The sequence below is a fragment of the Streptomyces sp. CB01580 genome, from assembly GCF_001905795.1.
Classification (GTDB): Bacteria; Actinomycetota; Actinomycetes; order Streptomycetales; family Streptomycetaceae; genus Streptomyces.
The window spans coordinates 1-115343 of record NZ_LIXJ01000001.1 but is presented as its reverse complement, the minus strand read 5'-3'; the positions used below and the strand labels follow the sequence as shown (position 1 = coordinate 115343).

63 protein-coding genes and 3 pseudogenes (1 of these 66 running past the window's edge) are annotated in these 115343 nt (G+C 70.6%); 35 read left to right on the top strand and 31 right to left on the bottom strand.

Going from position 1 to position 115343, the window contains the following annotated elements:
• From AMK22_RS00335 to AMK22_RS00315, 5 genes are all read right to left on the bottom strand, one after another.
• Positions 1-429, bottom strand: the 5' portion of a protein-coding gene (locus AMK22_RS00335) for a lysophospholipid acyltransferase family protein (RefSeq protein ID WP_073781158.1). Its footprint begins 234 nt before the window's first position; the window shows 429 of its 663 coding nt (coding positions 1-429); it begins with the start codon at positions 427-429; the stop codon falls past the left edge of the window.
• 181 nt (positions 430-610) lie between these two features.
• On the bottom strand, positions 611-1876 hold the full coding sequence (locus tag AMK22_RS00330) for an FAD-dependent monooxygenase (protein WP_242433775.1): 1266 nt from the start codon (positions 1874-1876) through the stop codon (positions 611-613).
• 17 nt (positions 1877-1893) lie between these two features.
• Positions 1894-2541: a maleylpyruvate isomerase family mycothiol-dependent enzyme gene (locus AMK22_RS00325; RefSeq protein ID WP_073781157.1), complete on the bottom strand. Its 648-nt coding sequence runs from the start codon at positions 2539-2541 to the stop codon at positions 1894-1896.
• Complete coding sequence (locus AMK22_RS00320) at positions 2541-3374, bottom strand: fumarylacetoacetate hydrolase family protein (RefSeq protein ID WP_073781156.1); 834 nt, start codon at positions 3372-3374, stop codon at positions 2541-2543. The genes AMK22_RS00325 and AMK22_RS00320 overlap by 1 nt, the downstream gene beginning before the upstream one ends.
• Positions 3371-4525 (bottom strand): cupin domain-containing protein, encoded by a 1155-nt coding sequence (locus tag AMK22_RS00315; protein WP_073781155.1) that lies wholly within the window; start codon positions 4523-4525, stop codon positions 3371-3373. Before AMK22_RS00315 ends, AMK22_RS00320 begins: the two co-directional genes overlap by 4 nt.
• A 78-nt stretch (positions 4526-4603) precedes the next feature.
• Between AMK22_RS00315 and AMK22_RS00310 the strand changes: the two genes are divergently transcribed.
• Positions 4604-5368: an IclR family transcriptional regulator gene (locus tag AMK22_RS00310; protein WP_073781154.1), complete on the top strand. Its 765-nt coding sequence runs from the start codon at positions 4604-4606 to the stop codon at positions 5366-5368.
• A 112-nt stretch (positions 5369-5480) separates the two neighbouring features.
• Here AMK22_RS00310 and AMK22_RS00305 read toward each other — a convergent pair whose 3' ends face one another.
• Positions 5481-6248, bottom strand: a complete 768-nt coding sequence (locus tag AMK22_RS00305; RefSeq protein WP_073781153.1) for an IclR family transcriptional regulator — start codon at positions 6246-6248, stop codon at positions 5481-5483.
• Between the two features lie 69 nt (positions 6249-6317).
• On the opposite strand from AMK22_RS00305, the gene AMK22_RS00300 reads away from it, so the two are divergent.
• From AMK22_RS00300 to dmpG, 3 genes are read left to right on the top strand one after another with little or no spacing between them, the layout of a single operon-like run.
• Complete coding sequence (locus AMK22_RS00300) at positions 6318-7142, top strand: 2-keto-4-pentenoate hydratase (protein ID WP_073781152.1); 825 nt, start codon at positions 6318-6320, stop codon at positions 7140-7142.
• On the top strand, positions 7139-8083 hold the full coding sequence (locus AMK22_RS00295) for an acetaldehyde dehydrogenase (acetylating) (protein ID WP_073781151.1): 945 nt from the start codon (positions 7139-7141) through the stop codon (positions 8081-8083). The genes AMK22_RS00300 and AMK22_RS00295 overlap by 4 nt, the downstream gene beginning before the upstream one ends.
• Entirely contained in the window at positions 8083-9108 is a 1026-nt protein-coding gene (gene dmpG, locus AMK22_RS00290; RefSeq protein ID WP_073781150.1) for a 4-hydroxy-2-oxovalerate aldolase, read from the top strand. Before AMK22_RS00295 ends, dmpG begins: the two co-directional genes overlap by 1 nt.
• A 26-nt stretch (positions 9109-9134) precedes the next feature.
• Here dmpG and AMK22_RS00285 read toward each other — a convergent pair whose 3' ends face one another.
• Positions 9135-9785 (bottom strand): TetR/AcrR family transcriptional regulator, encoded by a 651-nt coding sequence (locus tag AMK22_RS00285; protein WP_073781149.1) that lies wholly within the window; start codon positions 9783-9785, stop codon positions 9135-9137.
• A 434-nt stretch (positions 9786-10219) separates the two neighbouring features.
• On the opposite strand from AMK22_RS00285, the gene AMK22_RS00280 reads away from it, so the two are divergent.
• The 3 genes from AMK22_RS00280 to AMK22_RS00270 all read left to right on the top strand — a co-directional run bounded on the left by AMK22_RS00280 (position 10220) and on the right by AMK22_RS00270 (position 13628).
• On the top strand, positions 10220-11779 hold the full coding sequence (locus tag AMK22_RS00280; protein ID WP_338014117.1) for a bifunctional 3-(3-hydroxy-phenyl)propionate/3-hydroxycinnamic acid hydroxylase: 1560 nt from the start codon (positions 10220-10222) through the stop codon (positions 11777-11779).
• A gap of 71 nt (positions 11780-11850) precedes the next feature.
• On the top strand, positions 11851-12783 hold the full coding sequence (locus AMK22_RS00275; RefSeq protein WP_073781147.1) for a VOC family protein: 933 nt from the start codon (positions 11851-11853) through the stop codon (positions 12781-12783).
• The gene (locus AMK22_RS00270) at positions 12783-13628 is read left to right on the top strand and encodes an alpha/beta fold hydrolase (RefSeq protein WP_073781146.1); all 846 of its coding nucleotides are present in this window, start codon (positions 12783-12785) and stop codon (positions 13626-13628) included. The genes AMK22_RS00275 and AMK22_RS00270 overlap by 1 nt, the downstream gene beginning before the upstream one ends.
• 104 nt (positions 13629-13732) lie before the next feature.
• Here AMK22_RS00270 and AMK22_RS00265 read toward each other — a convergent pair whose 3' ends face one another.
• Together AMK22_RS00265 and AMK22_RS00260 are read right to left on the bottom strand one after the other, a co-directional pair.
• Complete coding sequence (locus tag AMK22_RS00265; protein ID WP_073781145.1) at positions 13733-16165, bottom strand: SpoIIE family protein phosphatase; 2433 nt, start codon at positions 16163-16165, stop codon at positions 13733-13735.
• Positions 16166-16676: 511 nt separating this feature from the next.
• Positions 16677-17453 carry a class I SAM-dependent methyltransferase gene (locus AMK22_RS00260; RefSeq protein WP_073781144.1) on the bottom strand — a complete coding sequence of 259 codons (777 nt, stop codon included), beginning with the start codon at positions 17451-17453 and terminating at the stop codon, positions 16677-16679.
• Positions 17454-17531: 78 nt separating this feature from the next.
• Here AMK22_RS00260 and AMK22_RS00255 point away from each other — a divergent pair, with 78 nt between their 5' ends.
• Together AMK22_RS00255 and AMK22_RS00245 are read left to right on the top strand one after the other, a co-directional pair.
• Positions 17532-18098: a DUF6086 family protein gene (locus tag AMK22_RS00255; RefSeq protein ID WP_338014116.1), complete on the top strand. Its 567-nt coding sequence runs from the start codon at positions 17532-17534 to the stop codon at positions 18096-18098.
• Positions 18099-18746: 648 nt separating this feature from the next.
• Positions 18747-19676, top strand: a complete 930-nt coding sequence (locus tag AMK22_RS00245; protein WP_073781141.1) for a LysR family transcriptional regulator — start codon at positions 18747-18749, stop codon at positions 19674-19676.
• A 115-nt stretch (positions 19677-19791) separates the two neighbouring features.
• On the opposite strand, the gene AMK22_RS00240 is transcribed toward AMK22_RS00245, so the two are convergent.
• Positions 19792-20880, bottom strand: coding sequence for an NADH:flavin oxidoreductase (locus AMK22_RS00240; RefSeq protein ID WP_073781140.1), 1089 nt, complete (start codon positions 20878-20880; stop codon positions 19792-19794).
• A 632-nt stretch (positions 20881-21512) separates the two neighbouring features.
• Here AMK22_RS00240 and AMK22_RS00235 point away from each other — a divergent pair.
• The 3 genes from AMK22_RS00235 to car all read left to right on the top strand — a co-directional run bounded on the left by AMK22_RS00235 (position 21513) and on the right by car (position 27332).
• Positions 21513-22286 (top strand): SDR family oxidoreductase, encoded by a 774-nt coding sequence (locus AMK22_RS00235; protein ID WP_073781139.1) that lies wholly within the window; start codon positions 21513-21515, stop codon positions 22284-22286.
• A gap of 221 nt (positions 22287-22507) precedes the next feature.
• Positions 22508-23707: a cytochrome P450 gene (locus AMK22_RS00230; protein WP_073781138.1), complete on the top strand. Its 1200-nt coding sequence runs from the start codon at positions 22508-22510 to the stop codon at positions 23705-23707.
• 226 nt (positions 23708-23933) lie between these two features.
• Positions 23934-27332, top strand: a complete 3399-nt coding sequence (car, locus tag AMK22_RS41705; protein ID WP_073781137.1) for a carboxylic acid reductase — start codon at positions 23934-23936, stop codon at positions 27330-27332.
• A 65-nt stretch (positions 27333-27397) separates the two neighbouring features.
• Here the strand turns inward: car and AMK22_RS00220 are convergent, their stop codons facing one another.
• The gene (locus AMK22_RS00220) at positions 27398-31555 is read right to left on the bottom strand and encodes a LamG-like jellyroll fold domain-containing protein (protein ID WP_079185869.1); all 4158 of its coding nucleotides are present in this window, start codon (positions 31553-31555) and stop codon (positions 27398-27400) included.
• A 1215-nt stretch (positions 31556-32770) separates the two neighbouring features.
• Here AMK22_RS00220 and AMK22_RS00215 point away from each other — a divergent pair.
• Both AMK22_RS00215 and AMK22_RS00205 read left to right on the top strand, forming a co-directional pair.
• Positions 32771-39619 carry a polymorphic toxin-type HINT domain-containing protein gene (locus tag AMK22_RS00215; protein WP_079185835.1) on the top strand — a complete coding sequence of 2283 codons (6849 nt, stop codon included), beginning with the start codon at positions 32771-32773 and terminating at the stop codon, positions 39617-39619.
• The gene (locus AMK22_RS00205) at positions 39616-40029 is read left to right on the top strand and encodes a hypothetical protein (protein WP_073781136.1); all 414 of its coding nucleotides are present in this window, start codon (positions 39616-39618) and stop codon (positions 40027-40029) included. The genes AMK22_RS00215 and AMK22_RS00205 overlap by 4 nt, the downstream gene beginning before the upstream one ends.
• A 105-nt stretch (positions 40030-40134) precedes the next feature.
• Here AMK22_RS00205 and AMK22_RS00200 read toward each other — a convergent pair.
• The 5 genes and pseudogenes from AMK22_RS00200 to AMK22_RS00180 all read right to left on the bottom strand — a co-directional run.
• Positions 40135-41429: pseudogene (locus AMK22_RS00200) on the bottom strand (tyrosine-type recombinase/integrase); the annotation flags it as partial.
• Positions 41429-41656 (bottom strand): helix-turn-helix domain-containing protein, encoded by a 228-nt coding sequence (locus tag AMK22_RS00195; RefSeq protein WP_073781135.1) that lies wholly within the window; start codon positions 41654-41656, stop codon positions 41429-41431. The pseudogene AMK22_RS00200 and the gene AMK22_RS00195, both read right to left, overlap by 1 nt.
• Positions 41656-43101, bottom strand: a complete 1446-nt coding sequence (locus AMK22_RS00190) for a replication initiator (RefSeq protein WP_073781134.1) — start codon at positions 43099-43101, stop codon at positions 41656-41658. The genes AMK22_RS00195 and AMK22_RS00190 overlap by 1 nt, the downstream gene beginning before the upstream one ends.
• 98 nt (positions 43102-43199) lie before the next feature.
• Complete coding sequence (locus tag AMK22_RS00185; RefSeq protein ID WP_079185834.1) at positions 43200-44018, bottom strand: DUF2637 domain-containing protein; 819 nt, start codon at positions 44016-44018, stop codon at positions 43200-43202.
• A 38-nt stretch (positions 44019-44056) separates the two neighbouring features.
• Positions 44057-45439, bottom strand: a complete 1383-nt coding sequence (locus tag AMK22_RS00180; protein ID WP_199883078.1) for an FtsK/SpoIIIE domain-containing protein — start codon at positions 45437-45439, stop codon at positions 44057-44059.
• A 382-nt stretch (positions 45440-45821) separates the two neighbouring features.
• Between AMK22_RS00180 and AMK22_RS00175 the strand changes: the two genes are divergently transcribed.
• The 8 genes and pseudogenes from AMK22_RS00175 (at position 45822) to AMK22_RS42190 (ending at position 50717) form a co-directional block, all read left to right on the top strand.
• On the top strand, positions 45822-47069 hold the full coding sequence (locus AMK22_RS00175; protein WP_073781506.1) for a helix-turn-helix domain-containing protein: 1248 nt from the start codon (positions 45822-45824) through the stop codon (positions 47067-47069).
• A gap of 156 nt (positions 47070-47225) precedes the next feature.
• Positions 47226-47567: a hypothetical protein gene (locus AMK22_RS00170; RefSeq protein ID WP_073781132.1), complete on the top strand. Its 342-nt coding sequence runs from the start codon at positions 47226-47228 to the stop codon at positions 47565-47567.
• A complete protein-coding gene (locus AMK22_RS00165; protein ID WP_073781131.1) occupies positions 47560-47826 on the top strand; it encodes a DUF7848 domain-containing protein in 267 nt (88 codons plus the stop codon). Before AMK22_RS00170 ends, AMK22_RS00165 begins: the two co-directional genes overlap by 8 nt.
• Positions 47827-48416: 590 nt before the next feature.
• A complete protein-coding gene (locus AMK22_RS00155) occupies positions 48417-48677 on the top strand; it encodes an Imm32 family immunity protein (RefSeq protein ID WP_073781130.1) in 261 nt (86 codons plus the stop codon).
• 252 nt (positions 48678-48929) lie between these two features.
• Complete coding sequence (locus tag AMK22_RS00150; protein ID WP_073781129.1) at positions 48930-49127, top strand: hypothetical protein; 198 nt, start codon at positions 48930-48932, stop codon at positions 49125-49127.
• Between the two features lie 162 nt (positions 49128-49289).
• Positions 49290-49355: pseudogene (locus AMK22_RS42195) on the top strand (hypothetical protein); the annotation flags it as partial.
• Between the two features lie 938 nt (positions 49356-50293).
• A complete protein-coding gene (locus tag AMK22_RS40440) occupies positions 50294-50404 on the top strand; it encodes a hypothetical protein (RefSeq protein WP_338014123.1) in 111 nt (36 codons plus the stop codon).
• Positions 50405-50516: 112 nt separating this feature from the next.
• Positions 50517-50717: a hypothetical protein gene (locus tag AMK22_RS42190; RefSeq protein ID WP_199883098.1), complete on the top strand. Its 201-nt coding sequence runs from the start codon at positions 50517-50519 to the stop codon at positions 50715-50717.
• A gap of 230 nt (positions 50718-50947) precedes the next feature.
• Here the strand turns inward: AMK22_RS42190 and AMK22_RS00135 are convergent.
• The 4 genes and pseudogenes from AMK22_RS00135 to AMK22_RS00120 all read right to left on the bottom strand — a co-directional run.
• Positions 50948-51938, bottom strand: a pseudogene (locus AMK22_RS00135) (tyrosine-type recombinase/integrase); the annotation flags it as partial.
• 97 nt (positions 51939-52035) lie between these two features.
• On the bottom strand, positions 52036-53067 hold the full coding sequence (gene add, locus AMK22_RS00130) for an adenosine deaminase (protein WP_073781128.1): 1032 nt from the start codon (positions 53065-53067) through the stop codon (positions 52036-52038).
• Positions 53068-53090: 23 nt separating this feature from the next.
• Complete coding sequence (locus AMK22_RS00125) at positions 53091-54863, bottom strand: adenine deaminase C-terminal domain-containing protein (protein ID WP_073781127.1); 1773 nt, start codon at positions 54861-54863, stop codon at positions 53091-53093.
• Between the two features lie 49 nt (positions 54864-54912).
• Positions 54913-56382, bottom strand: coding sequence for a purine-cytosine permease family protein (locus tag AMK22_RS00120; protein WP_073781126.1), 1470 nt, complete (start codon positions 56380-56382; stop codon positions 54913-54915).
• 230 nt (positions 56383-56612) lie between these two features.
• On the opposite strand from AMK22_RS00120, the gene AMK22_RS00115 reads away from it, so the two are divergent.
• On the top strand, positions 56613-57701 hold the full coding sequence (locus AMK22_RS00115; RefSeq protein WP_073781125.1) for a LacI family DNA-binding transcriptional regulator: 1089 nt from the start codon (positions 56613-56615) through the stop codon (positions 57699-57701).
• A 222-nt stretch (positions 57702-57923) separates the two neighbouring features.
• Here the strand turns inward: AMK22_RS00115 and AMK22_RS00110 are convergent, their stop codons facing one another.
• Positions 57924-61244 (bottom strand): BTAD domain-containing putative transcriptional regulator, encoded by a 3321-nt coding sequence (locus AMK22_RS00110; protein ID WP_242433774.1) that lies wholly within the window; start codon positions 61242-61244, stop codon positions 57924-57926.
• Between the two features lie 295 nt (positions 61245-61539).
• On the opposite strand from AMK22_RS00110, the gene AMK22_RS00105 reads away from it, so the two are divergent.
• From AMK22_RS00105 to AMK22_RS00085, 5 genes are all read left to right on the top strand, one after another.
• Complete coding sequence (locus AMK22_RS00105) at positions 61540-62415, top strand: ACP S-malonyltransferase (protein WP_073781123.1); 876 nt, start codon at positions 61540-61542, stop codon at positions 62413-62415.
• Between the two features lie 3 nt (positions 62416-62418).
• Positions 62419-62676 (top strand): phosphopantetheine-binding protein, encoded by a 258-nt coding sequence (locus tag AMK22_RS00100; RefSeq protein WP_073781122.1) that lies wholly within the window; start codon positions 62419-62421, stop codon positions 62674-62676.
• Positions 62677-62692: 16 nt separating this feature from the next.
• Positions 62693-64732 carry an asparagine synthase (glutamine-hydrolyzing) gene (gene asnB / locus AMK22_RS00095; RefSeq protein WP_079185831.1) on the top strand — a complete coding sequence of 680 codons (2040 nt, stop codon included), beginning with the start codon at positions 62693-62695 and terminating at the stop codon, positions 64730-64732.
• Complete coding sequence (locus AMK22_RS41700; protein ID WP_079185830.1) at positions 64729-85533, top strand: SDR family NAD(P)-dependent oxidoreductase; 20805 nt, start codon at positions 64729-64731, stop codon at positions 85531-85533. The genes asnB and AMK22_RS41700 overlap by 4 nt, the downstream gene beginning before the upstream one ends.
• A gap of 304 nt (positions 85534-85837) precedes the next feature.
• On the top strand, positions 85838-86542 hold the full coding sequence (locus AMK22_RS00085) for a hypothetical protein (RefSeq protein WP_073781121.1): 705 nt from the start codon (positions 85838-85840) through the stop codon (positions 86540-86542).
• Positions 86543-86603: 61 nt separating this feature from the next.
• Here the strand turns inward: AMK22_RS00085 and AMK22_RS00080 are convergent, their stop codons facing one another.
• The 6 genes from AMK22_RS00080 to AMK22_RS00060 form a co-directional block, all read right to left on the bottom strand.
• Complete coding sequence (locus AMK22_RS00080) at positions 86604-87215, bottom strand: response regulator transcription factor (protein ID WP_073781120.1); 612 nt, start codon at positions 87213-87215, stop codon at positions 86604-86606.
• A gap of 303 nt (positions 87216-87518) precedes the next feature.
• Entirely contained in the window at positions 87519-89864 is a 2346-nt protein-coding gene (locus AMK22_RS00075) for a TOMM precursor leader peptide-binding protein (protein WP_073781119.1), read from the bottom strand.
• A complete protein-coding gene (locus AMK22_RS00070) occupies positions 89861-90043 on the bottom strand; it encodes a hypothetical protein (protein WP_073781118.1) in 183 nt (60 codons plus the stop codon). Before AMK22_RS00070 ends, AMK22_RS00075 begins: the two co-directional genes overlap by 4 nt.
• Positions 90044-90218: 175 nt before the next feature.
• On the bottom strand, positions 90219-91505 hold the full coding sequence (locus tag AMK22_RS00065) for a sensor histidine kinase (protein ID WP_073781117.1): 1287 nt from the start codon (positions 91503-91505) through the stop codon (positions 90219-90221).
• A gap of 385 nt (positions 91506-91890) precedes the next feature.
• Entirely contained in the window at positions 91891-92064 is a 174-nt protein-coding gene (locus AMK22_RS39355; RefSeq protein ID WP_158072017.1) for a hypothetical protein, read from the bottom strand.
• A 248-nt stretch (positions 92065-92312) separates the two neighbouring features.
• On the bottom strand, positions 92313-93299 hold the full coding sequence (locus tag AMK22_RS00060) for a winged helix-turn-helix domain-containing protein (RefSeq protein ID WP_079185829.1): 987 nt from the start codon (positions 93297-93299) through the stop codon (positions 92313-92315).
• Positions 93300-93898: 599 nt separating this feature from the next.
• On the opposite strand from AMK22_RS00060, the gene AMK22_RS00055 reads away from it, so the two are divergent.
• The 3 genes from AMK22_RS00055 (at position 93899) to AMK22_RS00045 (ending at position 96572) form a co-directional block, all read left to right on the top strand.
• A complete protein-coding gene (locus AMK22_RS00055; protein ID WP_073781116.1) occupies positions 93899-95311 on the top strand; it encodes an aldehyde dehydrogenase family protein in 1413 nt (470 codons plus the stop codon).
• Between the two features lie 72 nt (positions 95312-95383).
• Positions 95384-96193: an alpha/beta fold hydrolase gene (locus tag AMK22_RS00050; RefSeq protein WP_073781115.1), complete on the top strand. Its 810-nt coding sequence runs from the start codon at positions 95384-95386 to the stop codon at positions 96191-96193.
• 130 nt (positions 96194-96323) lie between these two features.
• Entirely contained in the window at positions 96324-96572 is a 249-nt protein-coding gene (locus AMK22_RS00045; RefSeq protein WP_073781114.1) for an MbtH family protein, read from the top strand.
• A 91-nt stretch (positions 96573-96663) separates the two neighbouring features.
• On the opposite strand, the gene AMK22_RS00040 is transcribed toward AMK22_RS00045, so the two are convergent.
• The 3 genes from AMK22_RS00040 to AMK22_RS00030 are packed head-to-tail and all read right to left on the bottom strand — an operon-like array spanning position 96664 to position 98818.
• The gene (locus AMK22_RS00040) at positions 96664-97461 is read right to left on the bottom strand and encodes an ABC transporter permease (protein WP_073781113.1); all 798 of its coding nucleotides are present in this window, start codon (positions 97459-97461) and stop codon (positions 96664-96666) included.
• On the bottom strand, positions 97458-98450 hold the full coding sequence (locus tag AMK22_RS00035) for an ABC transporter ATP-binding protein (RefSeq protein ID WP_073781112.1): 993 nt from the start codon (positions 98448-98450) through the stop codon (positions 97458-97460). Before AMK22_RS00035 ends, AMK22_RS00040 begins: the two co-directional genes overlap by 4 nt.
• Positions 98450-98818, bottom strand: a complete 369-nt coding sequence (locus AMK22_RS00030; protein WP_073781504.1) for a hypothetical protein — start codon at positions 98816-98818, stop codon at positions 98450-98452. Before AMK22_RS00030 ends, AMK22_RS00035 begins: the two co-directional genes overlap by 1 nt.
• A 106-nt stretch (positions 98819-98924) precedes the next feature.
• Here AMK22_RS00030 and AMK22_RS00025 point away from each other — a divergent pair, with 106 nt between their 5' ends.
• A complete protein-coding gene (locus AMK22_RS00025) occupies positions 98925-99329 on the top strand; it encodes a GntR family transcriptional regulator (RefSeq protein WP_073781111.1) in 405 nt (134 codons plus the stop codon).
• 133 nt (positions 99330-99462) lie between these two features.
• Here the strand turns inward: AMK22_RS00025 and AMK22_RS00020 are convergent, their stop codons facing one another.
• A complete protein-coding gene (locus AMK22_RS00020) occupies positions 99463-100590 on the bottom strand; it encodes a winged helix-turn-helix domain-containing protein (protein WP_073781110.1) in 1128 nt (375 codons plus the stop codon).
• 212 nt (positions 100591-100802) lie between these two features.
• Here AMK22_RS00020 and AMK22_RS00015 point away from each other — a divergent pair, with 212 nt between their 5' ends.
• The 3 genes from AMK22_RS00015 to AMK22_RS00005 all read left to right on the top strand — a co-directional run.
• Positions 100803-101921 (top strand): DUF1648 domain-containing protein, encoded by a 1119-nt coding sequence (locus tag AMK22_RS00015; RefSeq protein ID WP_242433773.1) that lies wholly within the window; start codon positions 100803-100805, stop codon positions 101919-101921.
• A 280-nt stretch (positions 101922-102201) separates the two neighbouring features.
• A complete protein-coding gene (locus AMK22_RS00010; RefSeq protein ID WP_242433772.1) occupies positions 102202-103632 on the top strand; it encodes a serine hydrolase domain-containing protein in 1431 nt (476 codons plus the stop codon).
• Positions 103633-103723: 91 nt separating this feature from the next.
• Positions 103724-115343: non-ribosomal peptide synthetase (locus AMK22_RS00005; protein ID WP_073781108.1), on the top strand; the 11620-nt coding region annotated here is incomplete at its 3' end.

Sequence of the window (115343 nt, the reverse complement as noted above, 5' to 3'; positions counted from 1 at the left end):
GACGGGTGCGCCGGTGCTGTGGGTGAGCCGTGCGAGGCCGCTGCGGAAGGGCCGGGGTCCGGCCTCGCCGGAGTCCTTGCGCCGGGGCAGACCTCCTTCGCCGTAGATCAGGACCAGGCGGCCCCGCGCCAGGGCATCGGCCGCGCTGTGCAGGGCCTCGACGGCCCGCCGGTCTCCGCGGTGCACCGGGATGTGCCCTTCCCGGGTGAGCGCACGGCCGAGCACCGGGACGCGCCACAGCCCCGCGGCGGCCATGACGACCGGCTCGACACCGAGCCGGCGGAGCGCCGCGAGGACGACGGCCGGATCCGCCAGTGAGGTGTGGTTGGCGGCGATGATGCTGCCCGGTGCGAGACGAGCGCCGACGTCGGTGGTGACGTTCAGGCCGACGGCGGCGGGCACCAGGGCGGCGGCGAGGCGGCTGAGCATGCGGACGGGGCCTTTCGGGGGTCGATCCGTTCACCCCATCGTGGCTCGGGGGCCCGGCGGACGCGTGAGTACCGGTACTCACCCCGCCGCGCCGACGCTCTCCCGTCCGTCGCGCACGGGCAGGACGGCGGAGCCGCCGACCCCGGCCCCGCCCCCTGCCCGTTCTCCTGGTCCGTAGCCCTCAGACGGCCACGGAGTCCAGGGGGATCGGCCGGAACATCTCCGGTTCCTCGTCGGGAGTCAGAGCCGTCGGGCCGTAGATCCAGTCGATGAACGAGTAGTCGTAGACGTCGCGTTCACGCAGCACGGCGTTGCGCTGCATCCTGAGGACGCCCTCCAGGTGCCACAACTCGCCCCAGACCCGGGCGGTCTCGACGACCCGGCGGCAGTGCTCGGGACGTACCGCCTCGTAGGCGGCGAGTGCCGCGTCCCAGTCGACGCCCGAACCGTCGCCGGTGCGCCGCGCACGCTGGGCGGCGACGTGCTCGCCGAGCACCCAGCCGTCCTCTATCGCCATGATCGCGCCCTGGGCCATGTACTGCAGGGGCGGGTGCGCGGCGTCCCCGAGCAGCGCGATCCGACCGGTCACCCATGTCGTTACGGGGTCGCGGTCGTACATCCGCCACCACCGGTCGCGCCACATCAGGGCCAGGCCCTCGCGGACCGGGTCGCAGGTCCGCGCGAACGCGGAGTCCAGCTCGTCCGGGGTTCCCCAGTCGTCCTCCCCGGCCAGCGCCTTCGGCGACTCGAAGACGGCGACCTGGTTGAACATCTCGCCGCCCCGCAGCGGGTACTGCACGAAGTGGCAGCGCGGGCCGACGTACACGACGACGTCCTTGCCGTGGACGTCGTTGCCGGCGACCGTCTCGAACGGCACGGCCGCGCGGTAGGCGACGTACGCAGAGCTGACCGGCTCGTCGTCGACCAGCAGCTCGCGGGCGACCGAGCGCAGTCCGTCCGCGGCGATCACCACTTCCGCCTCGTCGGCGCGGCCGTCGGAGAATTGGACACGGGCCCCCGCGCCGGTGTTCTCGTACGCCGTGCAGTGGGCGTCGGTCACGAGGTCGACGCCCGCCCGCTCACAGCCGCGCAGCAGGATCCCGTGCAGGTCGCTGCGGTGGATCACCAGGTACGGGTAGCCGTAGCGGGCCTCCAGGTCGCGGAGGTCGAGGCGGGTCAGCTCGTCGGCGTCCACCGCGTCCTTCATGACGATGTTCTGCGGCAGCACCCCCAGGGATGCCGCCTCCTCCAGCAGACCGTAGTGGTCGAGTATGCGGGTGCAGTTGGGTGCGAGCTGGAGGCCCGCGCCGACCTCGCCGAAGGCGGGCGCCTGCTCGTACACCCGGACCTTCAGGCCCTGGCGGGTGAGGGCGAGTGCGCCCGAGAGGCCGCCGATGCCGCCCCCGACGATGATCACGTCGACGGGTGCGGAGGGGGAGTCGTCCATGGATCAGGTCCTTCTCTTCACAGCCACGGGGGCAGAACGGGCAGGGGGCTTCCGTCGGCGGTCGTCACCCCGGTCGAGGGGCGTCCCGCCAGAAAGGCGACGACATCGGCCCGGGACCCCACGAGCCCGGGGACCGCGCCGGGCCCCCGCCGGGCGCGGATGTCCGCTTCCAGCTCCCGCAGGAAGTCGTCGGGCAGAGCGGCGAAGGAGAGCCCGGTGGCGAGGTCCACGGCGTGGACCAGGACCTCGCGGGCGCGCATGTACGGGGTCTCGCTCGCCGGTACGGTGCGGCCCTGCGCGGTGACCACCTCTGCCCGCCACGCCTCGTCGGACAGGGCGGCCATCCCGGCGGCCAGTTCCGCGGCGGACTCGGTGAACCACCGCGTCAACTCCGGCCCGCCGGACCGGGATCCCTTCTCGATGCCCTCCGCGCGCTCCTGCGGCGAGGCGTACATCGGGGTCCTCTCGCCGGTGCGCGCCCAGTGGACCAGGTTGCCGACCGCCTCGGCATTGGCCGCCAGATGTGCCACGACGTGCTTGCGCGTCCAGCCCGGCAGGGCCGAGGGAGCGGCGTACTCCTCCTCGGAGAGTCCGGCGATCGCCGAGGCGCAGAGCCGGGTCCCGGCGTCGACCCACCCGAGCGCGGTGGCGAGTTCGCGTCCCATCACGCGCCTTCGGGGACGACGCGGTTCTCGAGGCGGCCGAGCCCCTCGATCTCGGTGACGACCGTCTCGCCGCCCTTCAGGAAGACGGCGGGCCGACGGGCGTGGCCGACACCGCCGGGGGTGCCGGTCGCGATGATGTCGCCGGGGTTGAGCCGCACCATCGTCGAGACGTAGCGAACCAGGTGGACCGGGTCGAACAGCAGGTCGCCGGTGTTGTCCGACTGCATGACCCGGCCGTCGACCTCGCAGCGGATGTCGAGGGCCGGGCGCGGCCCGGTCTCGTCCGCGGTGACCAGGAACGGGCCGACGGGGGTGCTGGAGTCCCAGTTCTTGCCCTGGAGCCATTCCCGGGTGCGGAACTGCCAGTCGCGGCAGGTGATGTCGTTGAGCACGGTGAAGCCCGCGATCGCGGCGATCGCCTGCTCCTCGTCCGCCCGGCGCACCTGCCGCCCGATGACGACGGCGAGTTCGGCCTCCCAGTCGAACTGCTCGGTCTCGACGGGGCGGCGGATGTCGTCGCCCGCTCCGATCAAGGTGTCCGCGAACTTGCAGAAGAGCGTGGGGTGTTCCGGGAGGTCGCGGCCCATCTCCTTGATGTGGTTCTGGTAGTTCAGCCCCACGCAAACGACCTTGGAGGGCCGCGGCACGACCGGGGCGAGGTCGGCCCCGGCGAGCGGGTGGCGCGGGCCGCCCGCGGTGGCGGCGGACGCGAGGCCACCGGGAGCGGCCAGCACCGCGCCGACGTCGGGCGGTCCCACCTCGACGAGCTGGTCGCCGTCGACACGGACGGCGGCGGTGTGCTGGTCATCCAGACGGATGGTGGCGAGCTTCATCGGTTGTCCTTCTCGGTCCGGCTGCGGAACAGGTTGAGCTTGGTGAGGATCGGTGCGTCGCTGAACTGGAACAGGTCGAGCGCTCCGGAGTCGGAGTCGGACGCGGACGCCTCGGAGCGGATCGACAGCGGCTGCCAGGACGGAACGACGAACAGGTCGCCGCGCGTCACCGACCAGGAGCGCTCGCCGACCGTGATCCGGCCGGAACCGTCGAAGACCTGGTAGACGGACGAACCGGTCTCGCGGTACGGCGTGGTCTCGGTGCCCGCCGTGATCCGGTGGAACTGGGCCCGGATGGTCGCCAGCACATCGCCCGCGTGCGTCGGGTTGGTGTAGCGGACCAGGGCGTGGCCGGGTTCGACCGTGCCGGCGTGGCCCGCGCGCTCCAGTTCCAGCTGGGCGGTGAGCGCGGCGTCGGTGTCCACCCAGCGGTAGCACAGCAGCGGGGTGCCCTCGCGGTGCCCGATCTGCGAGACGGGCGCCAGACCGGGGTGGCCCCACAGCCGCTGCGAACGGGACAGGGCGGGACCGGCGTGCTCCTCCTCGCCGAGGGCGTCCCGGCCGAAGTCGAAGAACTGCGCCTCGATGCCGTACTGGAACGGGATGTCGAGCCCGTCGAGCCAGGCCATCGGCTGCTTCGCCGCGTTGTGGTGGGCGTGCCAGTGCATACCGGGCTGGGGGAGGAAGTCGCCCCGGCCCATCGGTACCGGGTCGCGCTCGACCACGGTCCACACGCCCTCGCCCTCGACGACGAAGCGGAACGCGTTCTGGGTGTGCCGGTGCTCGGGGGCGTCCTCGCCCGGCATCAGGTACTGGATCGCGGCCCACAGCGTCGGGGTCGCGTAGGGCCGCCCGCCCAGGCTCGGGTTGGCCAGTGCGATCGCCCGGCGCTCCCCGCCCCGGCCGACGGGCACCAGGTCGCCCGCCCGCGCGGCGAGGTCGAGCAGCCTGCGCCACTCCCACATGTGCGGCTGGGCGGCGGAGCGCGGATGCTCCGGCATGAGGTCACCGATCTCGGTCCAGAGCGGAACGAGCAGCTCCTGCTCGAAGCCTCGGTAGAGGTGCTCCAGTTCCGGGGTGACGGGGGGCCGACCGGGTCGGTCCTCGGCCGTGAGGCTGACCGGCGACGTGACGACGTTGGCTTCAGACATGGCCCGACTATCGGCCGAGTCCACCGTTCCAGAACACAGAATTCTGCTCAGTGGAACAAGATGTGTGAGGATCGGACCATGGCGAAGTCGATGAAAACACCCCCCGCCTATGCGCCGAGCAGCGTCGACCACGCGCTCCGGCTGGCACAGATCCTCCAGCTCGACGGCTCGGTCACCGTCTCCGCGGCGGCCGAGCGCCTGGGTGTCGCCCGCTCCACGGCCCACCGGCTGCTGACCGCGCTGGTCTACCGCGACTTCGCGGTGCAGGACGAGGACCGGACCTACCGGGTGGGCCCCGTGCTCGCCCTGGCCGAGAGCGCCCGGTCCGGCCTCGGCGCACTCCGCGCGGCGGCCGTCGGACCGATGCGTGCCCTGGTGGACCGGATCGACGAGACGGCGAACCTCAGCATCCGGACCGGGCGGAACGTCCGGATCATCGCCTCGGTCGAGTGCGCACAGGCGTTGCGGGTGGGCAGCCGTGAGGGCACCGTCTTCCCGGCCCATCAGGCCACGGGCGGCCTGATCGAACTGGCGGCGCTCTCGGACGAGGAGGTCGGGGCGCTGTACGCCGACGACGACCGGCGGGCGCCGGGGGAGCAGCTGCCGGACCCGGTGCAGCTGCGCCGGGAGCTGTGGGCGGTACGGCGCAGCGGCGTCGCGCTCAACCTGGAGCGCACCGAGCGGGGGGTGGTGGCGGTGGGGTGCGCGGTGAAGGACCGCGCCGGTGCGACGACCGCCGCGTTGTCGGTGTCGATGCCCGGCGTCCGCTACTCGCCCAGGATGCTCAAGCCGCTCACGGCCGCGCTGACGTCCGCGGCCGACGCGATCACCCAGGCTCTCTGAGCGCGGAGCCGTGGCAGGCCCCGACGGGAAACGGCCGCCGACAGAACCCGGCAGGAGAACCGGATCCCGGCACGGCGGCCGAGTCCGGCAGGAGCGGGAGAGCGGCGGCGGATCAGCTCAGCGGGTTGCGCCGGATCAGTGTGCTGCCGAGCCCGGCGGCCGCCGCCCGCACCTGCGTCACGAACCGCTCGGGCCGGAACCTGCCGGTGGGGCCGGCCACGCTGATCGCGGCGAGCGCCTCGTTGTCGCGCCCCAGCACCGGCGCCGCGACGCACATGAGCCCGGTGGTCGACTCCTCCCGCTCGAACGCGACGCCGGTCTCGGTGACGTCCCGCAGTTGGCGGCGCAGAGCACCCGGAGCCACGATCGTGCGCGGGGTGCGCCGCTCCAGCGGCCCGGACAGCACCTCCCGCCGCAGCTCGTCGTCGGCGTGCGCGAGCAGCACCTTGCCGATGGCGGTGCAGTGCAGCGGCATCCGCCCTCCGGTGCGCGAAGGCGCCCTGGCCTGGCGGTGGCCGCCGATCTTGGCGACGTACACGACGTCGTGTCCCTCGCGCACCCCGAGATGAACGGTTTCGTGCGTGCGTTCGTACAGGTCCTGGAGGAACGGCATCGCCACCTCCAGCAGGCTCCGCTCGGGCGCCGCGAGCATGCCGAGCTCGAAGAGGCCGCCGCTGGGGCGGTAGCCCCCGTCGACCCGGTCGAGCAGGCGGTTGTCGACCAGGGCACCGGACAACCGGTGCACGGTCGCCTTGTGGAGACCCGTGCGCCGCACGAGCTCGGCGAGGCTGACCGCCCGGTCGTCGGGCCGGAACGCCCGCAGGATCGTCACGGCCTTGCCCAGCACCGTGTCGAGACCGCCCGACGCTGATTCCGCCATGGATGCAGCGTATCGCTGAGCGAGACGAAGTGCTGGTTCGAGTGTGCGACCTGGGCACACAGTGAAGCCGTGACCGAGAACCAAGGGCTCGCCTCCGCGAGCAAGTCCGACATCGCCGCAGCGGCCGCGCGGCTCGCCGAGGCATCCGCCTCCGGTGTGCCCTGCGCGCCCGTGCGGGACCTGATCGGCCGGGACGACCTGGCCGCCGCGTACGCCGTACAGGCCGCGCTGACCGAACGCCGCCTCGCCGACGGCGCTCGGATCACCGGCCGCAAGATCGGCCTGACCTCCGAGGCGGTGCAGCAGCAGCTCGGCGTCGACCAGCCCGACTTCGGCGTCCTCTTCGACGACATGGCCTACGAGGACGGCGGCGCCGTACCGCCCGGGCGGATCCTCCAGCCCCGGGTGGAGGCGGAGATCGCCTTCGTCCTCCGTGCCGACCTGGCCGACGGGCCGCTCGACGCCGCGCAGGTCCGGGACGCGATCGACTACGGCGTCGCCGCGCTGGAGATCTGTGGCAGCCGGATCGACGGCTGGGACATCAGCCTCGGTGACACGGTGGCGGACAACGCGTCCGCGGGCGCCTACGTGCTCGGCACGGACCGGCGCACCCTCGACGAGACCGAACCGGTGGACGTCGTGATGTCGATGAGCGCCAACGGCACGGAGGTCTCCACGGGAACCGGCGCCGCCTGCCTCGGAGACCCGGTCGAGGCCGTCGTGTGGCTCGCCCGTACGGCCCGCGAGCTCGGCGACCCGCTGCGCGCGGGACAGGTCGTGCTGTCCGGCGCGCTCGGTCCGATGCGGCCGGTGTCCCCCGGCGACACCGTCACCGCCACGCTGTCCGGCTTCGGTGCCGTGACGGTCCGCTTCAGCGAGGGAGAGGCTTCATGAGCAGGACGAAGGTCGCGATCATCGGGTCGGGCAACATCGGCACCGACCTGATGATCAAGGTGCTGCGCGGGGCGAAGCACCTGGAGATGGGCGCCATGGTCGGCATCGACCCCGATTCCGACGGTCTGGCCCGCGCCGCGCGGCTCGGTGTCCCTGTCACGCACGAGGGCGTGGACGGGCTGATCGCGATGCCCGGCTTCGACGAGATCGACATCGTCTTCGACGCGACCTCGGCCAAGGCGCACGAGGCGAACGCCGCCAAGCTGGCCCCGTTCGGGAAGCGCCTGATCGACCTCACCCCGGCCGCCATCGGCCCCTACGTCGTGCCCGCCGTCAACCTCGACGAGCACCTGGGCGCGCCGAACGTCAACATGGTCACCTGCGGCGGCCAGGCCACCATCCCGGTCGTCGCCGCGGTCAGCCGCGTCGTGCCCGTGGAGTACGCGGAGATCGTCGCGTCGATCGCCTCGAAGTCGGCCGGCCCCGGCACCCGCGCCAACATCGACGAGTTCACCGAGACCACCTCGGCCGCCATCGAGCGGGTCGGCGGGGCGCGCCGCGGCAAGGCGATCATCATCCTCAACCCCGCGGAGCCGCCGCTGATGATGCGGGACACGGTCTTCTGCCTCGTCACGGCCCCGGACTCGGCGGCCCAGGAGGAGATCCGCCGGTCCGTCACGAAGATGGCCGCCGACGTCGCCGCGTACGTGCCCGGATACCGGCTCAAGCAGCAGGTGCAGATCACCGAGATCCCCGAGGACCAGCCGGTCGGCACGCTCCTCGCCGACGGCGGCACCCGGCCCACCCACCAGGTGTCGGTGTTCCTGGAGGTCGAGGGCGCCGCGCACTACCTCCCGGCCTACGCAGGGAACCTCGACATCATGACCTCCGCCGCCCTTCAGGTCGCGGAGCGCATCGCAGCAGGGAAGGCAGACAGCTGATGGGCACCCCGATCTTCGTCCAGGACGTCACGCTGCGCGATGGCATGCACGCCGTTCGCCACCGGATCACCCCGGAGGACGTCAAGCGCATCGTCACCGCGCTCGACGAGGCGGGCGTCGACGCGATCGAGGTCGCGCACGGCGACGGCCTCGCCGGCGGTTCCGTCAACTACGGTCCCGGCTCGCACACCGACTGGGAGTGGATCGAGGCCGCGGCCTCGGTGCTGAAGCGCGCCCGACTCACCACACTGCTGCTGCCCGGCGTCGGCACCGTGGACGAACTGAAGCACGCGTACGACCTCGGGGTCCGCTCCGTCCGCGTCGCCACGCACTGCACCGAGGCGGACATCTCCGCGCAGCACATCGCGGCGGCGCGCGAGCTCGGCATGGACGTGTCCGGCTTCCTGATGCTCTCCCACATGGCGCCGCCCGAGGAACTGGCCCGGCAGGCCGGGCTCATGGAGTCCTACGGCGCGCACTGCGTGTACGTCACCGACTCCGGCGGCCGACTCACCATGGGCGACGTGGCCGCACGCGTCCGCGCCTACCGGGACGTGCTGGACGCCGGGACCGAGATCGGCATCCACGCCCACGAGAACCTCTCGCTGTCGGTCGCGAACTCCGTCGTCGCGGTCGAGAACGGTGTCCGCCGCGTCGACGCCTCGCTCGCCGGCCACGGCGCGGGGGCGGGCAACTGCCCGCTGGAGGCGTTCATCGCGGTCGCGAACCTGTCGGACTTCGAGCACGGCTGCGACCTGTTCCGGCTCCAGGACGCCGCCGACGACATCGTGCGGCCGCTCCAGGACCGTCCGGTGCGCGTCGACCGGGAGACCCTGACCCTCGGCTACGCGGGCGTCTACTCGTCGTTCCTCCGCCACGCCGAGGCCGCCTCCGCGCGGTACGGGGTCGACGTCCGCGACATCCTCATGGAGTGCGGGCGCCGCCGCCTGGTGGGCGGACAGGAGGACATGATCGTCGACATCGCCCTCACCCTCGCGGACGAGCGCGCGGAGCAGCCCGCCTGACCCGTCGCTCGGGCCGTGACCGGCGCTCAGCGGGGAGCGATCAGCGCCTCGCCGAGCGCCGTCATGGCGTTCGTGAGCTCTCGCATGTACTCCGATATCGGCTTGCCGTCCTCCGACTGGAGGGATACGAAAGCGCCGTCGAAACCGGCCATGCCGAAGTGGGCGAGGGCGTCCGCGACCGTGTTCGCGGCGTCCTCGCCCGCGCCGATGAACGACGAGCGGATCATGTGGCGCATGTAGTCGCGCCCCTCGTCGCGGACCGTGATCACGGTCCGCAGCGCCTCCGGCGCCTCGGCCGCCTCATGGCTCATCACCAGCACCAGTAGCAGGCGCAGGAAATCCTCCCGGTGCTTCAGCACCTCGCCCGTCCGCTGGAGGTACCAGCCCAGTCGCTCGCGCGGACCGCCGCCCTCCGGAGGGTCGCGGTGGGCGTCGCGCATCGCGTTGAAGAAGTCGTGCGCCCCTTGCTCCATGACGGCCGACAGCAGCCCCGCCTTGGAGTCGAAGTGGTGGTAGAAGGCACTCTTCGGCAGGCCCGTCTCCTTGACGAGCGCCGACATCGACGTGCCCGCGTAACCGCGCGCGGACATCACCCGCGCGGTGGCGTCGAGGATCTCCTGCCGTGACCGTCGGCCGCGTCGGTTTCCGGAGTGCGCCTGCTGCGCGGAATTCTGCACTCATCGAAGTCTAACGACCTTGCCCACGATTGGCGGTGGGAGAAGGAGCGGTGTCCGGGACCTTCGAATCCAAGGCGGAGGAGGGAGTCGGGTCGGATGGGGTCTCCCCTGCTCGAAAGCAGCTGAGAGCTCGGGGAAGGAGCGTCGGCAACTGACGACAACGCCGGAGGCGGAGGTCCCGGACACCGCGACGCCGCTGACCATCGTGGGCGGGGTCGTAAGGGCTGTCCCGACCGCCCCTGGTGGGCGCCCGTCGGCGACTGCGTGCCTCGCCGTGTCGTCGGAGGAGGAACAGGCCTCGGGCGGGCCCCCGGCCACGGTCCGCCGCAACCGCGTCCGACCCGTCCCGCGCCGCTCCGATCGCGGGCGAGGTCGTTTCATCGCGCATCAACCCTTGACACGCGACCGACGTGCGTTGTTAACCTCCCCTGCAAATGGACCGATCGGTCCAAAACCTGCGCACCCATGGCAGTGCGGATGGACAACGGAGTCATCGCATGACCCAGAGCTACGACGCGGATGTCGCCATCGTCGGGTACGGCCCGACCGGAGTGATCGCCGCGCTCACCCTCGCCAGGAACGGCGTCTCCACCGTCGTCATCGAGCGGGACAAGGATCTCTATCCCCGGGCCCGGGCCGTGACCGTCGACGACTGGACGATGCGGATCTTCCAGGACCTCGGCATCGACGAGCGGGTCGAGAAGAAGATCGAGCCGCAGCGGGCCCTGCGCTGGGTCACCTACGACGGCACGCAGATCATGCGCATCGACCGGCCGCGGTCGGCGCTGGGATGCAGCGCCCGTGCCTTCAACATCTACCAGCCGACGATGGAGGCCGAACTGCGCGAAGCGGCACGGGAGTACGGCGATCGCGTCACCGTGCACTACGGCGCCGAGGCCACCGGCATCGACCAGGACGCCGACGGCGTCACGGTCACCTCCGAGGACGCGGCGACCGGCGAGACGCGCACCGTCCGCGCCCGGTACGCGATCGGCGCCGACGGCGGCAGCAGCGCGACCCGCGGCCAGGCGGGCTGCCGACTGCTGGGCGACACCGGCGACGTCACCTGGGTGGTCATCGACTGCCGCGTCAAGCGCTGGTGGCCCGACCGCGACGTCCTGACGTTCTGGTCCGACAAGGAACGCCCGGTCGTCGACATCGCGCTCTCCGCGGGCAACCACCGCTGGGAGATCCCGCTCAAGCCCGACGAGACCCCGGAGGACTACCCGACCGGCGCCGAGGTGTGGCCGCTGCTCGAAGCCCTCGGCGTCACACCGGACGACGTCGAGATCCACCAGCACGCCTTCTACAAGCACCACGTCCGCATGTCCGACGCCTGGCGCAACGGCCGGGTCTTCCTGGCCGGAGACGCGGCCCACCTGATGCCGCCGTGGGCCGGGGCCGGAATGCAGACCGGCATGCGCGACGCCCACGACCTGGGCTGGAAACTCGCCCGCGTCATCAAGGGCGAACTGCCCGAGAGCTGGCTCGACACCTATGAGGCGGAGCGGCGCCCCAACGCCGCCTTCTACACCGACCTCGCCGTCGCACTGGGCCAGGTCATCAAACAGGAGGTCACCGGGGTCGAGCCGCCGCTCAACGCCCCGCCGACGCTCCTGGCCGGATGGCTCAGGGGCCCGGTCGGCGAGACCAGCGCCGTCGGCCAGATGGTCCCGCAGCCGGTCGTCGGCGACACCGCGGGCCGGATGGCGCGCCTGGACGACCTGCTCGGCAGCGGCTTCGCCCTGCTCGGCGACGACGTCGACCCGGCGACTCTGCTGACCGCCGAGGAGAAGGCCGCCTGGGACACGCTCGGAGCCCGGTACATCGCGGTGCGCCCGAAGTCGGCGCGCACCCAGGGCCCCGACGAACTGGTCGACCTCGACGAGGTCCTGCTGCCGTGGCTGCGCGGGTACGGTGCCCGCGCCGTGGCGGTGCGTCCCGACAAGTTCGTCGCCGCGGCCGACGTCAGCGGCCTGGCCGTACCCGCCTGAGACCGGCGGACCGCGCCCCGCCGGGCCGGTCCGGTCCGGGAAGAAGCCTGAGAAGGACGAGGAGGAGTCAGATGTCCGGGGTCAAGGAACTCGGTTACGTCGTCTACGAAGTCAGCAGCACCACCGAGTGGGAGAACTTCGGTGTCGAACTGCTGGGCATGCAGGTCGGTGAGCGGACCCACGACGGGTTCACACTGCGCACCGATGAGAAGGCGCACCGCTGGATCATCACCGAAGGACCGGCCGACGACCTCGTGGCCTCCGGCTACGAGGTCTCGGACGCGGTCGCGCTCGAAGCCCTGGTGGCGAAGGTCCGCGAGGCGGGGATCGAGGTGGTCGAGGGCGACGCCGGTCTCGCCGCGGCCCGCAAGGTGGAGCGGATCTTCGTCACCACGGACCCGATGGGCAACCGGGTCGAGCTGGTCACCGGCCTGGCCGACGCGGCGACCCCGTTCGAGTCCGCGAAGCTGCTCGGCGCCTTCGTGACCGGCGCGGGCGGCGCCGGTCATCAGGTCCTGCTGGCGCACGGCGTCTCGCGGGAGGACTACCTGGGCTTCTACATCGACCTGCTCGGGTTCAAGGTCAGCGACACCATCGTCGAGGAACTGGCCCCGGGCATCGTCGCCGACCTGATCTTCCTGCACTGCAACGGCCGCCACCACACCGTCGCCTTCGGGGACATGCCCTCGCCGAAGAAGACCCACCACTTCATGGTCGAGGTGACCGACATCCGCGACGTCGGCGCGGCCTACGACCGGTGCATGGACGCCCAGCAGCCGTTCGAGATGACACTCGGCATGCACCCCAACGACCACATGTTCAGCTTCTACGTCTTCACGCCCTCGGGCTTCAGCATCGAGTACGGCTGGGGCGGGCTGATCATCGACGACGAGACGTGGGAGGTGAGGACGCTCGACCGGCTGCACAGCTGGGGCCACCGGCCCCCGGGCGCCGTCGCCGAACTGCTCGCCGCCGCCCCCGATCCCCATGGAGAGGACCACTGATGACCCTCGACCCCAACGACATCGCGCGCACCGTCCGGGCGGGCGACTGGAACCTGCGCTACTACGAGGCGGGCTCCGGCCACCCGGTCGTCCTGCTGCACGGCAGCGGTCCCGGCGCCACCGGCTGGAGCAACTTCGCCGGAAACATCGAGGCGCTGGCCGAGCACTTCCACGTGTATGCCGTCGACATGCCCGGCTGGGGAGAGTCGGACGCCGCCACCGTCGAACAGCTCGACCACGTGGACACGGCGATCCGGTTCCTGGACGCCCTCGGCATCGACAAGGCCGCGTTCGTCGGCAACTCGATGGGCGGCCAGACCTCGCTGCGACTGGCCACCGAGTACCCCGACCGCATCTCGCACCTGGTCACCATGGGCCCGCCGGTCGGCCGGATGCCGACGCTCTTCGGTGCCGGGGACGGTCCCTCGGAGGGCCTCAAGGTCCTCATCGAGGCCTACCGCGACGCCGGCCCGGAGAACATGCGCCGACTCGTCGAGATCATGGTCTACGACAAGGCCCGGTTCGCCACCCCCGAGCTGTGCAAGGCGCGTTCGGACGCCGCGCTCGCCCGCCCCGAGCACCTGCGCAACTACGTGGACGGCCTGCCGAAGGGCGCGCCGCTGCCGAAGTGGGTCGACCCGGCTCTCCTCCCGGCGATCCAGGTGCCGACGCTGCTCATCCACGGCCGCGACGACCGCGTCGTCTCGTACGAGACCTCGCTCCACCTGCTGGCGAACATCCCGGACAGCCGACTGGTGCTGCTCAACCACTGCGGGCACTGGGCGATGATCGAGCACGCCGACGAGTTCAACCGGCTGGTCATCGACTTCGTCGCCAACAACTGACCCTGTGCGCCGGGCCGGTCGGCCGAGCGGTGCGGCGGGGACGTCACCGTTCCCGCCGCACCGCATTCCATACGGGCGGGCGTGCCGCGGAGCGGCCCCCGGTGTCAGGAGAGCGCGGACGGCGACAGCTCGGGGAGGTCGTCGGCCGTCGTGTCGAGAGGCTGCTCGGTCCAGATGGTCTTCCCACGTCGGCCGTAGCGGCTTCCCCAACGGGAGGTGAGCTGGGCGACGAGGAACAGGCCGCGGCCGCCCTCGTCCGTGGTCCGGGCCCGGCGCAGGCGGGGCTGGGTGCTGCTCGGGTCGGAGACCTCGCAGACCAGCACGCTCTCCCGGATGAGCCGCAGCCCCACCGGGCCGCCCGCGTAGCGGATGGCGTTGGTGACCAGCTCGCTGACCACCAGCTCGGTGGTGAAGGCCAGCTCGTCGAGTCCCCAGGCGGTGAGCTGCCGTGAGGCCGTCTCCCGAGCGGTGGCGACCTCGGAGGGATCGGTGGGGAATTCCCAACTCGCCGTGTTCTCCGGCGCGATGGCCCGGGTGCGGGCGAGGAGGAGGGCGATGTCGTCGTCGGGCGGGGCCTCGCTGGTGTCCGCGAGGAGGTCCCGGCCGAGGTCGTCCAGGGGGCGGTCGGGGCGGCAGAACGTTTCGAGGGCGTTCACCAGCCGCCGCAGTCCGCGGGCGGGGTCGTGGTCGGCGCGTTCGATCACACCGTCGGTGTAAAGGGCCAGGACGCTTCCCGGCTCCAGTTCGACCGTGGTGGCCTCGAAGGGCATGCCGCCGACGCCGAGGGGCGGGCCGGGGGACAGCTCCAGCACCTCGGTGGTGCCGTCGGGGTGGACCAGGACGGGTGGCGGATGCCCTGCGCTGGCCAGGGTGCAGCAGCGGGTGACCGGGTCGTAGACGGCGTACAGGCAGGTGCCGCCGATGGTGTCCCGGTGCCCCGGGGGAGCCTCGTCCTCGAGCTGCCGCACGAGGTCGTCGAGGTGCGTGAGCAGTTCGTCCGGATCGAGCTCCAGGTCGGCCAGGGTGCGGACGGCGGTGCGCAGGCGGCCCATCATGGCCGTGGCGTGCAATCCGCGTCCGACGACGTCGCCGACGACCAGGGCGGTCCGCAACGACGGCAGCGGGACGACGTCGAACCAGTCGCCGCTGATCTCCGCCCCGCCCCCCGCCGGCCGGTACAGGCCCGCGGTCTCGGTCGCCGGGGTGTCGGTGGTGGCACGGGGGAGCAGGCGCTGCTGGAGCGCGACGGCCGCGTGGTGCTCGTGCGTGTACCGGCGGGCGTTGTCGACGGCGAGGGCCGCCCGCGTGGCGATCTCCTCCAGCAGGTCCGCCTCTTCCTGGTCGAAGGGATCCGGCTGTTCGGCACGCCAGATCGCGACGACACCGAGCACCAGCCCGCGCGCGAAGAGCGGCGACGCCACGAACGAGTGCCCGTGTTCCGGAACGAACAGCGGTGCCAGCTCCGGGACATGGCCCATGGGGTACTCGGCGAGCCCGCCGGTGACGGTCCTGCCGCGCTGGAGGTCTCGCATGATGAGGCCGTCCGGCAGTGGCGGGCACGACGCGAGGGGTTGCAGCAGTGCGGCGGGCCAGGGGCCCGGGTCGGCCGCCACCGCGGCCCGGCGCAGATGCCACCGCCCGGCGCCGAACAGCTTGGGCGGCTCCTCGCCGTCGAACACGGCGTCGGCGAGCTCCACCCATCCCACGTCCCCGAGGGCGGGAACCAGCGCGTCGAGCACGTCCTGGGCGGTCTGCAGGACGTCCAGGGAGGCACCGATGCGCTTCGCCGCCCGATGCAGCAACTCCACGTGGCGGCGGGACCGGTCCTGTTCCGTGGAGTCCGTGAACACCGCGGCGGCGCCGTTCGGGCTGCCCGTCGCGTCCTCCAGCCGGAAGGCGGACAGGGAAAGGGACCGGCGCTGCCAGGCACCCTGCGACGACCGCATCCGCTGGTGCTTCCCCACCAGGGGAACACCCGTCTCCAGCACCTCGCGGAGGGATGCCTCGACGCCCTCGGCGTCCTGCGCGGACATCACGTCCCGCAGCCGGTCGGGTGATGGTCCGGGCCGCACGCCGAACACCTCCGAGGCGAGATTGGCCCGCACGATCCTCAGGTCGGTGTCGTGGATGCTGACCGCGATCCGGTCCTGGGAGAACAAGCTCTCCAGGAAGGACATGCCCTGCTCCACGTCCGTGAGCCGGCGCGTGGGGACTGCCACGACCACGAACTCGGACGCCCCTTCCAGGGGTGTCACCCGGAAGGTCACGTCGATCGTGCGGCCGGACCGGTGGCGCAGCCGCGTCTCGCCCGTCTCCGGGATCCCGCCGGGAAGCCGCGTGTCTTCCCGGGCCTCGCAGGGGACGTCGTCGAGCAGGTCCCGGACCGGACGCCCGCAGACCTCCTCACTCGAACGGCCCAGCAACTCCGCCGCCGCCCGGGACCAACGCAGGACCGTGCCGTCCCTGTCGAGCACTGCGGTCGACAAGGCACGGAAGGCGGATGGTCGACCGCCCGGCCGATCCTCGGAGGCGCTCATTTCGCTCCTCGTCGCAGGTGGGAGCACCACACAAGCGAGACGCATCCATTATGGGCCCGTCGGCCTGTGGCCGCAGGGCCCACCAGTGCGGCGTTCGCGCGAGAGGACCACGCATGATCCGCCCGACCACGTGGAAGGCAGGCCCGGCGACGGGCGACGGGCGGCGGGTAGCGGGTGATGAGCGACGGGTGACGGGCGAGGGCCGGTGGTCGGCGGGCAGCGATTTAGAAGGTGGGAGCGACAGGACGCGTGCGGCCGGTCGGCGTGCGGTCGGAGCAAGGCGTGTATGCGAACGGGTGGGTTTTGTCCGCCGCCGGATTCATGGCTGCCACGCCGGCCCTCGCCGGTGGCACGGACCGCAGCGACGCGGTTGAGTCCGCCGTGAAAACTACCACCACGCCGAGGGGGCGCGCACGAACGGGGACTTGCTCGACCTCGGCGGTCCCCACGGCATCACCTGCGCGACCGTTTTCCGTGGGCGTCCACGGCGCCACGTGGCGTCCCGCGTGGCCTATCCCCGAGTGGCCTCGAAGGTCCATACGTCGTCGGAGGCGGTCGGTGCGACCCCCGCTCGATAGTCGCCGTGCGCCGTGACCGTGGTGAATCCGGCCTGTTCCAGAAGCAGGGTGAACTCGGCGAGGCCGAACCAGAGCAGGGAGAAGATCTGCAGTTCGGTCCGCTCCAGGGCCCCCTCCTTCCAGGACTCGTAGCGCAGCCAGCGGGTCGAACGCTGGGCGACCGGGTCCACTTCCTTGTGCCACGTGGTCAGGGTGATCAGTTGCTCGTCGTTCCACCAGTGCCGGACGGGGTCCGTGCCGGGGTCGGTCGTGAAGGACGGCGGTTCGAGATCCACTATCAGCCGACCACCCGGGGCCAGGCTCTCGTGCATGGCGCGCAGCGCGGCCAGCGCGCCGGACCGGTCGGACAGCAACGCGAACGACCCGGTCGGAATCACGATCGCCGCACAGGAACCGGGATCGCGATACGTGGTCATGTCGGCTTCGAATACATCGGCCGGCAGGCCGCGCTTCGCACAGTTGGCCCGGCACTGTTCCAGCATCGGGAGCGAGGTGTCGTAGCCCCGCACCGTCAGTCCCTGTTCGAGCAGGGGAATCAGGATCCGGCCCGTGCCCACGGCAGGTTCCAGGATCGGGCCGGACACGCCCCGGAGCCGGTCCGCGTAGAACTCGACGTCCCCGAACGAGGTCCCGATCGGCTTGTCGATTTCATAGACCAGTGAGGCCAGAGGCCCGTAGCGCCAGGCTGCCTTGTCGATCGTGTTGGCCATGACGCTCCTTCAGAGTGCGGTCGTTCTATGAGGACCATTGTCCTCGATACGCCGTGAACCTCCCCATCAGGGGCCCCCATGTCCGTGGGCGGCGGCATCATTCCGGTGGAGCCCGTACGGCGGCCCGGGGCCCGTTCGGCCGCAGTGGGCCCCGCTGCTCCGGCGGCTACGCTGACCTGCCGTGGTCAGCTGAAAGGTGACGCGATGAGTCAGTACTTCAACCTGGGCGACGAGACCCTCTGGAACCCGTCCAACGGGGCTTCCCGCATGTTCCAACGCCAAATCGCCTTGTTCGAGGCCGAGTTGGGGATCCCATCGGGCATCGGACCGATGGAGAACGACGAGTGCGAGATCGCCCCGGCCGCCTTCGAGGCCTTCGTCCACGCCCTGCTGGCACGGCGCCGGAGAACGAACCACACCGTTCTGCTCGCGCTCTGCGAAGGTTTCACCGTCACCGTCCTCGTGCTTGCGGAGCGCGCCGGAATCAAGGTGGACCCGTCACAACTCGAAGCCGACCCGGAAGGCCCGTTCGAAGACGTGCAGATTTTCGCCGTCACCGCGAGGTCCGCCCTGACCGAATCAGGAGCTCGGGTCAATGAACTGCGGGAGAAAGTGAGGGAGTTGGGCCGTCACATGCCCCGCTGACCAGTGCCGCCGCGTACATCGCACCGATCCGGCAGGGGGCTCGGGCGCCCCACCGACGAGCCTTCGGCCACCTGACGATTGTCCAAATGTCGGGGCGTGCCCCGCGCGGCGGTCGCCGTATCGTGGAGGGGTTCCTTCGGGGTGAGGGCGAGACCGGAAGCGCGGTGTGGAACGGTGGCCCTGAGCGTGAGCGAGGCTTCGATGGTCCGAGGATCGCAAGCCCGGAACGGTTCGTGCCGGTGAAGGGCTGCCGGTTGTCGTCGGCAGTGGAGCCCGTCTGCTCGTCGCCCACCGGAGCCGAGGAGAATCTCATGATGGCCGTCGCGCTCACATCCTCTGCTCGCGCGGGGAGAACGCTTCTGGGGCGGGGCAGTCCCCGGTGGGCGACGGTGGCTCCGACGCCCGCCCGGTTCGCCCGTTCCACCCTGCCGGGCGGGACCGCCCGACCGGCACGGCAGCGGTGACCGGAACGGGTCGGCTCCGGATGCGGGCCGAGGGGGTGCCCCACGCCCCGGCCCACCGGATCCCGGACCGGCGAGCGTGCTGCCTGTCGTTCGTCACCGACATCCGGGGCGTCCTGCCGAACAGCGTCCGGCGGCGCGAGAACCGGACGGCCGGAGACCGGGGACACACCTGCGGACGTGCGCGATGAACGACCGACTGGGCTTCAGCCTCACTCAATTACGGTATTTCGTCGTGTCCGCCGAGCTCGGCAACATATCGGAGGCGGCCGAGAAACTGTGTGCGTCGCAGTCGACGGTCTCGTCGGCCGTGATGAGGCTGGAACGTCAACTGGGTGTGCAACTGCTTCTCCGCCATCATGCCCGCGGGGTCACCCTCACGCCGAGCGGTCGGCACCTGCTGCGCGAGGCACGCGCGCTGCTCGGCCAGGCGAGGAATCTGAAGGCCCGGGGCGACGCCCTGGCGGGTGACACCACCGGCCGGCTCGATGTCGGGTTCTTCTTCTCGATCGCTCCGTTCCTCCTTCCCCTGGTCCATCGGATGCTCAGGGAGCGGCATGCGGAGTTGCAACTGAACCCCCACGAGGCATTCGCCGACCGGCTGTTGGGTCTTCTGCAGGACGGTCGCTGCGAACTGGCCGTGACCTATGACTTCCTCTCGGGCGACTCCAGGTTCCACCCCCTGGTGGACCTGCCCGTCTACGCCCTGCTGGCCGATGGCGACCCGATGGGGCGGGCCGGCGCGATGGGCCTGGACGAGTTGGCCGCTCGACCGCTCGTCACCCTGAACGCCCCGACCGTGCTCCGGCACTTCGAGAAGATGTTCGCCGGTGCCGGTGTTCCCATGCCGCGTGTGATGACGACAGCCAGTCCTGAGACGATGCGCGGGCTCGTGGCCGCCGGTTCCGGGTTCGCGTTGATGTACCAACGCACGCCGAACATGACGACTTTGGACGGCGGGAGGGTCCGAGCGGTCGAGATCGCCGGGGACCTGCCTTCTCTGTCCCTCGGTGTGGCCATGATGCCGGACCTGATCATGAGCGGACGCGGCAGAGCCTTCCTGGACGTCCTCAGATCGGCGGTCGCGATCAGCTACGCCGCGCGTACGCCGGCGTGACCCGGAAGGCCCTCGCCGCGCTCCGCCGCGTCACGCCCTGCCGCGTCGACGGGCGGGCACCGCGGCGGGCCGTCGTGGCCCGGGCGGCGCGGCCCACCCGTCGCGGGGACCGTCGTCAGACTAGCGTCCTGAGCACGGCGGGGTCGTAGGGGACGGTCAGGGACAGCTCTCCGCGGAGCGCCTTCGCCGCCCAGTCCGGGTTGGCCAACAACGTCCTGCCCACGGCGACGAGGTCGAACTCGTCGCGCTCCAGGCGGGCCAGCAGCTCCTCGATGCCGGTCAGTCCGGCCTGCCGGGTGTAACCCTGGGCGAATTCGCCTTCGCCGTACTGCCGGTCCAGGCCGACGGAGCCGACCGTGATGGTGGCCCTGCCGGTGAGCTTGCGCACCCAGCCGGCCAGGTTGAGCCCGCTGCCGTCGAACTCGGGCTGCCAGTAGCGGCGGGTGGAGGCGTGGAACGCGTCGACACCGGCGTCGGTCAGCGGAGCGAGCAGCTGCGCCAACTCGTCCGGATTCTCCGCGATCCGGGCGTCGTACCGGTTGACCTTCCACTGGGAGAGCCGGAAGAAGACCGGGAACCCCGGACCGACCGCCGCGCGGACCGCCTGGACGATCTCCGCGGCGAAACGGGCGCGGGAGGCCGGGTCGCCCCCGTAGCGGTCGGTGCGCCGGTTGGTGTCGCTCCACAGGAAGTCGTCGATCAAGTAGCCGTGCGCGCCGTGCAGTTCGACGCCGTCGAAGCCGAGCCGCTCGGCGGCGACGGCCGCCTGCGCGAACGCGGCCACGGTGTCGTCGATGTCCTGCTGGGTCATGGTCCTCCCGGCGGGGGCGCCGTCCAGACCGAGCCCGGACGGGCCCTCGGCGGGCGGCTCGGTCGCCGCGCGCACGACCCCGGTGTGCCACAGCTGCGGAACGATCCTGCCCCCGGCCCGGTGCACCTTTCGCACCACATGGGCCCAGCCGTCGAGGGCCCGCTCGCCGTAGAAGTGGGGCACGTTCTCGTACGCGCCGGCGGCGGCGCGGTCGACGTAGGTGCCCTCGGTGATGATCAGCCCGACCTGGTTGGCCGCGCGGCGGGCGTAGTACTCCGCCACGTCCTGGCCCGGCACGCCGCAGGGTGACAGCATTCTGGTCATCGGGGCCATGACGATCCGGTTGGCGACCGTCAAATCACCCACGACGAACGGCTCGCCCAGGCTGGCCATTATTCCTCCCGAGTTGTCGGCACCACATGTACGCACCATCCGTTGTGCGCCGTTTTCTTTCGGTACGGCAAAAGAATTCCAGCCGGTATGAAACGTGACGGCCGCACATCGGCGGCGCACGATTATCCGCAATGCGGGATCGCGGCGTCCAGACGGCCGCGACGGCGCGGACCTTCCGGCGGCTCATTTCTTTCCCGTACCGGACTGCGCGGATCCCCTTCGTGCCTTGCCCTTGCGGCCCGTACGCGCCGCCTCGTGCGCGCCTGGCGGCGGCCATGCCGATGTCTTGATTGCCGACCATGAAGAACGGTGAGGGGGAGCCGAGCCCGTCGGTGCGTCCTCGTCACCCGGGTGCGGCGGAGAGAAGCGGGCGGGCGGACACCCGATGTCATGCGTGGAAACAACCCGGCGCAGGCGTCCGAGATGGATCGCACGATGCGATCCAGCGCATCGAAATAATCATCTTGACCGTGTCAATGAGATCGCCGATAGTGGTCCCGATGATTCCGCGCCGCCATGATCAGCCGGATCAAAATCTCTCATTCCGAATCGCAGCCCGAGAAATTGCTTCTGTTGCCGATTCGTGCCGCGGACACAGGGTTTCCGAGGAAATCGAGGGGGTGGAACCAAGGGTGAGTCGAAGTCGCTCTACCGCGCAGGTCTCCAACGAGCTGGAAGGCAAGCGAGCCGTGGTCACCGGAGGCAGCCGCGGCATCGGCGCCGCGATCGTGCAGCACCTGCTCGACGCGGGCGCAACCGTCGTCACCTCGGCCCGCAGCTCGGCCGAACACACCCCGTCCGCAGCCAAGTTCGTCAGGGCGGACCTCAGCACCCCCGACGGCGTACGCGAGTTCGCGGACGCCGCGCTGGAAGACCTCGGCGGAGTCGACATCGTCGTCAACAACGCGGGAGGCTGCCGGGCCCTCCAGAGCGCGCTGGAGATCGAGAACGACTGGCAGTACACGATGGACATCAACTTCCTTGCCGCCGTCCGGCTCAACCGCGCGCTCGTGCCGTCCATGCGTGAGAGCGGAGGCGGGGTCGTCCTGCACGTCTCTTCCATCGCCACAATCGCGTCCTACCCGATGATCCTGCACTACGCCGCCGCCAAATCCGCGCTCGAGACCTACAACAAGGGGCTCGCGGCCGAGTTGGCGCCGGAGGGCATCCGCGTCGTCGCCGTCTCCCTCGGGAACGTGGCGACACCGGGGGCGGACGAGGCGCGCGAGCAGATCGTCGACTACCTCGGCAGCGACGAGGTGTCATGGGCGGACGAGATTCCGTTGGGGCGTCTCGGCCGGTCGCAGGACATCGCCGAAGCGGTCGGCTTCCTGGTCTCCGACCGGGCCTCGTGGATCACCGGCAGCACGCTCGTCATCGACGGCGGGCGGATCGCGGCCATGTGACCCGGGGCTCGGTGCGGACGCCGACACGGCGGTCCGCGCACCGGTCCCCGGCACGTCCGGCACGGGCGGTCCGCACACAGAATCCCAGCAGGCCCGACAGACCCGCCGACCGCGGTGACGGACCGGCGGTCCGGGCAGCACACGAACCGCAGCCGCATCAGTGAGCAGTTGTGCACGTTGTGAACGAGTGACCGTCTGCCAGGACTGGAAGGACTGACACGATGACCACCACAGGGGATGGGGCCCGGCCCTATCCGTTCGGTCCGGTCGACCGGCTCGAAGTGGATCCGCAGCTGGCCGAGCTGAGCGGCGAACAGCCGGTACTCCGTGTGAACCTGCCCTTCGGCGGCGACGCCTGGCTCGTCACACGGCACGCGGACGTCAAGACGGTGCTGGCCGACTCCCGGTTCAGCCGCGCCGCCGCCGTGGGCGACCACGTGCCCCGCACGGTCTCCGCCGGGCTGCCCAGCACCTCCATGCTGAGCATGGACCCGCCGGAGCACAGCCGGCTGCGGCGCCGGGTGGCCAACGCGTTCACCGTACGACGCGTCGAGGCGCTGCGCCCGTACGTCGGGCGGATCGTGAACGACCTGCTCGACAACATGATCGCCGCAGGATCGCCCGCCGACCTCACCAAGGCGCTGACCTGGCCGCTGCCGATCACGGTGATCTGCGAACTGCTCGGCGTGCCTGTCGCCGACCGCGACCGGTTCAACGTCTGGGTGGACGGTCTGCTGATGCTGTCCGACCCGGAACAGTCGGCACAGGCGCGCGAGCATCTCAACGGCTACCTCGCCGGTCTGGTCGCGCTCCGCCGCACAGCCCCCACCAGCGACCTGCTCGGCGAACTGGTCACCGCGCAGGCCGAGGAGGAGGACCCGCTGCGCGAGGAGGAACTGGTCAGCCTCGGGGTCAGCCTGTTGTCCGCCGGGCAGGAGGCCACCGCCAACCAGATCGGCAACTTCGTCTACACACTGCTGACCAACCCCGATCTCTGGCGGGAACTCGTCGCCGATCCCGGGCTGATCCCCGACGCCGTCGAGGAACTCTCCCGGATCGTCCCGATCAGCGCCACCGCAGGATTCACCCGCATCGCCACCGAGGAGGTGGAGCTGGGCGGGCAGACCGTGTGCGCCGGTGACGCGGTGGTCGCCGAACTGGGCATGGCCAACCGGGATCCCGAGGTGTTCGACCGCCCCGGTGAGATCGACTTCCACCGAGGGAGCGTCCCGCACGTCACCTTCGGGCACGGCGTGCACCACTGCCTCGGCGCGCAGCTGGCCAGGATGGAACTGCGCACCGTTCTCGAAGCCCTCGTCTCCCGCCTGCCCGGTCTGCGCCTCGCGGTACCGGCCGACAAGGTGCCGTGGCGGACCGAGCGTCTGATCCGTGGGGCGGAGACACTGCCGGTCAGCTGGTGAGGTCTCACCGGCGGCGCGGCCGCGGCCTCGGACGGTCCGCTGGAGCTGGAGCTGGAGCTGGAGCTGGAGCTGGAGCTGGAGCTGGAGCTGGAGCCGGGGCCGTGGCCGGGACCAGGGCCGGGTCAGGGGCCGTCGGATGCTCGGATCGGGCGTTCCGTTCCGGTGCCCCGGTCGTTCGGAACGAACCACTCACCGGCACAACAGGAATGCTACGGGAGGGCCGGTCATGGCCGAACCACTGGAGACGATCGCCGCGGCGGCGCACGATCCGGACAAGGGACTGGCCGAGGTCATGGCGATCATCATGGAAGGCTACGGGGACCGCCCGGCCCTCGGTGAACGCGCCAGGGAACCCGGGACGGCGCGCCTGCTCCCGCGGTTCGACACCATCAGCTACCGCGAGCTGTGGGCACGCGTCCGCGCGGTCGCCGGCACGTGGTACCACGACCCGCGCCACCCGCTGAGCGCGGGCGACCGCATCTGCACCCTGGGCTTCACCAGCACCGACTACGCCACGCTCGACCTCGCGTGCATCCATGCGGGTGTCGTCGCCGTGCCCCTGCAGTCCAGCGCGCCGCTGTCCCAGCTGATGCCGATCACCGCGGAGACCGAGCCGCGCGTCCTCGCGGCGAGCACCGAGCGCCTCGGCATCGCCGTCGAGGCCCTGCTCGGGGGCACCTCGATCGAGCGCCTGATCGTGTTCGACCACCGTGCCGAAGCGGCGGACCACCGCGACGCCCTCGATGCCGCCCGGCGCCGTCTCGCCGAAGCGGGCAGCCCGGTGGTCGTGGACACGCTGGCCGCGCTGATCGCGAAGGGAACTGTGCTCCCACCCGCCCCGCTGTCCACCGCCGATCGGGGCGACGACCCGCTGGCCCTGCTCATCTACACCTCCGGCAGCACCGGGACCCCCAAGGGAGCCATGTACACACAGCGGCTGGTCGGCACCGCGTGGTACGGGTTCAGCTACGGAGCGTCGGACGTGCTCCCCGTGAGCATCCTCTACATGCCGCAGAGCCACCTCGCGGGCCGCTACGCGCTCATGGGCTCGCTCGTCAGGGGCGGTGTCGGCCACTTCACCGCCAGGAGCGACCTGTCCACCCTGTTCGAGGACATCGCGCTGATCCGGCCCACCGAACTGACCATGGTCCCGCGTCTGTGCGACATGCTCTTCCAGCAGTACCAGAGCGAACTGGACCGGCGTGCGGGCGAGCCGGGCGACATCGAGACGGCGATCAGAACCGATCTCCGCGAGAACTTCCTGGGCGGGCGCGTCACCAAGGCGTTCTGCGGGACCGCCCCGCTCTCCGCCGAGGTGGCCGCCTTCGTCGAGTCCTGCCTGGATCTCCACCTGTACACCGGATACGGCTCCACCGAAGCGGGCGGGGTGCTGCTCGACACGGTGGTGCAGCGCCCGCCGGTGATCGACTACAAGCTGGTCGACGTCCCGGAACTGGGCTACTTCCGCACCGATGTGCCCCACCCGCGCGGGGAACTGCTGCTCAAGACGGAATCCATCATTCCCGGGTACTACAAGCGCCCCGATGTCACCGCCGCGGTCTTCGACGAGGACGGCTACTACCGGACCGGCGACGTCTTCGCCGAACTCGGCCCCGACCGGCTCGTCCACGTCGACCGCACCAAGGACACGCTGAAACTGTCCCAGGGCGAGTTCGTGGCCGTCTCCCGCCTGGAGACCGTCTTCGTCGGCAGCCCCCTCGTCCAGCAGATCTTCGTGTACGGCAACAGCGAGCGCGCCCACCTGCTCGCGGTGGTGGTGCCCACACCGGCCGCACTGGCCAGGGCCGCCGGGGACGTCGAGTCGCTCAAGGAGCTGCTCGGCGCATCGCTCCAGGAGGCCGCCAAGGAGGCGGAGCTCAACCCGTACGAGATCCCGCGCGACTTCCTGATCGAGACCGAACCCTTCAGCGCCGAGAACGGCCTGCTCGCCGAGAGCCACAAACTGCTGCGCCCCAGGCTCAGGGAACGGTACGGCGAGGTCCTGGAGCGGCTGTACGCGCGACTCGCCGACGGGCAGGCCGAGCGCTTGCGCGAGCTGCGGCAGGCGGGGCCGGACCAGCCGGTGCCGGAAACGGTCGCCCGGGCGGCCCAGGCCCTGCTGGGCCGTTCGGACACCGGCGTCAGTGCCGACGCGCGCTTCACCGACCTGGGCGGGGACTCCCTGTCCGCCCTGTCCTTCTCCCAGCTCATGAAGGAGATCTTCCACGTCGAGGTTCCTGTCGGGGTGGTGATCAGCCCCGTCAACGACCTGGCGCGGGTGGCGCGGTACATCGAGGCGGAACGCGAGTCCGGCACGAAACGCCCCACATGCGCCCTGGTGCACGGCGAGAACGGCTCCGAGGTCCGTGCGGGTGATCTCACTCTGGACGCCTTCATCGACGCGCCGACGCTCGCCGCCGCCCCGGCGCTGCCCCGCTGCGACGGCACCGCGCGGACCGTCCTGCTGACCGGCGCCGGCGGCTACCTCGGCCGGTTCCTGTGCCTGGAATGGCTGGAGCGGCTGGCGCCCTCGGGCGGCCGGCTGATCTGCGTCGTACGGGGCAGCGACTCATCCGCGGCGGCGGAACGGCTGGAGGGAGCCTTCGACAGCGGCGACGCCGAACTGCTGCGGCGATACCGGTCGCTGGCCGACGGAACCCTGGAGGTCCTCGCGGGCGACATCGGCGAGCCGCGTCTGGGCCTGGACCAGGACATCTGGGACAGGCTGGCAAGCACCGTGGACCGGATCGTCCATCCGGCCGCCCTGGTCAACCACGTACTGCCCTATACGGAGTTGTTCGGACCCAACGTCGTCGGCACGGCCGAACTGATCCGGCTGGCGCTCACCGCGCGGATCAAGCCCTTCACCTACGTGTCCACCGTCGCCGTCCAGGCCGGGGCCGCGACCCTCGACGAGGACGCCGACATCCGCGTCACCAGCCCGGTGCGGAGCCTCGACCAGAGCTACGCCAACGGGTACGCCACCAGCAAATGGGCAGGGGAGGTCCTGCTCCGGGAGGCGCACGACCTGTGCGGCCTGCCGGTCACCACGTTCCGGTCGGACATGATCCTCGCGCACAGCAGGTACCGGGGGCAGCTGAACGTGCCCGACGTGTTCACCCGGCTGCTGCTCAGCCTGGTTGCCACCGGCATCGCGCCGGCCTCGTTCCACCGGACCGGCACCCGCGCGCACTACGACGGCCTGCCGGTCGACTTCACCGCCGAGGCGATCAGCGCACTCGGCGCGCGGCCCACCGACGGCTACCGCACCTTCAACGCGCTGAACCCGCACGACGACGGCATCTCGCTGGACACCTTCGTCGACTGGCTCATCGAGTCCGGCCACCCGATCCGGCGGATCGACGACTACGACACATGGCTCGCCCGCATCACGGCCGCGATGCGGGCCCTGCCGGAGAAGCAGCGCCAGTACTCGCTGCTGCCCCTGCTGCACGCCTTCGCGCACCCCGACGAGGGCACCCCCGGTGCGGCACTCCCGACCGAACGCTTCCACGCCGCCGTCCGGTCCGCCGGGATCGGCCCCGACAAGGACATCCCCCACCTGTCGGCCGCCCTCATCCGCAAGTACGTCACCGACCTGCGCGCCCTGGGCCTGCTCCGCTGATTTCGTCGGCCGGTTCGCCGGGGCCCCGGCGAACCGGCCAACGGGCGAGGTCGCACTCCGCGACGTCAGCTGCCGGCGGGGACTTCGGTGGGCAGGTCGAACCACGTGCCGGCCATTTGCTCGACCTGGCTGTCGTTCAGGGCGCCCTGGAAGGCCCATACGTCGTCGATCAAGCCGGGGAAGTACTCGCTTCCGACGGCGCCGATCTTCGTACGTCCGATCTGGAGGGATTTCGCGGCCTTCGTGGTCAGGACGTTGTCGCCCCAGGCCATCAGACCCTCGCAGGTGCTGCCGTTGGCGTCGCCGTCGCCGCAGGCGACCTCCTGGAGGATACCGTTGACGTACAGGCGGGCCTGTCTGGCGAACCCGTCGTAGACCAGGGCCAGGTGGGTCCAGTCCGTGACATAGCTGAATTCACTGTTGGCCATGCGCCGGACCGCCGCGTCGGTGCCGTCCTTGTCGGGCAGCGAGATCTCCCATGTTCCGAGTCCTTCGGGCTCATTGGGGTCCGGGACGAAGCGGATGGAGAAGGGACTCTGTGCGGAACCCTCCGCGCTCACCACTGTGGCGTTCGCGGTGGGTACGGAGGCCGCCTGGGCCCATGCGGTGACGGTGAAGCTGGAGCTCGTGTCGACCGGCACCGCCGGCGTCGACGCGTAGCCGGTCGTGCCGTTCAACTCCAGCCCGCCGTCCATGTACCCGAGACCGATCTGAGCACCGCCCTGCAGGGACATGGGCGCTGCCTGCCCGGAGTCGTCCGGTGATGTGGATCCGGCGTCGGCGGTGTCCAGCTTCCAACGCGCGCTGACCAGAGGACGCTGCTGGAACATCTGGCGCACCTCGTCGTCCGACACCGGCCGGTCGTAGAGTCGCACGTCGTCGATCTGGCCGGGGAAGTACTGGATGAGGTTGCCGCCGTCGACGCTCAGCGCGCCGAGCTGGACCCTGCCACCGGCGTACCAGGGACTCGTTTGCGCGACGCCGGCGGCCTTGGTTCCGTTGACGTACAAGGTCAGAGTCTGGGCCACCGCATCGTGAACGCCGACGAGATGCACCCATTCTCCGACCCGTGCGGTGGTGCCCTCCGGCTGCACGGCGCGGATCTGGGTGGCGTTCGGAACATCGGCCGAGTATTGGGTGAAGCCCCAGCGGTTGTACGTCTTCGAGTAGTACAGCTCGAACCCCGGCCTGTTCTTGCCCAGTTGAGCGACGACCGTGGCGGCCTGATCCGGTATGCGGTCGAGTTTGGCCCAGGCCGACACCGTGAAGGGACGCTGGGTGTCGGAGTGCGGCGCGGTGGTGTGCGCGTAGGCATCGGTGCCGTTCAGGGCAAGCGCGCGCCCCGCGACACCCGGTGCGCCGAGTCGGGCACCGCCTTCGAGTTTCAATGGCTGGGTGTCGGCGTACCCGACGACCTCGGTGGCGGCCTCCGGCTCGTCCATCGGGAACACGGCGCGGGCCGTACGTCCGTTGCCGATCGGTTCCTCGTGGTAGAGATGACCGACCTCTGTCGCGCTCACGGGCTTGTCGAACAGGCGCAGCTCATCGATGGCGCCCGGGAAGTAGCTCGTGACCGTGCCGTTGAGGTTGCCGGCTCCGATCTGCAGACCGCGGCGGGCTTCCCACGCGGTGGTGTACGGCGTGGAGCCGACCAGGGCCCCGTTGACATAGAGCTGGAGCTCCTTCGCGCCTCCGCTGTAGACGCCCACCAGATGGGTCCACTCGTTCGCGGTCACGCCGCCGGCCTGCGGCGCCATGGCGCGGGCGATGGAGGCTCCCGGACTGTCGGAGGTGTACTGGTTGAATACCCACCGGTCATAGGCCAGGGAGTAGTACAACTCGAAGCCAGGAGAGTAGTTGCCCGGCTGGGCTGCGATGACGGCGGCCTTGGTGGGCATCTTGTCGAGTTTCACCCAGGCTGACACGCTGAAGCCGATGGAGGTGTTGACCGTCGGGATGTCGGTCGCCGCGTAGCCGCTCGTGCCGTCGAGGTGCAGGGCCGTGCCCTTCTTGCCCGCCGCACCCGTGGCGGCTCCGCCGTGCAGAGTGGCGACGCGTGCACCGGCGCTGCCCCGGGCCTCGGGCACCCCGGCTTCCTCGTCCAGCTGCCACATGGCCCGTTCGGGCTGCCCGGCCTTGACCCGGAACCAATAGGTCCGAACTTCCGAGCCATTGCCCGACTGGTCGAATGCCTGGGCGGTGACGAAATTCAGCCCGGGTTTCGCCGGCAGGATCTTTGTGATTCTCGCAGCACCCGAAGAGGTCGTCAGGGTGTTCTTCGACGTGGGGTCGCCGTTGACGCCGAACCAGTACTTCGTCACATCGCTGTCGGCAGCCTTCAACTCGAAGGAGCCGTATTTGCCCACACCGTCGAACCATGGAGCCTCCGGATCGCTCGGGTCCGACTCCGGATACTCGCCGGATGAGACCGCCGGGGCTGCCGGCACCGTGGTGTCGTAGACGAAGTAGCACGAGGTGGGGTCGTCACCGGCGTAGGACCAGGGCGAGTACTGCGCCCCGTCGTACGACCGTGCATACCAGTGCACGGTCTTGCCTGTCGGTACCGAGGACGGGAGGGAGATCGAGAAGTTCGACCCCGACGGCATGTACGTCGTCAGCGCCGGCTTCCACCGGGTGATCATGCCCTTTCCGTCGCCCGAGTCCCAGTCGGCCTGGAACTGCACCGCGATGTTGTCACCGTCGGGGTCGGTCACACTGTTCGCATGGATCTGCCCCAGAGTGCGTACGCGCGGTGCGCCGGCGGGCTTCTTGCACGTACCGCCGTACTGCATGGTCAGCTGTGACATCTTGATCTGTGAGGGCGGGCGGTTGTACTTCACCCGAAGAAACGCCTTGTCCGAGAAGCGCTTCCAGGCGTAGCCGTCGCTTTCGCTGGAGGCCCGGAGCCCGAATGTCATGTTCGCCCACTTGCCGTTCGCGGCCTGTTGGACCGCGGACTTCACATCGAACTCCGCGTCCTTGGCGGCGCAGCCGTCATAGCCGTGTGCGAACGATGCCTTCTTGAGCTGCTCGATCCAGAAACCGCTGGCATTCTGGGAGTTCCAGGTGGTGGACGAGGAGATGTCCTTGGTGCGCCACAGTTGCACCTCGCGCGCGCTGCAGGACGCCGACCACACATTGCGGACCACGAACTCTGCCGACAGGATCGACTTGCCGGCGAACTTCGAGGTGGGGATGCGGTAGAAGAGCCGCTTGGTATCGTTCGGCTGACAGTAGGCCCAGTTGCAGTACCCCATGCCGGCATCCGGCTTGCCATTGAACTTCCATTGCGGCGAGGACGCCCAGTACTTCGATGCCATCGTCCACGCCGATGCCCTGGGCGAGTACCACTGCGGATCGATGAACACCGGATACGTGGTGTCCTTGCCCCTCAGAACATCGGCGTCCGGGGTGAGAACCAACTCCTTGCCGCCCTCCGGAATGGCGACGCCCACCGGAGCGAGCTTGGCCGAGTCACCGGGTGCGGGTTCATCGTCGGCCACGGCTCCCGCAGGGGCCGAATGCGGTTGGCCAGCGGACGCCGCCCCGTTCTCGCTGAGACTGGAGTCCCACATCACAGGCTGAGGGGCTTCGAACACGGCACTCCTGGCTCCGTGGTCGATGGCCTGGAGCCCGCCCTGCGTGGTGGCCTGGACATCCATGCCATCCGCGGCAAGTTGCATCCGCACTTCTGCCAGTTCCTCGCTGGCTGCCGCCTCGGCCGACTTGACCACCAGCAGCTGGGTGAAGCCGTCCTCCTGTGCTCCCATGCGCAGATCCACATCCGGCAGTACGTTCCGGTAGGTTGCCGTTGCGCCGTCCAACTGCGGGACGGGGAGCGGATCGGGCCACGAAAGCGCCAACTCGCGACCGGCCTTGGTCATTTGAACGAGCGGCGCGTCGCCGCCTCCGGAGAACTTCAGACCGACAGTGGTCACCTGCGGAGCGACTGAACCGTCCGATGCCTTCGCCAGTTGTGTGTCCACCGGCTTCCACTGCTCGCCCACCCGAGCCCGGACCGGCCGGAGGTATTCCCGTGCCTCCAGATTCCCATCGGGCGTGGCGTACACGTCGCTGCTTTCCCCGCGCATCGACGTGATCTCGACACTCTTGCCGGAACGTCTCGCCTCGGAAAGGGCCTCGTCAGTCGTCACTGCTGCGGGAGGGCTGTTGTCACTACTCTGCACAGCGGGTACCTGCTGTGCCGACGCGGGCAGCGCCATCGGCACAAGACTGACCGTCAGCGCGACCGCCAGCGCGGAGGCGAGGACCATCGGCTCGACCCAGCGCCGTCCCACCGCCCATCTCCACGCATGAGTACCACGGTGCACTCGCACCTTGTTCACCAATCCCACCCCAACCTCACAGGAAGCACATAAACGCGAAGAGTCAACCCGCTGTTGGGGTGTGGGTCAAGGTCGGCATGTGGTCCGAAACGTGCCGTCACCAGGCACGCTCGGTCGAGGTTGAACAGATGGGCTGATGACGCGTCACCCGCGTTTCCGGTATCGACTCCAGCTCGACGCCTGCGCGTGAGGTTGCTGAGTCGCTCTGCCAATAGTGGGTCAATCTGCCGAAAAGTAAGACATGACGTCTCGTCATGGCGATGTGTCGGCCGTGGGTGTCGTGGAAGTGCCGCTGCTCGCGTGAGCGGCGTGTGCGGCACGTTGCTTCTGGGAGCGCTTCGGACTTGGGGGTTTCGATATCAGCCACACGGTCCGTGTGCGGTTAAGCGCCCTGAGGTGGGTCGCGCTTGTTCCGTTTCGTCTAGATAGTGCGATAGATCCCTCTGGATATTCACGTGGTCTCTACATAGAGTCCTTCAAGATCCCACTTCTCAGCGGATCTTCATCTTCTTGGAGGCGGAGTGGGGTTGGTCATCGGACGGTGGTGTCGGCTGATGGCGTTGCCGGTCCAACGGCGGCGAACATGTCCGTCATCTGTGCGGGGCGAACCCACCTGGCCCGCGGGCGTGCAGCAGTTCGGCATCCGCAGATCGGTGGCCGGCAACAGCGCGCTTCCGGTCGACGCCGTCTCCGGCGTTGGGTTCAGCCATTCCTCCCCGTGTCACCGTTCGGCCCTCAGTCGACACGTGTTTCGCTGGATGAGTGCATGCCGGGGATCTGTCGTATCGGTGGGCTTGGCAGCCGTGTTGGAAGACATCGCACGAGCTGGGCTTGTCACCGTCTCGGACAACTCGTTTCGGGACTTCACGGGTTCATGGGCGAAGTCACCACCGGCGACCGCTGCACGGCATTCGGTTCGTGCGAAGCCACGCCTGCTGAGCTCGACTTCCTGACGGCGTGGTTGGTGTCCGACCAACTCGTTGGTCGGACGATGTCCTGCGGCCACCAGGGCCGGGGAGCGCCGTCCCTTTTCATTCGGCGCCGCGAGCCCCGTGGAGGGCCCGTGGCGTCCTGCATCGATGGAGATCACGTATGAGACGTACTGCAGGGGGCCTCTTGCGAGGCAGAGTGCGCCGCCGACTTCCGCTGGCCGTCTCCGCGGTGTTGGTGGCCACGCTGCTCCAGGCTGCGGGAGTTCCGGCGTCCACGGCTGCGGTCTCGAATCTGCCCGGACTTCCGAAGGCGGAAAAGCCCGTCGAAGGGAGCAAGGCGGCCAAGGTCAAACCGCGTAAGCGGGATTCGGGGCCCAGGACTCCGCAACGAGCCCCCAAGGCGGATCTGCCCTCCGCCGGTGCGGTCACGATCACGGTGCCGGATGCCGGTACGAGAGGCACGAAGCGCTACGCAGTCCCCCAAGGACAATCGATCGGGATCGGCTCGGTTCAGGACAGTGAGACGAGCGATGCCCGCGATGTCAAGAACGCCCGTACGCCGAACAGCGTGACCTCGCGCGTCTTGAGCAAAGAGCAGGCCGAGCGTGTCGGGGTGAAGGGCTCCTTGTTCACTCTCGATTCCACGTCGTCCGCTCTCGGAGGGGCGCATGAATCAATCGCGCTGACCGTCGACTACGCACCCTACGCGGAACTGTTCGGCGGCTCCTTCGCGTCGCGCATGCGGCTGGTCGAACTACCCGCCTGTGCACTCACCAACCCCGGCAAGGCGAGCTGCCGCGAGGCTCGGCCCGTTGCCGCCATCAACAACACAGCAGAGCACACACTGACAGCGAAGTCGGTGAGCCTCCGGACCTCGGGGCCGACCGTGTTGGCCGCGACGGCTTCGGCCGCCGGCGACAAGGGGGACTACAAGGCAACGCCGCTGGCGCCTTCGTCCACCTGGAAGACCAACCTCAACACCGGAGACTTCATCTGGTCATACGGGATCCCGACACCTGATGTCCCGGGAGGCCTGAAGCCGACCGTCGGCCTGTCGTACACCTCCGGAGCCATCGACGGACGGACCGGTGGGACGAACAATCAGGGCTCCTGGGTGGGCGATGGTTTCGACCTCTGGCCCGGTTACATCGAGCGCCGCTACAAGCCGTGCGCGGAAGACGGTGTGAAGAACGCCGACGGCAGCAAGCCCGGGGACCTGTGCTGGGCCTACGACAACGCTCTCATCTCCTTCAACGGCGCCAGCGGTGAACTCGTTCCCGCCGGCAAGGACGAATTCAGGCTGAAGAACGACGACGGCACGCGGATCAAGCGCCTGGAGTCGACCGACCGGGGCAACGGGGACAACGACGGTGAGTACTGGAAGCTGACCGCACCGGACGGGATCACGTACTACTTCGGGTACAACCGGCTGCCTGGTTGGACTGCGGGCAAGGACACCACGGACTCCACCTGGACCGTGCCGGTCTACGGCAACAACGCTGGTGAGAAGTGCCACGCGGCGACGATCGCGGACTCCTGGTGCCAACAGGCATGGCGATGGAACCTGGACTATGCCGTCGATGCCCACGGGAACACGATCAGCTACCACTACAAAAAGGAGACCAACTCCTACGGGCGCAACCTCAAACCGGAGGACGACACCCCGTACACGCGTGGTGGCTACCTGGATCGGATCGACTACGGGCAGAAGTCGACCGACCTGTATGCCACCAAGCCCCTTGCCCAGGTGGTCTTCAGCAACGCGGAACGCTGCCTGCCGACCGCTGATGTGACCTGCGCGTCCGACACCATCGATGCCAAGGCCTTCTACTGGTACGACACCCCGTGGGACCTGAACTGCAAGGCCGGCAGCAGCTGTGACAACAACAAGTTGTCCCCCTCCTTCTGGACCCGTAAGCGCCTGACCGGAATCACGACCCAGGTCCTCAAGTCCGATGGCACGTACGGCAAGGTCGACTCCTGGGCACTCGGCCACCGTTGGGGCATGGCCGACACGGACTACCAACTCCTGCTGGACAGCATTCAGCACACGGGCGAGTCCGCGACACCCGCCATTACGTTGCCCAAGAACACGTTCGCCTACGAGCAGTTGGCGAATCGACTCGACAAGACCGGCGACGGATTCGCGCCCTTCATCAAGTCGCGGCTCTTCTCGGTGGCGGACGAGTACGGGGGCGCGCTCAGCGCCAACTACTCGGCCGCGGAATGCGACTGGAGTTCTCTTCCGACGCCCGAGACGAACACCACGCGGTGCTTTCCCCAGTACATCGGCGGCAGTGACTCCGACCCTGCCGAACGCCATTGGTTCAACAAATACGTGACCACCTCCGTCACGGCGACCGACCGCATCGGCGGCTCACCCGACCAGGTCACGCGCTACGACTACCTGGGAGGGGCCGCTTGGCATTTCGACGACGACGACGGCCTGACCAAGGAGAAGGAGAAGACCTGGTCCCAGTGGCGCGGCTACGGCCAGGTCCGGGTCCGGACCGGCGGCCAGGGCGGCGACGCCGCCATGAAGACACAGCAGGACTCCTACTTCCTCCGTGGCATGGACGGCGACCGGAAGAACGCAACCGGCGGCACGAAGGCGGTTTCCGTTTCGCTCGCCGAGGGTGAGGGCGAGCCCATTCCCGACCATGAATCCGCAGCGGGATTCGTCTACAAGTCTGTTCAGTTCGACCAGCCGGGTGGGAAGGTACTGAACAAGTCCGTCAGCAGGCCCTGGCACCATGAAACGGCGAAGAAGGTCCGCGACTGGGGCACGGTGACGGCCAACCTCACCGGTACCTCGAGTACCAAGGGATGGGACTCGCTCGACAACGGCGCGGGCACCAAGTGGCGCACCACGTCGTCGGCCTTCACACACGACACCGTCGCTGGACGGGTCACCCAGGTCGACGACTTCGGGGACGACGCCACGTCGGCGGACGACCGGTGCACCCGCACCACGTACCCGGAGTTGACGGACGCCAACCTGGTGGAGCTCTTCTCCCGCAAGGAGACGGTCACCAAGTCGTGCGCCGCCCAGACCGACCGTTCCAAGGACGTTCTCTCCGACGTCCGCACCGCCTACGACGGCGGCGCGGACGGTGCGGCTCCGGTCAAGGGTGATCCCACCGCGATGGCCAAGCTCAAGAGCCACGACGGCAACAAGGCGACGTACGTCGAATCAGGGATCACCTACGACGGCTACGGACGCCAGGTGAAGACGACGGACCTGGTCGCCGATGTCGTGGTCACGGGGACCGGTTCCCCTGTCCGTACTGTTCGAGCAGACGGACGTACGACGACCACGACGTATGTCCCTGCCGCGGGACTGGTCACCGAGATCAAGGTGACCACGCCTCCCGCCGACCCCACGGATGCCACCACGGCCCAGACCACCGTCACCACGGTCGACCCGTTGCGCGGTGCGGCTGCCAAGGAGACGGACACCAACGGCAATGTGAGCGAAGTGACCTACGACGCACTTGGGCGCTCCATGAAGGTCTGGCTGCCGGACCGCCGTAACACCCAGGTCCCCAATCAGGAGTTCGCCTACACCGTCACCGATGCGACGGTCGCCGTCGCGACCAAGACCCTGAACAACAAGGGCGGCCAGATCACGTCGTACGTGCTCCATGACGGATTCCAGCGCGAGCGGCAGACTCAGTCCCCCGGGCCGGACGGCGGCAGCATCATCACGGACGTCTTCTACGACGAGCGTGGCCTCCCCGCCAAGACGTTCGAGCCGTACTACACGACGGGCAAGCCGAGCAGCGGTCTCTTCAAGCCAGCTGATGCCCTGTCCGTGGAGACCCAGACCCGGACCACGTTCGACGGTCTGAACCGGGCCGTCGAGACCCGGCAGATCGCGGGCAACGGCGACGGCGGACAGGTTCTCAATACCACCAGGACCATGTACGGCGCGGATCGCACCACCGTCATTCCACCGGTGGGCGGGACCGCGACGACGACCATCAAGGATGTCCGGGGGAACATCACCGAACTGCGACAGCACCACAGCCGCTCTGCCGATGCCCCCTTCGACACCACCAGCTACACGTACACACCTCGCGACGAACTGGAAAAGGTCACCGGCCCCGCGGGCATGAGCTGGAGCTACGAGTACGACCAACTCGGGCGTCAGATCAAGGGAAACGATCCAGACAAGGGCACCACGTCCAACAGCTACGACGACCGCGGGCAGCTGATCTTCAGCAAGGGTTCGCGTACCGATGTCCCGGGCCTGGCCTACCTCTACGACGGACTCGGCCGACCGACCGAGGTGCGCGAGGGATCGGCCACGGGCGCGCTGCGTACCAAGCAGGTGTACGACACCATTACCGGTGCGAAGGGCCAGCTCGCCGAGTCCACGCGGTATGTCGACGGGAACGCGTACACCACCAAGGTCACGGCCTACGACCGGCTCTACCGAGCCATCAAGACCGCTGTTGTCATACCGGCGGCCGAGGGGAAGCTACAGGGCACTTATCAGTCGGGTACGGCCTATTTGCCGTCCGGGCTGCCGAGTACTGTCAGCTACTCCGCAGCGGGATCGTTGCCTGGTGGTTCTTCGAACCACACCTACGAGGACGAAACCCTTCGCCTCGTCGGCGTCTTCGGCGAGGGCATGACTTCCAGCACTGCCTACAGCCTGACAGGTAAGCCCCTGCAGTACACGATGGGTCTGACGACCGGCGGCAAGATCACGCAGGTCACCAACACCTACGAGTGGGGTACGCAGCGACTGGCGACTTCTCGTGTGGACCGCCAGGACCAGCCCGGAGTCGACCGCCACGTCACCTACAGGTACGACGAAGCCGGGTATGTCCGGTCGATGACCGACGTGTCGCGCAGCGGCACCGACAACCAGTGCTTCATCAACGACTACCTCGGCCGCCTCACCGAGGCATGGACCCAGCCCACCACCACGTGTGCGGAGCAGCCCGTCTCCAGCCAGATCGGCGGACCCGCGCCGTACTGGCAGAGCTTCTCCTACGACAAGTCGGGCAATCGCGTCACCGAAGTCCAGCACGACACCTCGGGAGACGCGGCCCAGGACATCAAGCGGACCTATAACTACCCCGGCCAGGGCAAGCCGCTTGCCCATTCCCTCACATCCATCACCACAACGACTGCCGCAGGTACCACGACCGACGCGTACGCATACGACCCGAGCGGCAACACCACGTCTCGCCCCGGCCAATCTCTGACCTGGGATGCCGAAGGCCACCTCGCCTCGGTGACCGAGGACGGCAAGACCACCACCTACCTGTACGACGCCGCAGGCAACCGGCTCATCAAGCGCACCGAAGCCGAGGCAACGCTGTATCTCGGCAACACCGAGGTCACGCTGCCCACTGGGGCGACGAAGTCCAAGGCCACCCGCTACTTCGACCTCGGTGGCGGACAGATGGCCGTCCGCGCGGATGACGGAACCTTCTCCTTCACCATCGCCGATCACCACGGCACGGGTGAACTCGCCGTAAATGCATCCGACCTGGCGCTCACGCAACGTCGCATGCTTCCCTTCGGTGGGATACGCGGTCAGAACCCGGCGGCCTGGCCGGACACCCGAGGGTTCGTCGGAGGCGCTGACGACACGAAGGACACCGGCCTCACCCATCTGGGCGCCCGCGAGTACGACCCGAACCTCGGTCGTTTCATCTCCGTGGACCCGGTCTTCGACATGACCGACCCGCAGCAGATGAATGGCTACACCTACGCCAAGAACACCCCGGTCACCTCCAGCGATCCCTCGGGCCTGTGGATCCCCGAGGGCATGCACGACAACCATGGAGTCGACAGCGGAGGTGGAAGTAACAAGCCCGCCGAGAACCGGGACAATGCACGGAAATACGTGGCCGGCACCACGAAGCCGGTGCGTCACCGCGTGGGAACGAGTTACGTCAAAGCGACCACGAACGACTATGTCAAAGCCGTTGATGCGCTTCTCAAGAACCCCCAGACGAAGAGCATCTTCAAACCCGCATCGCATAATTTCGAGTTCAATGACTCCTGTCGAATTGGGGCTGCAGGCTGTAACAAAATTCCATGGGATGGCACGATGCAGGTCGTCGTGCTGAAATTCCTGTGTGAGCAAAAGGGAGTCGAATGTGGCCCGGTGCAGAGCTTTGGTGAGCAGGTAAATGAGGCTTACGGGTTCGCCGTTCAGTACGGAGACGGGCCGCGGTTCGTTGGGCCGATCGGACCTCGGCCCAAGCTCAAGAAATCAGGATCTGGTTGCAAATGTTTCCTCGCCGGCACCGACGTGGAAATGGCCGATGGGGCGACCAAAAAAATCGAGGATATTGAACTCGGCGACGAGGTTCTCGCCACCGATCCGAAAACCGGTGAGACCGGGGCAAGGAAAGTAACCCGGCTCATCGTCACGGATGACGACAAGCAGTTCAACGAGCTCTCCATCGCCACAGGCGACGGTGTCGAGAAGCTGACTGCTACCCACGAGCACCCGTTCTGGTCCCCTTCTGAGGTCGATTGGATCGAGGCTGGGCGACTTGAGCCGGGTATGACCCTGCGGTCGGACGATGGTCACACGGTCATCGTGACAGCAAACCGGAGCTTCGCGAAGCATGCGCGCACCTACAACCTGACCGTGGACGACCTGCACACGTACTATGTGCTGGCAGGCGAGACTCCGGTCCTCGTTCACAACAGCAACTGCGACTTCAAGATTGGTGTTGCGGACGAGAAGTACGACAAGCATGTCCTGGGTCTCGATGATTCCGGAAACCCCACCCGTAGGCCTGATATGCCGGAATATGACACGGATGATGGGTTTGAAAGGTACGTCGCGGACGCGCAGGCGCTGATGTGTCCCGGTAGCTGCCCTGCCGCCGCCCGTGAAGCTGTCAGAAGTGATGGCGTCATCATTCGAATGGATTCCCAGGGAAGAATAGGAATGAGGAACGGAAATACCATCACTACCTATTTCCGGCCAGATGATCCGCTCGCGTACTTCCAGCGGGAGGCGGCCCGATGACTCACGGTACTGAGAACTTCCGCGACGCGTTCTCTAGCTTTGTCAGAGAGTCTGGTCGGTGGCGTGACGTCGAACCGGAGGCGCTCCTGTCTCGCTGGAGGACGTTCGTCGAAGAGTGCGAACAGGGCTATCGGGGTGACGCCGAAGACTACTTCAATGATCTGACATCGAGGGATTCTCTGGCGAGGGCCATGGATTCTGCGGAACTGCAAAGCTTTCCCGAGTTTGTGCTGCTTCGCGCAGAAGTGGAAGCGGTAGACTCAAGATTCCGTGCACTCCTAATTCCGGATGCGTTTCCAAGGATCCCTGAGGAATCCTGGTGGGCGCGCGGCGTGGTGAAATTTGCGCGTAGGTGCCTGGTGGAGGACTTGAGGCGCGAATATCGCCTTGAGGTAGAGCTATTCGAATAGTTGTTGAAGGTTCGCGCAAGTAAAGCGAAGCCCCGTCAGGTGCGTCCTGACGGGGCTTCTGCGCGGTCTGACGGCAGTAGTTGACGGCAACGTCAGCGGACGGGGGGCTGCGCAGGGTGGCGGTTCATCGCCGTCGGAGCGCGCCCTCTCGGTGGTCTCCGGGCTGCCGAGTGCGGTGCCGAGGGCGTCGATGGCGTCACGCTGGAGGCGGAGTCGAACGTGGGCGTAGACGGTGGCTGTGACGCCGATGTGGGCGTGGCCGAGGAGTTCCTTGATCACGACGAGTTCGACCCCCTGTTCCAGGAGCAAGGTTGCGGTCGAGTGCCTGAGGTCGTGGAAGCGGATGCGGCGGAGGCCGGCCTTGCGGAGGAGTGTGGTGAAGATGCGGGTGAGGTTGGTCGGGTCGACCGGTCTGCCCTGTGTTGTGGTGAAAACATGCCCGTTGTGCTGCCACGTGGTGCCTGCGACCTCGCGTTCACGCTGCTGCTGTTCGTGGTGGAGCTTCAGAGACTGGGCACAGCGGGTGGGGAGGGCGATGCGGCGCTCGGAGGCCCGCGTCTTGGTGGGCAGCGTGGTGAGCCCGCCTGCGGTGGTGCGCTGCAAGGTTCGGCGGATGGCGGCGGTGCCCGCGCTGAGGTCGAGGTCCCCCCAGCGCAGGCCGAGGAGTTCGCCCTTGCGGAGCCCGGTGTGGAGGGCGAGTTCGAACAGCGCGCGCAGGCGGTGGCCCTGGGCTGCGGTGAGGAGGTGGCGGGCTTCGTCGGCGGTGAGGGGTTCGAAGCGACGGGGTCGAGGCGTGCCGGTGCGGACGTTGCGGGCGACGTTTCGCGGGATCTCTTTCTCGCGGACGGCGTGCTCCAAGGCGGACTTGAGCATGGAGTAGATGTAGGTGAGCGTCAGCGGGGACAGCAGCTTGCGGCAGCACTGGCCAGCGGCACAGCAGCGGGACTCATCACGGGCCGTATCGATGCCGTGCACGCAGCACTGGCAGGTGTGCGGAGCTGGTTGAGTCAGGTGCGGACGTCCTTGGCGGTGAGCTTGGTGAGCTTCTTCTTGCCCAGGCCGGGGATGAGGTAACGGTGGACGCAGGCGGTGTAGCGGGTGTGGGTGTTCTCGCGGAGATGGTGGACAGCGACGTTCTCCAGCCAGTACGTCAGGTACGCGGCCACGCTGCCCTGCGCGGAGGGCGCGGGGAGTCCGCGGTTACTGGCGGCGATCTTCTCGGTGAGCTTCGCCAGGGCCTCTTTGCGGGTGGTGCCGTAGACGCGGATGCGCTTTCGGGTGTTGCCGGGGGCGAGGACGTATCCGGCGGCTTCCCAGCGGCTGTCCTTGCGCTGGTAGACGGTTCCGTCGCCGTTGGCGCGTACGCGGCGGGAGGCGGGGGTGTCTCGGGGTGTGGTCATCAGGCGGCGGCTTCCTGGTCGAGGCGGGTGCGGATGAAGTCGGTCAGGGCCTGGGTGGGGATGCGGCGGGCGCGGCCGAGGGTGATGGAGGCGAGCTGGCGGGTGCGGATGAGGTCGTAGACGGCGGAGCGGCCGAGCTGGAGGCAGGCCATGACCTGGGGAACCGTCAGTAACTCCTCGGGCGTGCTCGGCGTCTCGTCGCGCGCGATGGTCCTGCGGGCGGTCATCAGCAGCCCCCTTCGGCCACGAACTGCTGTGCGAGTTCTCTGCGGTGCCAGACGTGGGCGGCGAGGAGTGCGGCGCCGGGGTTGTAGCCGCTGCCGAGGTAGGCCCAGTGGCCGACGACGAGGGTGGTGTCCGAGTCGGAGGTGGGCAGGCTGGCGTGGGCGCGGGCCTGTTCGGTGCGCCAGGCGCGGCGGGCGGCGCGCAGCGCGCCGAGGGTGGTCGAGTAGCTGCGGGACTTGGTGGAGAAGTGGCCCCGGAAGCCGAGCATGTGGGCCCACTTCCAGAGCTTCAGGTCGGCGAACTCGGGCAGCCTGCCCAGCTCCCAGCAGGTGTGGATCATCTGCCGCACGTGCCGGGCTACGCCGAGGCGGGGCAGGGGCCGGGCCTGTCCGGTGCCGTCGCACGTGGTGCAGGGGAGCGGGGTGCCGTGGGGCAGGAGGGTGGCGCCGCGTCCCTGGCAGGGGCGGCAGAACAGGGCGCGGTCGAGGGTGCCGGATGCGTCGGCGGACTTGGTGGCGTATTTCGCCACGTAGGCGGCCACGGCTTGGTCGGTGAATTCGGCGTCAGCGCCGAAGGCCGTGATCTCACGTATGTCGAGTTGTTCGCCCCAGGAGAGTTCGCGTTCCCCGATCGCGTCCGACTCGACCGTGACGCGGACCCGCGCGGCGGCGGCGCGGGCGGCTTCGGTGAGCACAGCGACGGTGGCGTACGGCGGCGGGGGCTGGCTGGTGCCGTCGGGGCCGTCGAGCCGGATGACGGCGTGGAAGTGGACCAGGCCGCGCTGCTGGTACTCGGCGACCTTGGCGAAGGAGACCCGCAGGACCGCGTGGGCGGCTTTCTGGGTCATACCGAGCCGGGCGGCGAGCTCGCGGCGCAGGTAGGTGGTGAAGCGGGCCCACAACACTCCGGCGTGGGCGTTGAAGAGGACCGCGCCCGCGTAGTCGTACGTCGTCGGGTTCAGCGGCGTCCCGAGCAGCACGTCCGTGGGTTCGTGGAGCTTGCGGCAGCGGCAGAGCCGGATGCCGCCGCCGGGCGTGGTGGGGCGGTTGTGGACGGGGCCGAAGGACGGCGGAGTGAGGGTGACGAAGACGCGGGGGTGGGTGCGCACGGTGTCGGGGACGGTCTTGCCGCCGGACAGGCCGGCGCGGATGAGGTGGTAGGTGTCGGCGGCGTAGAGGCGGGAGCAGGCGGGGCAGCGGGAGGCGCGACGGTTGCCGCACGCGGTGAGCAGGCTGCCCGTGGGCTCCTCCGTTGTGATGTAGGTGCGCAGGACCTCGCCGGTCGTGGTGTCGACGGTGGCGGTGCGGCCGGTCAGACGGACGGGTTCGGTGCAGCCTCCGAGGTGTTCGATCTGCTGCTGTGCGCGGTCGAAGTCGGGGTGGTTGACGAGGTGGAGCAGGTCCCGCACGGCGGGGCTTGCCACGTGGCGCAGGTCCAGGGTGACCATTCGGGGCGTGTCCCTTCTGTCGGGGTGGGGCCCCGAGCAGTAACCGGCCATGAATGTGGGCGTGTTGGTGCTGCTCGGGGCATGACGAACAAGGCCCATCAATGGGCGTGGATTTCAGGGAGAGGTGATGCGGCCGGTGGCCGGGGTGGCTCAGAGCTGAGCGAGGCGGCGGTGGCCACCGGCAGGGCGACGCCCATGCGGGTTGCGAGCTGGGCGGCGGTGACTGGCGCGCCGTGCTCGGCGTGGTGGGTGTCCGCGATGCGCCGGGCCGCATTCAGCAGTGCGGCGGGCAGGGCCGGGCGGGAGGCGGTGGCAGGCGCCTTGGTGACGGCCGGGGCGGGGGCGGAGTTGGGCGCCTCGATCACGGCAGGCACCTCGGCCAGGGGCGGCGCAGGTGTCGTGGCGGGGGCTGGCTCAGGGGCCGGGGCCGCCGTCTCGGGAGCGGGCGCCGAGGTGGGCACCGGCTCAGCGATGGGCGCGGGGGCCGGGGCAGCTGCGGTGGTGTCCTCCTGGTGTGCGGTGGTGTGGAAGTGGGCGAGGAAGGCGGGGCCGACGTGGCCCCAGCCCAGGAGCAGGAGCGGGGCGACGGTGTCCAGGCAGGCGCGGCCGTAGCGTCCGGTCAGCAGGGGTTCGGCGGTGTTCAGGGCGAGGGTGAGCAGTCCGCACAGGTGCAGCAGCCGGGTGCCGGCCTTCAGGTCCGCCTTGGGGACGCCGCGCAGGGCCAGGAACCGCAGCGCGACCAGGAGCCCGACCACGGACAGGTCCACCATGGGAGCGATCAGCGGCGCGATCGGGCGCGGGACGCCCAGCCGCAGAGCAAGCGCCCAGACGTTGCCGAAGGAGAAGACGAAGGCCAGGACCGCGATGACCGCCATGACCACGGTCACGGTGCGCCGGGTGAACCGTTCCTCCGCCATGCGCGGGACCTCCTCTCGGGGCGTGGGATCGGGGGCGTTCAGGGCTTGGACAGGGAGACGGCCGGACCGTCCGGGCCGTCGTCGTCGAGGTTCGTGTGGCCGGTGGTGCCGAGGAGGACGTCCAGGCACAGGGTGGGGTCGGCGGTCAGGCGGGAGGTGGCTTCCGCGATACGGGCGGCGTCGGCGTCGGAGACGTAGGGGGTGCGGATACGGGTGAAGCCGGGGCGTCCCTGCATCGCCATCACCGCGACACCGACGTAGGCGGGGTCTTGCAGGGTGACCGGGCTGGCGTCCGGCCAGTTGCGGATGTCGTCGCCCAGCGCGGCCACCGCAGCTTCCACCGTCTTCTGCGCGAACGACAGCCCCACCGGGCACACGTCGCGGATGAACGTCGGGATGGCATCCCCGGTGGTCTTCTGACTGATCAGGATCACCAGGATGCCGACGCTGCGGCCCTTCTTGACCAGGTCCTCCACCAGCCGGGCGTTCTCCGCCGTCAGCGCGGCCAAACGTTTCGTCTCGGCGTCGCTGCCCTTGTACTCGCGGAAGAACGTGTGCGCCTCGTCGATGAGCACCACCGTGAGCGGCCACAGCCGCGAGGGGCCGACGTGCCACATGTTCTTCACGCCCAGCACGTCACGGATCACCGAAGACCGCCGACGACGCAGCGCCACCAGGCGCTTGAACAGCGCGTTCGCCTCGTCCAGGTCATCGCCGCAGAACGCGAACATCCGCTTGACCAGGTCCGCGTAGTCGCCCTCTTCGGCCCGCGACACCTTCCCGTCAAAGCCCACGATCTGCACCGCCGCAGACGGCGCGAGGTCACAGACGAACTTGTTCACCGCCGAGGTCTTGCCCGCGCCAGGCGTGCCGGCCACGGTCACCCCCGGCACGTTGGCCAGGGACACGCACACCCGCGCCGCGTACTCGTCCACCCCCAGCTCCCACCGCGACACCTCCTCCAGCGGGCGACCGGTGGGCCGGTGCTCGGTCGGCGTGGTCAAAGGATCGGAGCGCACGCCACGGATCACCACCCGACCGGGCCCGTCCGGCAGCACGGAGACCCGCGTGCACCGCCAGGCGTCCGCCAGGAACCGCGCCGCCTTCTGGTACTCCTCCAGACCCACCTGCGGCAGCGTCCTGGCCCGCACGATCACGCCGAACCGGTCCGGCTTCACCTTGATCTTCGGAGTCAGCACCCGGGGCGCCGGGGCGGGGCCGTCCTTCTGGGCGTTGATCTGTGCGAGCAGGCCCGGTGTCTTGTCGGTGACCGTCAGTCCGGCCATCCGCGCGAGGCGCACCCAGCCCCAGCGGACCAGCAGGGCCTGCCGCATGCTGGCGCGCGTGCCCCGGTCGGTGCGGACGTAGCGCACCACGGCCAGCAGCAGCGTCACGCTGACCAGCACGGTCGCGACCAGCACAGCATCCGGTCCGTAATCCGTCACGGCTGGGGCAGGGGGCGAATGCCGGGTGCGGCTCCGTCGTGGTTAGGGGTCGCGGGTCGCGGGTGGGGTCCCTCGTTGCCCGGTCACCGGAGGCGTACCAGGAACCCCCGGGGGCCGCCAAGGCCGAGCGCACGCGTCACGGAGTGAGCCTTGGCGGCCCCCGGAGAACCCTGGTCCGGCGAAGCTGCCCGACCGACGAGGGACCCTCCCGCTCAGGCCGGCTCTGCCGGAGGCCCGGCCCCGCGCTGCCCGGACGCGTCGCGATGAGTGGGTGATCGCTCCCTGGCGGGTATCTGCCGGATAGCCACCGGTTGACGCGCCCGTCCGGCGTACCGTGGCGCTGGAGGTGGTGAACGGGATGACTACGGAACTGGCCGACAACGTCCGCAAGTACCGGCGTCGGGCCGGACTGAGTCAGGAGGAACTGGCCCACGCCGCAGGCGTGTCACCGGGCACGGTACGCAAGGTCGAGCAGGGCGGAACGGTCCGCATGGAGACCTTGCACACTCTCGCCCGCGCCCTGGGGGTGACCACCGCCGCGCTGATGGCGTCGGACGCGCCGGAACCCATAGGGCGGGCCGAGGAGCCGAACCGGCTCAACCTGATTCAGCTTCGCGCCGTCCTCACTCCGGCCGTCGGGCTCGTGGACCAGGCCGCCGAAGCGGCAGGCGAGGAACCGAACCTGCGTACCTTCAGCCGAGCGGTACGAGACGCGCGGGAGCTGTACTTCTCCGACAGCTACAAGAGCGTCGCCGCCCAGCTTCCCGGCCTGCTGCGCGATGCCTCCCTGGCCGTGGCCTACTACGACAGCGGAGACGAACACCGGCAAGCCCTCTTGGCGCGTGCCGAGGCGCTGCGTCTGGCAGGCACGTACCTCACGCAGGTGAGGCAGTACGACATCGCGTACGCGGCCCTGAGCGGCGCCATCGCGGACGCCAAGCAGAGCGGAGACCTGCTCGTGGCAGGCTCCGGCGTCGGCGGTATGTGCTGGCTGCTGGTGCGCCAGGGTCGGCTGGACGAGGCGGAGCGGATCGCCGTCGAGAGCATGGACGCGGTCGAGCCGAAGATCACCGGGGCCGAGCCGGACCACTACGCGGTGTGGGGCGGTCTGGCCATGGAGGCTGCAGCCGCAGCCGCCCGGAACAACCGCCCGGACGAAGCCAAGGAGTACCGCAAGGCGGCGCGGGTGGCGGCAACCGCCGTCGGCACCGCGCACCGCAACCTCTCGCGGCACTGGTCCGTATTCGGGCCCGTCACCGTGGCCCTGAAGGCACTCGAAGACTCCATGGTCATCGGGGACGCCCGCGCGGTCGTACGGAAAGCCGACGAGGCAGAGGCGCTGTCGCCCAGGGCGTGGAAGCGCCTGGGCAGGCCCAGTACGAACGACGGGAACCGCTTCACCCTCGACGTCGCGCGGGCCCACACGCGTACCGGAGACCTGTCGGCGGCGATGGACGAACTGACCCGTGTCCGAGTCACCGCCCCCGAGTGGCTCAGGCACCAGAACTCGGCCGCCGAAACCATGCAGGAGATCTTGAACAAGCGGAAGCGCACCCTGACGACGGAGATGCGGGACATGGCCGCCTACCTCGACGTTGTCGGATAGCCACCACGCAGCGTGGTAGTTCGCAGACCCAGTGTCGCAAACTGCCGTGCCACTCACATGGAGTGACGGGCAGTCAGGCATCTACGGTCACCGTGTCCCTATCAGCGACCCGACCGGGGGTGCACGGTGAACAGGCCCAGGAGCGACGCGGACCGCATGCGGCGCAGGGAACTGTACGACGCGGCAACGGGGCTGGCCGGCCCCCGCTTACTGCCCTGGACCACCCCGGACGGGAACCCCTGCTACCTGAGCACCGACGGCAAGGGCTACCTGTCCACGCTCGCCGACAGCATCGAAGCCGTCCAACTCGGCATGGGTGAGGAGCTGCTGGAACACGCCCGCGAAGTCCTGACCCCTGGTGCGCGGGCCCTGTCGGCCACCGAGTACCGCTGGCTCGCCTCCCGACTGGTCGAAGCCCTTACCGACGCGCTCCGGGTTGCCGAGTCACGCGGACAGCGCATCCCCGACCCGCAGGAAGAAGCGGCCGAGCATGCATGACACCGGCACGCCGACCCGGAAGCGCTACCGCTTCCGCGAGTACCACGTGACCGCCGTCGTGGACCCCATGACCCTGCCCACCTTCGAGGCCGTCTGCGTCACCGGCGAAGACCACGACTGCGGCGCCACCTCCGGCGAACTCCACGCTGAGGAGGAGCTGACCCGCTGGATCGCCGAACACTGCGCCGCCACCGGCCACGACTTCTACCACCGCACTACCCGCGCCACCCTCCGCGCCGAACCCGGCGCATGGCAGTAGCGGGCCCTCACGTCGCGCCCGCCGCCCGCGCCCCCTGACGGCAGTAGCGACGGCAACACCCACGGATTTCCCCGCACAACCACGGACGCCAGCGGAACGCAAAACCCACGCTGACCTGCGAAGAAGCAGGTAGAGGGGTGCCGCGTAGCACACGTACTATGTGCTGGCGGGCGAGACTCCGGTCCTCGTTCACAATGCAAATTGTCCGTGGACCTCGCTGCGTAAGTACGACGGCGATGGCCACCCGGTGGACGGAACCCGCATACCGACGAACGATGCGCTCAATTCGGCAGAGAAGTGGCTTGGTTCTGGATACAAGGAGACTGTTCCGGGTAGCGGGCGGTACGTTTCGAGGGACGGTACACGTGTTGCAAGAATGGGTGAATCGGATATCACTGGACAACATGGCGGTGGCCCGCACATGAATTTTGAGCGACTCGCCCCCAATCCGAAGAAGCCTGGAAAAATGATGGTCGTCGAGAATCGACACATCTATCTCGAGTAGGGCAATTCTAGTGGCTTTACTGCCCGAGGGAGTTAATACTTGCCTCGGGCAGCAAAGTCACTAGTCAGTAAGTTAGGAGCACTCGATGGAGCAAGTGATTGTCACCCCCGATTACCGGCCTGATGAAGGGCTGCGCTTCTCATGGGATGAGGGATTTGAGATCATGGTCTCTGCGACTCGATCGGAAGTGCTCATTAAGGCCAACCGTGCAGGGCTAACTTCATTGGCGCGACACCTTCTTACGCTTGCGCAGGAGGGCGTAAGTAATGGGATGCATGTCCACCTTGCTGCTGACCAAGAGATCGAATCCGAGATTGATCTGATCCTGGAGCGGATGGCAGACTGAGTCTCTTCGGCATCCTTTTCGGCTGATCGCGGTCTGTGTTGATAGACGCACTGAAGGCCCCGAGACTTTGCATTTGCAGTCTCGGGGCCTTCGGTGCGTCTGATACGTCAACTTCCTCTCCGCCTTGACGGTAACGGTGACGGCACCGTCAGTGGACGGCCATCGTGGCGGACGGCTCGTCGGTGCATCTCTGGGGTGAGCTGAGCGCGTTGCCGGGGTCGGCCGTGTGACGTTCGAGAGGTGGCGATGTGCATGACGGAGCCGACCAGGTACTCGACCCCGCCGGTTGAACCTTCCTTGCGCCTGGATCCTGAGCCGACGCCCGTCGAAGGCTGCGCGGGCTGTGCCGAGCTGGCCAACGTGCGCGACCGGGCCCGCGCGGTCGGCGACATGACCACCGTCAGCGACTGCAACGTCTACATGCGACGTCACCCGGAGGGCCATCAGTGAGCCCCCGCGCGGTCTACCGGCACGTCGTTCACACCATCCGCCACGCGCCCGAAGGCGGCATCACCTACGAGACGTTCTGCGCCGCGCCCGGCTGCGGAGCCGAATCCGGACCCCCCCGCCGAGCAGGAAGCCGCGCAGGACTGGGCACTTCGCCATACCGGACGCACCGGCCACGACCTCTTCAGACGCGTCTTCACCGACCACGCCAAGGCCACCCGCGCCGAGTAGAACCCCCACCGTCAGCCGGAACCGGAACCACAACCCGCAGACCATCGCGCCAGGCCAGCAGCCCAGCCGGACGCTCGGCCACCGACCACGGCGTACTGCCGGAGCGGGATGCGTCCAAACTTTCTCTACGTCTTCAAGGCGACCCGCTGGCGGGGGTCGCGCGCGGCACGGCCGCCCACCCGGCCCGCTCTCGGCTCCGCCACCGCGGGCCGGCCAGCGACCAGGCCGCGCAGGAACAGCACAGCGTTGTGCCGGAAGCGCGGAGAAATCCGGACGCGCCCGAACGACGAACGCCAGGCCGACGGCGAGGCGACGGCAGGGAGTTGGCCAGGGCATAGGCGCGGAGGTGGGGACGGTCGGCTCCGTGGCTTTACCCACCTCCCCGGGCCGGGGCCCGCGTCGGGCAAGGCCAGGGGGCCACTCGTTCAAATTCCGGGCAGGATCACGACCTGCCCGAGTTGCCGGGCCAGCGTACGGCCCCCTGACCATGCCCGACCCCAACCCGGGCAGGACACCGGCCAAAGCCCACTCCACCGTCCTCACGCGCGTAGCCGTCTGACGGTAAAGCCGACGGCAACACGGTTGCAGAGCACGGCACTTCCACGCACGCCCACGGACAGGCCGGAATTCGCTGACCAGCGAAAATGCAGGTGACGACCGATCAGCGCGCACACGTACTATGGGCTGGCGGGCGAGACACCTGTACTCGTTCACAACAGCAACTGTGATCTTCCTGAGGGCTATACTTCCTCTCCCGCATTGAAGGGTGACCCGTATCATCCTGATTCGGTAGCCGCGCGCAGTGCGCAGAACCGAGAACTTTACGCCGGTACGCTAAGGGATCACGCGGGAGCTCTGGGGTACAACAGGGGAATTTTGCCCCAAAAGCGCCGTTCAACTCGCACGGACAAGACGTATTTTTCAACCGCAAGAACTACATCACTCCCGATATCGATGGGCGCAACGTGTCTGGGGGCTGCAAGGTATTCAGCCGCCGCGGCGACAGGATTGGCACCTATGATGCAGATCTCAACTACATCAAGAACTGACGCCTTCTCTATCGAGGTTGCATCGGATCGGCCTCCGGCCACCTTGCTCCAAGAGTCGGGAGCAACCGGGAGGATCACTGTTGGTGACTTCGCGGAGTAGTTCTACGTAGATCTGTCCTACTGGAGCATCGAGGAGTATAAACATATTTGGCGTGATTCGCTTCAGGTGATTTTCGACGGGGAGGAAATTGACTCCTGCCTCGTTGCTTCGATCACCAATTCGGAAGCCAGCAATTTCATCTTCTGTTGGCCGCTTTATAGGCGAGGGGAAGATGTGATTATCCAGAAATCGATCACCTTCCTGGATGAGTAGGAGGGGGATTTCGACCCTCTTGAGCCGTGGTCTTCAGTAAGGTCACGACTCACTGTCGATTAAGACGGAAATTCCATCTCCGAATGGCGGACCAGCGCCTCGGCGGTACGTGAGTTCCTGGGCGGGTGCCGAGGTTCGTAGTCGCTCAACTCCGCAAATCTGAAGCCCTATCAGGCGGTGCCTGGTGGGGCTTCAGATGGTTTTGACGGCTTGACGGCTTGACGGCAACGTCAGCGGACGGGGACTGCGCACAGCGGCGGGTTGTCGCCGTCGTCGCGCTGACTGGTGGCCTCAGCAGGCTTACGGAGGGCGCGTCCGAGAAGGTCGATGGCGTCGCGCTGGAGGCGGAGGCGGACGTGGGCGTAGACGGTGGCGGTGACGCCGATGTGGGCGCGGCCGAGGAGTTCCTTGATCACGACGAGTTCGACGCCTTGTACCAGGAGGAGGGTGGCGGTCGAGTGGCGGAGGTCGTGGAAGCGGATGCGGCGGAGGCCGGCCTTGCGGAGGAGCGTGGTGAAGGCGCGGCTGAGATTGGTCGGGTCGACCGATCCGCCCTGCGCAGTGGTGAACACCTGCCCGCTGTGCTGCCACGCGGTGTCTGCTGCCTCGCGCTCGCGCTGCTGCTGTTCGTGGTGGAGCTTCAGCGACTGGGCACAGCGGGTGGGGAGGGCGATGCGGCGTTCGGAGGCGCGAGTCTTGGTGGGCAGCGTGGTGAGGCCGCCTGCGGTGGTGCGCGGCAAGGTTCGGCGGATTGCGACGGTGCCCGCGTCGAGGTCGAGGTCTTCCCAGTGGAGGCTGAGGAGTTCGCCTTTGCGGGGTCCGGTGCGCAGGGTGATTTCGTACAGCGCGTGGATTCGGTCGTTCGCGGGCAGCATTGAGGAACTGGCGGGCCTCGCCCGCAGTGAGGGACCGGAAGCGCCTGGGGCTGGACGTGGCGGCTTTGACGTTTCGGGCAACGCTGCGGGGCAGCTCGTTTTCGCGGACGGCGTGTTCCAGCGCCGACTTGAGGACCGAGTGCCGGTAGGCCACGGTCGAGGGCGACAACTGCTTCTGACAGCACTCGCCGACCGCGCAGCGTGCCTTCCGTTCGGCGCCCAGGTCCTGGGTGCAGCACTGGCAGGTGGTGCGGAGTCGGTAGAGGAAGGCGCGGACGTGGCAGGATCCACCCGGGGGATTGGTCGGATGCTTGGACAGCGGTGGGATGGTGTGACGCCGACTGCATCGCCCGGGTGCCGAACCAGAGAATGTGGTCGGCATCCGGGCGATTCAGGGGCGCGGTCGAGGGCGGGTCCAGCGGTCTCCGCTCGCCCGGGAGAAGTCAGACCCCGCCGTGCTCCGCGTAGGCCGTCAGCTCCGCGAGGAACTCCTCGCGGACGGCGGGGGCCGCCCAGGAGATCTCGATCGCGTTGCGCTGGAGGCGCACCAGGTCGGCGTCGGAGAGGGACGCGGGCCCGCGCAGGGCGGCCAGGTTCTCCGCGACGTAGCCCGGGAAGTACGCGGGGTCGTCGGAGTTGACCGTCACCTTGACGTCCTGGTCGAGCAGGGCGCGGATCTCCGCGGCCTTCATGCCGTCGGTGACATGCGCGTTGGAGATCGGACACACCGTCAGGCCGAGGCCGCGCTCGCGGATCCGCTCGATCAGCGACGGGTCCTCCAGGGCGTTCACCCCGTGGTCGATGCGGTCGACGCCGATCTCCTCGATGACCTGGCGGATGTGCTCCGTCGAGTTCTTCTGGTCGACGTCGCAGTGCATCGTCAGTCGGAAGCCCTCGGCGCGCGCCCGGGCGAAGACCTCGCGGAACTTCACCGGAGGGTTGCCCGCCTCGTCCGAGTCCAGGCCGACGCCAATGATCCACTCCTTGTAGGGGAGCGCCTGCACCAGCGTGGTCATCGCGAACTCGGCCTGGAAGTCGCGCAGGAAGCACATCACGAGGCGGCCCCGGAAACCGGTGGCGCGCTCGGCGTCGTCGAGGGCGCGGGTCAGACCGCGGATGACGGTGTCGAAGGCGACGCCGCGCGCGGTGTGCGCCTGCGGGTCGAAGAAGATCTCCGCGTAGCGCACGTTCTGGGAGTGCGCCTTGGCCGCGTAGGCCGCCGCGAGGTCGTAGAAGTCCTGCTCGGTGCGGAGCACGGACATGCCCTCGTAGTAGACGGAGAGGAAGCCGGGCAGGTCGTGGAAGTCGTACGCGGCGCGCAGCGCGGTCTCGTCCGCGTACGGCAGCTCGATGCCGTTGCGCTGCGCCAGGGCGAACTTCAGGCCCGGTTCGAGGGTGCCCTCGATGTGCAGGTGCAGTTCGCACTTGGGCAGGCCGGCGATGAACGCGTCCACGGGGGCGGGTGTGGTGGTCATGGTGAACTCCTCGACTGGATGCGTCAGTTGGCGGCGGGGTTCAGGATGTCGACGACGTCCTGGGTGTGGTAGTTGACGACACCCAGGTCGGTCACGGCGTACTCCGGGATGGCGGTGATCTCCAGGAAGATCAGGTATCCGAAGGCGGAGGGGAGTTCACAGCCGAGCACGCGGGCGGCGGCCTCCAGACGGTCCTCCGCGGCGGCCATCTCCTCGGGGGCGAGGTCGGCCACGATGCCGGCCACCGGCAGCGGCAGGAACTCCTTGATCTCTCCGCCGTCCACGACGACCTGGCCGCCGCCCTGCTCGGCCAGGTGGTTCACGGCCAGGGCCATGTCGGCGCGGTCGGCACCGACGCAGACGATGTTGTTGTCGTCGGGGGCGGCGGACGAGGCGATCGCGCCGGAGCGCAGGCCGAAGCCGTTGATCATCGCGGTGACGGTGCCGCCGCCGTTCTTCCCGTAGCGCTCCGACACCGTGACGTACAGGGCGTCCTGCGCGAGGTCGGCGCGGACCCTGCCGTCGACGACCGGCAGCGTCATCTCCACGCCCTTGCGCACGAACGGCACGGTGCGGTCCATCTCGACGACCAGGACCCGGGCCTCGTCGCCCTCGGTCGCGACGCCGATCGAGTCCTCGGTGACCGGGGCGACCCGGAAGGCGGGGGAGAGGGCGGCGGAGCGCTCCGGGGCCCGCGGCGCCTCGACGGTCCGGCCGCCCTCCGCGACCAGCCTGCCGCGCGCGAACACCCGCTCCACCTGGAACGACTCGGGGGAGTCGACGATCAGCACGTCCGCGTAGCGCCCCGGCGTGATCGAGCCGACGAGGTGGTCGATGCGGTACATCTCCGCGCAGTTGAGCGTCGCCATCTGGATCGCCTCGACCGGCCGCACGCCCGCCGCGATCGCCATGCGCACCAGCTTGTCGAGGTGGCCCTCGCGCAGGATGTCGGCGACGTGCATGTCGTCCGTGCAGAAGCCGACGCGCCGCGACTGGGCGCCGAACTCGGTGACCGTGCGCACGTTCTCGTTCATGAAGTGCGCCACCGACGACTCACGGATCAGCAGCGACATGCCGGCGCGCAGCTTCTCCAGGGCCTCCTCGGCGGTGTAGCTCTCGTGGTCGAGCCGGACGCCCGCGGCCGAGAGCGCGTTGATCGTGGTGGTGGCGGCCATGGGCGCGCAGCCGAAGATCGGCAGACGGTTGCGGTGGGCGAGTTCGAGGGCGCGCAGCACCTTCTCGTCACGGTTGAGGACGAACTCGGCGACGGTCTCCCACACGCCGAAGCAGTCCGCCCAGTCCTGCGTCTCGGCGTGCTCGTCCGGCCCGAAGGAGAAGCCGACCGTCGTCTCGGGCAGCGTGTAAGGCGTCTTGAACGGTGCCCCCCAGAAGATCTTCATGGGGCTCGCATCCGCCTCGCGCAGCGCCTCACGTACCCCGTCCAGGCCGGCGACGACGAGGAACTGGTCGAGCCCGGAGACGACCGAGGTGGTGCCGTAGCGGACGGCGGCGTCGGCGAACATCGTCACCGACAGCTTCGAGCACTCCAGGTGCAGGTGTCCGTCGATGAGCCCCGGCGTCAGGTACTTGCCGGTCGCGTCGACGATCTCGGTGTCCGGGCCCTCGTACGCCGAGACGTCGCCGGTCGCGGCGATCCGGTCGCCCGTGATGGCGACGTCGGCCGGGTAGATCTCGCCGGTGCAGACATTGACGAGCTGTCCGCCCCTGATGACGCGGTCGGCCTTGACGACGCCCTCGGAGGCGTCGATGAGCGCGCGGAGGCTGGGCTGGTTCATGCGGTTGGCTCCAGAAGTGGTACGAGGGCGGAGAGGAAGGCGTGAGGGATCAGGCGGCGGGGGACAGTTCGGCCTCGGCCCGGACGTCGCGGCGGGCGAGCAGCCAGTACGCGACCCCGGCGACGAGGGCCCCGGCGAACACCGAGAGGTCCAGGCCGCCCGCGGCGCGGGAGAGCGGGCCGACGAAGACGGTGGAGTCGACCCAGAGCACGGCGGCGGCCAGACCCAGCAGCACCGCGACCAGACCGGCCGGGCGGACGCCGCCCCGGTGCCAGTAGATGCCCCGGCGGCCGGTCTCCCCGGGGAACAGGGACGGCACGTCGTAGCGGCCCCGGCGCAGCGCCCAGTCGGTCAGGTAGACGGCGGCCCACGGGCCGAGCCACAGCACGATCAGGCTCAGGAAGTTCGACAGCAGGGTGTAGAAGTCGGCGGAGAAGACCGCCCACAGCGTGATGCCGGTGCACAGCGTCAGGTCGATGAAGACGACCATCCAGCGCTTGATCGGCAGGCCGACGGCCAGGAGGTTCAGGCCGGAGGAGTACATGTCCGTGGTGTTCACGGCGAGCAGCGAGACGATCGCGAGCAGCAGGTACGGCGTGCTAAACCAGCCGGGCAGGATCTCCGGCAGACCGGAGATCGGGTCGGCGGCGTTGGTGGTCGCGGTGGCGACGGCGGCGCCGAGGATCTGGAGCAGGATGTTGGGCACCATGCCGCCGAGCGCGGCGCAGGCGAACACCTTGCGGGGCGCGGAGTCGGCGGGCAGGTAGCGCGAGTAGTCGCTGCCCATGTCGGCCCAGGACAGGCCGCCCGACGCGGTGACCATGGCAAGGACCAGGGAGACGGTGACGAGGGAGGGCGCCTCGCCGTGGCCGGCGAAGTCCGCCTTGGGAAAGACGAGGAACGCCATCACCGCGAACATCGCGGCGAAGATCCAGGCGAAGTACTTCTGCACCTTCATGATCAGGTGGTAGCCGGCCAGCGGCAGCAGCATCTGCAGACCCGCGGCGACGGCGATGACCAGCAGTTTCACGGGTGTGCCGGCGGTGACTCCGGCCTGGTCGAGCAGCGCGAGCCCGGCGAGCACGATCAGCACCATGCCCCCCGCCTCGAACCCGACGAGCATCACCCAGCTCAGCAGGGCGGGGAGCTTTCCGCCGCGCGGACCGAAGGCGGCCCGCGAGATCGAGTGCGTGGAGGTGCCGGTGCGCGGGCCCTGGAGGCTGGTCAGACCGGTGACGGCGAAGCCCAGCACGTTGCCGGCGACGATCAGCGCGACCGCGTACCAGAAGGACAGGCCGAAGGAGACGACGAGCGCTCCGTAGACGACCGTGAAGACGGTGGTGTTGGTCCCGGCCCAGAGCCCGAGGAGCCGGCTGGGCCCGCCCTGGCGCTCCTCGGCGGGTACGGCGTCGATGCCGCGCTGTTCGACCGTGAAGACGGACGCGGTGGAGGCGGTGGGCGCGGCGGACGGGGTGGTCCCGGTGGATCCGGGCGGAGCGGCGGTGGTGGCCTCGGCCATGGTCGGCAGGCGTCCTTTGCGGACTCGCGTCCCGGCCTGGGGGGACGGGACGGGTGATGTACGGGGAGGTCCGGCGAGGCCGGAACACGGGGCGCACGACGGTGTGCGAGGGGGTCGGCAGCCCGCTGGGCGCGTCCCCGGATAGGTGCGGGGGCTTGCCCAAACGTTTTGGCAACGTGGCGGACGGTACTGCCTAAACGTTTTGGCAGTCAAACGGTAAGCTCGACGCCATGTCAGATGTCACAGAGCCGACGGGGCCCGGCCGGCCCCGGAACGCGCGTGCCGCCTCCCGCGCGCCGGGCGCGCCCAAGGGGGGCGGGCTGCGCGAGGTCGCCCGCCGGGCCGGTGTCTCCGTCACCACTGCCTCGCACGCGCTCAACGGGGTCGGCCGGGTCGGGGCCGAGACCCGTGAGCGGGTCCTCGCCGTCGCCGCGGAGATCGGCTATCGCGCCAATCCCAACGCGCGCGGGCTGCGCGGAGCCCGTACCGGGCTGCTCGGTCTCACCCACCGCACGGCCGTCGAGGGCGGCATCACCGACATCGAGTACTTCGTCAAGATCGTGAACGCGGCGACGTGGACGGCGATGGCGCACGACTACTCCCTCGTGCTGGTCCCGCCGTCCCTGGACGGGCGCCCCTTCGACTCGCTGCCGCTGGACGGCACGATCGTCATCGACCCGCTCACCGACGATCCGCTGCTCGGCCGCCTCTCCGGCATGGGTGTCCCCGTCGTCACCACCGGGCGTGACCTGTCCCGCAAGGACGCCTTCCCCTGGGTCGACAACGAGCTGTCCACCTGCGCCGTCGCCGCCCTCGACCATCTCGCCGCCACCGGCGCCCGCCGCATCGGCCTGCTGACCGGATCGACCGGCCAGTCCTACGACGAGGACGCGGCCGACGCCTACCGCGACTGGTGCGGGCGAACCGGCCGTCCCGTGCTCATGGACCGGGCCGAGTCCGGGACCGATTCCACCGCCGCCGCGCGCCGCCTGCTCGCCCGCACCGACCGGCCCGACGCGCTGTACGTCGTGATGGAGAAGTTCGGCTTCGCCACTCTCGCCGTCTGCCGCGAACTCGGCCTGGGCGTTCCCCACGACGTGCAGATCGTGGTCGGCGCGGACGGGGAGTTCGCGCGCAGCGCGCGCCCCGAGCTCACGGCGCTCGACCTGGCCCCGGAGGAGATCGGCAGACAGGCGGCCGAGCTGCTGATCGACGTGATACGACGGCCACCGCCGGCCGGAGCCCGGCCCGAACACCGTCTCGTCCCGGCCAGGCTGCTGCCGCGCGCCTCCACCCGTCCGGTGCGCACGGAGCACTGAGGCCCCGGACGGCGCCCGAGGGCACCCGGTGCGGCGGCAGGGCTCGGACCGGGGCGGTGAAGGCACCGACGGATCCCGGGCCCCGCCGCGACGGCGCTCCCGCACGGCCCGGTGGCCCCCGCCGGGCCGAGCGGGCGTCCAGCCGGACGTTTATCGCCGAGGTGCCGAGAGGGCTCAGGGGGCCCGGCCCCGGCGCGCACCGCTCGTGCGGTCGCCCGCGGCTCACTCGCGCAGGGACGGCTCCAGGAGGCCCCCGCCCAGGAGGTCGCGCAGCAGGCGCGTGGCGGGCAGGGCGGAGTGGAGGTACACGTACTCGCTCCGGAGCTCGACGACCGCGAGCAGGGTGCGCAGCGTGTCCACCGCTTCCTCCACCTGTCCCACGTGGTGCTGGGCCTGGGCGAGCAGGCCCAGGTGGAGGGGCTGGCGGATGCGTGTGCCGCTCAGGCGCAGTTCCGCGAGCGCGTCCCTCATCTCGGCGATCCCCTCGCCCCGCCCGGAGTGGGCCAGAGCCCATCCCAGCGGCAGGCGGAGCATCATCTTCCAGTAGTACAGACCGTGCTCGACGGCCAGTCCGATGCCCTCGGCGCAGGAGGACCGCGCCGTCTCGACATCGCCCTCCCAGGTGGCTACCACCGCATGGGAGTAGAGGGCGTGGATCCGGTCCCAGGGCCTGCTGTCGTGCCGCGTCAGCCGCAGCAGGCCGCGGCGCTGCTCGGCCACCGTGTCCCGGTCGCCGGTCAGCCAGCGGGCCAGCACCTCGTAGCACCGGAAGTAGACGCGCGGGTCGGACTGGTACATCCGTTCCGGAAGCCGTCCCTCGCGGGAGTAGCGGTCGGCCAGCCCGACGCCGTGCTCCAGCTCCGCCAGCGCCTCGGAGAGCCGGCCACGGACGAACAGCACGGTCGCCTCGCCGTACGCGGCACCGAGCCGGGCCGTCGGTTCGTCGGTCCGCTCCGCGATGTCCCTGAGCAGGAGCGCCAGTTGACGGGAATCGTCGTAGCGGCCGCGGACGAGGAGCGAGGCGCCGAGCATCGACAGGGCCACCGGGTCGTCGGCGGTGCCCGCCTCCTCGGCGCGGCCCCGGTTGAACTCCGCCTCGGCCTCCGTGTCCCCGAACCCGCGTACGTGCGCGAGCAGTTGGCCGAGCTCCAGATGCAGTCGGTGTTCCAGCTCGCGGGCGGAGGCGTCGTCCGGGAGCAGGCGGACGGTCCGCATCGCACGGCGCAGCCATGTCTCGCGGTCGTCCGATGCCAGACGCGGCTCCGCGTTCGCGGCGGCGCGCAGCAGCCAGGGCAGGACGCGCTGCGCGGGCATGGCGCCCCTGGCGTGCCAGGCATGGTGGGCGACGCGGTCGGCCTGCTCGGGGGCGCTCTCCGCATCCGGCCGCATGGACAGGGCCTCGGCGTACCGGGCGTGCAGTCGTTCGCGTGCCGCGTCGGTCAGTTCGGCGGTGAGCACCTCCTGGGCCTGGGGACAGCCGAGACGCAATCGTCCGGGGCGGTTCGGGTCCGGGGCCAGCAGACCGTACCGGATCGCCGATTCCACGAGCGCGATGGCCGAATTGCCGTCGGAGGCACGGCACAACGCGTCCACCTCGATGTCGGGGGCGACGACCGCGCACAGGCGGAGCAGTCGCAGGAACGGCTCCGGCAGCATGGCGAATTCCTGGCGCAGGACCTTGCGCGCGTACGCCGTGACGAGGCCGAGGAGTTCGTCCGCGGCGCCGGAATCGCGCAGGTCCCTCGCGCCGCCGAGGTAGGAGAGCATCTGGAGGACGAAGTACGGGCTGCCCGTGCCCTGGCGGTGCAACGCGTCCACCAGACGCTCGTCGACACCCGGTCCGGCCTGGGCGTGGACCAGCACGGCGACGTCGGACCGGGCCAGTCCGGTGAGCCGGAGGATCTCCGTACGGGGGCCCTTGAGCACCTCGGTCATCAACCGGAACCTGGAGGCGTCCGGCCACGCTTCCAGGTCCCAGCCGGTCAGGACGATGCTGAGGCACTGTCCCTGACGGCGGGTGGCGAGCAGCCGCAGCACCTCCAGGGACGCGGTGTCCGCCCAGTGCACGTCCTCCAGCAGCAGCACCAGCGGACGCCGCGCGGCCAGGGCGAACAGGATCTCGCAGACGGCGTCGTGCACCCGGAACGGGTCCCGGGAACCCTCCGGCTCGCAGCCCTGCCCACCACTCGTCCCGGCCTCGCGCCAGCCGGGCAGCAAGGGGGCGAGCAACGTCCCGAAGGGCGCCGCGGCTTCCTGGAAGGCGTCGGGCCGGGAGGCCGACAGCAGGCGCAGCACCTGCGTCCAGAGCCAGTACTGCGGGACGCCCTCCCCGGAGAAGGAACTGCCCCGCACCGTCTCGATGTCGCTGTCCCCGTCCCGGATCCGCTGGGCCAGTTCCATCACGAGATGGGTCTTGCCGAGCCCCGAGGATCCGAACACGCAGGAGAGATGGCCGCGGCCATCGGCGGCACCGGCCGTCGCCACGACCAGGCGCCGCAGCTCCCGGTCCCGGCCCGTCATCGGCGGCGCCGTACCGGGCCTGCGCGGGGACGGTTCGTAGAGGATCGGCCGGACCCGGGGGGCGCGGCTCCGGGCCGCCGGTCCGGCGGCACAGGAACGGGCCGTGGTCGCCACCGCCCGGGGCGCCGCCCCGGACACCGGCGGGGCCCCGACAGAGACCCCCGCACTCCCGGACGCGGCCCACCGCCCCGGCGCCCCGGCCGGCTCCTCGTCACCGAGCTCCTGCCGCAGGAGTGCCACGTGCAGCCGCTGGAGCTCGGCCGTCGTGTCCACGCCGTACTCCTCCACCAGATGGCCCCGCGTCCACTCGTACACCTTCAGCGCCTCCGCCTGGCGGCCCGTCCGGAACAGGGCGGTCATCAGATGCCCCACCAGGCGCTCCCGCGTCGGATGCTGGCGCGCCTCGCGCTCCAGTTCGGTCACCACCTCGGCGGGCCTCCCCAGCGCGAGCGCGGCCTCGGCGGACGCCTCCAGGGTGGTGAGGCGGACCTGTTCAAGCCGGGTGCTCTCGTCGGCGAGTGGCTGGTGGGCGGCGAACTCGGCGTACGGGGCGCCGCGCCACAGGGAGAGGGCCCGGGTGAGACGGTCACGGGCGGCGAGCGGGTCACGCGTCAACAACTGTCGCCCAGAAGAGGCGAGTTGCTCGAAGAGCTGGGCGTCGACCTGATCCGGTGACAGCTGGAGCACGTACCCCGGGGCCTGGTAACGCAGCACCGAGGCCCCACCGGGACCGCCCGCCGGGGCCAACGACCGGCGCAGATGGGAGACATGGCTCTGCAGCGTGGCCACCGCCCGCAGCGGGGGGTCGTCCCGCCAGAGCCCTTCGACCAGGGCGGACGTCGGGACGACCCGGCCCAGTCTGATGAGCAGCAGGGCCAGCAGCGCCCGGCGGCGCGGCGGTCCGAGCGGCACCTCGTGTCCCGCGTACCGCGCCGACATCGGCCCCAGGACCTGGAGCACCGGCCCGTCGGGGGCGGGCGGGCGCGGGGGCGTCGTTGTGATCCCTATCCGATGTGCAGACATACTCGGCCCCATTCGTTCTCACGCTTGAGACGCGCCCGATGAATTGATCCTAGAACAGCGGATGTTGCTTCCGGCGAATCGCGCCCGGTGAATGGCCGGTAAGCGATCAGACGGCCGTTTCCCGGATATATCCGGGGAACCGGCAAGTGATCCGCAAGCGAATGGCAAGGGAAGCGGAGGGCGCCGGGGACCGGCAACAGAATTCCGGCCAGCGTGCGGCAAGGGGTGTGGCGCAGCATGGGCACAGCGCCGCCGGTGGTGTGGGCCATCCGGCGCGGACCAGGGAGGCACAACGGTGTTGGCGGTTCTCTTCCCGGGGCAGGGCTCGCAGTTCCGGGGCATGGGCGCGGACGTCTTCGGCCGCTACCCCGGCCTCACGCGGTACGCCTGCGACCTCCTCGACTACGACCTCGTCGCGCTCTGCCGCGACAATCCGGACGACATGCTCTCCCGCACGGAGTGCACACAGCCCGCGCTCTACACCGTCAACGCGCTGCACGCGTTCGAGCGCGAGCGGCGCGAGGAGCGGCCCGCCGACTGCTACCTCGGACACAGTCTCGGGGAGTACAACGCGCTCCTGGCCGCGGGGGTCTTCGACTTCGAGACGGGGCTGAGACTCGTCAAGCGACGCGGCGAACTCATGGCCGCGGCCACCGGCGGCGGCATGACGGCCGTCATGGACGTCTCGCCCGCACGCCTGCTCGACGCCCTGGCCGAGGACGGCGTCGAGGGAATCGACCTGGCGGCCTTCAACACCGAAACCCAGGTCGTCATCGCCGGCAGCGACCAGGCGCTGCACGCGGCCCACGCCGCACTGAAGCGGCGGAGCATCCGCCACGCCCCGCTGAGGGTCGGCGCGGCCTTCCACTCCCGGCACATGGAGCCCGTCCGCGCCGAATTCGAGAAATTCCTCGGGGAGTTCACGTTCGCCCAACCCCGGACCGCCGTGATCTCCAACGCGAGCGCGCGCGCCCACGAACGCGACACGATCCCCGCCATGCTCGGCAGACAGCTCGTCGAGCCGGTCCGGTGGGCCGACAGCATCCGCCGTCTCCTCTCCCTGGGGACGGGACTGGAGTGCGAGGAGATGGGCGGCCGTTCCCTCACCCGCATGGTGCGCAGCCTGATGAAGTCCGATACCCACAGCCAACCAGCCGAAAGCGCGGTGTGAGAGATGGACCGAGCGGGGCACATAAAGAAACTCGTCGAGGACCAGTTCCTCGTGGAGTTCGACGACGAGCTGACGGCCGCGAGCGATCTCTTCAAGGCCGGGGTGATGGATTCCTTCGGGTACGTCCAGCTCCTGAGCGCTCTCGAAAAGGACTTCGCGCTCGACATGACGGACGAGGATTTCATCGCGAACGTCTTCACCTCCCTCGAAGCCATCGACGCCTTCGTGGCCAGGAAGATCGCCGAGCGCGACGACCACTGAAGCAAGGAGACCCCGCATGTGCGGAATCGCTGGGTTCGTCTCGCCGTCGCTCGACGCCGGGGCCGCGCCCGAGGTCATCACCTCCATGCTGTCGCTCATCCACCACAGAGGACCGGACGAGGCGGGCTACTACCTGGGCGACGGCATGGCCATGGGCACGGTCCGGCTGGCGATCATCGACATCTCCCACGGTGCGCAGCCCATGGCGGATCCCGGGGAACGCTACTGGATCTGCTTCAACGGCGAGCTGTACAACTACGTCGAGCTCCGCGAGGAACTGCGCGGACTCGGCCACCGGTTTCGCACCCGCTCCGACACCGAGGTCTTCCTGCGGGCCTGGATGCAGTGGGGCCCGGGATGCCTGCCCCGGTGCAACGGCGCCTTCGCCGTGGCGATCCGGGACGCGGTGTCGGGAGACCTCTTCCTGGCACGCGACAGATTCGGCAAGCGCCCGCTGTTCTACGCCGACCGCACGTGCGGCGGGGGCGACCGGGACGGTGCGTTCCTCTTCGCCTCCGAGATGAAGGCGTTCCAGGCGTTCCCGGGCTTCCGGTTCGAACTCGACCCCGCCGAACTCGCCTCCACCTTCGCGGCCTGGACACCGCTGCCCGACCGGTCCCCGTTCCAGGGCATCCGCCAGCTCCCCATGGGCAGTTGGATGGTCGTCGGCCACGGCCGGACCTCGCTGCACCACTACGAGGAACTCGCCCTGGAGACACCACCGTTCACGGGAACCGTGCGCGACGCGGAACACTTCGTGCGCGAAACCCTGCGGCAGAGCGTGGAGATGAGGCTGCGCAGCGACGTCGAGGTCGGGGTCTACCTGAGCGGCGGGCTCGACTCCTCGATCGTGACGAAACTGACCACCGACCTCTCCTCCCACGAGGTGCGCACCTTCTCGGTGCAGTTCGAGGAGGCCGCCTTCGACGAGTCGGGCAGTCAGCAGGTCGTGGCCTCGCACCTGCGGACGCTCCATTCGTCGATCACCGTGTCCGGCGCCGACATCGCGCGGGCCTTCCCGTCGGCCGTGTACCACGCCGAAGTACCCGCGTTCCGCACCGCGTTCGTCCCGATGTATCTGCTGGCGCGGCACGTCCGGGACGCCGGCATACGGGTGGTCCTCACCGGCGAGGGCGCCGACGAGGCGTTCCTCGGCTATTCACTGTTCCGCGAGACGCTGGTGCGCGCGGAGTGGAACGAACTGTCGGACGCCGAGCGGATGAAGAGGATCGGAAACCTGCACCCGGAGCTGAGCCACTTCGGCCCCGCGAACCGGGCGCGACTGGCGGGTCTGTTCGAGCAGTTCTCGGTGGAACGCCTGCCCGGCCTCTTCTCGCACGAACTGCGCTACCAGAACGGGCGGTTCGCGGCACGCCTGCTGAAGCGCCGCGAGGACCCCTTCGCGGATCTGCTCGCGCTCACGGGGACGACACCGGGCTACGCCGCGCTGAGCGCCGTGCAGAAGGCGCAGTGGCTGGAGTACAAGACGCTGCTGCCCGGCTATCTGCTGTCGACGCAGGGCGAGCGCATGAGCCTGGCGCACGGGGTCGAGAACCGCTGCCCCTTCCTCGACCCGGCCGTGGTGCGGGCGGCGGCATCCGTGAACCTGCGGTTCGACGACGGGTTCGAGGAGAAGGCGATCCTCAAGCGCGCGTTTCACGGGGAGCTGCCGGAGTCGAGCCTGAAGCGGCGCAAGCAGCCGTACCGCGCCCCGGGCGCGAGCGTCTTCAAGGAGCAGCGGCCGGACTACCTGGACCTGATCCTCTCGGACGCGGAACTGGCGAAGATCGACTGCGTCGATCCCGTGTTCGCGCGCAGACTCGTGACGAAGATCATGACCACGCCCGACCGGCGGATCAGCACCAAGGAGGACCAGGCGTTCCTCTACCTGCTCTCCACCGCCGTTCTCGACCACCGGTTCGTGAGAGGGCGGGAAGGGCACCGGAGCGCCCCCGGCGGGGGCGGCATGCACATCCGGGCAGTCCACGACCACCGGAAGAACCGGGGGCCGGAGTCCTCCCGTCCCGTCCTCCCCCGCGCAGAAGGAGTCCGATGAGCACGGTCGAACCGACCTCCGCGCACCAGGAAGTTCCCCCCGCGCACGAGGACGAGGCCCTGGCCTCCGAGGACAGGACCCTCGCGCACGAGGACGCGGTCCCCGGTCGCGAGGACCCGGCCCCGGCGCCCGACGACGTCGCGATCATCGGACTCGCCCTGCGGTTCCCCGGTGCCGACACCCTGGAGGAGTTCGGCGAACATCTCGTCGCCGGGCGCTCGCTCATCTCGGAGGTGCCCGCCGAACGCTGGTCCAAGGAGGACTACTTCGGGGACCCGAGGCGAGGCGCCCAGAAGACCAACAGCGTCTGGGGCGGCTTCATCGAGCACGCGGACCGCTTCGACGCCGACTTCTTCAGCATCTCGCCGCGCGAGGCGGAGAGCATGGACCCCCAGCAGCGCATCGCCCTCGAACTCGCCTGGCAGGCCGTGGAGAACGCCGGTTACGCGGCGAGCGCGCTGGCCGGGACGGAGACCGGCGTCTTCATGGGGGTCTGCCACGCCGACTACGCGGAGCTGATGGAACGAGAAGGAGTGCGGACGGACGTCTACTTCCCCACCGGCACGGCCTACTCGATCATTGCCAACCGCATCTCCTACCACTTCGACTTCCAGGGCCCCAGCATCACCAACGACACGGCCTGCTCCAGTTCGCTGGTGTCCGTGTACGAGGCGGTCCGCGCGCTGCGCAACGCCGACTGCGCCCTGGCCCTGGCCGGAGGCGTCAACCTGATCTGGTCGCCCAAGCACTTCGTCGCCTTCAGCCAGGCGAGCATGCTGTCCCGCACCGGCCGCGCCAGGGCCTTCGACGAGAGCGCCGACGGCTACGTCCGCGGCGAAGGAGGAGCCGTGCTCCTCCTCAAACCCCTTGCACGAGCGGTCGAGGACGGCGATACCGTGCACGCCGTCATCAAGGGCGTCGCGACCAACCACGGCGGCCGGACGAACTCCCTCACCGTCACCAACCCGGCCGCACAGTCCAGGCTCGTCGAGCGGCTCTACACCCGGGCCGGCATCCGCCCCGAGACCATCGGCTACATCGAGGCCCACGGCCCGGGGACACCGGTGGGCGACCCGATCGAGATCATGGCCCTCAAGCGCGCCTTCGGGAACCTGCACGCGGCCCAGGGGACGGTCGCCCGCCCGGACGCCTGCGGGATCGGCTCGGTCAAGACCAACATCGGACACCTCGAAGGGGCCGCGGGCGTCGCGGGCATCGCCAAGGTGATCAGCGCCTTCGCCCGCCGCGTACTGCCCGCGACCGTCAACTTCGAGAAGCAGAACAAACTGATACGACTCGACGGCACCCCGTTCCACATCGTCCGGGACACCCGGCCCTGGGACACGCCGCCCGCGAGGGCGGACGGCACCGTTCCGCCGCGCCGCGCGGGGGTCAGCTCGTTCGGGTTCGGCGGCACCAACGCCCACCTGGTGTTGGAGGAACACCTCCCGGACGACGGACCGACGGTCGCGGCGTCCGGGAGGGGCCCGGAGCTCGTGCCCCTCTCGGCCAGGACCCCGGAACGCCTGCGGGCCGTCGCCCGCCGGCTGCGTGCCCATCTGCGGGGGCGGGCCGCGCCGACGCTCGCTGACGTCGCCCACACCCTGCGCGCCGGCAGGGAACAGATGCCTGCCCGGGTGGCCTTCGTGGTGACCGGCCGGGACGAACTCGTCACCCTGCTCGGGGAGTTCATCGACGGGGCGGACGAGACCGGCCGGATCCACGTGGGCGATTCGGTGCGTGGCGCGGACGGGGACCCGGACGCGACGGTGGAAGCGGCGGAGCGGTGGGCCGACGGCGCCACCGCCGACTGGGCGGAGCCGTCCGGCCACCGGGGCACCGCTCGGACGGCGCCCCGGCGCGTGCCCCTGCCCGCGTACCCGTTCGCCCGGGAGCGCCACTGGTTCAGGGCCCCGGGCCGCGACGCCGCGACGACGGTCGCGCCTTCGCCCGTCGCCACAGCCGCCGCCCACCCGTTCCTGCGCGACGGCGGGGCCGGCCCCGAGGGCGGGAGCCTCGGAGCGGTCTTCGACGGGCGGGAACCCTTCCTGACCTCGCACGTGGTGCGCGGCGAGCGGGTGCTGCCCGCCGCCGCCCAGGTGGAACTGGTCCACGCCGCGGTGGCGCGCGCTACCGGGCGCGACGAGCGAGGCCCGTTCGCCGTCCGGCTGCGCGACGTCGTCTGGCGGCGCCCGATCGTCGTGCGGGACGCACCGGTCGAGGCCACCGTGGGACTGGCGCCCCAGGACGGCGGCGCGCTCGCCTTCGAGATCTCCACCGGCACCGGAACGGCCGCGGTGCACTGCTCGGGCACCGCCGGGACCGGTGACCACGGGAAACCGGAACGGCTCGATCTCGACCGGATACGGGCCGCGTGCCCGACGCAACGCGTCCCGCGGGACGTGTACGCCGCCTTCCGGGACCGGGGACTGGAGTACGGACCGGCCATGCGCGGACTGCGGGAGATCCGCCTGGGCGAGGGGGAACTCCTCGCCCGCATCGGCGCACCCGGGGACGGCCAGGGCACGGAGGCGGGATTCGTGCTGCCCCCGAGCGTGCTCGACGCGGCCTTCCAGTCCTCGCTCCTGCTCCTGGCGGCGACCGGTGACGGACGGGCCGACGGCCCGCCGATGCCGTTCGCGTTCGAGGACCTGACGGTCCACGGCCCCTGCCCGTCCGAGACCTGGGCCTGGGTACGGCGCCGCGCGCGGCACAGCACGCTCGACGTGTTCGACATCGACCTGTGCGATGCCGGGGGAGCCGTCACCGCCCGGCTGCGCGGTCTGGTGCAGCGCACCTCGTCCGCGAGGCGGGACACCGCTGCGGGCACCGGCGTCGTCACGGCCACCACGCAGTGGACACCGGCTCCGTCCGGCCCCGACGGCCGGGACGCGGCACAGGCCCCGCACGTCCACGTCCACCTCGGCGGGAGGGCCGCCGCCCATCTGGACACCCTCACGGGCATGACCGGTGTCACCGCCGCGCGCCTGCCCGACCTCGTACCGGGCCGCGTCGCCGACGCCGTCGCCGCGACGACCGGTCACGTCTTCGGGCAAATGGCGGAGGTGGTCAGGTCGAGCCCCCGGACCCCGCACCGCTTCGTGGTCCTGGTGGACGACCGGGTGCCGAGGCAGGTGCACGCACCGCTCGTCGGACTCTTCAGAACCGTCGTCCTGGAGAACCCGCGCGTCTCCGGCCGGGTCGTCCGCGTCGCGGAACTCGACGCCGCGCCGCCGGAGCGCATCGCGGGGATCCTGCGGACGGAGGTGGCGGACGAGAGCGCCGACTGCGAGATCCGCCACGCCCCGGACGGAACACGCCATGTGGCACGCACCGTCGAGGTCGACCTGACCGAGGGCCCGGCGATCCCACCGCTCAAGGAGGGCGGGGTGTACTGGATCACGGGCGGTCTCGGCGGCCTCGGACTGCACACCGCGCGCTACTTCGGGCGGCGCGCCGGAATCACCGTCGTCCTGAGCGGCCGGTCGGCGCCCGGCGCCGCGAGCGAGGCGGCCGTGCGGGAGCTGCGCGCCTCGGGCGTCGACGCCCACCACCTCCCCGTCGACGTCGCGGTGAAGGACGAGGTGGAGCGCGCCGTGCGCACCATCGAGCGGGAGCACGGGCGGCTCGACGGCATCGTCCACGCGGCGGGCGTCCTGAGGGACGCGTACGTCTACACCAAGGACGCGGCGGACCTCCGTGCCGTGCTGGCGCCCAAGGTCGACGGGGTGCTCAACCTCGACGCCGCCTCGCGCGACACCGCACTCGACTTCTTCGTCGTCTTCTCCTCGGTGGCGGGGGTGTTCGGCAATCCGGCGCAGTCGGACTACGCGGCGGCCAACGCCTTCCTGGACGCCTTCGCCCACCACCGCCGGGCGCTGGCCGACGCCGGGGAACGGAGCGGCAGGACCGTCGCCGTCAGCTGGCCGCTGTGGGCCGACGGCGGTATGAGCGTCGACCACGTGACGAGGGAAGCGATGCGCCGGGAACGCGGTTGGGAACCGCTCCCGACCGAGGCCGGGCTCCGTCTCCTCGGCCGCGTGCTCGGCGACGGCCCCGCGCACCTCGTGGTGGCGTACGGCGCCTCCGCACGGCTCACCACCGCCCCCGCCCCCGTACCGACGGACCCGCCCGCCCCCGCGGCGGCGCCCGCCGCTGCCACGGGGGAGGAGCTGACGCGGCGTACGACCGATCTGCTGCGGCGGGTCGTGGGCGAGGTGCTGCACCGTGATCCCGGGACCATCGACGAGACGGTCGACCTCATCGCCTACGGGATCGACTCGCTCAGCATCCTGGAGACCACGGCGTCACTCGAAGTGTTCTTCGGCCCGCTGCCCAAGACCATCTTCTTCGAACACACCACGCTGGAGGGCGTCGCCGGTTACTTCGTCGAGGAGCACGCCGACCGGCTTGCTTCGGTCCTCGACGCCGGGGACCCTATACACCCCGCAGCCTCCCCACACGACGTAGCCGACGTGTCGGACGAGCGAGACGCACCCGAGGTGCGAGACACACCCGGGACGCGGGACGTCGCACCGGTTCCCGTCGCCCCCGTCCCGGACGCACCGGCGGCCCGAATGACCGCCGAACCCCCGACCGTCGCCGACGCCCGCACCGCCCGAGTGCCGGCCGTCGACGCCCCGCACGTCCGGCACGACGCCCGGCACGAGGCCAGGGACCGCGACGCCCGGCACGACATCGCGGTCATCGGCGTCGCGGGAACCTACCCCGGCGCGGAGACACTGGGCGAGCTGTGGCCGATCCTCGAACAGGGCCGTCACGAGTTCCGCGAGGTGCCGCGCGAACGCTGGGACCACGACGCGATCTACAGCCGCGACCGGAGCGTCCCCGGCAGGAGCTCCATCCGGACCGGCACGTTCCTGCGGGAGATCGACATGTTCGACCCCCGTTACTTCCGCATCTCGAAACGTGACGCGGAGGCCATGTCGCCCGAGGTGCGCCTGTTCCTCCAGACGGTGGTCCACGCCCTGGAGGACGCGGGCTACTCGCGCGAGACGATCCAGCGGCGGTACGACGGGGACGTGGGTGTCCTCGCCGGCTCGATGAGCAACCACTACGGCCTGTACGGCTTCCAGAACAGCCTCGTCCGCGGTTCCGCGGCGACCGGCAGCTACACGGCGACGCTCCCCAACATGGTGTCGTACTTCTACGGGTTCACCGGTCCTTCCCTCTTCGTGGACACCATGTGCTCCGGGTCCTCGACCTGCGTGCACCAGGCCGTGCAGATGCTGCGGGCGGGCGAGTGCCGGATGGCCGTGGCGGGCGGGGTGAACCTCCTGCTGCACCCGTACAACCTCATCACCTCGTCGCACGAGCACTTCACGACGACGACCTCGGAGGTGATCCGCAGCTTCGGCGTGGGGGCGGACGGGACGATCCTCGGGGAGGGCGTCGGCGCCCTCGTCCTCAAACCGCTCGTCGAGGCCGAGCGCGACGGCGACCACGTGTACGGGGTCATCAAGGGAACCGCCCTCGCCAACGCGGGCGTGCGCAACGGGTTCACCGTCCCCAGCCCGCGCATGCAGGCGCGCGCGATCCGGAAGGCGATCGACGACGCGGGCATCGACCCACGGACGATCGGCTACGTCGAGGCGCACGGATCGGGGACGTCCCTGGGCGACCCGATCGAGGTCAAGGCCCTGACCACGGCCTTTCGCACGTACACGCAGGACACCGGGTTCTGCGCGATCGGCTCGGTCAAGTCGAACATGGGACATCTTCTGCACGCCGCCGGAATGATCGGCATCACGAAGGTGCTCCTCCAGCTCCAGAAGGGCAGGATCGCGCCCTCGCTGCACAGCGATGTGATCAACCCGGACATCGACTTCTCCCGCACGCCGTTCCGTCTGCAGCGGCGGCTCACCGACTGGGAGCCCGTGGTGACGACGGTCGACGGCCGACGCGTCAGCCATCCCCGACGCGCGGGGATCACCTCGATCGGCGCGGGCGGGATGAACTCGCACATCATCGTGGAGGAGTACACGCGCGCGGACACCGCCGTGCACGGTGGAAGCGATGGGCGCGAGGAACTGTTCGTCTTCTCCGCGATGAACGAAGCCGTCCTGGAGAAATGGCTCGCCCGCTTCCGGGCCCATCTCGCGGCCGGTTCGCACGAGCCCGCGGATCTCGCCTCGGTCGCGTTCACACTCCGCGTGGGCCGCAACGAACTCCCTTGCCGCTGGGCCTTCTTCGCGAGGACCGCGGACGAGGCCGTGGCCGCGCTCGACCGCCGTCTCGCGGGGGATCGCGACCTCGGCCCGGCACTCGCGAGCACCGACCCCGCGTCCGAGGGCCTGCGCGCACTGGCACGGGCGTGGGCCGGCGGCAGGAGCGTCGACTGGCGGGAGGCCGAGGGCGATCCCCGCGCGTTGCGGCGGGTCCCGCTTCCCCCGTACCCCTTCGAGCGCGTGCGCTGCTGGGTGGAACCGGAGCGGGGTGCGCCGACGGTGATCGCCCCGCTCGCCCTGCGCGAGAAGCTGCATCCGCTGCTCGGCAGGAACGCGTCGGACGTCGACGGGCCGCGCTATGTGCTCGACGTGCACCTCGACGACCTCCTCGACTACGGATACACGTCGGGGGAGCGGCGGGACAGCACGCCGGGGATCGTGCCGACGTTCGCCGTGGAACTGGCGCTCGCCGTCACCCGGGTCTCCGGATTCGCCGAAGGCGCGGTCGTACGCCGGCTGCGCCTCCTCGCCCCGGTCGACTGGAGGGCCGCCGCCCGGCTGGTGACGGTCCTCGACGCCGCCGACCGGAAGGCGGCCTCCGGCACGGTGTTCGTGGAGGAGGCGCAGGGAGCGCGGGTGGCCGTGGCGGAGTTCGACGTACGGGCCGGTGACCCCGCCCGCACAGCCACGACCGGGGTCTTCGGAGCAGGGGCCTTTGGCGCCGGACCGTACCGGGGATTGCGTGCCGACGACCCGGCGGCCGACGCCGTGGCCGCGCTCTCCCGCACCGCGTTCCTCGCGGAACTCGCCGAGGGCGCACTCGGCTACGCGCCGGAGCGCAACGGCACCGAGAGCGCGTACCGGATGTCGGACGGAAGGCTGGTGCTCGACGTCCTCCCGCCCGAACTGCTACGGGATCACGTCCGGCCGAACGTCACCCTCCCGCCGCATGTCCTCGTCGCGGTCGCGCAGGGGCTCCAGTTCGAGGCGAAGCGCCTCGGCGCACCGGACTGGGCACGCACGACTCCCCGCCGGATCGACGAGATCCGGCTCTTCGCGCCGGGGAGCGACATCCCGGACGCGGTGAGGTACGTCGTCCTCGACGTGACCGGCGCACCGGACGGTCTGGGCGGGCGCGTCGCGCTGCTCGACGAGAAGGGCGAGGTGGTCGCGGTGCTGTCCGATCTGTGGTGCGGCGAGGGCGAGGTGCCGCGAACCGGCCCGGCCGCGGAAGCGGCGCGGGCCGTGGCCGGCGCGGAGGACACCTGCCGGGGGCCGGGGGAGGAACCGGCCGGGAAGGTCCGGGACGACCTCGTCTCCTTCGCCGTGGACGAACTGCGGGACATGGCGAGCGGCATCCTCAAGTACGAGGCGGCCGAGCTCGACGCGCGGACCGGGTTCGACGCGTTCGGCTTCGACTCGATCTCGCTCGTCGCCCTGGCCGGGCAGGTGCGCGACCGGCTCGGCGTCGACCTGACACCCGCGGCCTTCTTCGACCTGAACACATTCGAGTCGCTGGGCGGGCACCTCGTCGCGGAGTACGGGGAGAGCCTGCGCCCGGCCTACGAGCGGTCCCGCCCGACGGGCCCGGCCGAGGAGACCGCACCCGACGCCGCACCCGATGCCGGAGTCGGCGACGGGGCTCAGGCGGGCGATCGGTCCGAGGCCGAGGGGCGGTTGGAGGTGGCGCCCGCGCGCACGGCGCCCGCGCGCTCCGCGCCCGGCGCGCCGCCCCTGCCGATCGCGGTGATCGGCGCCGCGGGGCGCTTCCCCGACGCCCCCGATCTGCGCACGTACTGGACGAACCTGGTGGAGGGGAGGGACAGCGTCACGGAGTTGCCCCTCCACCGCTACGACGCCGCCTACGCACGGATCGTGGAATCGGCCGACTTCCCGCACCACGCGGGCGTGCTCGACGACGTGGACGCCTTCGACGCCGCGTTCTTCCGGATCCTGCCGCGCGAGGCCGAACTGATGGACCCGCAGCACCGGCTGGCCCTCGAAACGGTCTGGAACGCGCTCGAACACAGCGGATACACCCCCGCCGGTCTGCCGGAGAGCACCGGACTCTTCTTCGGCGTCTCGGGCACCGACTACGCGACCCTGCTCTCCGCCCACGGCACCCCGCCCGACGCGTTCACCTCCACGGGGAACGCGCACTCCATGCTCGCCAACCGCATCTCCTACGTGCTCGACATCCACGGGCCGAGCGAGCCGGTCGACACGGCCTGCTCCAGTTCGCTCGTCGCGGTCCACCGGGCGGTCGAGGCGATCCGCTCCGGGGCGTGCGACGCGGCCATCGCGGGCGGGGTCAACCTGCTGCTCGGCGTCGACACGTTCGTCAGCGCGGCACGGGCGGGCATGCTGAGCCCGGAGGGGCGGTGCAAGACCTTCGCGAGCGACGCCGACGGATACGTCCGGGGCGAGGGCGTCGGCGCCGTCGTGCTGAAACCCCTGGCCGACGCCGAACGGGACGGCGACGCGATCCTGGGCGTCATCGTCGGCAGCGCCGAGAACCACGGCGGGCGGGCGAACTCGCTCACCGCGCCGAACGGCGCCGCACAGGCCGACCTCGTCGTACGGGCGATGGGGGACACCGACCCCGCCACGATCGGGTACGTGGAGGCCCACGGCACCGGCACGGCTTTGGGCGACCCCGTCGAGGTGCGCGCGCTGCGAACCGCCTTCCGACGTCTGGGCGGAACCGGCCGGGGCACCTGCGGCCTGGGGTCGGTGAAGACGAACATAGGCCACCTGGAGGCCGCGGCGGGCATCGCCGGCCTGCTCAAGGTGCTGCTCGCCATGGAGCACGGCACCCTGCCCGCGACCCGGAACTGCGACGAGATCAACCCGTTCGTACAGCTCGACGGCAGTCCGTTCCGCATCGTGCGGGAACGGGAGACGTGGAAGCGGCCCCGCGACCGCCGCGGCCTGCCCGCGCCGCGGCGGGCGGGCGTGAGCAGCTTCGGCTTCGGCGGTGCCAACTGCCATGTCGTCGTCGAGGAGTACGTCGCGCCGGACGCCCTGGACACGGGACACGGCCGGAACACGGGACACGACCTGGACACGGGACACGACCGGGACACCGGGCACGTTCCGTACACCGGCGGCGCGCAGGGCATGGCCGTCGGGGACCGGGTGGTCGTCCCGCTCTCCGCGCGCACCCGGGACCAACTCCGCGAACGGGCGCGGGACCTGCTCGCGTACCTGGAGGAGACGCCCCGCCCCGCCCCGCTCGGCTCCATCGGCAGGACGCTCCAGTTCGGGCGCGAGCCCATGGCCGAACGGGCCGGCTGGGTCGTCGCCTCGCACGAGGAACTGGCCGAACGACTCAGGGCGTTCCTCGACGGCGGCACCGTACCTGCCCCGGAGCACGGCACGGCCCCGGGCAAGGAGCACGGCGCCGGACCCGGTGGCGGCTCGGACGCCGCCGGGCTGCTCGCCCGCTGGGCGGGTGGAGCCGATACCGACTGGCACGTGCTGTACGGCCGCCGGTCCGGTCCCGCCCTGCCGCCGCGCACCCACCTGCCCACGTACCCGTTCGCACGCGACAGGCACTGGATCCCGGCCGGTGGCCATGCGGGCCGTGACAGGGCGGCCGCCGGAGTACTGCCTGGTGACATGGCGGCCGGTGGTACGCCTGCCGGCGCCCGGGGCGAAGGCGCGGCCCGGGGAGCCGGTGCGCCGATCGGCACGACGCTGCTCGTACCACGCTGGACACCGAAGCCCGCCATGCCCGGCCTGCCCGGGCCCGTCGCTCCCGGCCCGGCCGGCAGGAAGCCGTACCGGTACCACGCCGTCATCCTGTGCGACACCGCGGCGCACGCGCGCACCGCCGTCGAGCGCCGCCTGCCCGACGCCCGCTGCCACACCGTCAGAACGACGAAGACCCGACCGGAGAGCCGCTTCACCGACCTCTCGCGGCAGGTGTTCGAAATCGTGCGTGAAGTGGTCCGGGAGGCTTCCGACGGTGGCGCCCTCGTACAAGTGGTGACCCCGGCCCAGGGCGATCAGGCCGTCGGCCTGGCCCTCGCCGGACTGCTGCGCACCGCCTCTCTCGAACACGTGGTCGTCGGCCAGGTCGTCGGACTCGAAGGGGAACGCGACGCGGACGCCGTCGCGGAGCTCCTCGCGGCCGACGCACGGCACCCGGAGGACGAACTGGTTCGTCACCGGGGCGCCGAACGCCATGTCCGCACCTGGGAGCCGAGGACGCCGGACGGCACCCGCACGCCCTGGCGAGCCGGGGGCGTGTACCTGGTCACGGGCGGGGCGGGCGGCATCGGCGCGCTGGTCGCGCGCCGGATCGCCCGGGACGTCGACGCCCCGGTGCTCGTGCTGGTCGGCAGGTCGCCACAGGACGCACGCGTGGACAGGCTGCTCGCCGAACTGCGCGAGGCCGGTGCCACGGCCCGGTACGCCGTCGCGGACGTCTCCCGCTGGGAAGAGGTGCGACACCTCGTCGCCCGCACCGTCGAGGAGTACGGCGGGATCCACGGAATCGTCCACGCGGCGGGCGTGATCCGGGACGGCCGGCTCCCGAACAAGACCGCGGAACAGTGGGAGGCGGTGCTCGCGCCCAAGGTCGACGGCATGGTGCATCTCGACCGGGCGACGGCGCGGCTGGCGCTCGACTTCTTCCTCGCCTTCTCCTCCGGTGCCGCCGTCACCGGCAACCCCGGCCAGGCCGACTACGCGACCGCGAACGCCTACCTCGACGCGTACGCGGCCGTGCGCAACTCGCGCGTGGCGGCGGGTGAACGACCGGGGCGCACTCTCGCGATCGCCTGGCCGCTCTGGAAGGACGGCGGTATGACGGTGGACGACGCGACACGTGCCCGCCTGCGACGGGAACGGGGTCTGGTCCCCATGGAGTCGGACGAGGGGATCGAGACCCTGCTGCGGGCCTGGCGGCTCGGCGAGGCGGGCGAGGACCGGATCTGGGTGCACCATGGCGAGACCGCGAAGGCCGTACCCCCGCCGGGCCCGGCCCGCCCGACAGCATCCGTACCGGCGTCCGCACTCCTACCCGACTCCGGACCCGTCCCCGCGTCCGGGGTCGGGGCGGTCTCCGTCGGCCGGGAGCGGGAGACGCTCCGCTCCGTCGTCGAGACCTTCGCCCGGGTCACCGGGCTTCCCGTCGAGGACGTCGACGCCGACCGGCCGCTCGCCGACCTGGCCCTTGACTCGGTCATGGTCATTCAGCTCAACCGGGAACTGTCCATACGGTACGGCGAGGTCCCGACCACTCTCTTCTACGAATTCCCGACGCTGCGTGCCGTCGCCGGTCGCCTCGCCGGTCCGGCGGCCGTCCCCGTACCCGCGTCGGCACCCGCCGCCGGTGACGGCCCGTCCGGGCCGGCTGCCGCGGTGAGGGCACCGGTGCCGCGGCCCGCGGCGGACGCACCGGACGAGTACGCCCGTCCCGAACGACCCGTCCCCGACGAGGCGATCGCGATCATCGGCTTGAGCGGGCGCTACCCGCACGCCGGGAACATCGAGGAGTTCTGGGAGAACCTCAAGGCCGGACGTGACTGCGTCACCGAGATCCCGCCCGGCCGATGGCCGCTCGACGGCTTCTACGAACCGGACCGTGCCAAGGCCATCGCCACGGGCCGCAGCTACCACAAGTGGGGTGGGTTCCTGGAGGACTTCGACGCGTTCGATCCGGCCTTCTTCCGGATCGCCCCGCGCGACGCCTACGCGATGGATCCGCAGGAGCGCCTGTTCCTCCAGGCCGCCTGGGAGGTGATCGAGGACGCGGGCTACACCCCGGAGGAACTGGCACGCCGTCACCGGCGCAGGGTCGGCGTCTTCGCCGGGGTCACCAAGTCCGGACACGCCCGCCACGGAGCCGCGCTCCTGCCGTCGGGCGAGACGGTCGTGCCGTCGCTCTCCTTCGCCTCGCTCAGCGCGCGGACCTCGTACGCACTGGACCTGTGCGGGCCGAGCCTCACGATCGACACGATGTGCTCGTCCTCGCTCACGGCGATCCACGAGGCGTGCGAGCACCTGCGCAGGGGCGCGTGCGAACTCGCCGTCGCCGGAGGAGTGAACCTGTATCTGCACCCGTCCGACTACGTCGAGCTGTGCCGTTCCACCATGCTGTCGACCCGGCCGAGGCTGCGGAGCTTCGGCAAGGGCGGCGACGGATTCGTGCCCGGCGAGGGCGTCGGGGCGGTGCTCCTCAAACCGCTCGGGCGCGCCCTCGCGGACGGGGATCGGATCCTCGCCGTGGTCCGCGGGACCGGCGTCAACCACGGCGGACGCACCCACGGTTACACGGTGCCCAGCCCGACCGCGCAGGCGGAGCTCATCGACGACGCGCTGACCAGGGCCGGGATACCGGCGCGACGGCTGAGCTACGTCGAGGCGCACGGCACCGGGACGGAACTCGGTGACCCGATCGAGGTGCAGGGGCTCTCACTGGCCTTCGAACGGTCCACCCGGGACAAGCAGTTCTGCGCCATCGGGTCCGTGAAGTCGACGATCGGCCACCTGGAGGCCGCGGCGGGCATCGCGGGCCTCACCAAGACCGTGCTCCAGCTCCGGCACCGCACGCTCGTCCCGAGCCTGCACTGCGAGGAGCCGAACCCGGGCATCCGGTTCGAGGAGACGCCGTTCTTCGTCCAGCGGACCCTGGAACCCTGGGAGTCCGAGGGCCCGCGGATCGCGGCCGTCTCGTCCTTCGGGGCGGGCGGGTCGAACGCGCACGTCGTGATCGAGGAGTACGTGGCCGACGAGACTGTGCCGGAGCCGGTGCCCGAAGGAGGCGAGCAGTTGGTCGTGCTCTCGGCACGGACGCCGGAACGGCTCCGCGAGGCCGCCGCACGCCTGGCGGCGTACCTGGAACGCGGTGAACGCGACGCCGCGGAGCGGCGGGACATCAGTCTGACGGACCTCGCCCACACGCTGCGGACCGGTCGCCGGGCCATGCGCGAACGCCTCGCGCTGACCGTCTCCTCGCTCGCCGAACTGCGGCACGCGCTGCACGACTACGCGACGGCCGGGGACGGGGTACGGGCGCCGGGCCTGCACCGGGGGAGCGCGGGGAGCGCACGGGGCGCCGCCGCCGAGATCGCCGCCGACGACGAGCTGCGGGAACTGCTGGTCGAACGATGGGTCGCGGCGGGGAAGCTCGACAAGCTGGCAGCTCTCTGGGCCGACGGCGTGGAGCTGGACTGGCATGGTCTCCACCCGGTGCGGCCGCGCCGGGTGTCCCTGCCGACGTACCCGTTCGCGAAGGACCGGTACTGGATCGGTGATCTGGAGCCGGCCGGGGAAGCCGGCCCCGGCGCCGCCGCGCCGATCAGCGCGTCGCGCCCCCGAAACGACGCCGCCCCGCACTCCGACGCTGCGTCCGCCGAGGCCCCGAACGCCGACGCCCCACCCACCGGCGGCCCGCTCACAGGCGCTCCGGAAACCGGCGGCCCGCCGACCGGCGCCCCGGACACCGGGGGTCCGACCGCCGATGGACTCACGCGTGAGGGGCGCGTCGCCGCCACCGTACGCGCGAGGGTCGCGGACGTACTCGCGATGCCGCAGGACGAGCTCGACGGCGCGCTCGCGTTCGCCGACCACGGGCTCGACTCGATTCTCGCGGTCCGGCTCGTGCACCTGCTCAACGAGACGTTCGGACTGGACCTGCCGACCGGTGTGGTCTTCGACCACAGTTCCCCGGACCGTCTCGTCGCCCATCTGCTCGCGGAGTACGAGGACATAGGGGCCGTGGCTCCGACCCCTGTTCCGACCACGCCGCCCGTCCCGGCCGCACCACCGGTCCTCTCCACACCTCCGGCAACGGCCGTGTCCCCGGCCGCCCCTCGGAACGCGGCCTCCCCCGTACTCCCGGACGCCGTCCGGGAACCTGCCCCCGCACCGGCCTTCGCGCCCGCTCCCCCGTCCTCCCGGCCCGCCTCCGCCGGTCCGTTGGTCGCCGTCGTCGGCATGAGCGGACGGTTCCCCGGCTCCGACACCCTGGACGAGCTCTGGACCCACCTCGTCGACGGCGACGACCTCGTCACCGAGGCGACCCGCTGGAACCTCCCGGGCACCGGGCCCGACGGATCACCCCGCTGCACGCGCGGCGGATTCCTGCGCGGCATCGACGAGTTCGACCCGCTGTTCTTCCGGATCTCGGGAGTCGAGGCCGCGGCCATGGACCCGCAGCAGCGCCTGCTCCTCCAGGAGTCGTGGAGGGCTCTCGAGGACGCCGGGCACGCCGGCGGACAGCTCGACGAAGCCCGTTGCGGCGTGTACGTGGGCTGCTGGAGCGGGGACTACCAGGACATCGTCGGGGACCACGGGCCCGCGCAGGCGTTCACGGGCAACATGGCGTCCTTCACCCCGGCCCGCGTCTCCTACTACCTGAACCTCAAGGGGCCCGCGCTGGCCGTCGACACCGCCTGCTCCAGTTCGCTCGTCGCGATCGACCTGGCGTGCCGCGGGCTCCGGTCCGGCGAGACGGACCTGGCCCTGGCGGGCGGGGTGTTCGTCCAGTCGACCCCACGCCTCTACGAACTGGCAGGACGCGCCGGGATGCTCTCGGCGACCGGACGGTGCCACACCTTCGACCGGCGCGCCGACGGTTTCGTCCCCGGCGAGGGGGTCGGCGTGGTCGTGCTCAAGCGCCTCGACGACGCCCTGGCCGACGGGGACCACATCCACGGAGTGATCCGCGCCTCGGGCACCAACCAGGACGGCGCCACCAACGGGATCACCGCGCCCAGCTCCGTCTCTCAGGAGCGTCTGCTCCGTGACACCCATGCCTCCTTCGGCGTCGACGCGGGCACCATCGGGCTCGTCGAGGCCCACGGCACCGGCACCCCCCTCGGCGATCCCATCGAATTCTCGGCACTCGACCGGGCGTTCAGGGCATCCACCACGAAGTCCGGCTACTGCGCGCTGGGTTCGGTCAAGACGAACATCGGGCACACCCAGTTCGCCGCCGGTGTCGCCGGTGTGCTCAAGGTCCTCCTCGCCCTGCGGCACCGACGGATCCCCGCCTCGCTCCACTTCGAGACCGCGAACGCCGCCATCCGCCTGGACGGCAGCCCGTTCTACATGAGCACGCGCGATCACCGCTGGGAGGCTCCCTCCGGGGGCGGTCCCCGCCGCGGCGCCGTCAGCTCCTTCGGCGCCGGGGGGACGAACGCGCACCTCGTCATCGAGGAGGCGCCGCCCACCACCCGCACCCGCCGCACGACGCGTCCCGCCCATCTCGTCCTCCTCTCCGCCCACTCACGAGAGCAACTCGCCCGGCAGGTCGCCCTTCTGGCGGCGCACTGCCGCCGTGAGACGTCCCTCGACCTGGGCGACCTGGCCTACACGCTCACCGTCGGCAGGGCCGGGCTCGCCCACCGGTTCGCCTGCGTGGCGCGCGACCGCACCGACCTGCTGAGGATCCTCGGCCAAGGACTCGACGGACCCGACGCGTGCACCGGGCACGCGACGCGGACGCGCACCACCGGCGCGGATCCGGAGGCCGACGCGGGCGCCGCCCGGCTGCGCCGCTGCGCGGACCCGGCACGGACCGCGTCCGCCGACCTCCACCACGCGGATCTCATCGCCCTCGCCGCGCACTTCACCCGGGGAACGGCACTCGACTACGGGAGGGCCTTCGCCCCCGGAGCCCATCTGCGGGTGCCGCTGCCGACGTATCCCTTCGCCAGGGAGAGCCACTGGGCCGGACCGGTCCCCCCGGCGGACCCGCCGACACCGTCCCCCGTCACGGAACACCGCCCGACGGCGGCCCATCCGCTGATCCACGAGACGTCCCCGGCCGGGGACGTCGGGGACGAGCCGGGCACACTGCGTGCCACCACCGTCTTCAAGGGCGACGAACCCGTGCTGCGCGACCACACCGTGCGCGGGCAGCGCGTCCTGCCGGGTGTCGTCCACCTCGAAATGGCGCGCGAAACCGCTGCCCGGGCGCTCGGGGTCGACGCGGGGACGCCCCTGCGGATGCGCGACATCACCTGGATACGGCCCCTCGTCCAGGACCAGGAGCCCGTGACCGTCGACGTCCTGGTGAAACCGGCGCGTTCCGGCGGCGGCGAGCTCATCTTCGAGATCAGCTCGCTGGCCGAGGGCGCCACCGCGTCCGTCGTCTGCTCCACGGGGCGGGTAGCGGTCCTGGACACCTCCCGCCCCGAACGCGTCGACATCGCGCCGCCGCGCGCCGACGGGACGCCCACCGTGCCCGCCGAACGCATCCGCGAGGCGCTGGCCTCGATGGGAATCGTTCACGGTCCGTCGCTGCGCGCCGTCCGCGAGGCGCACGTCGGCGAGGGCACCGTCCTCGCCGCCCTCGACCTGCCCACCGAGGCCGACCCGGCCGGCGCACCGTACATCCTGCACCCGGCCCTCATGGACTCCGCCATCCAGGCGTCGACCGCGCTCCACATCACCGGCGGCGCCCAACCGCCGGAAACGGCCGTGCCGTTCGCGCTCGACCGCCTGGAGATCCTGGCCCCGTGCCGGGCGTCGATGCGGGCCGTGATCCGGGTCGCGGACCCGGCGGGAGAGATCACGCCGCTCAGCAGACTCGACGTGGACCTCGTCGGCGAGGACGGCCAGGTGTGCGTCCGGATGACCGGCTACACCTCACGACGCGCGAAGGACCCGGTGCCCGAACTCTTCGCCCCGGTATGGGAGCCCGCGGACACGCGTGGGCACACGGACGGCGGCGCCCCGGCCCCCGGCCACATCCTCGTCGTGGGCGGCACGGACGAACAACGGGCCGCGCTCACCGTCCGGTATCCGCGCGTCACGACATGGGACCTCGCTCCCGGGGCGTCGATCGACGAGGCGGCCGAGCGGCTGCGGACCGTCGGCCCGATCGACCATCTCCTCTGGATCGCCCCCGAGACCGGGGACACGGCGCCGGACGGCCCGCCGGCCCTCCAGCCGACGGACACCGCCGGTTTCGTCGCGGCCCGGGAGAGCGGTGTCATCGCCGCCTTCCGGCTGATCAAGGCGCTCCTGCGCACCGGACACGACGCCCGCCCGCTCGGCATCACCCTGGTCACCCGGCGTGCCCTGGCCACGTACGACACGGAGCCGACGGCCCCCGCCCACGCCGGGCTGCACGGACTCTTCGGATCGCTCGGGCACGAATACACGCACTGGTCCGTCCACCGGACCGACCTCGGCACCACCACCCTTCCCGGCGACCTCCTCACGCTCCCCGTCCCGGCCTCGGACGGCCCCCTCGCCCACCGCGCGGGCCAGTGGCTGGTCCGGCGGTGGGCACCCGACGAACCGGCCGGCGCGCGGGAACAGGTGTACCGGCAGGGCGGCGTGTACGTCGTGATCGGAGGCGCGGGCGGACTCGGCGTGGTCTGGACCCGGCATGTCGTGGAACGGTATGGCGCACACGTCGTCTGGATCGGACGGCGCCCCCACGACGACGACATCGAAGCGAAACTGCGCGCCTGCCGCGGCGACGTGCGCTACGTGTCCGCCGACGCCGCGGACCCCGCCGCCCTGCGTCGCGCCCGTGCCCGGATCGTGGCCGACCATCCGCGGATCCACGGAGTGGTCCACGCGGCGCTCGTGCTGCGGGACCAGAGCCTGGCCCGGATGGACGAGCCGACCCTCCGCGCGGCCCTCACCGCGAAGGTCGACGCCACCGTCGCCACCGCCGAGGTCTTCGCGGACGACGCACTCGACTTCATGCTGTTCTTCTCGTCGGTCCAGTCGTTCACGACGGCCGCCGGACAGGGCAACTACGCGGCGGGATCCACCTTCACCGATGCCTACGCCCAACACCTCTCCCGCCACCGGCCGTACCCCGTCAAGGTCATGAACTGGGGCTGGTGGGGGAGCACCGGCAGCGCCTCGTCGCAGCTCCACCGGGAGAGCATGGCGCGCTGGGGCCTGATCTCGATCGAGCCCCCCGAGGCGATGCGGGCCCTCGACACGCTCCTGGGCGGCCCGCAGCGACAGGTGGCCTTCGTCAGGTCGAGGCGGCCCGACGCCCTCACCGGCATCGACCCGGGCTCACGCATCACCGTCCACGAGCGGGCGCGGACCCGTGTCACCCCCGACGCGGTCCGGGCCGGTGTCGGGGCGCCCGCCGACCCCGAGGCACTGCGCGCGGTCGCCGACTGGCGCAGGACCGAACGCGATCCGCTGCTCGCCCGCATGCTCCGCGCACACCTCGAAACGCTCGGCGTGCTGCCCGGTCCCGGAACCACCGACCCCCGCGAGCGCGCCACCCGTGTCGCGGAACTCCGCGAACGCGCCGGAATCCTGCCCGGGTACGACACCTGGCTCGATCACGCGCTCCGCGTCGTGCCACCGTCCGGCCCCTCACCGGCCGAGGCCCGGCGCGAGTGGGAACGGTACCGGGAACGGTGGTCCGCGGACCCCGACAAGAAGGCCGAGGCCGCCCTCCTCGACGCCACCCTCCAAGCCCTGCCCGACATCCTCACCGGCAGGACCCGGCCCACCGACATCCTGTTCCCGCAGGGCTCGGTCGCACTCGTCGAGGGCACCTACCGGAACAACCGGATCGCCGACCTGTACAACCGGGCCATGGCCGACGCCGCCGCGGCCGTCGTGGCCGAACGGCTGCGCCTGGACCCCGGCGCACGTCTGCGCATCCTGGAGATCGGCGCCGGTACGGGCGGCACCAGCGTCGGCATGTTCGCCGCGCTGCGCCCCTTCCAGGAACACATCGAGACCTACCTGTACACCGATCTCTCCAAGGCGTTCCTGAACCACGCCCGCACCGCGTACGGACCACAGGTCCCCTATCTCGCGTACGCCCGCTTCGACGCCGAACGGCCCCTCGCCGGGCAGGGCGTGGAGGCCGGGGGCCATGACCTCGTCATCGCCGCCAACGTGCTGCATGCCACGCGCGACACCCGCAACACCATCCGCAACGCGAAGGCGGCGCTGCGCGACGGGGGCTGGCTTCTGCTGAACGAGCTCGCCGCGTTCGACGTCTTCAGCCACCTCACCTTCGGGCTGCTGGAGGGCTGGTGGCTCTTCGAGGACCACGCGCTGCGCATCCCGGGCTCGCCGGCGCTGTCGCCCGACAACTGGCGACGGGTGCTGGAGAGCGAGGGATTCCGCTCGTCCGTCTTCGTCCTGCCCCAGGCGCACGAACTCGGGCAGCAGATCATCGCGGCCGAGAGCGACGGGATCGTACGGCAGGCGGTGTCCGCGCCGGAGCGCGCGACGCCCGCACCCCGGCGTCCCCGTCCAGGAATCGGGCCGGGGGCGGCCACGGGCACCGGGACGCGGCCCGGGATCGTTGCGCCGCCGGCCCCGCATGCGGTTCCCGCACCTGAACGGCCCCTCGAACCGGGGCGTGAACCGGCTTCCGGAACGCCGGATCCGGCCTCGCCCGTTCGACGGCGCTCCGAAAGCCCGGCCGGGACTGCGGCGACCATGGGGACGAGGGAGTCCGCCAGGACCGCGGGGCCCCCGGCCGACCCCGTCCCGGAGGAGCGGGCGGAGACGATGGCACGGTATCTCCGCGAACAGGCGGCACGGACCCTCGGCATCCCGGCAGACCGGATCGCCCCCTGGGCACCGCTCAGCGACTACGGCCTGGACTCCATCCTCGTCCTTCAACTGACCAACGCCCTGCGTGAGGACCTCGGCGACATCTCGTCCACCCTCCTCTTCGACGCCGAATCGGTCGAGGGACTCACCGCCCACTTCCTGGAGAACGGCGGCTCCCGCGTCGACGGCCTCGTCGCACGCCTGCGTCCCGACGCGCCCGAACCGCCCCCCGCCCGACTCCCCGGAGCGGGCGCGTCGCGGGCGGCGTCACCGGCGCGCCCCGCCGCCGGTCTTCTCCGCACGGCGGTGGAGACGGGCAGCCCGGAACAGGCAGCGGACCTCCTGTCGGCCGCCGCCCGGATCCGGCCCGTCTTCGCGGCGGGGGACGGGCCCGAGCCGGCCACGCTGCGGCTGTCGGACGGCGCGGGGGAACAGGCCCTGGTCTGCCTGCCCTCCCTCGTCGCCCCGACCGGGGCCCACCAGTACGTGAAGTTCGCCACCGCACTCCACAACCGGCGCCAGGTGTGGACCGCCGCCATCCCCGGATACGCCGTCGGCGAGCCGCTCCCCGTGACCCTGGACGCCGCCGCGGACACTCTGGCGACGACACTGCTCCGGCGCCTGGGGGAGCGGCCGTTCGCGCTCGCCGCGTACTCCTCCGGAGGCTGGCTCGCCCACGAGGTCGTCCGGCGGCTGGAGAAGGCCGGCGCCCCTCCCGCCGCGCTGGTGCTGCTCGACACACCCCGGTCGACCGGCACCGCCATGGCGCGCGGAATGTGTGTGCTGACCCGGCGGCTCCTCGAAAAGCTCCCACAACTTCCCGTGATCGAGGAGCAGTTCACCGCGATGGCGTGCTATGCGCAACTGCTCGACGGCTGGCGGCCCGGACCGGTCGCCACTCCGACCGTGCTGGTACGGGCCGCGGACAGCACGGCCCTGCTCGGCGACGGCACACGTGCCGGATGGCCCGTGGACCACGAGCTGCTGGAGGTGACCGGGGATCACTTCTCCATGCTCGAAGAGCACGCAGGGGCGACCGCGCTCGCGGTTCACCGGTGGCTGTCCACCCTCGGCAACGACCATCGGGAGCGCTGACGCCACTACCGACGGGATCCCTGACGCTACTACTGACGGGATCCCTGACCCGAAGGCCGTTCCGCGCCGCCACCACCGGACGGCGGGGAACGGCCGCACCGGGTGGCGGACCGTACGTCCGGTCGCGTCGACCTCGGCACACGTCGGGCCGGACGACGTTCCCACAGACGTATCGGTGCCCTTTCCGGTATGTGAAGTCTTCATATCGGGGGCGTGAGCCCGTAGCTGTCCGGGGGCTACTGGCCAGTTGCATAATCTGTCCACCGAGTCGCCCGGACGACCGGAGAGTCGAGGGGGGAGCGCCATGGGGGAGACGGCTGAGCACCGGACGGTGCACCTCTGGTCGTTGGCCGAGGACGTCACCGTCGAGTCCGGTGACACCGAGGACCAGCTTGTGCTCACCGGCCGTTGGGGCGAGGAATGGGTCGACGGCGCCGACCCCGTCGTGCAGGCGGCGCTGCGCCGGATGGAGCTCGGGCCGATCCTGCTCGCCAATGTCGTTCCCGATCCGGACCGGGCCGATGCCGGTCTGCAGGCCGGACCGACCGAGCCCCACGGGCCACCGGGCGACGGTACCACCGACGGGAGCGGCGTCCTGGTGCTGCTGTCGGTTCTCGAACGGCTCAGTCACCTCGTCGTGCGCACTCTGGGCCTGGACGACCTCCGCGGGCCCCTGCTCTCGGTGACGCCGGTGTCCCGTCAGGCGTCCTTCGCGCTGCTGCGGCTCCCGGGCGGGCGGCTCATCTGGCTGCCGCGCGACATCACGCTCACCCTGCGGCCCGGCGCCTTCATCCTGGAGTCGCCCAGCTCCGCGCACCGAGTGGTGCTGCACCGCCCCGAGGCCGTGTGGGTGGTGGGGATGCTGGCCTGGCCGGCCACCCCGGACGACATATCGGCGGCGCTGCCGCTTCCGCCGTCGGTCACCGAGGACATCCTCGACTACCTGGCCGCGGCCTCCATGGCGGCGCCGGCCGACACGTCCGCCCTCCCGTTCCCCGACCCGGCCTGATTCGACCCGGGCTGCCCCGACCCGGCCTGCCCCGGACCGGGCCGAAGCGGAGGACCGGCCCCTACATCAGCCAGCCCGCTTCGCGGGCGATGCGGATGGCGTCCACCCGGTTGCGCGCGTTCAGCTTGGTCACGATGTTCGTCAGATAGTTCCTCACCGTCCCCGCCGACAGGTGCAGCTGTCGCGCGATCTCCTTCGCCTCGGCGCCGTCCGCGGTCAGACGCAGGACCTCGGTCTCCCGCTCCGTCAGCGGCGTCTCCGCGCCGCCCCAGGCGGCAAGCGCCAGCTGAGGGTCTATCACCCGCCTGCCCGCGGCCACCCGCCGCACGGCGTCGGCGAGTTCGCCGGGCGGGGCGTCCTTGAGCAGATAGCCGTCGACCTTGGTCGTCAGGGCCCGCCGCAGCGTACCCGGGCGGCCCATGCTGGTGAGGATCAACGTCCGGCAGTCCGGCAGCTCCTCGTGCAGCCGTGACGCCGCCGTCAGGCCGTCCATGCCCGGCAGATCGATGTCGATGACCGCCACGTCCGGGCCGTACTTGTGCGCCGCGGGCACGATCTCGTCGCCACGCTCCAGCTCGCACACCACCCGGAGGTCGTCCTCCAGGTTCAGCAGGGCGACCAGCGCCCCGCGCACCATGTTCATGTCCTCCGCGAGCAGTACGCGTATCGCCATGTTTTCCGCTCCCCCCGTGTCCACTGCACATAATCCCTCGCCGTTTCCGGGGGATGCCCCCGGGGCCGGGCACCGTTGAGCGGAGCGGCGGGGGCGAGTCGCGGCCTCGATGGCGACGAGGAGCGATTCCGGACAGCCACGGATTCTTGTGACTGCCGTCGATTTTATGTGAATGATGTGAAGCACGTGAAGTGATCGAGCCACTCCTCAACTGCGGCGTCCGTCCGTGGACTGCCGCCGCGTCGCTCCGGCGGCGCCGTCCGAACGTCCCTCGCCACCGTCGTATTCCGGCCGAATCCGGCGTCAGACGAAGAGCGGAACGGGGTTGAGGTCCTCGTAGGCGACGGCCTCCGACCGTCGCCCCAGCGCCACCGGCACGTCGTACAGCCGGCCCGGCGCGAACCGCGCCCAGAACGGCCGCAGGCCCGGAACGATCACTTTCACCACCGGGAGTCCGAGGTCCGGCCGCGTCTGGTCCAGGACCAGCAGCTCCATGCCGCGCGCACGCACCAGGTCGGTGATCGCGGCGATGTCGTCGAGCAGATCACCGCGCGGTGCGTAGCTCCAGTGCGCCGGGATACGGGCCGGTGCGGTCGGGTCGGGAGCCAGGTACGGCTCGCCGGCCGTCGTCGCCCGCCGCCACCACTCCAGCGGCTCCGGGTCGGTGATCCGGTAGCCGGTGTGGTCCGGCCGCGCGTCGCACACGGCCGGGAGCAGCTGCCCCATCTCCGTCAGGGCCCGGCGCGCCGCCAGCCGGGGATCGAAGTGCGCGCCGAAACCGAAGATCACGTCCTCGGCGGGCTTGTCGACGCGCCGGGACAGCGCCGCCACCACGGGAATGCCCAGGTCCGACGTGAGATCGAGCGCCCAGACCTCACGGTTCAGTCCGGCACAGCCCTCGCGGATCCGGTCCACGTACGGCTCGTCCCAGGCGTCCAGGTCGATGGCCGGCTGCCGGGTGCGGTTGTACCACCACAGGGCCACCGCGTCCCGCTCCACCAGCTCCAGGAACCCCTGGACCAGCGCGTCCTCCGGACTGCTGCCGGCTGCGTTGCCGTTGGAGTCGGCGGACAGCCCGTCCGTGCCCCACCCGTCGCCGTAGTACAGCATCGACGTCGGGAGCAGCCGCTGCCGCCCGGAGGTGAGCGACCACACGGGGGTCCACTCGGTGGGCCGGTCCACGTCGAACCGCTCGGGCACGTGACTGAGCCGCGACCCGGAGCTGTTCCAGCGGTCCCGGTCGCGGAACTGCCGCTCGTCGTAGAGCTGGCAGGCGTTGGGGTGCACCGCCGCGTCGCCCAGCGCGCGGAAGGTGTCGCGGACGACCGCCTCGTCGCCGTGCCGTGTGCCGCTGTACCGTTCCACCGCCTCGCACAGCGCGCTCACCCGGGCCTCGGTCCGCGTGACGCCCTTGCCGCCGCTGAGCGCGCGCAGCCCGGCCCGCAGTCCGGCCAGCGTCGACGAGCCCATGGCCAGGTTGTGCCCGGAGAGATAGGGGTGGACGAAGCCGGGGCTGTTCGGCGCCCGGCGGATCTCCTTGACGATCCCGGTGACCGGGTCGACCAGACCGCCGTACGCCGCCAGCATCTGATCGGGCGTCAGTGCCCGGTGGCCGCCCAGGTCCCGTTCCGCCTTCGGCCGGGAGACGGGGACGAACGGGGTGGACGCGCGCCGGGCGACGATCCCCGGGTCTCCGCATCCGGCGCACTGCGGAAGCCGGGTGACCGCGTGCTGCGCCGACCCCGACCGGAGCGTGCCGAGCGTGGTGACGGCGTCCTGCGCCGGATCGCGCACCCCGGCCAGCCACTTGGCGGACTCCAGCACCGCCAGATGCAGCCCGAGGGCGTAGCAGGAGGCGAGGGCGCCGAGCGGTCGCGGCGGTGGTCCGTCGATGCCCAGGGCCAGTTGGAGCGGCCGTTCGGAACGCCGGTGCCCGCGGAGCCGCACCGCCAGGCACGACCAGCAGGCGCCGCCCTCGGCCGGGCGGAACACCGGGCCGACCCACGGCTCCGCGCCGCCCGGACGCGCCAGCAGCCAGGGCAGGCCCCGCGCCCGGTGGGCGGCGTCGACGTCCCGCAGACGAGGGGTCAGGTAGTCGTCGCACAGCACGATCGCGAAGTCGGGGCCCGCCTCCGGGAGCGCGTAGGGCTTCCGGCTCGCGTCGCTCACCTCGGCGACGGTGAGCCCCGACTCCTCGCACGCCGCCCGCAGACGGCCGTGGTCCGCCGTGCCGGTCAGGTCCACGATCCGCACCCGTGCCCGTCCGGCCGCCGCCGCGGCGCGCGCCCCGTCCAGGCCGGCGAGGTCCCAGTAGGCCACGGTGCCGCGCGGGGCGGGGGGCCGCGCGCCGTCGGGGGCGAACCGGCGCAGCAGGCCCGCCCGTTCGAGAGCGGTGAGCGAGTCACGGGCCCCGTCGGCCCCGAGCCGAGCCGCCGCTTCCCGCAGGACGCCCGCCGCCGTGCGGCTGCCGTCCAGCAGCGGTGCGAGCACCTCCGCGTGCTCGCCGTGGAGCGCGGTCACACCGCGCTGGGACACCAGATAGACCGCCTCGCCGGGGACGACCGTGGGTTCGAGGTGGCCGGCGAAGCCCACCCGGATCCGGTCGTCCCCCGAGGCGGCCCAGAGGTCCTGTCCCTGGCCGACGGTCATGCCCCGAGCCGTGCCGACGGCGCGGGCTCACCCGTCGCGTCGGCGGCGGCCGGCCCGCTGCGGATGCAGATGGTGAACAATGCCTGGGCCTGGGCGCACGCGGCATCGAGATCCTCGATCACCAGGTGCGCAGCGGGCTTCTCAGCGAGCCTGGCACGGGAGGAGAACGTTTCCTTCATGGTGTTTCTTGTCCCTTCGTGGATCGCACGGCGTCGAGAGTTCGGGAGGCCGGCCCGTTTCCGGGTGAGGAGCGGACCGGCGTCACCCAACCGATTCTGCGAGGCTTGGCCGAGAACTTACAGTGCACGGATCATCTGCCGAGAGTGAACTCTTCACATGCCGGGGCCCTGTGCCTCAGGCCACCGAGTCCTCGGCGTACGGGTCGTCGTCCAGGTCCGGGAGCGGCCGCAGCAGCCGGGTGGGGGCCTCCGCCACCAGATGGAACGACCTGTCCGGCAGGCGTTCGACGCTCAGCCTGCCGGAGATGGCCTGCAGCCGCGCCGCCAAGTTCCCCAACCCGCTGCCACTGTGCGGGGAGACGTCGCGATAGGCGGGATCCACCCCGTCGTTGGTCATCGACAGCCGTACCCGGTCGCCCTCCTGCACGGCCTCCATCCGGCACGTCGTCGCCCGGGTGTGCCGCAGCAGATTGGTCACCGCCTCGCGCAGCACCGCCGCCAGCACGGTGTCCACCTGCTGGTCGACGGTGCCGAAGCGGATGTCCGTCTCCACCCGGACGTCGGCAGCCTCCAGCAGCGACTGCGCCGACCCCAGCTCCTGCTTCAGGGACATCGCCCGCAGCCCACTGGCCACCGCCCGCACATCGGCCAGCGACTGCCGCGAGATCTCCAGGAGTTCGCTGACCTCGTCCATCGCGCGCCGCGGATGCGTGGGCACCAGCCGGTGGATCAGCTCGCTCTTGAGCGTGATCGCGGAGAGACTGTAGCCCAGCAGATCGTGCAGGTCCCGGGCGAACCGCAGCCGCTCCTGCGTCACCGCCATCCGGCTGAGCTCGAGACGGGTGTCGTGCAGGGCGTGGACCAGCGCCGACAGCCGGGACAGCCCGAACACCACCAGACCGGTCAGCAGCGTCGACAGGGAGAGATAGAACATTTCCCGCAGCGGATAGCCGTCGGCGAGAGGCGGCAGCGACATCGACAGCCCGACCACGCCGTACGCGGGCCAGGCCACCCTCGGCGGCAGGAGCAGCAGCAGGGAACCGGCGAGGAACCCGGCCATCGCGCCCCACTGGGAGTGGAACAGCGCGAGCGGCAAATAGGTCAGCAGCGCCTGGGCGGAGAGCGTGAGTGCCTTCTGCCAGGTCGGCGCGAGATGGGCGTGCGCACTGGAGTGGCGCATCTGGAGCAGGAAGACGAGGAGCAGCGCCACCGCGCACGCGCCGAGCGACAGAGCCGTGTGCGCCGCGCTCGCGAGGTTGATCAGAGTGATGCTCAGATAGCCGAGCAAGGCCACCTTGAGGATCGTCCCGGCCAGGCGTGGTGCCGGCAGATCCGGCAGCGGCGAGAGCTTTCGCGCGCCGGGTCCGGTTCCGGCCCCTGGCCCCGCGGTGGTCCCTCCTTCTGCTGCTTCCCCGTTGTCCGCCCCGTTCGTGCCGGACGAGCGGCTGCCCCCCTGCTTCATGCGACCGTCCCGTTCATGCGCGGTCTGCGATCTTCGGTGGCGCTTCCCGCGAAGTCGTCGAACTCCAGTGCACATGCGAAGATCATAAGTGGTGCGGCGACGACGGGAATTCCCGGTCGTGAGGCCGGGCCGCGGCGGGCATGGGGGGTGATCCGCCGTCAGGAGGGCCCGGGGACGGTCTTCCGGTACGAGGACGACCCTCCGCCTGGAGGCCGCACGCAGCGGATGCCGCACGGTCCGGCCTCCGGCCGGACGACGGCAGTTCGACGAACGGCCCTGACCGCCCGAATCCGACGCGCGGTCAGGGCCGGCGCGACGTCGCGCTCCCGGAGCACGGAGTCGCGCCGGCCGTTCCCGGATCACCGCCGGTCGGACGTCCGGTGGGCTATCGCACGGCGGCCGACGAGCCGGCGGGCGTGCTGCGGATGCAGATGGTGAACAGCGCGACCGCGTCGTCCGACGCGCCGTCCAGGTCCTCGATCACCAGGGCGCCGAGCGCGCCGCGGACCGGTCCGGTCGCGGCGTCGGGGCGGAGTGCGGAGACATCGGAGAAGTTCATCGGGTGTTCCTTCCCTCTTGTTCGTCGGTGACTTCCAGGGCGTGTTGCGAAAGTGGCGTCGTCCGCCCGAAGGGCGGGGCCCGCGGCGTCCGGCGCGGTGCATCGCAAGGCGGAGGGTCGTCCTCGTACCGGGCGTACGTGGAAGATCCCGACAACGTGGCGAGGCGCCGTGCCGGGAGTCGCAGGCCGGACGGGACTTTCGCAACACGCCCTGGGTGCGGGGTGGTCGTACGAGGACGGGGCTCGCCTCACGGAACGGGCAGCGGGCCGCGGGACTTCACCCCCGGCGCGTGCGCGCCCGGCCCGGTCCGTGACGGCGCCGGGCGCGTACGCAGCCGGCCGCCGAGCAGCGCCATGCCGAGCGGAGTGACGGTGTGCAGGGCGCAGTTGCGCACGCGACGAGTGGTGATCAGCCCCGACTCCCGCAACACCGAGGCGTGTTGGCTGGCGGTTCCGGGGGAGATGCCGAGCCGGGCCGCGAGTTGACTCGTCGTGCAGGTGTCCGTCAGCTGCCGCAGCGCGGCCGCCCGGGTCTGTCCCACCAGGGCGCTGAGCGCCTGTTCGCCGCCGACCTCCTCCTCTTCGGGCAGCAGCGAGAACAGGGAGGTCACGTCCGACGGCATGCCGAAGACGAGAGCGGCCTGCCCGCTGTCCCGCTCGGTCCCGATGACGCGGCCCGCGACGCCCGTCAGGAACGCCGACGGCACCAGCAACAGGCCCCGCCCGCACAGATGGACGTCCCGGTCGGTGCGGTCGTGGATCTCCAGGACCGGCGGGTTCCACACGATCCTCGGGTGCAGCGTCGACAACAGCCGCTCGACCCCGCCCGTCATCGCGATCCTCCCGTGGGCGTCGCACTCGGTGTCCAGCCGCTGCTGCACCGAGTCCCACAGCGGGGCGACCCCGGCCCGCCAGACGCCGACGGCCAGCCGGACCGCCTCCGTCCGGGTCAGCGAGAGCGCGGCCAGCGCGGAGGCGTCCGCGTCCGGCGAGGAATCCAGCAGGAACAGCAGGTCGTCGGGGGCGTTCAACGACTGCAGCAGGGGGCCGAGCGGCTGGCTCAGAGAAGAACTCTCCCGTAGTCGGGCGGTGACCTCGGCGCGCCAGCCGGTGAGATCGGCGCTGCGGGACCTCGTGAGCGCGCCCAGAGCGAACACGCCCTCGGCCACCGGGCCGAGGGTGCTCTGCATTCGGGTGCGCGCGAGATCTGCGGCGGTGAAGTGGATTCTCTGCATCGAACGGCCCCCATGTCTTGTGGGACCCGGCTGCCCGGGCCCGGCGGCCGACTCCCCGCCCAGGCACGGAGACGGCGCCTCGTCCGGCCGCCGCCCCGGTCCCTACCGCACGACGCTCCACGGGCGTCGGACGGGCGGACCGGGGAAATGGGGTTCGATCGGCGGCCGAGGTCGGCGGATCGCGCCGCGGGGCGCCGTCTGCCGTCGTCCGGGGGGAAGTCGGAACACGAGTGACCGTGTCATGCGGCGGGCGGCGGCCGACAGTGCGACGCTCCCTGAACACCCATGACCGTCTCAGCGCGTGGATCATGAATTTTTCAGGTGCGCCAGTGCGACGGCCGTGATTGGCCGAATACGCACGCCTTCACCATGCCGCCCGAACGGCCGCTCACCGCAGGGCATTTGCCGTCGACAGAAACTGTGGTGAACGGGGGCCGATTGTGGCTACCTTGCGCCAGCAGGGGGGCCGGAGCCCCCTGCCGGAGGTTGGGTACGGCCCGTGACCTGCCGGAAAGCACGGCGCGCACGCCCGATGGCGAGGTCCCGCAGCGGGCTCGCGCGGAGGGACGCGCCCCAGCGATCGCCGTAGGGGAGTTGCTGTGATCAGCGAATCCGTGGACGAAGCGGTACGCCGCGCCCGCGTGGCGGAGGCGGAAGTGGCGTCATGGTCGCAGGCCGGAATCGACGAGGCCGTGGCGGCCGTCGGCTGGCACTGCTATCGGGAGGAGAACGCGCGCGCTCTGGCGCGGCTCAGTGAGGAGGAGACCGGTCTCGGTGACGCCGAGGCGATGTACGCACTCCAGCGCAGACGGGTGCTCGGCATCCTGTACGACCTGCACGGGGTCCGTACGGTCGGCGTCGTCGAGGAGCAGCCCGAACGGGGACTCGTCACCCTCGCCAAACCACTCGGCGTGATCGCCGTCGCCAGCCCCGCGACCGCACCCGCCCCGGGCATCATCTGCAATGCCCTGCCCATGCTGAAGACCCGCAACGCCGTCGTCTTCAGTCCCAATCCGCGCGCCCACCGGACGGCGCTCGCCACGACCGAGGTCATGCGTGCCGCGCTGGCCGAGGTCGGGGCCCCGCAGGACCTCGTCCAGTGCCTGCCGGTGACCGGCCGTGACGCCGGCGAACGCCTCATGTCCGCCGCCGACTTCGTCGTCGCCATCGGCGGTTCCAACACCGTGCGCCGCGCCTACCGCAGCGGCACGCCCGCGATCGGTGCCGGGGTGGGCAACCCCACGGTCCTCGTGGACGAGACCGCGGACCTCGACGAGGCCCTGAACCACATCCACACCGGCGCCGGGTTCAACCACGGCACGTCCTGCTCGTCCGAGAGCAATGTGCTCGTGCACCGCTCCGTCGCCGACGACTTCCGCGACGGTCTGGTGCGTGCCGGGGCCCATCTGTGCGACGCGGCGGAGACCGCGGCGCTGGTCGCGGCGATGTGGCCGGACGGCCGTACCCTCGATCGCGACCTGATCGGCCGGCCGGCCGCACAGATCGCGGCGGCGGCCGGGCTGACGGTGCCGGACAAGGTCTCCGTGCTCGTCGCGGACCAGCCCGATGCCGGGCAGGACGGTCCGCTGCTGCGGGAGAAGATCTCTCCCGTGCTCTCCCTGTCGGAGTACACCGACTTCGACGAGGCCGTGCGGCTCGTGCAGCGGATCTCGGAACGCTGCGGCATCGGGCACAGCTGCGCGATCCACACGAGCCGGCCGGACCGGGTCATGCGGCTCGCGGAGAGCGTCACGCACTGCCGGGTCGTGGTGAACCAGTCGACGATGACGAACACCGGATCCTTCAGCAGCGGTGTGCCATTCACCACCACCCTGTCCAGTGGGAGCTGGGGCGGTTCCGGAGTGTCGGGGAACGTCACCTGGCGGCATTTCCTGAACTACACCACGATCTCCCGTCCCGTTCGGGAACGTGTTCCGGACGAGGCCGCGCTGTTCGGCCCGTACTGGGACCGGGCGGCGGCGCGGACGAGCGAGGAGCCGAAGGCGGCCTGACGCCGCCCGTGCGGTTTCGTGGTCAACGATTCGACAGTGCGCCCGTACCGGGCGGGGAAGGGAGGGCGACCAGTGCCGACAGCGAGTGTCAACGGCATCAGCCTGAGCTACGAGGTGACCGGACAGGGCGACCCGGTCGTGCTGGTCATGGGATCCGGCGCCGGAGGCAGGGCCTGGCATCTGCACCAGGTGCCGGCGCTGGTGCAGGCGGGCTACCGGGTGATCACCTTCAACAACCGGGGCATTCCGCCCACCGATACCTGCTCCGAGGGCTTCACGATCGACGATCTCGTCGCGGACACCGCGGCGCTGATCGAGCATCTCGACGCGGGTCCGTGCCGACTCGTCGGCACCTCGCTCGGCGCCCACGTGGTGCAGGAGCTGTGTCTGGCCCGGCCGGACCTGGTCAGCCAGGCGGTCCTGATGGCGACGCGGGGCCGCAGCGACGTGATGCGCCGGGCACATGTCCGGGCGGAGCGGGAGTTCTACGACAGCGGCGGCCGGCTGACGCCGCTGTACGGGGCGACGCTCCGGGCGATGCAGAACCTGTCGCCCGCGACGCTGCGGGAGGACAAGGAGATCCGGGACTGGCTCGACATCTTCGAGCTGTCCCCGGTCGCCGACGCGGCCGGCTACCGGGCCCAGCTCGATGTCGACGTCGAGGAGAGCCGTCTCGACGCCTACCGCGCGATCCGCACGCCGTGCCAGGTGATCGGTTTCGCCGACGACCTGGTGCTGCCTCCGCATCTGAGCCGGGAGGTGGCCGACGCGGTCCCCGGGGCCCGGTACACCGAGATCCGGGACGCGGGGCACTACGGCTATCTGGAACGTCCCGACCAGGTGAATTCCGTTCTGCTCGCATTCTTCCGACAGAACGGCTGACACGGGCCGGGCGATGCACGACCCCCGCGTTTCGGTGCCGGACGAAACAACTTGTCGGTCCGGAAGCGGGCGATGGACGATTCCGCGGGGCCGGGCGCATCCGGATCCCGCTCTTGAGGAGGAAATCATCATGGAGAACCCGTTCGACAACGAGGACGGTTCTTTCTACGTACTCGTGAACGATGAGAACCAGCACTCGCTGTGGCCCACCTTCGCGGAGGTTCCCAAGGGCTGGTCCGTCGTGTTCGGCGAAGACACCCGCCAGGCGTGCCTCGCGTACGTCGAGAAGAACTGGACGGACATGAGGCCCGCCAGCCTCATACGGGAGATGGAGGGCCTGGAGGCGGAGCCGGCCAGCCCGGCCGGCGCCGCCGCCTGACGCGCGTCCCTTCGCACCAACATCCCGCGGGTGTCCCGGAAGTCGGTCCGGGGCACCCGCTCCGTTCCGGTGCCGGTCACGGCACCGGGTCTCAGTGCACGTCCCGGCGCATCGGGACGAGCACCGCGGCGATCGCCGCGAGCAGGGCGTAGCCGGTGAGCAGGAGCGCACCGCCCACGGGCGAGAGCAGCGACACCGGACTGGTCGCCAACTGGTCGGCGAGGGTGTCGGCGATGTAGGTGAAGCCGGTCAGCGAGGAGGTGGCGCCGCCGGGGAGCAGCGGGTAGAGCAGCTTGACGCCCGGGATCATCATCAGCGTCAGCTCACCCATGTACAGGTAGCCCACCACGACCGCGAGCGCGGCGATCTGATTGCGGATCAGTGCCCCTGCGGCGACCCCGAGCAGGGTGTAGACGGCCATGGTGACGGCCAGCCGCCCGAGCAGAGCCAGGACCTCCGCGGACTCCATGCCCGGGGTCACCCCGCGGGCCGCCGCCCCGCCGAAGAAGCCGACCCCCGCGGTGCCGGTGAGCACCACCCCGTAGACCAGTCCCGCGACCCCGAAGACGACGATCTTGGCGGTCAGCACCTGCCAGCGCTTCGGCGCGAACAGGAAGGTGTACGTGGCCGTGCGGTGCCGGTACTCGGAGGTCATCGCCAGGGTTCCGAGCGCCGCCGGGACGATCACCGTGAACCCGAGCATCCCCAGCACCGAGCGCACGCCGTCCTCGGTGTCCAGACCGGGCATCGGCGGGTCGAAGTTCTCCGGACCGACCAGAGTGAGCAGCCCCACCATCCCGCCGCCGAGGACCACGGCCACCAGCAGCGCCCACATCCACATCCGGGTGGCCAGCAGCTTGCGGAACTCGGCCCTGATCAGTGTGCTCATCGCTCGATCCCCTCGTCGTTCGTGTGCGAGGCCGCCGCGCCGGCCACCGCCGGTTCACGGGCCCCGTCCCCGTCGCCGGTCAGCCGGAAGAACAGCTGCTCCAGGCTCGCCTCCTCGGTGACGAGGCCGTGCACCCGCAGTCCGGCCGCAGCCGCCAGGTCGGCGACGACGGTGTCGGTCGCCCCGTACACCCGAAGCCAGCCGTCCTGGGCGGTCTCCACCCGTACCTGTGCGCTGGAGGACTCCCGGAGCAGTGCGTCGCGCAGCGCCGCGGCGTCCGGGGACCGTACGAGTACGGACCGCGGGACGAAGCGCTCCATCTCGGCCAGCGGCCCCGCCGCGACCAGCCGGCCCCGGCTGATCATCACGACGTCGTCGACGATCTGCTGGACCTCGCTCAGGACGTGACTGGAGACGAGGACCGTGCGCCCCTCGGCCGCCAGGCCGCGCAGGAACCGGCGAAGCCAGGCGATTCCCTCCGGGTCCAGGCCGTTGCTGGGCTCGTCGAGGAGGAGCACGCGCGGGTCGCCCAGCAGGGCGGTGGCCAGGCTGAGGCGCTGCCGCTGCCCGGTGGAGAAGGTGCGCGTGCGGCGGTCGGCCACCTGCGCGAGCCCCAGCTCCTCGATGAGCCGGTCCACGCGCGAGGCCGGGTGACCGCCCATCGTGCAGTAGATGCGCAGATGGTCGCGGGCCGTGTGGTTGGGGTGGAACGCGGACGCGTCCAGGGCGGCGCCGACGACCTCGGAGGGCCGGGTCAGCTCCCCGTATCTCCGGCCGCCGATGGTCGCCGTGCCGGAGGTCGGGGCGACCAGACCGAGGATCATCCGCATGGTCGTGGACTTCCCGGCCCCGTTGGGTCCGAGGAAGCCGGTCACCACGCCGGGCTCGACCCGGAAACTCAGGTCGTCGACCGCGGTGACGGCACCGAACCGCTTGGTGAGGCCGGTGACTTCGATGCGCGGGCCGTTCGCCTCGTGCTGCTGTGTCATCAGTTCTGCTCCTGGTGGCGGCCGATGAGGCGGGCCAGCTCGCCGGCGTCGTCGAGGGAGAGGACCAGCTCGTCGTACTGCTCGCCGGAGGCGGCGCGGTCGAGCTGGACCCGCAGGCCGGGCTTGCCCCGGTACGCCGCCACGAGCTGGCGCGGTCCCAGCATCAGGCCCCAGGTGCCGATCTTGGCGACCCCGGAGACCTGGAGGCCCTTGCGGGCGCCGTGCGCCTCGCGCAAGGGGTTGTCGACCGGGACGACCCGGCGGACGGCGGCCAGCGGGACGCTCAGTGTGCCGCGGCGCAGCCAGGTCTGCTCGCGTCCGCTGAACTCGACCACGAGCTCGGTGCCGGAGATCTTCATCAGTGCCATGGGGTCCATCCCTCCCTCGGGGCCGCACCCCTCCGTCCGGGTCGGAGCGCGGTTCCGCTGCCATGAGCGTCTGTTCTAGTAGATGTATATCAGATAGAGTGGGCATGTGCATCTCGTACTCGACCTCGACAGTGAGGTACCGATCTACCAACAGATCCGGGACCGGGTGGTGGAAGCCATCGCGGAAGGCGCGCTGGCGCCCGGTGCCGGTCTCCCGTCCACCAGGCAGTTGGCCGTCGACCTGGCGATCAACTTCCACACCGTGAACAAGGCCTACGACCTGCTCCGGCGCGAGGGGATCATCCGCATCAACCGCAAGAGCGGCGCGGCGGTCCGACCGGACGTCAAGCAGCAGTCCGTGGACGACCTGCGCACCGGGGTCGACTGGGACCGGCGCATGCGCACGCTCCTCGCGGAGCTGGACGTGCGCGGCATCCCGAAGGGGGAGGTGATGGCGTATGTCGAGGCGACCCTCGACGGCTTCCCGGGCAGGGAGGACGACGGTGGATAGGGCGTTTTCCGAAAGTGGCGTCGTCCGCCCGAAGGGCCCTGACGGGACTTTCGAAACACGCCCCGGCGCCTGCCCCCGAACGGCGGGCGACGCTTCGACGACAGGGCCCGGCGGGGCGTTACGGGCGGTGTGCTCAGGGGGTGGCCCGGGGGCCGTCGTCCGGACCAGGCGGCAGCCAGGGGGCCCGCAGCAGGGCAGCGCCGAGCGGAGTGAGGGTGTGGATGGCCGAGGTGTGCGTACGCGTCGTGGACACCAGCCCCGCCCGGCGCAGCACGCTCGCGTGCTGACTCGCCGAACCCGGCGTCACCCCCACACGCCGGGCGAGCTCGCTCGTCGTCAGGCTCACGGTGAGCGCCTGGAGGACGGCCGCCCGCGTGCTGCCCACCAGGAGCCCCAGCGGCTGCCGCTCGCCCACGCCGTCGGTCTGCGGCACGTCGCCCGCCGCCCACTCCCCGGACCGCCCGGAGCCCCGGCCGGCATCCCCCCAGAGGGAAGCGGCCGTCGCCGCCGCGGTCCGCGCCGGATGGACCAGGATCGGGGCATTGCCCGGCGTCCGCTCGTCGAGGAACAGACGCGGCGGCCCCGTCAGGAACAACGACGGCGCCAGCAGCAGTCCGCTGCCCGACAGTCGTACCTCGCGGGGCCGTTCGGCCGGCACGCTCAGCACCGGCGGACGCCAGCACAGGCCCGTCGGCCCGACCGTGGCGAACAACTCCTCCACGCCGCCGACCGTCATCGCCCGCCCGTTCGCCTCGCACTCCCGCTCCAGGCGGCTGCGGATCCGCGGCCAGTAGGGTTGCACCGCGGACTGCGCGAACACCCTGAGCGCCACCGCCAGCCGGTGGTTCGCCAGCAGCCCGCGTCCCACCGTCACGCCCGGCCCGCCGGCGGGATGCTCCATCCACGCCGAGATCCGGCCCGTGGGGGAGCGGACCACCGACATCAACTCCGGCGACCCGACGAGCGCCTCCGCCATCCGCGACAACAGCGGAAGGTGTCTGCTGTGCCGACTGCCCGGCCGGAACACCACCGTCCTGCGCCACTGGGCGAACACGTCCTCGCCCCCGTCGCGTCCCCGGCCGCCCGGGCCCTGGCCGGCACCCAACGACGCAAGAGCGAAAAGGGACTCCGCCGCCGGACCGACGGTCTTCAACAGCCGGACGTTCATCACGTCGTCGAACGTGAAATGAATGGTGAGTCCGCTCCCCGTCCGCCGCGCCGGATTCCCTTTCGCGGTACTTCCGTGATCCTCCTCGCGCATGCGGCACATCATGCCGGAAGGGGATCCGGGCACTCCCCGAAAACGTCCGCCGCGCCAGCCGCCGAAGCAGTCGCCACCTGCGAGTTTCATCAACGCCCGAATGTGGTTGCCGGACAGACGATCCGCGCGGGAGCCTGGAATGTCGTGCAGTGTGCCGACACGACGACATCCCGCCCCACCGGGAAATCCTGAACACGAAATGAGTGAACACCGTGCTGTACAACGCACTTTTCAACCTCGGCATTCTCGCGGCCGTCTGGGGCGCGCTGGCCCTCGCCCCCAGCCCGCTCCTCAATTCCCCGTCCGTCCCCTTCGGCGTCCGCGTGCCCCCGGACAAGGCGAACGCACCCGAAGTCGCCGCGCAGCGGCGGCGATACGGAGCCCTGCTGCTCGCCGCTACCACGGCCGTAGCGGTCCTCGCGCTCGTCGCCTGCGCGGCGCTCGACAGCCTCGTCGTCGGAGCCGTCGGCGGCAGCCTCCTGCTCACCGTCGTCGGCGTCGCCCTGTGGATCCGCGCGCACCGGGCCGTCGCCGACGCCAAGGAACAGGGCGGCTGGTACGAGCAGACCCGGCAGGGCGCCGTCACCGACACCTCCCTGCGCACCGATCCCGTCCGCTTCCCCTGGCCGTGGGCTATTCCCGCGTTCGCGATCGTCGCCGTCTCCGCCCTCGTCGGCGCCGTCGTCTACCCGGACCTGCCCGCCGAGATCGCACTGCCCCAGAAGTCGTTCTCCGGAACCGTCTACCAGACGTACCCGACCACCTTCTGGACCGCGTTCGCCCTGGTTCTCGCGCAGATCCTCGTCACCGCCTCCATGGCCGGCACCGTCGCCGGAATCCTGCGCGCCCGCGCCGACCTGGACGTGAGCCGCCCCAGGACCAGCGCCGCCCGATACCGCCGCTACCTCACCAGCATGTCGCGTTCCTTGCTCGGCATGGCCGCCCTGCTGAACCTGATGCTGCTCGGACTGTCCGGAATGCTGTGGAGCGACAACCGCTCCCAGAGCCTCATGGCGCTCGTCGTCGGCGTCCCCGTCCTGGCCGTCCTCGGGATCATCGCCCACCTCGTCCTTCGCGTCGGCCCCGGCGGCAGCCGGCTCCCCGCCGACATCACCGAACCCGACAGCGGTCTCGTGCCCCGCGACGACGACCGCTTCTGGCACGGCGCCGGAATGATCTACGTCAACACCGACGATCCCGCGATCACCGTCCCCCGCCGCGTCGGATTCGGCTGGACCGTCAACCTCGGCAACCTCCGCTTCCTCGTCGTCACCGCGGTCCTGGTGGCAGTGGCCGTGGGGGTCGGTGTCGTCGTGGCCGTCACCATGTGAAACACGCGCCGCACGCACCCGCCACCTCCACGAAGGGCCGTCTCCGGACACACGGAGCCGGCCCTTCGTGCTGCGCGTTTTCACCGCACTCGAAGAAGATTGCGAACGACCGTGGCGGCGGGAGAGCCTGAGGACCGAAAGCACGGCACGTCCGCATCGCCGTGCCGTCCGCCGCCTTCGCCGACACCACGCTCACGCGACGCATCGTCGCGCCCTCCGCTCCCGGTGGTGACCGGTTGCCGCCGGCGGCGGAGAGAACCCGAACAGGAGAGTGGTCGTGGTGACGGTCCCGGAAACGGTCGTGGAAACACTCCCGGAAACGGCTCCGGAGACTTCCCGGGAATCGGCCGGCGGTCTGCCCGAGGGTCTGGCGCGGTCCCTGCCCGGGATCTTCGAGGAACTCGCCCGCGAACACCGGGTCACCGGCGCGCAGATCGCCCTCTACCACGACGGCACCCTCCACGCGCACTCCTACGGAACGGAATCCGTCCGCACCGGACGCCCCGTGACCCAGGAGACCGCCTTCCCCTTCGGCTCGGTCACCAAGTTCTTCACCGCCGCCCTCGTCATGCAGTTCGTGTCCGACGGCGACATCGACCTCGACGAACCCCTCGCCGATCTCCTTCCCGAACTGAGGACACCCGGTGGCTCGGGAACCGGCCTGGGCGCCGCCACCGTGCGCCAACTCCTCAGCCACACCGCCGGACTGCCGGACAGCATCGAGTACGCCGACATGCGTGGCCCCTCCTACCGGCGCTTCGCCACCGCCTGCGCCCAGGCACCCGCGCTCCACGCACCCGGCCTCGCCTTCTCCTACTCCAACACCGGCTACTGCCTGCTGGGAGCGGTCGTGGAGGCAGTGGCCGGCATGGACTGGTGGACGGCAATGGACAGTTGCCTGCTGCGCCCCCTCGGCATCGAACCCGCCTTCCTGCACGATCCCCGCCCCGGCAGCGCACCCGCCGCCCGCAGCATCGCCGACGGCCACGCCGTCCGCGCCGACAGCGACAACGCGGAAATCGTCGACCACATGACCGACCTGTCGCTCGCCGCGGCCGGCGGCCTCGTCGGCAGCGCGGTCGACCTCGTCACCGCCGCCCGCCTCCACCTCGACGACCGTGCCCGCTTCGCGCACGAGCACCTGCTCCCCGAGGACGCGGTCCGAATCATGCACGAACCGATCCCAGCCGCCGAGCCGTTCGGTCTCGCCGATGCCTGGGGCCTCGGCCTCATGAGCCACCGCAGCGCAGGGGGCGTCTGGTTCGGCCACGACGGCGCGGTCGGCGGCGCCAGCTGCAACGTGCGCCTCCACCCCGCCGACAACACTGCGCTCGCGCTCACCGCCAACTCCACCGCGGGACCCCGCCTGTGGGAAGCCCTCGTCGCCGAACTCCGCGCCGCGGGCCTGGACCTCGGCCACTACCGGCTCCCCGAGCCGGACGCCCCGCAGGTCACGGAGCCGGACGCCTACCTCGGCACGTATGCCAACGGAGACCTGCACCTCGTCGTCATGCCCGGGCCGGATGGCAGCCTCTACCTCACGCGCGCCGACTACGCCGACTACCGCCTCACGATCCACACCGACGACCGCTTCGTGGCCCAGGACAACGAGCACGACGGCCTGCCGATCGTCGGCCGATTCGTCCGCGAGCGGTCCGGCGGCCCAATCGTCCTTCTCCAGTACGGCGGGCGCGCGCTCCAGCGGCTCTGACAGCGGCGTCACCTCCACGCCCGGCCCCGCCCAGCCGTTCCGGGACTCCCACCACCACTGCACGCCCATCTGACACCAGGGGAAAACAACGATGTTCGAGCACGAGCAGTCGATGACGTCGGTCGTGGGCGCGTTCGGTGAGCGGGTGGTCTCCGGTCCGGGTGCGGTGGCGGTGCGGTGTGGTGATGTCGTGCTGACGTATGCGGAGTTGGATGCGGCTTCGGATCGGTTGGCGCGGGTGCTGGTGGAGGGGGGTGTGTCGTCCGAGTCCAGGGTCGGGTTGCTGTTGGAGCGGTCGGTCGATGTGGTCGTGGCGATGCTGGCCGTGCTGAAGGCGGGTGGTGTGTATGTGCCGTTGCATGCTTCGTATCCGGAGGAGCGGGTGCGGCAGGTGCTGGTGCAGGCTGGTGCCGGGCTGGTGCTTACGGACCGGGGCGTGGGTGAGGTCGGGGGTGTGCCGGCTCTGGCGGTGGGTGCGGTGCCGACGGGTGTGGGTGACCTGCCTGCGGTGATTCGGTCGGGGTCTTTGGCGTATGTGATGTTCACGTCGGGGTCGACGGGTGTGCCGAAGGGTGTGGCGGTCACGCATGGGGACATTGTTGCGTTGGCGGCGGACGGGCGTTGGGGTTCGGGTGCGCATGGGGTGGTGTTGTTCCATTCGCCGCATTCGTTCGATGCGGCGACGTATGAGGTGTGGGTGCCGTTGCTGAACGGTGGGACCGTGGTCGTGGCGGAGGTGGAGTTGGGTGCGGCGGTGGTGCGTGAGGCGGTTGCGGCCGGGGTGGGGTCGGTGTTCTTGACGAAGGCGCTGTTCGATGTTCTGGCGGGGGAGGATCCGGGGTGTTTCGCGGGTTTGCGTGAGGTGTGGACGGGTGGTGAGGCGGCGTCGGGTGTGGCGATGGCGCGGATGCTGGAGCACTGTCCGGACACGGAGCTGGTCCATGTCTATGGTCCGACGGAGTCGACCACGTTCGCGGTGTGCGGGCCGGTCGTGGCCGGGGATACGGATGCATCGGTGATTCCTTTGGGGTCGGTGATGGACAACACCCGGGCGTATGTGCTGGACACGGCGCTCCGACCGGTGGGCCCGGGTGCGTCAGGCGAGTTGTACCTTGGTGGTGCGGGTCTTGCGCGTGGTTATGACGGCAGGTCGGATCTGACGGCGGAGCGGTTTGTCGCGGATCCGTTCGGTGACGGCGGCCGGTTGTATCGCACGGGTGATGTGGTGCGGTGGCGGGCGGATGGCCGTCTGGAGTTTTTGGGCCGTGGTGACGGTCAGGTGAAGGTGCGGGGTTTCCGTATCGAGTTGGCCGAGATCGAGGCGGTGTTGTCCCGGCACGCGTCGGTGGGGCGGGTGTCGGTGCAGGTCCGTGAGGACCGCCCCGGGGCGAAGCGCCTGGTGGCCTATGCGGTCGCGGCCTCCGGGCGAAGTGCGGACGTGGCCGGCGTGCGTGGGCATGCGGCGGGTTTGTTGCCGGAGTACATGGTGCCGTCGGCGTTCGTCGTCCTGGACGCGCTGCCGTTGAACGTGAACGGCAAGGTCGACCGTAAGGCGCTTCCCGCTCCGGAGGCAGAGGCGGGTGAGGAGTACGTCGCCCCGCGCACCGATGCCGAGCGCATCCTCGCGGGCGTGTGGGCGGACGTGCTCGGTGTCGAACGCGTCGGCGTCCACGACAACTTCTTCGCCCTCGGCGGCGACTCCATCTCCGCCCTGCGGGTCGTCGGCCATGTCCGCTCGGTCCTCGACGGCGAGTTGTCCTCCCGTACGCTCTTCGACCACCCGACCGTCGAGACACTGGCCCGGGGCCTCGTCGCGCCCGGCGTGCCCGAGGCTTCCGCCGAGCCGGCGATCCCGCGCGTCGAGCGCGACGGAACCCTTCCGCTGTCCTACGGCCAGGAGCGCCTCGCCTTTCTGGCCGACTTCGCGCCCGGCGACTCCACGTACAACACCGGCCTCGCCCTGCGCGTCTTCGGTGACGTCGACGCGTCCGCGCTGCGCACCGCGCTGGTCGGGCTCGTCGCCCGCCACGAGGCGCTGCGCACCACATTCTCCGACGGACGCCAGCACGTCCAGCAGGACGTCGAGGTGCCCGTGCGGGTGGTGGACCTCGTGGCCGAGGCCGACGGTGCGCGGCCTGACGCGCTGCTGCGGGTCCTGCGGGAGGAACAGGCCGCCCCGTTCGACCTCGACCGAGGCCCGCTCGTCCGGGTTCTGGTCGTCCGCCTCTCCGAGCGTCAGCACGTGCTGGTGCTGTCGATGCACCACATCGTGACCGACGGCTGGTCCATGGGCGTGGTCATCCGTGAGCTGAGCGCGCTGTACGCAGCCGCTGTGCGGGGTGAGCAAGCCGTTCTGCCGGAGTCGCGCATCCAGTATCCCGACTTCGCGGTCTGGCAACGGGAGAATCTCGCGGGTGGCGCATTCGACGGTCAGCTCGACTACTGGCGTGACAAGTTGTCGGGTCTGGAGCCGTTGGAGCTGCCGACGGACCGGCCGCGTCCGGCCGTGCGCACCTCGGCCGGCGCCCTCCACACGTTCGTGATCCCGTCCGGTCTCGTCGACCGGCTCAGGGCGGCGGGCCAGGAGTGCGGGGCGAGCCTGTTCATGGGGCTGACGGCGGTGACGCAGTTGCTCCTTTCGCGTTACAGCGGTCGGCGGGACGTCACGGTCGGCACGGTCGCGTCGGGTCGCGAGCACACGGAGCTGGAGAACCTCGTCGGGTTCTTCGTCAACACCCTTGCGCTGCGTACCCGGATCGACGAGTCCGTGGGCTTCGGGGAGTTGCTCTCGGAGGTGCGCGCGACCACCCTGGACGCGTTCGCCCACCAGGACGTCCCCTTCGACCGCGTGGTGGACGCCGTCGAACCGGAACGGGACCCGAGCCGGAGCCCGCTGGTCCAGGCTCTCGTCGTACTCCAGAACTCCCTCGGTCTCGAGGGCGAGTTCGCCGGCCGTCCGGCGAAGCGCGAGTTCGTTCCGCGAGCGACGGCGAAGTTCGACGTCTCCTGGGAGTTCTGGGAGGAGAACGGCTGTCTGACAGCCGAACTGGAGTACAGCACCGATCTCTTCGACGCCTCGACCGTCGAGCGGATGTGCCGCCACTGGATAGCCCTCGCGGAGGCGGCGGTCGCGTCGCCGATGACGCCGCTTGCCCGGCTGGAGTGCCTGGACCCGGGCGAACGTGAACTTGCCCTGGGGGAGTGGGCGGGTCCTGGTGTGGGTGTGGGTGGTCGTTCGGTGGTGGAGTTGGTCGCGGGGCGTGTGGGGGCTGTTCCTGGGGTGGTTGCGGTGGTGTGTGGTGGGGAGTCGTTGACGTACGAGGTGTTGTGGCGTCGGGTGGAGGCTTTGGCTGGGCATTTGGTGGCGTTGGGTGTGGGTGTGGAGTCGCGGGTGGGTGTGTCGTTGCCGCGGTCGGTGGATCTGGTGGTGGCGGTGTTGGCGGTGTTGCGGGCGGGTGGTGCGTATGTGCCGTTGGATCCGCAGTATCCGTCGGACCGGTTGGAGTTCATGCGTGCGGACAGTGGTGTGCGTGTGGTGGTCGATGCGGGTGTGATGGGTGGGGAGTTGCTGTCGGCGGAGCTGCCGGTGGTGGGTTCGGTGTCGTTGGGGTCGGCTGCGTATGTGATTTATACGTCGGGTTCGACGGGTCGTCCGAAGGGTGTGGTGGTTCCGCATGGGTCGATGGCGGGTCTGGTGGAGTGGGCGGTGTCGTTGGGGGTGGGTCGGTTCTCGCGTGTGCTGTTTTCGACGTCGTTGAATTTTGATGTGTCGGTGTTCGAGTTGTTCGGGACGTTGGCTGCGGGTGGGACGTTGGAGGTGGTGCCGGATGTTCTTGCTCTGACTGAGCGGGGGTCGTGGTCGGGTTCGTTGGTGTCGGCGGTGCCGTCGGCGTTTGCGGCGGTGCTGGAGCAGGATGCCCGGGTGGATGCGGGTCTGGTGGTTTTGGCGGGTGAGGCGTTTCCGTCGAGTCTGCGGGAGCGGATTGGTCAGGTGATGCCGGGTGCGGCGGTCGCGAATTTGTACGGTCCGACCGAGGCGACCGTCTATGCGACCGGCTGGTTCTCGGAGCGGGACGGGGAGAGCACTGGATCCATGGTGCCGATCGGCAGGGGCGTGGCGGGCAAGGGCACGTATGTGCTCGATGCCTGTCTGCGTCCTGTCCCGGTGGGTGTGTGGGGTGAGTTGTATCTCGCGGGTGGTCTGGCGCGTGGTTATCACGAGCGTCCGGACTTGACGGCGGAGCGGTTTGTCGCCGATCCGTTCCGCGATGGTGGCCGGCTGTATCGCACGGGTGACGTGGTGCGTTGGCATGGGGATGGGTCGCTTGAGTATGCGGGTCGTGGCGATGACCAGGTGAAGGTGCGTGGTTTCCGGATCGAGCTGGGTGAGATCGAGAGCGTTCTGGTCGCGCATGAGCGTGTGAGCCAGGCGGTGGTTGTTGCTCGTGAGGACCGGCCGGGGGTGAAGCGTCTGGCCGCGTATGTGGTGGCCGACGGTTCGGGGCTGGACGTCGCCGGGGTGCGTGAGCACGTGGCGGCTGCGGTCCCCGAGTACATGGTGCCGTCGGTGTTCGTGGTTCTGGACGAGTTGCCGTTGAACGCGAACGGCAAGCTGGACCGCAAGTCCCTGCCCGTCCCGGAGTTCACCGGGGACGAGGCCGGATACGTCGCTCCGCGCACCGGGACGGAACAGGTCCTGGCATCCGTCTGGGCCGAGGTTCTCGGGCTGGAGCAAGTCGGTGTCCAGGACAACTTCTTCGACCTCGGTGGCGATTCGATCATCAGCCTCCAGGTCGTCTCAAGAGCCCGTCGGGCAGGACTCGTGCTCTCGTCCCGGGACGTCTTCCAGCACCCCACCATCTCCACCCTTGCCCCGCACGCCCGCCCTCTCGACGTCGATACCGCCTCCCGTTCCCGGCTGACCGAGAGCGGTACGGTCACCGGCGTCGTGGCCCCGACCCCTGTACGGGAGTGGTTCTTCGAAACCCACCCCGTGACCCCCGGCCACTTCAACATGGCCGCCGCCTTCACCCTCCCGGACGACACCGACCTCGGCGCCCTCCGCAACGCCGTCGAGGCCCTGGCGGCCCAGCACGACGCCTTGCGCTCCACGTTCGTCCAGGACGCGGAAGGCGTCTGGACCGGCCGGATCACATCCGACATCGACCTCGACGCCGTTCTCACTTTCCACACGCTCCCTGAGGACAGCGCCCCCGACACCGGCGCCAAGGGAGAAGCAGAGGCACGCTGGCAGGCACTCGTCCGCGACGCACAGGCCGGGCTCGACCTCGCCACCGGCCCCCTGGTGCGCGTGCTCGTCCGGACGGCGACGGCCGGACCCGTGCGTGTGATCGTCGTGGCGCACCACCTGATCATGGACGGCGTCTCCTGGCGCATCCTGCTGGAGGACCTGAGCACGGCGTACGAGCAGACTGTCGCAGGCCGACCGGTCGACCTCGGCCCGAAGGGCACCTCCGTGCGGCAGTGGGCCGACCGGCTCGCCGCGTACACCGCCCGTGGCGGCTTCGATGCCCAGCTGGCGTACTGGCGTGACGCGACTGCGGCGGTCACCTCGCGGATCCCCGTCGACCGGCCCGGGGGCGACAACACCGTGGCCTCCGAGCGCACGGTCTCGGTCTCCTTGTCCGCCGCGGAGACGCGGGCCCTGCTGCTCGACGTCCCCGGGGCGTACCGCACGCGCCCCAACGACGTGCTCCTCGCCGCCCTGACCCGCGCCGCCGGCCCCTGGGCGACGGGCGGAGCCGATCGACCCGCGGAGGGCGGGGCCGCTCCCCGGTGGGCCGTGAACCTGGAGGCGCACGGCCGCGGGGAGCTCTTCGACGACGTCGATCTCACCCGTACCGTCGGCTGGTTCACCGCCATTCATCCGGTCGCGCTGCCCGTCGCGTACGCCGAGGACTGGGCCGACACCGTGAAGGCGGTCAAGGAACTGCTGCGGGCCGTGCCCGACCAGGGCATCGGCTATGGCGCCCTGCGTCACCTCGGCAACGCCACCGGCCTGGGCGACGCTCCGGAACTGGCGTTCAACTACCTCGGGCACTTCGACGAGGGGAATTCCGGTCTGCACCGTTCCCTCGTCCTCAACCCCGGTGGCGAGCATCACCCGGGCGAACGGCGCACCCATCTGATCGAGGTGGTCGGCGCGGTCCAGGACGGCGTCCTCACCTTCACCTGGGCCTACTCCGAGAACCTTCACGACCTCGCGACCGTCGAGGACCTCGCCCACCGGTACGCGGACGAGCTGCGCTCCCTGATCGCGCACTGCACCGCGCCCGAGGGCCCCTCCGGCTGCACGCCGTCGGACTTTCCCCTCGTCCGCCTCGCCCAGCGCGAGGTGGACGCGATCGCAGCGCGTGTCGGCGACGCCCGCGCCATCGAGGACATCCTCCCGCTGACCCCGCTCCAGTCGGGCATGCTCTTCCACACACTCGGCGCGGCCGGATCGCCCGGATCGCCCGCCTATCTGGAGCAGTTCACCTTCGTCATGGCAGGCGTGGGCGACGTCGGGGCCGTGGCGCGCGCCTGGCAGGCCGTCGTCGACGCCTCGGACGCGTTGCGCGTCTCCGTCGTCTGGGAGGGAGTGGCCGAGCCCGTCCAGGTCGTCCATCGCGCCGGGACGCGGCCACTGCCGGTGACGTACGCCGACTGGACCGATCGCACCGCCGACGAACAGGAATCGCTGCTTGCGGACCTGCTCGCCGCGGACCGGTCCGTCGTCACCGGCCTCGACGCGCCGCTGATGCGGCTGACGCTCGTCCGGGTCGAGGAGGACGTCGTCCGCGTTCTGTGGTCCTTCCACCACCTGCTCATGGACGGCTGGAGCAGCGCCGCCGTCCTCTCCGACGTGGCCGCCCTCTGCGCGGGCGAACCCCTGCCGCCCCGGGAGCCGTTCCGCGAGCACCTGCGGTGGCTCGCCGCACAGGACCACGCCGCCGGACATGCCTTCTGGACCGGCCGCCTCGCAGGCTTCGAGGAGCCGACGCCGCTCCCGTACGACCGTTCGCCGCGCGGGTCCCGACACGCACGCTCGGGGGAACGCGTCACCCTCGGCCTTCCCGACGCCACCGCGCACGCGGTCGCGGACTTTGCCCGGCGCAACCGCGTCACCGTCGGGGCCGTCGTCCAGGGCGCGTGGGCGCTGCTGCTCGGCCGGTACGCGGGAACGCACGACGTCCTGTTCGGCGCGACCGTCTCCGGCCGTCCGGCGGAGCTGCCGGGCGCGGAGTCGACGGTCGGACTGTTCATCAACACCGTGCCCGTGCGCGTCGTCACGCCGCCGGACGAGCCGGTGGGCGCCTGGCTGCGCCGCCTCGGCGATGCCCAGGCAGCGGCCCGGCCGTACGAGTATGTCGCCCTGCACGAGATCGAAGTGCCCGGCCTGCCGGCCGGCACGCCCCTGTTCGACAGCCTCGTCGTCGTCGAGAACTACCCGGTCGACGTCGACGCCACCGCGCGCCACGGCATCAGCCTTTCCGGGCTCGACGCCGCCGAGTCGACCAACTACCCGCTCACCCTGACCGCGCGCCCCGCCGGGGAGTTCCTGCTCACCTTCGGCTACGACCCCGAACTCTTCGACGTCGCGACCATCCGACTGCTCGCCGCTCGCTACGCCCACGTCCTGGAGGCCCTTGCGGACGCCGGCGACGCGGCCACGCTCGGCACCCTGCCGCTGACCGGTGCCGACGAGCTGACCCGCGTTCTGGACGGTGCGTGGACCGGCGCGCTCGACGCGACCGCGGTGCCGGACACCTCGCTGCCGGAACTCTTCGCACGACGGGTCGCCGAAACTCCCGACGCGGTCGCCGTGACCGGCGCGTCCGGCACGCTCACCTACCGGCAGCTCGACGAACGCGCGGCCCGCCTGGCGTGCGCGCTGCGGGCGCGCGGAGCCGACCGGGAATCCCGGATCGGACTGCTGCTCGACCGCTCGGCGGACGTCGTCGTCGCCATGCTCGCCGTGCTCAGGACCGGGGCCGCCTACGTCCCGCTGCACTCCGGACACCCGGCAGACCGGATGCGCGCCATGCTCTACGGCAGCGGCGCCCTGCTGCTCCTCACCGACGGCGTCTTCCCGGCACCGGACGGCATCCCGACCCTCGACGTCTCGGACATCCCGACCCTCGATGTCTTCGACATCCCCGGCGGCGACACCACGGCCCCGGCCGACGGGCCGACGCATGTCGCCCCGGACGCCGATGCGTACATCATGTACACCTCCGGCTCGACCGGTGAACCCAAGGGCGTCGCCGTCACCCACCGCGACATCGCCGCTCTCGCCGCCGACCGCCGCTGGACGCACGATGCGCAGCAGCGCGTCCTGTTCCACTCCTCCCACTCCTTCGACGCCGCCACCTACGAGGTCTGGGCCCCGCTCCTCAACGGCGGCACGGTCATCGTCGCCGACGGCGACCTCACGGCGACCGCCGTTCGCCACGCCGTCGCCGAACACGGCGTCAGCGCCCTGTTCGTGACCACCGCCCTCTTCGGCGCCCTCGCCGACGAGGACCCGGCCTGCTTCTCCGGGCTCGGCGAGGTGTGGACGGGCGGCGAGGCCGCCTCCCGCCCGGCGATGCGACGCATGCTGGAGCACTGCCCCGACACCCGGCTCGTCCACGTCTACGGGCCCACCGAGGCCACCACCTTCGCCGTCTGCGGCCCGCTCGACGTCGCCGACCTCGCCGACGGTGCGGCCGTACCGCTCGGCCTGCCCATGGACAACACGCTCGCCTACGTCCTCGACGCGGCGCTGCGCCCGGTCGGCACCGGCCAGACCGGTGAGCTGTACCTCGGCGGCCCCGGGCTGGCCCGCGGCTACGACGGCCGTCCAGGTCTCACCGCCGAGCGGTTCGTCGCCGCCCCGTTCGGTCCCGCGGGTGGTCGGTTCTACCGAACCGGCGACATCGTCCGGCGACGCCACGACGGCCGCCTCGAATTCCTGGGCCGGGGCGACGGACAGGTCAAGATCCGGGGCTTCCGCATCGAGCTCGCCGAGATCGAGGCCGCCCTGGCGCGCTGCGACGGCATCGGTCGGGTGAGCGTCCAAGCGGTCACCACCGGGCGGCCGGGCGGCAGCGGCTCCAAGCGGCTGGTCGCCTACCTCGTCCCCGCGGCGCAGGACGCCACGGCCGCCGACCTCGACGTCCGCCGCGTACGGGAAGAGGCCGCGGCGCTGCTCCCCTCGTACATGGTCCCCTCCGCGTACGTCGTCCTCGACGCCCTGCCCCTGAACTCCAGCGGCAAGGTCGACCGGCGCGCCCTGCCCGCTCCCGAGCACGACCACGCCACCGCCACCGTCCACGAGGCCCCGCACGCCGGGGCCGAGGAGCTGATCGCCGCCGTCTGGGCCGGACTGCTCGGCAGCGAGGGGATCGGCCGGCACGACGACTTCTTCGACCTCGGCGGCGACTCCATCACCAGCCTCAAGGCCGCCTCCCGGCTGCGCACCGCGCTGGGCGCCGACCTCTCGCCGCGCGCCCTGTTCGACCATCCCACGGTCGCCTCGCTGGCCGCCGCCTGCGCCGCCACGGCGGGCGCGACGACGCAGGCCGCGATCACCCCGGCGCCACGCGGCGCGGGCCCGCTGCCGCTCGCCTACGCGCAGGAGCGGCTCTGGTTCCTCGACGCCTTCACCCCCGGTGGCTGCGAGTACAACGTCGTCACCACCCTGCGTCTCACCGGTGTCGTCGACACCGCCGCCCTGCGCACCGCCGTCGCCGGGCTCGTCGCCCGCCACGAGGCACTGCGCACCACCTTCGACGCCGCCGACGGCCGGGGCGGTACCCAACACGTCCACGACACCCTCGACGTGCCCGTGCGCACGGTCCGGGCGGCGAGCGAGGAAGAGCACGAACGCACCCTGCGGGCCGAGGCCGCCCAGCCGTTCGACCTGCGCACCGGACCGCTGTTCCGCGTGCTCCTCGTCGAGCGGGCAGGACGGGACGATTCCACCCTTATGCTGACGATGCATCACATCGTCACTGACGGCTGGTCCATGGGCGTGATCACGCGCGAGCTGAGCGCCCTCTACACAGCGGTGGTGGACGCGTCCGACGGTGGCCCCGTGCTACCCGAACCATCCCTTCAGTACCCGGACTTCGCGGTCTGGCAGCGTGCACAACTCACCGAGGACGCCCTCGCGCCCCACCTCGACCACTGGAGCGAGCGGCTGGCCGGTCTCGAACCCCTGGAGCTGCCCACCGACCGACCCCGCCCCGCCGTGCGGACGGGGCGCGGCGCCCTGCACTCCTTCCGCGTACCGCAGCGTCTCACCACGGCACTCGCCGACGCGGCACGTGCGCAGGACGCGACCCTGTCGATGGCCCTGACCGCGGTCACACAGCTGCTGCTCTCGCGTTACAGCGGCCAGGACGACATCGCCGTCGGCACGGCCGTCTCGGGGCGGGAGCGCACCGAGCTGGAACCCCTGGTCGGCTTCTTCGTCAACACGCTCGTGCTGCGCACCCGCATCGACGCCCATGCCGACTTCGGCACGCTGCTGGGCGACGTACGGGAGACCACCCTGGCGGCCTTCGAGCACCAGGCGGCCCCGTTCAGCCGCCTCGTCGAGGCCCTCGCCCCGGAACGCGACCCCAGCAGGACCCCGCTCGTCCAGGCCGCGGTCACCCTCCAGAACGCGCCGCGCGAGACGTTCGCACTGCCGGGGCTCCTGGTCGAGGAAGTCCTGCCGCCGGTCGAGACGAGCCCGTTCGACCTCAACATCGAGTTCGAACCCACTGACGGAGAGGGCCTGTTCGCCGTCGTCTCCTACAGCACGGATTTGTTCGATGCGGTGACGGTGGAGCGGATGGCGGGGCATTGGGTGGGTCTCGCGGAGGGGTTGGTGGCTGCTTCGGGTGTGGCGTTGGCGGAGGTGCCGATGCTGGGCGCGGGGGAGCGGGACCGGGTTCTGGTGGCCGGTCGGGGTGCGGTGGTGGAGTTCGACGGTCGTGTGTCGGTGGTTGAGGCGTTTGCCCGTCGGGTTGCTGCGGCGCCGGGTGCGGTGGCGGTGCGGTGTGGTGATGTCGTGCTGACGTATGCGGAGTTGGATGCGGCTTCGGATCGGTTGGCGCGGGTGCTGGTGGAGGGGGGTGTGTCGTCCGAGTCCAGGGTCGGGTTGCTGTTGGAGCGGTCGGTCGATGTGGTCGTGGCGATGCTGGCCGTGCTGAAGGCGGGTGGTGTGTATGTGCCGTTGCATGCCTCGTATCCGGAGGAGCGGGTGCGGCAGGTGCTGGTGCAGGCTGGTGCCGGGCTGGTGCTTACGGACCGGGGCGTGGGTGAGGTCGGGGGTGTGCCGGCTCTGGCGGTGGGTGCGGTGCCGGTCGGTGTGGGTGACCTGCCTGCGGTGATTCGGTCGGGGTCTTTGGCGTATGTGATGTTCACGTCGGGGTCGACGGGTGTGCCGAAGGGTGTGGCGGTCACGCATGGGGACATTGTTGCGTTGGCGGCGGACGGGCGTTGGGGTTCGGGTGCGCATGGGGTGGTGTTGTTCCATTCGCCGCATTCGTTCGATGCGGCGACGTATGAGGTGTGGGTGCCGTTGCTGAACGGTGGGACCGTGGTCGTGGCGGAGGTGGAGTTGGGTGCGGCGGTGGTGCGTGAGGCGGTTGCGGCTGGGGTGGGGTCGGTGTTCTTGACGAAGGCGCTGTTCGATGTTCTGGCGGGGGAGGATCCGGGGTGTTTCGCGGGTTTGC

Bases quoted from the DNA above. Each gene is read 5' to 3' on its own strand.
- AMK22_RS00330 (WP_242433775.1), bottom strand. From the start codon at position 1,876: ATGGACGACTCCCCCTCCGCACCCGTCGACGTGATCATCGTCGGGGGC.
- AMK22_RS00325 (WP_073781157.1), bottom strand. From the start codon at position 2,541: ATGGGACGCGAACTCGCCACCGCGCTCGGGTGGGTCGACGCCGGGACC.
- AMK22_RS00320 (WP_073781156.1), bottom strand. From the start codon at position 3,374: ATGAAGCTCGCCACCATCCGTCTGGATGACCAGCACACCGCCGCCGTC.
- AMK22_RS00315 (WP_073781155.1), bottom strand. From the start codon at position 4,525: ATGTCTGAAGCCAACGTCGTCACGTCGCCGGTCAGCCTCACGGCCGAG.
- AMK22_RS00310 (WP_073781154.1), top strand. From the start codon at position 4,604: ATGGCGAAGTCGATGAAAACACCCCCCGCCTATGCGCCGAGCAGCGTC.
- AMK22_RS00305 (WP_073781153.1), bottom strand. From the start codon at position 6,248: ATGGCGGAATCAGCGTCGGGCGGTCTCGACACGGTGCTGGGCAAGGCC.
- AMK22_RS00295 (WP_073781151.1), top strand. From the start codon at position 7,139: ATGAGCAGGACGAAGGTCGCGATCATCGGGTCGGGCAACATCGGCACC.
- dmpG (WP_073781150.1), top strand. From the start codon at position 8,083: ATGGGCACCCCGATCTTCGTCCAGGACGTCACGCTGCGCGATGGCATG.
- AMK22_RS00280 (WP_338014117.1), top strand. From the start codon at position 10,220: ATGGACCGATCGGTCCAAAACCTGCGCACCCATGGCAGTGCGGATGGA.
- AMK22_RS00275 (WP_073781147.1), top strand. From the start codon at position 11,851: ATGTCCGGGGTCAAGGAACTCGGTTACGTCGTCTACGAAGTCAGCAGC.
- AMK22_RS00270 (WP_073781146.1), top strand. From the start codon at position 12,783: ATGACCCTCGACCCCAACGACATCGCGCGCACCGTCCGGGCGGGCGAC.
- AMK22_RS00265 (WP_073781145.1), bottom strand. From the start codon at position 16,165: ATGAGCGCCTCCGAGGATCGGCCGGGCGGTCGACCATCCGCCTTCCGT.
- AMK22_RS00260 (WP_073781144.1), bottom strand. From the start codon at position 17,453: ATGGCCAACACGATCGACAAGGCAGCCTGGCGCTACGGGCCTCTGGCC.
- AMK22_RS00255 (WP_338014116.1), top strand. From the start codon at position 17,532: ATGTCCGTGGGCGGCGGCATCATTCCGGTGGAGCCCGTACGGCGGCCC.
- AMK22_RS00245 (WP_073781141.1), top strand. From the start codon at position 18,747: ATGAACGACCGACTGGGCTTCAGCCTCACTCAATTACGGTATTTCGTC.
- AMK22_RS00240 (WP_073781140.1), bottom strand. From the start codon at position 20,880: ATGGCCAGCCTGGGCGAGCCGTTCGTCGTGGGTGATTTGACGGTCGCC.
- AMK22_RS00230 (WP_073781138.1), top strand. From the start codon at position 22,508: ATGACCACCACAGGGGATGGGGCCCGGCCCTATCCGTTCGGTCCGGTC.
- car (WP_073781137.1), top strand. From the start codon at position 23,934: ATGGCCGAACCACTGGAGACGATCGCCGCGGCGGCGCACGATCCGGAC.
- AMK22_RS00220 (WP_079185869.1), bottom strand. From the start codon at position 31,555: ATGGCGCTGCCCGCGTCGGCACAGCAGGTACCCGCTGTGCAGAGTAGT.
- AMK22_RS00215 (WP_079185835.1), top strand. From the start codon at position 32,771: ATGAGACGTACTGCAGGGGGCCTCTTGCGAGGCAGAGTGCGCCGCCGA.
- AMK22_RS00205 (WP_073781136.1), top strand. From the start codon at position 39,616: ATGACTCACGGTACTGAGAACTTCCGCGACGCGTTCTCTAGCTTTGTC.
- AMK22_RS00195 (WP_073781135.1), bottom strand. From the start codon at position 41,656: ATGACCGCCCGCAGGACCATCGCGCGCGACGAGACGCCGAGCACGCCC.
- AMK22_RS00190 (WP_073781134.1), bottom strand. From the start codon at position 43,101: ATGGTCACCCTGGACCTGCGCCACGTGGCAAGCCCCGCCGTGCGGGAC.
- AMK22_RS00185 (WP_079185834.1), bottom strand. From the start codon at position 44,018: ATGGCGGAGGAACGGTTCACCCGGCGCACCGTGACCGTGGTCATGGCG.
- AMK22_RS00175 (WP_073781506.1), top strand. From the start codon at position 45,822: ATGACTACGGAACTGGCCGACAACGTCCGCAAGTACCGGCGTCGGGCC.
- AMK22_RS00170 (WP_073781132.1), top strand. From the start codon at position 47,226: ATGCGGCGCAGGGAACTGTACGACGCGGCAACGGGGCTGGCCGGCCCC.
- AMK22_RS00165 (WP_073781131.1), top strand. From the start codon at position 47,560: ATGCATGACACCGGCACGCCGACCCGGAAGCGCTACCGCTTCCGCGAG.
- AMK22_RS00155 (WP_073781130.1), top strand. From the start codon at position 48,417: ATGGAGCAAGTGATTGTCACCCCCGATTACCGGCCTGATGAAGGGCTG.
- AMK22_RS00150 (WP_073781129.1), top strand. From the start codon at position 48,930: ATGACGGAGCCGACCAGGTACTCGACCCCGCCGGTTGAACCTTCCTTG.
- add (WP_073781128.1), bottom strand. From the start codon at position 53,067: ATGACCACCACACCCGCCCCCGTGGACGCGTTCATCGCCGGCCTGCCC.
- AMK22_RS00125 (WP_073781127.1), bottom strand. From the start codon at position 54,863: ATGAACCAGCCCAGCCTCCGCGCGCTCATCGACGCCTCCGAGGGCGTC.
- AMK22_RS00120 (WP_073781126.1), bottom strand. From the start codon at position 56,382: ATGGCCGAGGCCACCACCGCCGCTCCGCCCGGATCCACCGGGACCACC.
- AMK22_RS00115 (WP_073781125.1), top strand. From the start codon at position 56,613: ATGTCAGATGTCACAGAGCCGACGGGGCCCGGCCGGCCCCGGAACGCG.
- AMK22_RS00110 (WP_242433774.1), bottom strand. From the start codon at position 61,244: ATGTCTGCACATCGGATAGGGATCACAACGACGCCCCCGCGCCCGCCC.
- AMK22_RS00100 (WP_073781122.1), top strand. From the start codon at position 62,419: ATGGACCGAGCGGGGCACATAAAGAAACTCGTCGAGGACCAGTTCCTC.
- asnB (WP_079185831.1), top strand. From the start codon at position 62,693: ATGTGCGGAATCGCTGGGTTCGTCTCGCCGTCGCTCGACGCCGGGGCC.
- AMK22_RS41700 (WP_079185830.1), top strand. From the start codon at position 64,729: ATGAGCACGGTCGAACCGACCTCCGCGCACCAGGAAGTTCCCCCCGCG.
- AMK22_RS00085 (WP_073781121.1), top strand. From the start codon at position 85,838: ATGGGGGAGACGGCTGAGCACCGGACGGTGCACCTCTGGTCGTTGGCC.
- AMK22_RS00080 (WP_073781120.1), bottom strand. From the start codon at position 87,215: ATGGCGATACGCGTACTGCTCGCGGAGGACATGAACATGGTGCGCGGG.
- AMK22_RS00075 (WP_073781119.1), bottom strand. From the start codon at position 89,864: ATGACCGTCGGCCAGGGACAGGACCTCTGGGCCGCCTCGGGGGACGAC.
- AMK22_RS00070 (WP_073781118.1), bottom strand. From the start codon at position 90,043: ATGAAGGAAACGTTCTCCTCCCGTGCCAGGCTCGCTGAGAAGCCCGCT.
- AMK22_RS00065 (WP_073781117.1), bottom strand. From the start codon at position 91,505: ATGAAGCAGGGGGGCAGCCGCTCGTCCGGCACGAACGGGGCGGACAAC.
- AMK22_RS39355 (WP_158072017.1), bottom strand. From the start codon at position 92,064: ATGAACTTCTCCGATGTCTCCGCACTCCGCCCCGACGCCGCGACCGGA.
- AMK22_RS00060 (WP_079185829.1), bottom strand. From the start codon at position 93,299: ATGCAGAGAATCCACTTCACCGCCGCAGATCTCGCGCGCACCCGAATG.
- AMK22_RS00045 (WP_073781114.1), top strand. From the start codon at position 96,324: ATGGAGAACCCGTTCGACAACGAGGACGGTTCTTTCTACGTACTCGTG.
- AMK22_RS00040 (WP_073781113.1), bottom strand. From the start codon at position 97,461: ATGAGCACACTGATCAGGGCCGAGTTCCGCAAGCTGCTGGCCACCCGG.
- AMK22_RS00035 (WP_073781112.1), bottom strand. From the start codon at position 98,450: ATGACACAGCAGCACGAGGCGAACGGCCCGCGCATCGAAGTCACCGGC.
- AMK22_RS00030 (WP_073781504.1), bottom strand. From the start codon at position 98,818: ATGGCACTGATGAAGATCTCCGGCACCGAGCTCGTGGTCGAGTTCAGC.
- AMK22_RS00020 (WP_073781110.1), bottom strand. From the start codon at position 100,590: ATGCGCGAGGAGGATCACGGAAGTACCGCGAAAGGGAATCCGGCGCGG.